Source organism: Pseudomonas sp. HY13-MNA-CIBAN-0226 (assembly GCF_040310305.1).
In the GTDB taxonomy this organism is placed as follows: Bacteria; Pseudomonadota; Gammaproteobacteria; order Pseudomonadales; family Pseudomonadaceae; genus Aquipseudomonas; species Aquipseudomonas gregormendelii.
On the sequence record NZ_JBEOPS010000002.1, the window covers coordinates 56781 to 170863 of the forward strand.

A 114083-nucleotide genomic window follows, 5' to 3' on the forward strand; every position below is an offset into this window, starting at 1 on the left:
GCTGGCCAACGCCGATGAAAAAGTCATGGGCCAGCGTCACGTCAATCCGGACTACATGCGCTGGGAGCTGCATCGGGTCTGGGAAGTCGAGGCCACCCTCAAGGCAGGCAAGCGTCATGCCGTGCCCAAGCGCAAGTATTACTACGACGAAGACAACTGGGGTAACGCGATGATCGATGGCTGGGATGCCGAAGGCACCCTGTGGCGCACGTCGCTGTCGACGCCCTTCGTAGCGCCGGATATCCCGGCCACGGTGAACTACTGCACCGGCTTCTTCCATGACCACCGGACCAAGGCCTGGATGTACAACTGTGCAATGGGCGACGCGGGCAATGAGCAATACGCAATCACCGAGCGTCGACGTGAAAGCTTCTTCTCGCCGGAGTCGCTGACCAAGATGAGCGCACGCTGATGTTCGTGGCGGGTTCTTCCTTCCTGGAGGGGCTCGCCTGTCTTACCGGAGGTATGCAGTGAATAAAAATAAATGTGCATTGGCGAGTCTGCTCTGCGTCAGCTTGATCGCCGGACTGGTGTTGACCGCTAGCGCCGGCTCAAGAAACGTCGCCGATACGCTGGAGCAAACCGCCACGGTTTCGGCATTGGCCAACCATTTTGCGTTTAACGCCGCTGCGATGGCGGGTGAGCGTCTGGTGGTGGCCGGCATGCGCGGCACCATCCTCTACTCCGACGACCAGGGCCAGCAATGGCGACAAGCCAGCGTTCCGGTCTCGGTCAGCCTGACCGGTATCTGCTTTGCCGATGCCGCCAATGGTTGGGCAGTCGGCCATCGCGGGGTGATTCTTGCCACCCGCGATGGCGGCGCGCACTGGACCCGGCAACTGGACGGCGTGCAAGTCGCACAGTCGATTTTGCAAGTGCGCCAGGACCCTGAGCGGATCGCCGAGGCGCACCGCCTGGTGGCCGAAGGCGCTGACAAACCGTTTTTGACCGTGCAGTGCATGGGCGATGGGCGGGTGTTGGCTCTGGGCGCTTACGGCTTGGCATTCAGCACGAAAAACGCCGGACAGAGCTGGCAGCCGGCGCTGGCATTGCTCGATGGCAGCGATTCACAACACCTCAACGCAGTGCAGGTCCTCGGTGGGCGGGTGTATGTGGCCGGGGAGCAGGGCGCGTTGCTGCGAGTGAACAATGACTTGCAGGGGTTCACCCGTTTTGCCAGCCCTTATGAGGGCAGCTTTTTTGGCCTCTTGGCCACGCGCAACAACAGTCTGCTGGCCGTGGGTTTGCGAGGGCATGTGTTGCGCTCCGTCGATCAGGGCAGCAGTTGGCAGCCTGTAACCCTGGCGTCGACCAAGAGCCTGACGGCGGCCACCGAACTGCGCGACGGCTCGCTGCTGTTGGCGGATGAGTCGGGGCAGGGCTGGCTCAGCCGTGATGACGGTCGCAGCTTCCGTGCGGTATTGCCCGAAGAACGCTTCCCGTTGATCGCACTGCTGGCGCTGTCCGATGGCGGCAGCCTGGCCGTGGGCACCCATGGCATCACTCGTTTCCTGCCGAGCGCTCTGCGCTGAGTCGGCCGGTATTGAAGAAGGTTACTTACGATGGCTATCAGCAATTCCGATGGCTTCACCGCTATCGCTTCCCTGGCGGATTTCGATAAACATTCCGGTAATCGCCTGGAGCGGGTGTTGTTCAACCACCGTTTCCTGGTCGTCGGCTTCTGCCTGCTTGTCACGGTGCTACTCGCGATAGGGGCCAGCCAGGTACGGCTCAATGCCAGCTACCTGAAAACCATTCCCGCGCATCATCCCTTCACTCTCAACTACCTGGAGCATGCCCGCGACCTCAAGGGTGCCGGCAACGCGATAAGGGTGGCGGTGGCGATGCGGGACGAGGGCGATATTTTCAACGCCCACTACATGGAAACACTGCGCCAACTCAACGATGAGTTGTATCTGGTCAACGGTGTCGACCGCGCCTTCATGCGCTCACTCTGGACCCCGGCGACCCGCTGGCAGGGCGTGACTGAAGAAGGTTTCGATGGTGGACCGGTAGTCCCGGATGGCTTTGATGGTGGCGCACAAAGCCTGGAAAGCCTGCGGGACAACGTCGAGCGTTCGGGAGAAACGGGCCAACTCGTGGCGGGTGACCTGCGCTCGAGCATCATCTATTTGCCCCTGTTGGAAATCGACCCCAAGACTGGTCAGTCCCTGGACTACAAACAACTGTCGGACAGCCTGGAAACTCTACGCAGTACGTACTCACAGCGCGGTGTCGACATCCACATCATCGGTTTCGCCAAAGTGATGGGCGACCTGATCGATGGCCTGTACGCGGTGCTGGGGTTTTTTGCGGTGGCGGTGTTGATCACCAGTGCGATCCTCTACCAATTCACCCGTTGCGTGCGCAGTACGCTGGTGGTGCAGGGCTGCACGTTGATTGGCGTGATCTGGCTGCTAGGTCTATTGCCGCTGCTGGACTATGAGCTCAACCCCTATTCGATTCTGGTACCGTTCCTGGTCTATGCCATTGGCGTGAGCCACGGCGCGCAGAAAATGAACGGCATCATGCAGGATGTCGGGCGCGGCACTCACAAGTTGATCGCCGCCCGCTACACCTTTCGCCGCTTGTTCGCCGCGGGCATCACCGCATTGCTGGCGGACGTCGTGGGCTTCGCGGTGCTGACCATTGTCGATGTGCCGGTCATCCAGGAACTGGCGCTGATCGCCAGTTTGGGCGTGGGCATCCTGGTGTTCACCAACCTGGCCTTGCTGCCGATCATGCTCTCGTTTACCGGTGTTTCACCGGCTGCGGCGGCCCGTAGCCTCAAGCATGAAACCCTGGCTGAAGGGCAATCACCATCATCGTTGGTGCGGCTGTTCGAGCGCTTCACCGGTCGAGGTGCGGCGCGACTGGCGATTGGCGTGGCGGTCGCTGTCGCGCTGGGCGCGTTGTGGATGGGCAAGGACTTGAAGGTCGGCGACCTCGACCCCGGGGCCCCGGAATTGCGCGCCGATTCGCGCTACAACCTGGATAACCGCTTCATCATCGAGCATTACCAGGCTAGCAGTGACGTGTTCGTGATCATGGTCGAAACCCCGGCCGGAAAGTGCGTCGATTACTCGATCCTGCGTAAGGTCGAAGAACTGGAATGGCGCCTGCGCGAATTGCCTGGCGTTGAAACCACCAAGTCCATCGCCGGGCTGTCACGCAAGATCAACGTCGGGATGAACGAGGGCAACTTCAAATGGGACGAGTTGCCGCCCAACCAGTCGATGATCAACGCGGCGGCCATGCGCTCACCGCGCGAGCTGTTCAACGGCACTTGCAGCCTGCTGTCGATCTACGCCTACCTCAAGGATCACAAGGCCGACACGCTTGAGTCGGTGGTCCAGGCGACGGCCGCCTTTGCGGAAAAATACAACGACGAGCAGGCCACGTTCCTGATGGCTGCTGGCAATGCCGGGATCGAAAGCGCGACCAACATCGTGGTCAAAAGCGCCAACACGCGGATGTTGCTGGGGGTCTACCTGGTGGTGTCGCTGCTGTGCTTCATTGCCTTTCGTTCCTGGCGTGCGGTGCTGTGCGCCGTGCTGCCATTGATCCTCACGTCCTTGGTGGCCGAGGCCTTGATGGTGCAATTGAACATGGGACTGAAAGTGGCGACCTTGCCGGTGGTGGCGCTGGGCGTAGGTATCGGCGTCGACTACGCGCTGTACATCCTCAGTGTCACGCTGTTCTGGCTGCGCCGTGGCGAGAGCCTGGCAATGGCCTATCGGCAGGCATTGATTTTCACCGGTCGGGTGGTGGTCTTCACCGGCCTGACGCTTTCCCTGGGCGTCGTCACCTGGGTGTTCTCGCCGATCAAGTTCCAGGCCGACATGGGCGTGCTGCTCACCTTCATGTTCCTGTGCAACATGCTGGTTGCGCTCATCCTAGTGCCCGCATTGGCCTGCTATCTGCTCCATCCGATCAAACCCGTGGCGCAGCCGGCCACCTCTCTCAAGGAAATCTCTGTATGAACTCGGGCATTCCATTGGCCGACACCCGGTTGAGCGATCCGCTGAGCATGGCGACAGCCCGCCTGGCGCTGGACACTGCGTTGCAACACGCCTGCAACCACGGTTGGCGGGTCAGCGTCGCGGTGCTGGACGGGGGCGGGCATCTGCTGGCCTTCGGTCGAAGCGCCGGGGCGCCCCTGCACACCATCGACCTGGCCCAGGACAAGGCGCTGACCGCCGTGTCCTTCGCCTTGCCCACCGCCGATGTCGGCAAGCGCTTGCGTGATGCCCCCGACCATGTCCGCCAGTGTCTGATTCTGCGGCCACGACTGGTGCCCATGGGCGGGGCGTTGCCCCTGCACCTGGGCGATCGCCTGGTCGGTGCCATCGGCGTTTCCGGCGCCAGTGAGGAGCAGGATTGCGACTGTGCGAAGGCGGGCTACGACGCCATCACCGACGACCGGCAGCGCTGATTTTCATCAAAGGACAGGAGTTTTACGTGAACCATTCAAGCGTCGACACGCAACAACTGGGCGACAAACTATTCAATGCGCTGATCGAAGCGCAGGCCATCGCGCCGCTGACCGAAAGCCATCCGGACTTGACCCTGGAGCAGGCCTACCAGATCCAGCAACACCTGATCGCCCGCCGCCTTGCCGGCGGTGAGCGGATCATCGGCAAGAAAATCGGGGTCACCAGTCAGGCGGTGATGGACATGCTCGGCGTGCGGCAGCCGGACTTCGGCCAGTTGACCGATGCCATGGTCGTGGACCAGGGCGCCAGCGTGGCCATGGCCGGGCTGATCCAGCCCAAGGCCGAGGGCGAAATTGCCTTCGTCCTCAAGCACGATCTGTCAGGCCCCGGCATCACCGTCGCCGATGTATTACGGGCTACGGAAGGGGTGATGGCGTGTTTCGAGATCGTTGATTCGCGCATCCGTGACTGGAAAATCAAGATCCAGGACACGGTGGCGGATAACGCTTCGTGCGGCGTTTTTGTGCTCAGTGATCGCCTGGTCAGCCCGCGTGAGTTGGACCTTTACACAACCGGCATGGTGCTGGAGAAAAACGGCCGGATCGTCGGTACCGGCGCCGGGGCCGCGACCATGGGCTCACCCGCCATCGCCGTGGCGTGGCTGGCTAACACCCTGGGCCGGCTGGGGATGAGCCTCAAGGCCGGTGAAGTGATTCTGTCCGGTGCGCTGTCGGCGATGGTGCCCGTGGTGGCCGGGGATAATTTGCGGGTGAGCATTGCCGGTATCGGCAGTTGCTCGGTGCGTTTCGACTGAGGTTGCACAACATCATGAACAACACATTAAAAGTTGCCATCGTCGGTTCCGGCAACATCGGCACCGACTTGATGATCAAGATCCTGCGCAATGCGAAGCACCTGGAAATGGCGGTCATGGTCGGCATTGACCCGGCTTCCGACGGCTTGGCCCGCGCCCAGCGCCTGGGCGTGGCGGTGACCCATGAAGGCGTCGAAGGCCTGACCCGCATGGAGGTGTTCAAGGACATTGACTTCGTGTTCGATGCCACCTCGGCCGGCGCCCATGTGAAGAACGATGCGTTCCTGCGCTCGATCAAACCGGGCATTCGTTTGATAGACCTGACCCCGGCCGCCATCGGACCTTACTGTGTGCCGGTGGTGAATCTGGAACAGAATCTGGATCAGCTCAACGTCAACATGGTCACCTGCGGTGGCCAGGCAACCATTCCGATGGTCGCGGCCGTGTCGCGCGTGGCCAAGGTGCATTACGCCGAAATCGTCGCCTCGATCGCCAGCAAATCAGCCGGTCCGGGCACTCGCGCCAACATCGACGAATTCACCGAAACCACTTCCAAGGCTATCGAAGTGATCGGCGGTGCAGCCAAGGGCAAGGCGATCATCGTGATGAACCCGGCCGAACCACCGCTGATGATGCGCGACACGGTGTTTGTGCTGTCTGAAGCGGCCGACCAGGCGCTGGTCGAGGCATCCATAGTGGAGATGGCCGCGGCGGTGCAAGCCTATGTGCCGGGCTATCGCCTCAAGCAGAAAGTGCAGTTCGACATCATTCCCGAAGACGCGCCGCTGCACATACCGGGCCTCGGCACCTTCTCCGGACTCAAGACCTCAGTGTTCCTCGAAGTTGAAGGCGCAGCCCATTACCTGCCGGCTTACGCCGGTAATCTCGACATCATGACCTCCGCTGCCTTGGCTACCGCCGAGCGCATGGCGCAGTCGATGCTCAACGCCTGAGGAGACCGACATGACCTTTAATCCCGACAAAAAAATCTACATCTCCGACGTGACCCTGCGCGATGGCAGCCACGCGGTTCGCCATCAGTACTCGCTGCAGAATGTGCAGGACATCGCCCGCGCTCTGGACAAGGCCAAGGTCGATTCGATCGAAGTTGCCCACGGTGATGGCCTGCAAGGTTCCAGCTTCAACTACGGCTTTGCCGCGCACACTGATCTGGAATGGATCGAAGCCGCCGCCGACGTGATCAGCCACGCCAAAATCACCACCTTGCTGCTGCCCGGCATCGGTACGGTTCATGACCTGAAAGCCGCGTACAACGCCGGTGCCCGGGTAGTACGCATCGCCACCCATTGCACCGAAGCGGATGTCTCGAAACAACACATCGAGTACGCCCGCGAGCTGGGCATGGACACCGTCGGCTTCCTGATGATGAGCCACATGATCCCGGCCGAACAGCTGGCGGACCAGGCCAAGTTGATGGAAAGCTACGGCGCGACCTGCGTGTACATGGCCGACTCCGGTGGCGCGATGAACATGCAGGACATTCGTGACCGTTTCCGCGCGTTCAAAGCCGTACTCAAGCCGGAAACCGAAACCGGCATGCACGCGCACCACAACCTGAGCCTGGGCGTGGCCAACTCGATCACCGCGGTCGAGGAAGGCTGCGACCGCATCGACGCCAGCCTTGCCGGCATGGGCGCCGGCGCCGGTAACGCACCGCTGGAAGTGTTCATCGCCGCCGCCGAACGCCTGGGCTGGAATCACGGCACCGACCTGTACACGCTGATGGATGCGGCGGACGACATCGTGCGCCCGCTGCAGGATCGGCCAGTGCGGGTCGATCGCGAGACCCTGGCCCTCGGTTACGCCGGTGTCTATTCGAGCTTCCTGCGCCACGCCGAAATCGCTGCCGCGAAGTACGGCCTCAAGACCCTCGACATCCTCGTCGAATTGGGCAAGCGGCGGATGGTCGGTGGTCAGGAAGACATGATCGTCGACGTGGCGCTGGACCTGCTCAAAAAACGTTAACACCGCACAACCTATGGGAGCTGGCTTGCCCGCGATAACGGTTGAACATTCACCATTGCGGTTGGCTGAACCACCATCACCGCGAGCAGGCTCGCTCTCCCTGGGGGTCTCGCCTGCCTGACATAACAACAGTAAAGCGGGTATTGCCATTACAGCGATAAAGGCGCGTTCAACGTCTTCATATTTTTCATTTCGATTTTTATGAATCTTTGAAAACTTCTGAACAAGAGATATCGATCAGCGCCCGACCGAGCTTCTTTTATCTTTCAAATAAAAGTTACAAGTTATTGGTTTATAAGTACTTAATCCGAATGTGCGGTCCTTTTTATATGACTGGCACAGTCGTTGCTTTCCTCAATGCAGAAGGCGTCGCCGCGGTCTCGTGGCGTTCAGCGATTTGCTGAAGTGGTGCGCATCACCCGGACGCTTTCTTTTCCTCACACCCGAGTTTTCAACGCGGTGTTTGCTCCTGCCTCACAGCCATAATAAGGACTAATTCACATGAGTCGATTCACCCAAGAAAACACCAGTAAATTCGTGCAGACCCCTGAGTGGAAAATGCATTACAACGAGGCCGGAGAAGGTCCCGTCGTGATCATGGTCCACGGCTCAGGTGCCGGTGCCACGGGTTGGGCCAACTTTCACCGCAACGTCGATGCGTTCGTAGACGCCGGCTACCGGGTGATCCTCATGGACTGCCCAGGCTTCGGCAAGTCGGACCCTCTGGTCACCGCCGAGCCACGCTTCGTGATTAACGCGCGGGCGATCAAGGCGTTGATGGATGGGCTGGACATCGACAAGGCCCACCTGGTGGGTAACTCGATGGGCGGTGGTAGCGCGTTGGGGTTTGCCGTGGACTATCCAGAGCGCCTGGACAAAATGATCCTGATGGGCTCGGGTGGGGTAGGGCGCACCAGCCTGTTCACACCGTTACCGATGGAAGGCATCAAGTTGCTCTTTGGCGTGTACCGTGACCCAAGCCTGGAAAACCTGAAGAAGATGCTGGACGTGTTTGTCTATGACTCCAGCGCACTGACCGAAGAACTCATCAGCCTGCGTCACAAGAGCATCCTGGCAAACCCTCAGCACCTGGACAACTTCATCAAGAGTGTTGATCTGAGCAAATTCCAGATGGGCGATTTTTCTGCCAACCTCCCGGACATTAAGCATCCGACTCTGATCACCTGGGGCCGCGACGACCGTTTCGTACCTATTGACTGGAGCCTGAAGCTGCTCAATGGCCTACCGGACGCGCGCCTGCATGTGTTCAGCAAATGTGGCCACTGGGCTCAGTGGGAGCACGCGGACGCGTTCAACCGCCTGGTGATCGACTTCCTCGACAACTAAGCCCCGGCGCATCCCTCTCGTTGCCATGGCGCGAGGGGCTTGCGGCTGGCTTGGGCCCCTGCACATGGACGCATAACTACAATAAAACCGGGGTTGGATCATGAATAACTTACGTTTGGCCAGTGCTGCCTTGGCGCTGGCTATCAGCACCGCTGCCTATGCCGCTCAACCACAGGTGCCCGCGTGCGTGGCGCAAAGCGCTTACACGCCGATTTGCGGCATGGCGCCGCCCGAGGATCTGGAGCTTTCGCCGGATGCCGGTTTCCTGTTCCTGAGCACCACTCCTGGACTGGCCGCCAGCCATCAAAGTCGCTTGCGAGTCATGGAGCTGGCCTCCCGGGCAGTCAGCGATATGGTCATCGAGCGGCAGGCCACACCGGGTTGGGGAGAACCTTCGTGCGAGGCGCCGCAAGGTGCTATAGGTGCCCACGGCATCCACTTGTCCAAACGTACCGATGGTCGATCGCAATTGTTGGTGGTCAATCACAACGGTCGAGAAGCTGTGGAATTTTTCGAGCCAATAAGCGATGGCAAAAGCTGGAAGGCCATCTGGCGTGGCTGCGTGGAAAGCCAGGACGGCACGATGCTCAATGATGTTGCCGCTACACCCGACGGCGGCTTTGTGGTCACGGCGATGTTCAGCTTCAGTGCAATGAAGGACGATCCGCGCCTGGAAAAACTGCTCGATGGCCGGGCCACGGGACATTTGCTTGCCTGGCACGCCAGCGAGGGACTGCGCCGTCTGCCCGACAGCGAGGCCCCCGCGCCGAATGGCATTCAGGTCAGCCAGGACGGTCGGTCAGTATGGTTTGCCGCGTGGCCGGGCAGCGGAATCTGGCACTACGATTTGCAGCAGCAAAAAGTCATGAGCAAGATCGTCCTTGGCTTCATGCCGGACAACCTGACTTGGACAACGGATGGCCAATTACTCACAGCCGGCGTGCCGGATGCACAGACCTTTCGCCGGTGTTTTCTCAGCCACAACGAGTTCTGCCCCAGCGCGACGGTGGTCGCCTTGATCGATCCGCGCAACGGCACCAGTCGTGAACTGATGCGCGCCCAAGAAGGGGCGTTGTATGGCGCATCGACGGCATTGCAGGTCGGTCCCGACGTGTTCGTTGGGGCGTTCGCCGGGGATCGCATGTTGCTGTTGCCCGACGCGATCCCCTCTTTGTAATCCCGACCAAGTTCTCCCGCGTACTCGATGCAGCGCATCACCTTGCGCATTTGTTGAAAAGCCTATTTCGCCGCGCAGGCTAAGTCCGCCGCGCGGCTCTATTGATAATGGGATGGTCAAGCCCACAGACCAGGAGCGGATATGCAATCTTACGACGTCATCGTACTGGGCAGCGGGAATGCCGGGCTTTGCGCAGCCCTTTCCGCCCGCGAACAAGGGGCGCGCGTGGCCTTGCTTGAACGCGCGCCGCAAGAGCAGCGGGGCGGTAACTCGGCGCACACCGGCGGCGCGTTTCGCGTGGCTTACCGGGGTGTCGAAGACTTGCGCAGCCTGATGCCGGACCTGCTGGAGAGTGAAATTCAGAGCAGCGATTTCGGCGCCTATACCCAGGACGATTTTTTCGGTGAGTTGGCCGCCATGAGCCAGTACCGCACCGACCCGCAAGTGTTGGACACGGTAGTGTCGCAGAGTCTGGACACTTTGCAGTGGATGACCGGCAAGGGCGTGCGCTTCATGCCTATCTATGGTCGTCAGGCCTTCAAGGTGGATGGCAAATTCCGCTTTTGGGGCGGCCTGACCATTGAGGTTTCCGGTGGCGGCCTGGGGTTGGTCGATGCCTTGTTTCGCCGAGTGGAAAAAGATGCCGTGGAGGTTTTCTACGGCTGTCGGACCCAACGCATCAGCCGCGATTCTTCCGGCTTGTGGCAACTGTGTTGTGCGGACGGTCGGCAGTTTTGTGCTCGGGCCTTGGTGCTCGCAACGGGTGGCTTCCATGCCAATCTGGAATGGCGCACCAAGTACCTGGGGCCGGGATGGGACTTGGCCAAGGTCCGAGGGTCACGCTACAACACTGGCGACGGTATCCGCATGGCCCTGGACGTGGGCGCCGTGGCACACGGCAACTGGTCCGGTTGCCATGCGGTGTTTTATGACGTCAATGCTCCGCAGATGGGTGACCTGAACCATCTGAACCAGCAAAAGAACTACTTCCATCTCGGCGTGGTGGTCAATTCCGATGGCCAGCGTTTTATCGATGAAGGTCAGGATTTTCGCAACTACACCTACTCCAGCATGGGGGCCAAAGTCATGGCGCAACCGGAGGGTGTCGCCTGGCAGATCTTCGACCAGCACAGCCACGAATTGCTCCCCGATGAGTATCGCGGACGCCAGGTGACGCGGATCCAGGCCGACACCCTGCAAGGGTTGATCAAGCAGATGGAGGGGGTCAACGGCCCCGCTCTACTGCACACCCTCGAGACTTACAACCGCTCGGTGCAACTCAACGTGCCATTCAACCCCGCTGTCCGCGACGGACGCTCAACCCAGGGGCTGCCATTGCCCAAGTCAAACTGGGCCAACCCGCTGGATCGTCCGCCGTTCGTGGCTTACGCGGTGACGTGCGGCATCACCTTCACCTTCGGTGGTTTGAAGGTCAACAGCCAGGCCCAGGTGCTGGACGAAGAGGATCAACCGATTGACGGCCTGTACGCCGCGGGTGAATTGGTGGGCAACCTCTACTACGTCAAGTACGCCGGTGGGGCGGGGCTGACATCAGGTTCGGTACTGGGGCGCATCGCCGGCGCAGAAGCCTCAACGCAAAAGGCGCGCTGAACGATGCGTCGTTCCCGGCGGCAGAGGATAACGCGCCTGACGCTGGCTCCAAGGCTGTCAGGCGGATTTGCGCTGGTTTGGCTGTTGGTGATGTGCATGGGTATTTTATTTGAGGCTGGTGATAGACGGGTCCCTCAGTGGATAGCTGATATCAGCATGTTCTTGCTTGAAGAAAACAGAGCAGCATCTGCACCGTCGGAAGGTTCGCGTGAAACGGATAGCACTAATGCCTATCTTCAACAGTTTGAACATCCGGCAGGGACGCAATGGCTACCGCATAGTTATTGAGCATTAGCAGACATGCGCTCAGTGAGCGTGGAGTGGTTTGAAGTATCGGAGCATCTCAGCTTCCCGGCCGTTTTCCAAAGCACCCTATGGGCTGTTTATGCGAGACCCAAAGGGCGAGATGTTGCGGACTGGCGGTACCAATCACTCTGAACGGAATGTCCGCTTTTGGTCGTTTTCTGCCCGTCGCGAGAGGCAGAAAACGACCGATTGCTGTCGTTCGAGTTTCGTCGACTAACGTCTGTTTCGCAGCGGTAGCAATCACCCGTTATGGCGAGCTGGGCGTGAGGTTCGCCACGCTCGTGATATCGCCTTGATCTTTGAGCACCAACGTTAATGTGAACAGACCCTAGTCCAATTTAACGATTCCACACGGTGCTCCTCCGCGCACAGTGACTTGTACCGGCGCAAAACCGCCCATCACAAAGCAGAGACATCAGATGAATAGACTGCAAGGCCGTGTGGCCCTGATTACCGGCGCAGGAGCCGGCATTGGCAAAGGCCTGGCCCGTCGTTTCGCAGCCGAAGGCGCTTCGCTATGGCTGGCGGATATAAATGCTGCAGCAGGTGAATCCGCTGCAGCAGAAATCCGATCTGAATTTGGTGTGAAGGTAGGCTTTGCTACCGCAGACGTGAGCGAACGCACTGCTGTACAAGGCATGGTGGACGCAGCCCAACAACACTTTGGCCGTGTAGACATTCTCGTTAACAATGCCTGGGGCCGCCGCCCAAATAGCCCATCCGGCTTTGCGAGCGTGGATAAGCTAACCGATTTGGACGCCGACTGGGCCTGGCGCATTGGCACGCAATCAGCACTGTGGGCCATGCAGGCGACCTTTCCCGGTATGAAGGAGCGTAGCTGGGGCCGCGTCATCAATATGTGTTCGCTCAACGGCGTCAACGCACACCCCTATTCGGTGGACTACAACATGGCCAAGGAGGCGCTGCGCACTCTCACACGCTCCGCCGCGCGCGAGTGGGCGGCCTATGGTATTTGCTGCAATGCCATTTGCCCCGGGGCAAACACCGAGGCATATCAAAAGTTCGCAACCGCCCAGCCTGACAACGCAGCCGATATGCTGCGGCTGAACCCCATGGGCTATATGGGCGACCCCGAGCGCGACATCGGCGGTGCAGCATTGTTTCTGGCCAGCGAAGATTGCCGTTATGTGACAGGCAATACACTGTTTGTCGATGGCGGCAGCCACATCAATGGCGTGCCCTGGTTGCCTAAGCAGAAGTAAATGCTTCTATTTTGGTAGCTTGATATGAGTTATCTAACTAGCACTGTTCTGGGCCTGTTCACGAAAATTATGAGTACCTGCTGGAACGCTGACAATCCAGCACCTGCATGCATACCCACTCGCCTTCAGTTCAAGCGTATCGCGAGCGCAATTAGGTGGAGCGCTTGTTTCGTAGGATCAAGGCATATCGACGGGTATTCAACTGCTATGACAAGTTAGACGTGATGTTCACCATGTTCCTTGATATGTGGCACCGCATTTAGTTGAGCAGGCCCTAGCATTACGCGAAATAGAAGGCCCGGCGGGTCGAGGTCGAAAAAAGCTAGCATCGGTTCCAGCGGGAAATTGGATCAGATCACCCCAGCGGGTTGGGCACAAACGTTGCCGCTGAGTTCAAAGCTGACAATGTCTGAAATACAGCCTAAAGCGGTCACTTAGCGAGCTGTGGCGATAGGCGGCTTCTGGCCGATTTCTGCCCGTCGCGACGGGCTGCAGCTGGCCAGGTGCAGACACTGAAACCGCGTTCTGAACGATCAGGTTTTCAGGTGGTGAAATGCTCCAGCCGTCGCACCATGGGCAGGTCGACAGAATGGAGGTTGATATGGGAACTGTTCAGGACAAACGAGTCGTTGTCATTGGTGCAGGCATCGTGGGTGCTTCGCTGGCGTATCTTTCGATACAGCGCGCCGTTCAAATGTTCATCGGCCTGGCGAATGTCATCAAGATTGCACAGCCGGGCCTTTCAACTCGATTTGATTTTCATCAGGGTCATTGAGGTAAATGGACAACCCTGTTCCCTCTGCGCCATAGCGCATCTGCGCCTTCACCGCGGATACACCGCGCTCAGCCAAGTGGCGGAGAATGGCCTGTTCATCAAACGGCTTAACCCGAAGGCAGACGTGATCGACGTTGTGTCCTTGCTTGCCCGCCGGCTGACCACCCTGACGACTAATCAGCCCGTTCACATCAACCAGGTCAATCATGGATGCGCCTGCACTCAGATGAATCATGCCAAGGTCGTCACGCCGCTTGCTGACCTCACATCCCAGGACTGATGTGTAAAACGCGAGGCTGCGCTCAATGTCCTGCACCCGAAGTACAACATGGTCTATATGTTGAATTGAAAAACTGCGCATGACGATCACTCCTGTCGGATCACCGATTTTAGTCCATCCCGACAGGGCGTGATCATTCCTCCACCCGTTGCTGAAAAAGCAAAAGTCATTTGCGATTTGACCGGATTGTTGCGCCAACAGTCCGAAGTTAGGATCAATCCATCGCTGCAACTCATAAGACCTTTGGCGTGAGCTCAGACAGTCATCTGTCGCTCAGCTGATCGTCCTTTCACTCGATCAACTCTGGAAACTCCAATGTCGACACTCTTCGAAGAATTCCGCATGGGCGATACCACGCTCAACAATCGTATTGTCATGGCGCCGTTGACCCGCTCTCGCGCACCCCATGATGCCGCCGATGAGCGGGTGGCGTTGTATTACACGCAGCGCGCCACCGCAGGCTTGATCGTCAGCGAGGGCACGCCGATATCCCGTGAAGGCCAAGGCTACCTCTTCAATCCCGGCATCTTCACCCCCGAACAAATCGCTGGATGGCGCCTCACCACCGATTCGGTTCATGCGGTGGGCGGCAAGATGTTTGCGCAAATCTGGCACGTGGGTCGTGTGTCCCATCCGTCGATCCAGGAAGGCGGGAAACTGCCGGTGAGCGCCACGTCGAAGCAAGCGGTTGGCGCGACAGCGTTCGGTTACGACGCTGAGGGCAAGCCGGCGTTGGTAGCTCCACCTGCGCCGCGCCAACTGACAACGGCCGAAGTTTCGCGGATCGTCGGTGAGTTCGCCCAAGCGGCGGAAAATGCGATCGAGGCAGGTTTTGATGGCGTGGAAATCCATGGCGCTAATGGCTATCTATTCGAGCAGTTCATGAATCCGCTGGTCAATGATCGAACCGATCAGTACGCCGCGGATCAGTTGGAAAATCGTCTGCGCTTCACCCTGGAAGTCATCGACGCGGTGGTTGAGCGAATTGGCGCGGGCCGTGTGGGCATTCGTATTTCGCCCTATGGGCAACTGTTCGATATGCCGCTGTATGAGCAGATCGATGAAACCTACACCGCGCTCGCGACCGAGATTGGCGCTCGGAAACTGGCCTATGTTCATGTGATGGATCAGTCCGGATTTCCTGCCCCGGGTACCGAGGCTGGCGGTGGTGGCCCGAAAGCGACCTTTATAAATTTGCTGTCGATCATCAAATCAAAACTGCCTGGCACCGCGCTCATTTTGGCCGGCGGTATGTCGCGCCAACGTGCGCAAGACATGATCAATGACTGCATCATCGACCTCGCTGCGTTTGGCACCGCTTACATCAGCAACCCTGATCTGGTGGCGCGCCTGCAGAACAACTGGCCGCTAACCGAGGCCAAGCGCGAAAGCTTTTACGGCGGCGCAGCCGAAGGTTATGTCGATTACGCGCCCCATCGAGAGTAAGCAGCCGCGACCTTCCTGAAATGTTGGCAGCCGTCACCGGTATCCGGTGCGGCTGCTTTTTCATGCCTGATGCAAAAAGACGCAAGAGGACAATCAGCAGCCGTTCTGGTTTAGTACAGGTCACTGCGCCTTCTGCTGGAGACTTTCCCTATGCACCTCAAAGCGCACCGGTACTTTGCCATGGTCGCTGTGACCGGCAGCTTCTCGGCGACAGCTCGACATTTTCGCGTCCCGGCGTCCTCCGTCTCCCGCTTCATCGCGGCGCTGGAGCGGGAGGTGGGCCAGCAGCTGCTGTATCGCAATACTCGGGCAGTCAAGCTGACGGATGCGGGCGAGCGCTATTACGTGCAGATCCGCGAAGTGTTGGAATTGCTGGATGCCGCCAATGAGGAAGTCACTGGCAAGGGTGGCGAGATTCGGGGCCTGGTGCGGATCAACGCGCCGGTTGCGTTCGGCAGTCTGCACATCGTGAAACTGCTGAATGGTCTGTATGACAGGTACCCGCAATTGACGGTTGAACTGACGGTCACCGATGCCTTTATCGATCCGGTTCAAGAGGGCGCAGACATCACCTTTCGGGTGGGGCACCTGGAAGACTCCGGACTGATCGGCCGAAAAATTTGCGACCAGCAATACGTGCTATGCGCTAGCGCAGACTACCTTGCGAAGCATGGGAAACCCGCTTCGCCAGAGGATCTGCAGAACCAAGCGTGCCTGGTCTACAAGGGTACCGGTGGGGCGCAGCGCTGGTATTTCCGCAAGCCCTCCAGCAACGAAGTGACAATCATCGAAGTCCATGGCCCGCTCAGAAGCAACAATGCGCAGGTACTGGTAGAAGCGGCGCTCGCAGGGCGGGGGATTGTGTTTTTTCCTTCCTGGCTCTTCAGTAGAGAGAGCTTCATCAACAAGCAACTCATTCAGCTTTTGCCCGATTGGGAAGGGGCGGTCGAGCAGTCGCCCAGCCAGATACATTTGATTTCACCCGAGAATAGACTCCGCTCCCAGAAGGTACGCGTGGTGTGGGACTACTTCATCAGCGCGATTGGCTCTCCTCCTTATTGGGATGATCTCAGTGGGGTTTGAACTCACAGGCAACCTCAATGCGCCGACCATCATGCTCGTCTACGCGGAGATCACCTTGCTGAAACAAGCTTACCGACCGCTCGCCAAGGGCGGTCGGGTTTCGACCTGTTCGAGGCTTACACGGTAGGTGGTGTAAGTGTCGCCGTCCTTCAGGTAGAGATTGCTCCGGTAAGTGCTGACCGCGCCTTTGAGTTTGATGTGCAGGCCGTTGGCGACGGGTTGGATGACCACGTCTTTCAAGTCGGTGTCCGAGACAAGGAAGGGCGGCGTCTTGCCCAGGAGTACCCTCATCGTTTCGTCAGTCGATTCACGGTGATCCATATAGAACCTTAGCGACTTGGGGTCTGAGCGGTCCCTGGCGCCCTCGACGATATAAAGCCACTCCCCAGGTATGAAGTTTTGCTTCAGGACTATTTGCGGAGCAAGCTCCGGTTTGTGCACGTAGCCATAGGTAAGCGCCCCCACAAAGCAGAGCATGAAGATAATTGCGAAGTACTTTTTAAGCCTGAGCTTAAGGGCTTGCCATTCGGTTTTATTCATAGGCTTCAACTTTGGGCGTCAATGGTTGTCTTGATAAGCGCCCAGCGTGGCGCAGTGGCGACATTTGAACAGGTAGGCAGTAGGGCCTTGATCCTTTCTCCCGATGACTTTTTGATCATAGGTGTGCCATACAAATATTCCGTTGGCGCAGACCAATATGTGATTGTGAAATAGGTTGCGCTTCTCACCGTGACCGTTCGCTACTGGCCGATTACTGCCCTGACGAAAGGCTGTAATCGACCTCATGCGACTCTAATTCGGTTTCCGCCGTAGATCGAAGAGCTGTAAGCGATCAGCGATAAAGGAACTAAACGGTGCTGACTGCCAAAGCTTTTTGCCGACGATACAGAATCGTCGTCGCCGTGAACCCGCACATCGCCGCGAACATCAGCCAGTAGGCAGGTGATGCCTTGTCGCCGGTGGCCTGGACGAGCAGTGTCGAAATTGCTGGAGTAAAACCGCCAAACACTGCGGTGGCCAAACTGAAGGCCAGTGAGAATCCGACTACCCGCACGTTCTGTGGCATGACTTCGGTCAGTGCCGCGACCATGGCGCCGTTGTAAATGCCAAAGAAGAATGAGAAGTACAGCAGGACAGCGAGCAGTCGTTCGAAACTCGCCGCCTCTGCCAGCCAGTGCATGGCGGGATAGGCGGTGAAGATGCACAGAAACGAAATCGCCAGCAGCAGTGGCCGGCGGCCAATGCGGTCGGAGAGGGCGCCGCCGATAGGCAGCCAGATAGTTGCTGATGCCGACCAGCAGTGTGTCCACCAGGCTGTCGGTGGTGCTCAGGTTCAGTACTGTCCTGCCAAACGTCGGGGTGTAGACCGTAATCAGGTAGAACGTGGTGGTCGGGTGTGTTGGGAGTTGCCACCGCGCCAGATTTTCGGAGAGGCTTCCAGCAGCATCACACTGGCGCCCGCTTCTCGCGCCATCAGAGCGGCGCACAAGGCAGCGTTGCCACCCCCTATGATTAAGACATCGATCATTATCGCTCCTCGATTTGCAAGGAAGCGGGAACGAAGTGCTCCTTGCGAGTGGGGAGAACGATAGGGGGGGGAAGCAGTGGCCGAAAGGCTGCTTTTGACGTGGGTTCGCCATATTGCTCAGTTGCCCACGATCATTACCAACGTTGCTCACCTCATGGGCAATGATCAGATGGTGTTTGTCGTCGACAGCGTTTGTACGTTGTAACCAACCGTTTCGGTGCCTCGGCCGCTCTTGGCCATTGAGCGTGCATCTGGGCCTGTGAGGAAGAGCTCTCAAAACCAAGTACGCCCAGGTCGAGTTCATCGACGAAAACATCGACCACGCGCACTGGATTTTCTTCAGATACGTAATCGTCCAGACACTCCGGCAGCAAGGTGACTTGCGTCCGAGCCTCACCTTCAATAAATCTTTTCATGATCGCCCGTTACGATCTAGACGATCAGACAACTGCGGGAGTTTTCACACAGCCTGGGTCGGAAGCGGTCATTCATGGACGTCTGCTTTTGGCTAGAGCACTACACATAGACACGTCCCTTATAGTTCTTCTTACTCGACGCAGAGAAGTTTGCGCGCAGGTCGAAGAAGCAAAATTTTACAGTGGGTGCCCTTTGATCCATTTTTGAAGATGATCTATAAAGACTTCTACTACTGGAGATACATTTTCCCTTGACGGATAGACAGCGTAGATACCGACAGGAGGCTCAACTATCCAATCTGGAAGAGCCTCTACAAGAGTTCCTCTCTCTAAATCTTCGCGCACATGCCAATCCATAAGTAGTGCAACGCCATGGCCGGCGATTGCCATTTGACGCACGACTTCTCCAAGACTAGAAGAAAAACGATTCTTTAGTTTAACGAGATGATGTGTATCTCCCTTCGTAACCGTCCAGCTCGAGTCCTTCCCAACAATAACTCCATCCAATGAAATGAGGTCATTTGGTTTTTCCGGAAAGCCATGATTTCCCCAGTATTCGGGAGAGGCGCATATCAAACGCCGAGAAGAGGAAATTTTGCGCGCAATCAAATTTGAGTCAGCAAGAAATCCATGTCGTATCGCAAGGTTAATTCCACTTTTTGCCAGATCCATCACTTGATCCGTCGGGATAATGTCCATTATGACCTTGGGGTAGGCCCGAAGAAATTCACTCACAACCGGCGATAAATAGCTTTGTACAAATGTTGCCGACGCAGTAATTCTTAGATGCCCCTCCAGCTCAGTGCGATTAAGAAATAACTTTTCTGCATCATTCACCGATATCAATATCTTCTGGGCATAACGATACAAGATTTCACCGTCCGTCGTCGGACTTAGCTTGCGAGTGGTCCTGTTAAACAAGCGCCGACCCAGACGATTTTCCAGTGTAAGGAGACGTTTGCTGGCGCCCGCTGGAGTCAATCGTAAATGTTCAGAGGCGCCGCGTAAGGATCCAGACTCATAAACGGCAATGAATAAGCGTAGTTCATCAACGGAATCAATCATAAGATTCGCAACCAACAGGACCGAAACAATCAAGAACTATAGCATATTCACAACCGGCAAACGGTGCTAGTTTGGCCTTTCTCCTTGCACTGGAAACATTCAATGAAAGCTATTGCGATCTACGCTCATGGCGGCACAGAGGTCTTCACAGAAATAGATGTTGAGACTCCGGGGGTTCGACCAGGGCACGTGCTTATCGATGTTCGTGCCACAAGTGTGAATCCGGTCGATACCAAGATTCGCAAGGGCAGCGAAGGCACTGCCGGGCTGAAATTCCCAGCCATCCTTCATATCGACGTGGCCGGAGTCGTCAGTTCGGTCGGGGTTGGCGTAACTCGCTTTAAAGTCGGCGACGAGGTGTACGGCTGTTTCGGAGGTATTGTGGGTATCCCCGGCGCACTCGCAGAGCAGATGGAGGCTGATGCCCAAATGCTCGCTCTCAAACCGAAAGTTCTTTCTTTTGGTGAGGCCGCAAGTCTGCCATTGGTTGCGATTACGGCGTGGGAGGCACTTGTAGACAAAGCCGCGATCCAGCCCGACGATAACGTACTGGTTCATGGTGGAACTGGTGGTGTAGCGCACATCGGCATACAGTTGGCAAAGGTTTTAGGTGCTCGTGTTTCGACAACTGTTTCCAACCAGGAGAAAGCGGAAATTGCCCGCAGGCTGGGAGCAGACGAAATTATTTTCTACAAGGATGAGTCTCCTGATGATTATCGTCAACGCATCACCAAGGGTGATGGGTTTGATGTTGTATTTGACACATTAGGCGGGCAAGTTCTTCAACACTCCTTGCGCGTTGCAAAGCTGAAAGGCCACGTGATTTCGACTATTGGTTACGACACCTACGATCTTACGGATATGCACTTCAAAGCATTGAGGTTAGACGTTGTATTTATGGCTGTATCAATTATTCACAATGTCGGGCGAGCCCATCACGGTAACATTCTAGAGCGTTTAGCATCACTAGTGGATCGCGGCCAGATCAAGACATTGATAGATAGCAGATTTGACTTTACCGTAGATGGCGTGCGAGCTGCTCACGCTCGCATGGAATCAGGCAATGCGATAGGAAAAGTCATCATCGAGCGAACTGATTAATTATTTTAAGAGCGGACGTCAGGATATTATGAAAAATAGCGATATTGCTCCCCCTGTTTATGTTATTGCCAAGTTGGCTGTTAGCGAAAAAGAAGCCCCCAGTTTACTAAGTGCATTACATGAACTTGTTTGTGCGACAAAATTGGAAGCCGGCTGCATGGAATATAGTTTGTATCGTGATACATGTGAAGAGAGATCTTTCGTGATTCACGAGGTGTGGAGAAGTCAAGACGATTTGGATGCACATATGTACACGCCTCACTTTTTGAATTTTATTAGCCGTGTGGAGGCGCTATCAACTGTAACTTCAGATGTAAATAAAATAAGTTTTACAAGCTGAAATTATTCGCTAGAAACACCTGTTGTTGGTCCGACATTGGCGGTCCTCTGCTCTATCGGCTGCCGCTTGGCTTAATCAGCGTTGACGACCTCCGGTAATCCTGTTGCCAGTTAGCACTATAAACTGACTCGGTTTCAATAACCGCTTTGGATCTAAAGCAGGGCTCTAGGAACATGAAAATCGGTCACAACGGGCCGAAATCGGCCCGTAGCAAGCGCTGGGCGCTACCTGCAAACCAGGAATCTGGCCTATGGAGCCGGCTTGATCCAATGACGGGGTACGCACATCTTCGTGATGCAAGTATTGGCGCCTCACCGGGGAACCGGCCGGAACTCACCATAATTTCCATGTGTAATCGACATTCACCCGCAGCTCATTGTCATCCCGATGGCTGGCCTGGGAGCTGAAGTCGTTGCGGTACCAGGCGTTGCGCACCCGCAGGGCCAGGCCTTTGAGAGGCGTGCCCTGAAGCACATAGTTCAGTTCGATGTCCTTTTCGCTTTCTTTCAGGTTGCTGCCGCCCAACTTGGGCAACTCGATATTATCGCCGCTGACGTAGCGCAGCACGCCATTGAGTCCGGGCAGACCCAGGGCGACAAAGTTGTAGTCATAGCGCAGCTGCCAGCTGCGCTCCTTGGGATTCAGAAAGTCGGAGCTCAGGGAACCCTCGGTGATCACCAACGGCTCGGTGCCGAACAGGTACGGCATGCCTGTCTTGCCGCTCAGTTGCATGTAGCCGGCGCCGAATTTGTGGGCTCCCAGGCTGTACGTCAGCATCAGGGCGGCGTTGCGGTTGTCCACTGTGCCTGCTTTGGCCGCGCCGTCTTCACCCGTGATAAACAGGCGCAAGTCGCTTTTCAGGCTGCCGGGGCCCATCGGCCGATTGTCGACAACGCCATAGAAGTCCTTGCGGTACAGGTCCGCGAGTTCTGCGTGGTAGTACTTCAGCGTCAGTTGCGGTGACCAGGCGTAGTCGCCTCCGAGGAAGGAAAAGCGGTCGGACTCAGCCGCACCGTTGAAGCGCCCGTTGGGCGAGGCCACCGACATTTTCTGGTAGTCGGTGGAGTCGCGTAGGTTGATGCGGTCGAGCCAGCCGCCGTGCAGGGTCAGCTTGTCGATTTCCTGGGACTTGAGGTACGCGCCGCGAAACGTCTGTGGCAGCAGGCGAGTAGGGCTGGCGAAAGCGATCGGCAGGAACGTGCTGATGGTGCCCAATTGCAGCTCGCTTTTCGACGCCCTGACTTTGGCCGTCAGGCCCAGCTCCGAATATTCATCGGCCGGCTCACGGGTGGTGGCGCTATACGGTAGCAGGCCGGTACCGGCGCGAGCGCGTGAGGAATCCAGGCGCACACCCAGCAAACCTTGAGCATCAAGGCCGAACCCCACCGGCCCTTCGGTAAAACCGGAACGCACATTGAGAATGAATCCCTGCGCCCATTCGCGGGCGGCGGCCTGAGGCGTGGCATTCACGTAGTTGCGGTCAAAGTAATAGTTGCGCATCACCAGATCGGCGTGGCTGTCGTCGACAAAACCGCTGGCGCAAGCCTGACCAAGGGATAAAACGCAGGCGCAGGCGCTGAGCGCCCCAAGAGAATTCCTGAGCATGGCAGTGTTCACTTTTATTGTTGTTGGAGTAAGCCCGCGCCCATCGCGACGCGGGGTGTAACGGGTAGAAAGTCAGTCGGCTTGCGAGCCGTTGCGCTGCACTGACAGGTAAAACATTGCCAGCGCCGCTATGACAATCCCCGGTGCCGAGGCCAGCATCACCCCGGCGGTGCCGGTGCCCAAGGCGAGCATCTTGCCGGCCACCAACGGGCCGCTCATGGCGCCCAATCGGCCGATGGCGACCGCGCAGCCGACGCCTGTCGCACGCACGGACGGACGATAGAAGTGCGGTGCCAGGGCATACAGCACGCATTGCCCGCCCGTCGCGAAAAAGCCGGCAACGAACCCGGCCACCAGCATGCTCTGCAGCTGACTGGCCAGACCCAGGGCGGTCAGCGAAGCGAGAATGCCGAGATAGATCAGCGCCGACAGCGCCCAGGCCGGCAAGCGGTCCATGACCCAGCCCAGCAGCAAGGTGCCGGTCGCTGCGCCAAATTGCAGCGCCAACATCACCCAGCTGGCCTGGGTACCGCTGAAGCCTTGGCCGATCAACAGGCTGGGCAGCCAATTAATCAGGATGTAGACCACCATTAGCGTGAAGAAGTAGCTGACCCAGATCATCGCGGTCGGCAGGGCCGCACCCTCGCGAAACAGGCCCCGGACCACGCCGGCTGGAGCGACGTTCTGGCCGCGCTGGAGAAACTGTGGCGACTCGGGCAGATAAAGTGCCAACAGCGGCACAATCAACAGCGGCACCACTCCGCCGACATAGAACACCACTTGCCAGCCACCGGCCAGATCGGCGATGCCAATGGTAGCTGCGAGTGCAGCACCCAACGGCACGCCGCAATACATCAGGCTCACGGCGGTGCCACGCAGGCGCGGGCTTGCCACTTCACTGCTCAGGGCGATCAGGTTGGGCAACGCGGCGCCCAGGCCCACGCCCGTGAGGCAGCGGGCAACCAGCAGGCTGTTGAAGTCCCAGGCCATGGCCGTGACCAGCGAGAACAATCCGAACAGGGCTACCGACGCCATCAATACACGTTTACGGCCGATACGATCAGCCAGCAAGCCGCCCAGGAAGGCACCGGGCAGCAAGCCGAAAATGCCGGCGCTGAAGACCCAGCCCATGTGTAGTTTATCCAGTTGGAAAGCCGCCGCCATGCCTTGGGCGGCGATCCCCGAGGCTTGCAGGTCCAGGCCTTCCATCAGGGCGACGAGGAAACACAGACCGATGGTCCGCGCCATGTGTAACGGTGTTATCACGTTTAGCGATGTCATGTGGAATACCCGTTTTATTTTTGTAGTGGGCAAAGCAAACCCGTCCGGCCGCTGCGTGGGCGACCAGCCGGGGGTGATGCGCGGTTCAGCGTTTGAGCAGATCCAGCGCCACGTCGACGATCATGTCTTCCTGACCACCGACCATCCGCCGCTTGCCCAATTCGACTAGGATGTCGAGGGTCTTGAGGCCGTACTTCGCGGCAGCGATTTCGGCGTGGCGCAGGAAGCTCGAATAGACACCGGCGTAACCGAGGGCCAGGGTCTCGCGATCGACCCGCACCGGCCGATCCTGCAGCGGGCGCACGATGTCGTCCGCCGCATCCATCAGCGTGTACAGGTCGGTGCCGTGATTCCAGCCCAGGCGTTCGGCGGCGGCGATGAACACTTCCAGCGGTGCGTTACCGGCGCCGGCGCCCATGCCGGCAAGGCTGGCGTCGATGCGGTCGCATCCTTCCTCGACCGCGGTGATCGAGTTGGCCACGCCCAGGCTCAGGTTGTGGTGCGCGTGCATGCCGGTTTCGGTTTCCGGCTTGAGTACGGCTTTGAACGCGCGGAAACGGTCACGAATGTCCTGCATGTTCATCGCGCCACCGGAGTCGGCCATGTACACGCAGGTCGCGCCGTAGCTTTCCATCAACTTGGCCTGGTCCGCCAGCTGTTCGGCCGGGATCATGTGGCTCATCATCAGGAAGCCGACGGTGTCCATGCCCAGCTCGCGGGCGTACTCGATGTGTTGTTTCGAGACATCCGCTTCGGTGCAATGGGTGGCGATGCGTACCACCCGGGCACCGGCGTTGTACGCGGCTTTCAGGTCATGAACCGTACCGATGCCGGGCAGCAGCAAGGTGGTGATTTTGGCGTGGCTGATCACGTCGGCAGCGGCTTCGATCCATTCCAGATCAGTGTGCGCGGCAAAGCCGTAGTTGAAGCTGGAACCTTGCAGGCCATCACCGTGGGCAACTTCGATCGAATCGACCTTGGCCTTGTCCAGAGCGCGGGCGATGTCCTGCACGTTCTGCAGCGAGTACTGATGGCGAACCGCGTGGCTGCCATCGCGCAGGGTCACGTCGGAGATGTAGATTTTTTTGTCGGGATTAAAGGTCATGTCGGTCTCCTCAGGCGTTGAGCATCGACTGCGCCATGCGCTCGGCGGTAGCCAAGGCAGCGGAGGTCATGATGTCGAGATTACCGGCGTAAGCCGGCAGGTAATGGGCTGCGCCTTCAACTTCGAGGAACACCGAGGTCTTGAGTCCGGAGAAGGTGCCGAGGCCCGGTATGTGCAGCGGCGCGTCTTCGGGGATGATGTCGAACTGCACTTTCTGCTTGAGGCGATAGCCCGGCACATAGGCTTGCACCGCCGCGGCCATCTCCACTATGGATGCCTCGACCAGCGCCTGGTCGGCCGCTTCAGACAGCACAAACACCGTGTCGCGCATCATCAGCGGCGGCTCGGCCGGGTTCATCACGATGATCGCCTTGCCCTTGGCGGCGCCGCCGATCACTTCGATGGCTTTAGACGTGGTCTCGGTGAACTCGTCGATGTTGGCGCGGGTGCCGGGGCCGGCGGACTTGCTGGCGATCGAGGCGACGATTTCGGCGTAATGCACCTTGGCCACGCGCGATACAGCCGCGACCATCGGGATCGTCGCCTGGCCACCGCAGGTGACCATGTTGACGTTGAGCTGATCCAGATTCTGCTCCAGATTCACTACAGGCACGCAGTACGGGCCGATGGCTGCCGGGGTCAGGTCGATTAGGCGGATACCAGGTTTGATCGAGCGCAGGAAGGCGTCATTCTTGACGTGGGCACCGGCCGAGGTGGCATCGAACACGAAGTCGATGTCCTTGAAGGTGTCCATACGGGTCAGGCCTTCAACGCCTTCATGGGTCACCGCCACCCCCAGGCGCGAGGCGCGGGCCAAGCCGTCCGAGGCCGGGTCGATGCCTACCATCACCGCCATTTCCAGATGCTTGGCGTTACGCAGGATCTTGATCATCAAGTCGGTGCCGATGTTGCCGGAACCGATGATGGCGACTTTGAGTTTATTCATTGTTATTGCCTCATGTGCACGCAAGTCGCCGATCACTCGGCGCTACTGTCTACCGTGAAGTCCACACCGACTCTGCCGATGCCTTCAATTTCAGCTTCGAAACGATCACCACCGGCCACCGCCACCATTGGCCCGAGTGCGCCGGTCAGAATGATGTCGCCCGCCCGCAGCGGATCGCCGAGGCGAGCCATGGTCCGGGCCAGCCAGACGGCCGCGTTGAGCGGATGCCCGAGGCAATCGGCGCCGCTGCCGCTGGAGACTTCTTCACCATTGCGGGTCATGCGCATGCTGGCTTGGCGCAGGTCAAGTCCGTCGATGCGTCGAGCCGGCCCCCCCAATACGAAGCAGCCGCTGGAGGCGTTGTCCGCCACGGTATCGACGAAGCGGATGTTCCAGTTCTGCACGCGGCTGCCTACGATTTCCAGTGCCGGGACCACCCAGCCAGTGGCCGCCACTACGTCGGCAAATGTAGTGTCCGCGCGGGGTAGATCGCGTTCGAGGACCAAGGCGATTTCGGCCTCGATCTTCGGTTGCAGTACGCGGCTCACCGGCACGCTTTCGTTATCGCCGTAACACATGTCGGCGAACAGGGTGCCGAAGTCTGGCTGGTCGACGCCCAACTGCGCCTGCACCTTTGGATTGGTCAGGCCGATCTTGCGGCCGACCACGCGACGGCCGTTGGCCACGCCGTGGTCGACGTTGAGGCGCTGAATGCTGTAAGCGGCTTCGGCGTTGTTTTCGCCGATCTGCTCGCGCAGTGGCCCGATGGCTTCGCCGTGGGCTTCGGCCTGGCGCAGGTCAGCGGCGAGCTGTCGCAGTGTGTCTTGAGTCAGGTTCATGTCGGCCTCGGTGTTCAATGGGTCAGGAAGTCCAGGACCATGCGGTTGAACTTCTCGGCGTGTTCCCACTGCGCCCAGTGGCCGCAACGGTTGAACACGTGCAGTTGCGCTTTGGGCAAGCCGGCCAGCAAGCGCAAGCCGGTGTCCATCGGCACGAAGCGGTCCTCACGGCCCCAGACGATCAGGGTGTCGGCGGTGATTTCGTGCAGGCGGTGGCTGAAATCCGGAAATTGCTTGGGGTTGAGAGTGCTGCTCTTGACGAAGTTTTCCAGGTGATCGCGGCGCGCCAGAATATTGTCCAGGCGGGTCTGGAACATTTCGTCGGTCAGGCCACTGGCATCGAAAACGAAGACGTTCATCATCTTCTTCAGGTTCTCGATGGTCGGCTCGCGGTACAGCGCGCCGATCAGCTTGATGCCTTCAGTGGGCTGGGGAACAAACGCGCTTGGGCCGCCGGTACCGCCACCCATCAGGATCAGTTTGCCGATCCGCTCAGGATATTCCAGGGCGAAGGCGACTGTGCTGTGGGCACCCATCGAGTTGCCGATGAGGTGTACGCGGTCCAGTTCCAGCACATCGAGCAGGCCCTTGAGCGCTTGCGCATTGAGGTTCGAGCGCGAGCCTTCGCTGACGATCGTGTCGCTTTTGCTCCAGCCTGGGCAATCCATCAGGATCACGCGGTAACCGGCATTCAGCAGCGGCTCGATATTGCGATGGAAGTTGGCCCAGCCGCTGGCGCCCGGGCCGGAGCCGTGCAGCATGACCACGGTTTCGGCACCTTCGCCAACGTCGTTGTAGTGCAGTTGCAGGTCCAGATCGCCTTCCTTGATACGGGCAAAGCGGCTGGTGGAAGCTTCGGTAAATGCAGTGGCTGTCATGGCAGTGTTCCTTGAATTCAATGGTGGTTGTTCAGCGGCTGTGCGCCGAGGGCGGCGAAGCCTGCAATCCACTCGGGAATAGGACGGTAATAGCGACCTTCGGTTTGATACGGGCCGAAGGCATTAAGGGCGGCGAAGGCGGCGACCCAGGTTTTCACTTCATGTGTGGACTTGCCGGCCAATGCCGACAGCTCGTCATTGCCCAGCGCATCGAGGTCGCTCAGGCGGCCCTGTTCAAGGGTGTCGAGGAACTGCTGGTCCCAAACCGGATTTAGCGGGTGCAGACTGCGTTGGTCTTCAACGAAGTCCCGGGCAGCCTGGATGACTCGTTCCTGGCGCGCCTGTCGCTCATCAGCTGGCAATTGGCGACCGCTGCCCATCAACCGATCGGCCATGCGCGCATCGACTTTGGCCAGTTCCGGCACCGGAGGTTGATGGGACAACCCTCCGGACGCCAGGAACAGCACGCGTTTGTTCAGCGACTGCGCCCACTGGCCAATCGATTCACCAAGCAGACGGGCACGCTTGAAGCCGGGCAGGGGGACGGCGACCGAATTGATGAACACCGGGATCACCGGGCAACCTTGTAAGCCACCCAGCAATAGTTCCAGCGGTTGGGCGAACGCATGGTCGACCTGCATGCGATAAGACACAGCGGCGTCGATACCGGCATCCAACACCGCCTGGGCGCAGGATTCAGCCAGCGCTTTGGGCACGTCCAGGGGACCGGTGGCGGTGTCGAAGTCGCCGATGGCGTCGGCCGCCATGCCGATGCAGAAGGCCGGCATCATGTCGTAGAAAAAGCCGTTGTAGTGGTCGGGGCCAAACAACACGACCAACTCCGGGTCGAAGCGGGCGATGCGTTCACGGGCATCGCTGATCATGCCATCGACCTCCGCCAGCACGTGTGGCTCTGGGTCTACGTAGCCCACCAGTGGTGTGTGAGACAAGCAATGCAGATAGGCATTCATCTCAAGCCACCTTGCTGACAACAGCTTTCGCAACCGGTTGCGGCAGGACTTTGAGCGCCCGGGCCAATTCATCGCAGGCTTGGTCAACGGTTTGGGGGATGGCCAGGCCGGCGAGGAAGCGGTCTGGACGCACCAGGGCGATGGACGAAGTGCCGCGAGCGAACCATTCCTTGAGACGACCGGTGCTGTCTCCGACGCGGATCACGTCGGGGCCGGCATCACTCGGTGCTCTGAGCTGCACATCCGGCAACACTTGAATAAAGCGGGTGCCCAGGGCTTTCCATTGCTTAATTTGCGCCGGCGTCAGGCCCCAGGTCGGATCGCAGCCCCAGGCGATAATTGCAAAGTTTTCGCCGATCACTTCATCCAGCAACACAGTGGTGCCGGCGTCAGTCAACACCTTCGGCTGAATGAACATCTTGCCTACCGGCGAGCCCCTTTCACTCGGCACGATCAAGGCGCCCCGGGTGTATTGCGGCATGGGTTTGAAGCGCATTTCCACGAAGTAGCGTTTGACTGGCGGCAGGTAGTTGAGCAGCCACGACACGCCATCGCGCAGGGTGCCTTGCCAGCGTTTCGGGGGGGCCAACACGTGGCCGGCGAGCACGGAAAGATTGATCATTGCCTTGGCGTGGTCGCGGCGCTCCTGTTCGTAGCTGTCGAGCAGGCTGTCGGCCGCCAGCCCGTTGATCACCAGCGACAGCTTCCACGCCAGGTTCGAGGCATCGCGCATGCCGCTGTTGTACCCCTGGCCTTGCCACACCGGCATGATATGCGCGGCATCGCCTGCCAGCAGCACCCGGCCCTGACGGAACCGACCGGCCAGACGAGCGTTATGGGTATAGACGCGGCTGCGGATCAACTCGATGTGGTCCGGGTTCGGCAACACCTTGGCCAGTAGCTTGCGCATGTTCTCGGGCTTGCTCAGCTCTGCCTCTGTTTCGCCGGGCATCACCATGAACTCGAATCGACGCACGCCATGGGGCAGGGCGGCGGACACGTAAGGACGCACGGGGTCACAGCATAGATAAACATGGGGCGTGGCCAGCGGGTCGTTGGCAATGTCGACCACGATCCACTGATTGGGTGCGGTCTTGCCTTCGAAACTGATGTCCAGGCTGCGCCGCACCAGGCTGTTGCCGCCGTCGCAGCCAATCAGGTACTTGGCCTGCAAGCGTTCGCCACGACCCTCTGAATTTTTGAGGGTGAGCGCCACTCCACTGTCGCTTTGCTCGAAGCCTTCGAGTTCGCGACTGAATAACACCTTGACGTTGGCAAAGCGCGCCAGACCTTCGAACAACACACGGTCGGCCAAGGGTTGAATGAACGCGTTGCGGCGTGACCAGCCGAACTCGTCGGTTTTCGGCTGAATATCGGCAAAGCAGCGACCCTTGGGCGTCAGGAACCGCATGGCGTGCCACGGCGTGGTGTGCGGCAGCACGTTGTCGGCCAATCCGACTGCTTGAAAAGTACGCAGGCTTTCGTCGTCCAGACCGATGGCGCGGGGATAGTCGATCAGTCTCTCGAGCTTTTCCACCACGGTGACGTTCACGCCACATTGACCCAGATAGTTGGCGATCATCAGGCCAACCGGGCCGGCGCCGATAATCGCGACATCGGTGGTCAGGTCCAATGAGGAAGGAGTGGGTGCAGAACTCATGGTCATCTCCGTACAGCGCTTTTGGATTTCTTATTGGGCCCAGTATGGAAATCACGGGGCTGGTCGACAACGACAACCCTTGTTAGTGTGCACTGGGTGCACATGATTGATTTACAACGATAAAGGATCCAGCCATGAGCGAGACCGAATACAAAGCCGTACGTGGCCTGATGCGAGGTTTGGCACTGATTAATGACTTGAACCGCTTCGACGGCGGCGCCAGCACCGCGCAACTGGCTGAGCAGAGCGGGCTGCATCGCACCACCGTGCGCAGGCTGTTGGAGACCCTGCAGGCTGAGGGTTATGTGCGGCGTAGCGAGTCGGATGACAGTTATCGTCTGACGTTGAAAGTGCGCGAACTCAGTGAAGGTTTTCGCGATGAGCAATGGATTTCCTCCATCGCCGCGCCCTTGCTCGGAGAGTTGTTGCAGGAAGTCATCTGGCCCACCGACCTGTGCACGCTGGACGGCGATGCCATGGTCATTCGCGAGACCACTCATCGCTTCAGCCGCCTGTCGTTTCACCGCTCCATGGTGGGTCGGCGCCTGCCCTTGCTAATGACCGCGACCGGGCGTGCGTACTTTGCGTTCTGCCCACCCGCCGAGCGGGAAGAGTTGATCGAATTGATGATCAGCCGCGAAGATGAACAATCGGTGCTGGCCGCGGATCGTCGTTTTGTCGATCGGCTGGTGGAGCACACGCTGGCCAAGGGGTATGGCGAAAACAACTCGCACTGGGGCCTGGAACGCAAGATCGCCGCCATTGCTATCCCGGTCATGCACGAGGAGCAGGTGATGGGCTGCCTGAATTTGGTGTACATCGCTAAAGCGATGCCCATTGAGGAAGCCGCTCGTCGCTACTTGCCGGCGATGCAGGGCGTAGTGAAACAGATCCAGGCTCAATTGGGCTGATGTTGCCTGTTTGGTCAGGGTCCGGTGGTGGGGAGCAATAGCCAGCCAAGCAGGCTGGCGTACACCTTCTGGCAATAGCTGATCGACACCGGAAGCGGGGCGCTAATGGTAATTGGGGGCCCATGTTCATAGTGAAAAACTTCACGGGAGCTAAGTCAGTCGCGCTAGCAATTGAAGGGTTTTACTCAATGCCATCTCCGCCCGTTCCAGCCCACTCACGCCCTGCTCCAGCAGTTTCGCGGTGGGAATCTCCAGACTCAAAGGGATGTCAGCCGGCAGACACCGCAACAGCCCTGGCAGATCACAATCGCCATCGCCTGGAAAACGCCGTTCATTACGCGCCTGCCGTAAGACCTCGGCCATGTCTGCAGGCCGGGGACCCGCTACGTCACACAACTGCGCGTACCGCAAGCGCGAGGGGGCAACCCTGGCCAGATCTTCCAGCCGTGACCCAGAGCGATCAAAGTGAAACGCGTCGACCAGCACTGCTGCGTTTTCACGTTCGGCCTTTTCAACGATGCGCACGGCTTGCTGCAGATCACGCGCGTCGGTCCAGGGCATGAACTCCAAGTGCGGATGCAGTCCGTAGGGCGCTGACAGATCGCATAGCCGGGCAAAGTTTTCTGTCAGCCGCTCCTCGTCAGGATCGTTACCAGCCACCAGCAACTCACTGGCACCGAATTCGGCTCCCACTGCCAGCACCCGCTCGAAATCATCAACAACGGTGTCCGGTTTAAGCCGCAGGATTTCAATATCCAGGACACGAATGCCGGTATTGCGCAGACGTGCCAAGGTTTGGCGCCGCAGATCGGCATCGGCGACCAACGCAAAATGGTGTTCCTCTGGGGTCGCCGGCAACAGGCGCAAGCCGACATGACTGTAACCGGCCCGCGCCGCAACTTCGACCATGTCCGGCGGTGACAACTCCAGCACAGTCAGACTGGCCAGGGAAAAAATTCGTTCACTCATGGTCAACCCTCGATCAAGGCGGGTGCGCAGGCGCGCCCGGTTTCAGCGGCTTGGCGAATCGCTTCGACCAGCGCCAGGGTGCGGGCTGCATCGGCGGCGCTGACCAGCGGTTCGGCCTCTCCACGCGCAACGCGCACGAAGTGCTGCAGCTGCAAGCGCAGCGCTTGATCGACACTGCAGGGCTCGTTAGTCGGCACCAAGGGTTGATGCCATCCACCGTCCGCTTGCGTGTAGTGCCAGCGTTTGAGCTGCGGGATACTCAGCGCTCCCGCAGTGCCCGCAAGCAAGTAGCACGGTTGGTCGGCTTGGCGTGGATATACCGGGTTCTCTCCGGAACCCAGCTCCCAGCTCCAGGGTGCCGCCACCGCATCGGACCCGGTCAGACTGCCCAGCGCACCGTTTTCGAATTGCAGAAGCACGGCCGCGCAATCCTCGTTGGCAAACCCACGCACGGCGTTACTGGTGATGGCCTGCACCTGGCGAACTTCGCCGCACAGATGCCTGAGCAGATCGAGATCATGGATCAGGTTAGTCAACAACATGCCCGCACCGGGCTCGCGGCGCCAGGCTGTCTCGAAATAACTATCGGGTTTGCGCAATTGCCAGAGCGCGGTCACGGTGCTCAACCGCCCTAACGCGCCGCTGTGGACAAGTTCATGAGCGCGCACGATCAAGGGATTGTGGCGTCGATGATGGCCGACCAACACCGCAACGCCGCTCGACTTCGAGGCAGTCACCAGCTCACGGGCCTCATCCAGGTGCACGCTCACCGGCTTTTCCAGCAACACCGGGACGCCGGCAGCCAGGCAATCGAGCGCGGTGCTGACGTGCAGCGCATTCGGGTTGGCGACAATGACGGCAGCAGGCTTTACCTGCTCCAGCATCTGACGATGATCGGCGAAATATTCCACACCCCACTCCTTCGCGAGACCCGGTGCTTGGGGCCCGGGGTCGGCCACTGCACACAACGTCGCTTCAGTCAGATTTTTCAGATGCTGGTAATGCTGCTGGCCCATGGTGCCAACACCGATAAGGGCTATTCGAAGGGGCAAACTCATGCAGCGGTCCTCTTGTGGTTGTTGTTGGAAGTTGGATTTCAACAATTTAGAACCTGATTCCAGTTTCTTACACAAGCGTACTTTGAAAGTGTTCGAACAGCGCACACCTTTGATAAGGCCAAATGCGTGTGGGACTTGCTCGCGAGTGCGGTGGGTCATTCAACTTAAATGTCGACTGACACGCCCTCTTCGTGAGCAAGCACGGTCCCGCGAAGGATTTTCGCAGGCGAGCGAAATCTGAACTAGCTGTCCGATAACCGCCCATTTTGCGGGTCAGCAACTTGCCGCCCAGTTCCGCCTTACTATATTTTCCGGAATCAAATTCCAATAAATAAGCGTCGGAGCTCAAACCATGCGTGTCCAACCGTACTGCCTCCCCGACATCGACTGCGATGTACTAATCGTCGGTTCCGGTGCAGCCGGCCTGGCAACGGCCGTGACGGCGGCATGGCATGGCCTGAAAGTGATAGTGGTGGAAAAAGACCCGGTTTTCGGCGGCGCCACAGCTTGGTCCGGTGGCTGGGCGTGGGTACCGTGCAATCCCTTGGCCCGACGGGCCGGCATCGTTGAAGACGTTGAACAACCGCGCACCTACTTAGAACATGAACTGGGCGATCGGTATGACCCGGCGATGATCGATGCCTTCCTTGAGGCCGCACCGCGCATGGTGGCGTTCTTCGAACAGCACACCTCGCTGCAATTCGCCGACGGCAACGCGATTGCCGACATTCATGGGGACACGCCGGGGGCCGGTACCGGCGGGCGTTCGGTGATCGCCGCGCCCTATGACGCGCGCAACGTCGGCAAGCTGCTCAAGCGCCTGCGCAAAACCATGCGCGAAACAGCCTTCATGGGCATGCCGATCATGGCGGGCGCAGACCTTACCGCGTTTCTCAACCTGACCCGCTCTTGGTCGGCGGCCTGGCACGTTACACGGCGTTTCACTCGCCATTTGCTAGACCTCGCCGTGCATGGTCGGGCGATGCAACTGGTCAACGGCGTGGCGCTGGTAGCGCGCCTGGCGAAATCCGCCGACGATCTTGGCGTGCTGCTGTGGGAATCGGCACCGGTTACCGAGTTGCTGCGCGAGAACAATCAGGTTCAGGGCGCCGTGGTTCGCACCGCCAAAGGTTCGATTCGCATCAAGGCTCGCAGGGCGGTGGTGCTCGCGGCCGGCGGTTTCGCCAATGATATCGAACGGCGCAAGGCCCTGTTCCCCCGCACACCGACCGGACACGAACACTTGGCACTACCGCCCCTCGGCGTGTCTGGCGATGGCCTGCGGCTGGGCGAGAGCGCCGGCGCCCGAGTCGACACCCAGCAGGTGTCGCCTGTGGCCTGGGCACCGGTTTCACGAGTGCCACACCGCGATGGCAGCAGCGGCCATTTTCCGCACATCATCGAGCGCGGCAAGCCGGGGATCATCGGTGTGCTTAGCAACGGTCAGCGCTTCGTCAACGAAGCCAATGGCTACTACGACTATGTGACGGCCATGGTCGCCTGCTCCCCGCCCGGCGAAGCAGTGGCCTCTTGGTTAATCTGCAGTCATGGCTTTCAGCGACGTTATGGCTTGGGTATTTCTCGGCCGTTTCCGGTACCGCTGTCATCCTTCATCCGCAGCGGTTATCTGAAAAGCGGAAAGACCCTGGAGGAATTGGCACTGGCCTGCGGCATCGACCCAGTTGGCTTGCGCACCACCATGTCGGACTACAACCGCCACGCGCGCAATGGCCAGGACCCGCAATTCGGCCGAGGCTCGACGCCCTACAACCGCAAACAGGGTGATGCGCTGCAGCAGCCCAACCCCTGCGTCGCGCCTATTGAACAAGGGCCGTTCTATGCCGTGAAAGTCGAACCGGGTTGTTTCGGCACTTTCGCCGGGCTCAAGGTCAATCAACACGCCCAGGTCCTCGACGACTCGGGCCGGGCCATCACCGGCCTGTATGCGGCGGGAGGTGACATGGCCAGCATCATGGGCGGCCACTACCCCGCTGGCGGTATCAACCTGGGGCCGGCGCTGACTTTCGGCTACATCGCCGCGCGCCATATCGCCGGCATCACTACTTATGAATAAGAGATCGACCGTGACGCACATCGTTATTGCCCAGGGTTTGAAAGCCAACAGCGACGCCAACCAATGGCCAATCAGCCCTGGAATAGTAAACGTCATCGACGGCGTAACAAGCTGACTGGAAGCTCACCCACCAACGGTGGCTCTCAAGATCATTGCATGGCCGTTTATTTGCTAGAAAAAATCAGCAACCACGAGCGTTTTTTCCGTCGCAAAAGTTGACTCGTATATTGCTTCATGAGGGGCTCCACGAGCCAACCAAGCGCTAGCGTTATAGACACGTGCCTTGCTGAAAAACGATAGGTGCAACTCGTCTCCGCGCTCAAACAGTTTGAATTGCTGCTCCTCCATTTCGGCGAAAAGGTCGTCGAATAGCTCTGGGTCTCTTTTTGAGAGTGCGACAACTATATCGGCCCTGTTCAGGCCAGCTTCATTTGCTGCCCACAAGACGATACGAGTTGCCACATCCATTTTTTTGCTTGGGATGCTCGTGTCCAATGCATGTTGGACATCTGGGTAGCTGGACGCCAAGCGTGAAGGCATTGCCTTGCTAGGTGTATTTTTCATTGCAGACTCCCGATAATTTTTCTTGATCACTTCGCATACGCTCATCTGCCCCGGCGATTTCTTCTGCCTTGGAAAAGCTCATGTCGACCGGCTGATTTCCTTCGTCTGCCTGACCGGCAAGAACTCTTGCGGCGATGTAACCGAAGGTCATTCCAGGACCGAGCGTGATACCGCCGCTTGGGTAATGGCCGTTCATGATGCTGTTCATGTCATTGCCTACGGCAAATAGCCCCGGGATCGGCGCGCCGTGTTCATCTAATGCGCGGGCACAGGCATCGGTGTTCAGGCCGGCGAAGGTGCCGAGGCTGCCGGGCACCAGCTTCACCGCATAGAACGGCCCTCTGCGTAGACTGCCGAGGGACGGGTTTGGCCCATGTAAAACTTCCCCCTGTGCTCTGTTGTACAACGACTCACCACGCTGAAATAGTGGGTCGTGACCGAGTTCCGCGCCTAGGTTGAAAGCGCTAACGGTCTCTTCGAGCTGCTGCGCATCGATGCCACATTGGAGTGCCAGTTCGACCAACGTCGGGGCTTTGAACAGATAGCCCTCGCGCACATACCTGGCGGTCGGAAACGGAAAGGGTTTGGACCAGCCCAGTCCATAGCGACGTTGTGTGCGGTGATCGCAGATCAGCCAGGACACAGGGCATTCTCCAGGTTCCGTGGCCTCAAACAGCGCGCACATGAAATCGTGGTAGGAGTCGGCCTCGTTGACAAAGCGTTGGCCATTTTGGCGCACGGCGATGAATCCGGGTTTGGCTCGTTCCATCAGGTGCGCAAAACCGCTGAAACCGCCATCTTCACGCGGCACTCTGGACACCGGTGCCCACGCTGCAGCATGGGTCAAGTCGGATGCCACGCACGCCCCGACGCTTTCGCCAAGGCGCAAGCCATCGCCAGTATTGCCTTTGGGCGCTGCGCTCAAATGTTCGGTGCCATTGAGGGCATGCCCGAACAGGCGGGCGATGCGCTGCTGGTCGTGGGGGAAACCACCGCAAGCGAGCACCACGCCTCGTCGAGTGCGGATCTCGATCAGGCGCCCGGCAGATTCGACACGAGCTCCGAACACTCGCTCACCGTCACGCAGCAGTTCGCGTACGGGCGTGTCGGTCAGCAGGCGAACTTTACGATCCAGCGCGCTTTTCAGCAGGCGGGCAACCAGTGCGTTGCCGTTCACCAGGTGCAGGCCCCGGCCATGAAACAGCAGGTCGCGGGCATGGCGCAACAGTCGCTTGCCGGCGTAGAGCAATGAGGACGGCGACTGGCGGGCGTTGAGAAAATGATTGAGGTCGGCACCGCCGGCGATGCCCATTCCCGCAAGGCTGATGATGTCGAGCGGGGGGCGGAGTTTGTTGATCCAAGGGCCCAGGCGACGACCGTCAAATGGTTGCGCACAGACCGAGCGGCCACCTTTTACATGGCCTTCGCCGGCGTGAAAATCAGGCATTTTGCTGCCGGAGAAAAACTGCACCTCGGTATGGCGTTGAAAAAAGTCGATCATCCTCGGCCCTTGTTCCAGGAACGTTTCTACGCGCGGGTCGAGCACTTCGCTGCGTAGTTCATGACGCAGGTAAATCCTCGACTGTTCCAGGTCTTCGACGATACCGTCGGCGATGGCCAATGGGTTGCGCGGAATCCACAGCCAACCGCCGGACCAAGCGCTGGTGCCGCCTAGCTGCGGCTCCTTCTCCACAACGATGACGTCGAGGTTCAATTGCGCAGCAGTCACCGCCGCTGCCAGGCCAGAGGCACCAGAGCCGACGACCAGAACATCACAAAGCAGGGGATCGCTGATGTACATAAGAATTACCGCGAGAGGGAATGAGGTTGGCCGCTCCCGATCAGAAGCAGCGCAACGCGGCGGAAGTGCTATTTGAGCGGGGAAAAGTCGGTCGGACGCAGCAGTCGTGAATCCAACGTCACCACGGCGTCCAGTTCCTTGTTCTGCCGCGCGAAGTCCTGCCAGCGTGGATCGGCCGCCATGGCATTGCGGCGTGTCATGCGGTCGTCAAGGCTGGCGTAGCCCCAGATGTGCACCACTTGATTGACTTCACCTATTTCGGTGGTGAAGAAGCCAACCAGGTTGCCCAAGTGTTCTTGCTGCACGGCCAATGCGGCGCTTTTGTACAGGGCCAGCCAGTCGCCGAGCTTGGTTGGTTTAATCGTGTAGGTGCGCAGTTCGTAGTACATGGTGTTCTCCAGTGCGGGATGGTTGTGCAGTGCTGTGTTCGAGCCGGCGAGCGATATCGCTGGCGGCGAGATAACCGAAAGTGATGCCTGGGCCAAGGGTGATTCCGGGACCAGGATAGGTACCGTCCATGATTGAATTCATTTCATTGCCAGCAGCGTAGAGGCCGGGGATCGGCGCTGCGCTGCGATTCAGCACGTTGGCCTGGCCATTGGTGACCAGGCCTCGGGCTGAACCGAGATCGCCGGTAAATAAACGCACCGCGTAGAACGGCGCCTTGCGCAGGGGTTTCAGGCATGGATTGGGTTGATGCAGTGGATCACCCATGTAGCGGTTGTAGGCCGTACTTCCCTTGCCGAACTGTTGGTCGACGCCTCGTTCGGCATCGTCGTTGTATTGCGCCAGGGTTTGCTCCAGAGAATGCGCATCCAGTCCGGCCATGCGTGCCAGGTCGGCGAGGCTGTCGGCACGTAACAGATAACCGGCGTCGATCAGTGCGCTGTTGTCGACGGGTCGCGGACGCGCCAAACCCATGCCGTAGTTGTTCAGTGCTTCGCTGTCACAGATCAGCCAGCAGGGAGCATTGGCGCCGCCTTCGGCGAACATGGCTTCGACGAAACAGTGATAGGAATTGGCTTCATTGACGAAACGCCGCCCGGCACGGTTGACTGCGATGACACCGGGTTTAGCGCGGTCGGTGACCAGATGCGGAAAGCGTTCCACGCTGCCGTCGGTCTTGTGCAGCACCGAAACCGGGGCCCAGAAGAAATTCGCCGACAGGTTGTCGCCAATTGCCGCGTCGACAGAGCCGGCCAAGCGTTGCCCATCACCGACGTTGGCAGGCGGTGACATGCTCCAATGCTCCGAATCAGTAGCGGGCCGGTGTTCTGCGGCTTGTGCCCCGGCGGCAAACCCCCCCATGGCCAGCACCACACCGCCACGAGCGAACACGGAACGGGGCACTCCGCCCATGGAAATCTGCACACCTTTTACCGAGCCCTGCTCGACGATCAGCGCCTCGGCCGTCGCTTGCAGCCATAGATCGACGCCGTTGGCCATAGCGCTGGTGGCCAGGCGCGCGATCAAGGCATTGCCCACGGTCAGGCGGGTGCCGCGTGGGTGGCTGAGGCGGTCGACGGCGTAGCGTCCGATCAGTTTAAGGCAGTGCCAGAGGGATTTCGGCGAACGCTTGATGCTGAGGAAGTGCTGGATGTCGACACGATTGACCATCATGCCGCCGAAAAGCAGCATGCCATCCGGGGGGCGCTTGAGGTCTTTGAAATGCTCGCCGAGGCGACGACCGTCGTACTCGTCGATTTCCAGCGCTCGACCTGTTTGCGTGCCACCCGGCAAGTCCGGGTAGTAGTCAGGCGACAACGGTCGCAGGCTGTACTTGAGTTCGCTGTGGGTTTCCAGGTACCGCAGGGCTTCGCGACCTTGCTCGATGAAGGCATCGATCAATTGCGGGTTGTAGCCGTTACCGATCACCTCTTTCAGGTAAATGCGCATCTGTTCGGCGGGCAGGTGATGCCCGGCAGCACGGGCCTGGTCGGTATCGTGCAGCCACACTGCACCACCGGAAATCGCCGACGTACCGCCGAAGGCCTCAGTCTTTTCCACCAATAGAACTTTAAGGCCGCGGCAACTGGCAGTCACCGCTGCAGCGAATCCGGCTGCGCCGCTGCCCAGGACGATCACATCATAAGTCAGCTCGGCATTGGCAGAATGCAGGAAAGTCGTAGTGTTCATTGTTATCGCCTGTCAAGAACGCGCCGGAGGGTCAGATCTCCAGCGGCGTCACACCCATGAAGTGACCGAGGTTGCCCAACTGCGCCAATGCCATTTCCGGTCCGGTCTGAATCGGGCAGCCCAGTCTTCGGGCCAAGGCGAGAAAAGGTGTCACCGCGGGTGATGTCACGACATCGGCCACAAGGGTTTTAGCGTTAAGGGTTTGCATCAGCGCGGTCGGCAACGGCATTGGGCCGTCATCACTGGTTGCACTCATGCCGACTGGCGAGGCGTTGACGACAAGGTCGAAGTGATTAAGTGAGTCCGGTCCTGCGCTGATCGTAATTTCCGGGAAAGCGTTGCGCAGAAGGTCGCCGAGCACCTCGACGCGCTCCTGGCTGATGTCGCTGATGGCCAAGTGGCTGATCCCGGCCTGGCACAACGAATACGCAATCGCGCTGCCTACGCCGCCGGTGCCGATCACCAGAACCTGTGTGTTCGCGGGGGTGAAACCGTGTTTGCGCGTAGCGTTGAGAAAACCCTCGCCGTCAACGATATCGCCCACCAGTCGACCGTCGGCTTCGCGGCGTATCACATTGACCGAGCGTAGTGCCGCCGAGCGTGCACTGACGCTATCCAGGCAGGTAGCCAACAGTTGTTTGTAAGGGACGGTGACCACACATCCGCGCAAGTTTTGCCAGCCGCGCAGAGTCTGGACGAAGTCATCCAGGGCGTTCTGTGCAAGGTCAATGGCGAGCATGGAGACGTTCTGCTGGTGGTCGGCGAACCAGCGATTGAAGTTTTCCGGCGATTTCACCTGGGCTACAGGCGAGCCGACGATGGCGACTAGTTCAGTCGAACCCTGAATCATGAGAGATACCCGCTTATTGGCTTTGTTGTAAGGCCGATACTGCAAGCGGTGAACGCGGCGAACAATCGAGCTTGTGCACGATTCGGTTGATAATCGCATCGCCAGTGCGATAATCGCAGTCTGTGTGCGATAAAGAGTCCAGGTGATGAAGCAACCTACGATCCACCCGCGGGATTTGATCGTCGGCCTGCAAAAAGGCTTGGCGCTGTTGCAGTTGTTTTCCCAGGAGCATCCGCGCCTGAGCGTGCCGGAAGTGGCGCGAATGGCCGATATGACCCAGAGCGCCGCCCGGCGTTTTCTGCTAACCCTGGTGCATGACGACTTTGCGCAGACCGACGGCCGCCATTACTGGCTGACCGCCAAGACCTTGCGTATCGGCCAGGCTTATGTCGATTCCGCGGTGCTGCCGCGCATGCTGAGGCCCATCGTCGAACAGGTGGCACGAACCACCCAGGAGCATGTATCGGTAGGTGTTCGCGACGGTGATGACATTGTGCATGTGGTGCGTAGTCGCTATAGCCACATCACCTCGATGTCGATCCGACCTGGTTCACGTGTGCCGATGTATTGCACCGGCAGCGGACGGTTGTGGTTGGCGAGTTTTTCGCAGGAGGCGCTTTGCGCATACTTCAAACGCAACCCGCCCCGGGCCATTACGCCATATACGCTCACCGACGAAGCACTGATCTGCCGCGAAATCGTCTTGGCGGGCGAGCGTGGTTACGTGATGGTGGATCAGGAATATGAAGTGGGCATGCGGGTGTTGAGCGTGCCTCTGATTGATTGGAAAGGGCAATTACAGGCAACGCTGACGCTGACTACTCACGCATCGCGCATGACCGTTGAGGACATGCGCGAACGGTATCTGTCGACGCTGTACGAAGGGCAGGCGCTGCTGCGGCCGATCATGACGCGTTGAATCTCAAGGGCTGGTGGTCAGGCTTGCGTGGGAGACTCACTGAGGCGGTTCGGCGACGCTTTTAGATGTGGCAGCCATTTACTATTTGCGCAAATCACTCCGAGCAATTAAATGGTGAAAGTCCGCTTTTGGCCGATTCTGTTGAAAAAATCGGATTTTCAGATCGCCTGAACTCAGGCGCGACCACCACAGGAGAAAATGGTGGCCCTTGAGATGAAAATCTGGCCAGCCGTCGCAGGTTCTGCACTGCGATTTCCCTGTTTCAGCACGCGGGCATGGGGCTCGCTCTGTGTGGTTTGCTGAGCATAATCTCCATCGTTGATGGGACAGTAACGGCTCGACGGGTTACAGCGCATTGGTGAATCAACTCGACTACCGCGCCGTCCTGTCGATCCTGTTCCAGCTATACCCCAATACACGGTTAGGCTACTGGGTATGGAATTCACTGCTGAAGCAATATCCAGTTTTTTCAGTCACGCCATTGTCATTATTGGTGCCCTTATTCGGACTGCTCGGTTCAGTCATGACTTTCCAACCGTTTGCATTCAGAGCCACGTACGGAGCATGTCCTTGTGCGATCGCTCTGAAAACAAGAAAAGAGCCCAGTTACGCTACGAAATGCTAGTTGAAGCAGTCGATAATCGCCAAAATCAGCCGAGGAGGCTGTTGGCTTTGCTTGAATCGTCGGGGTTGGCGGCTGGGGGAATGGCGTCGCAGCCGCCAGATCGGCATGCTAGACGAATGATTGGCCGGCAAAGCCACGGGGCAGGCGTTGTCGCCCTTTCATGGTGGTGAGTCGCTCGGTCCACGCTGCCCGCCAGTCATTAGCCGCGTGGGTGATTTTTGCTTTGCGAGCCGTGCGTCTTGCCAAATTGCGCTGGTTTTTGCGTGCGTCCTTGAATGCGTCGGTGTTGCGGCAGCTTCTGCATTTCACGCGGGCCAGTTCAGTGGTCGAGGTGAGTTGGTTGCCATTGTGACCGCAGGCCAAATGCCCGCCTACTTTGAAGTGAGTAACCATCAGACGTCTCCTTAGTGACGTGTATCCGTTTGACCTCTGGCTACTCACAACGTTCGTCGAGCTTCTCGAAGGGCGCGTCGACGAATAGACCCACATTACTATTGCATTTGCCCCCGGCACTCAGCTGCTGGCTATGGCACTGAGTGCCTGTCCCGTCCGAAAAAGATCATCTGCGGTAAGTCATTTCCAGCTTCTTTCCAGGCCAACCATCGGTCGACTTTTCTGTGCGCCACTTGAACCTACGTGCAAAGAGGTCTAATTATTATGCGTGGGAAAAAATCCCACGCACGGAATGCCAAAAAAACTTACTACGACTTCTGACTTGATTTGGCGTTTCTCGCGGTAATGACCAGGAGACGAAAAATGCAGATTCATAGGCTGTTCAAGAAGGCACTATTGGCGATGGCCATAGGTGGTGTGCTGTCGGCGTCCATTGTTTTGGTGCCGGATACGATCTTTCATGGTTCCAGTGCTTACGCCAAAGAAGGTGGCGGACATGGCGGTGGAGGCGGAAGTGGTGGGCACGGCGGAAATGGCGGTAGTGGCAGCGGTAGCGGAGGAGGAGGCGGCAGCGGCAGTGGTGGCGGTGGTGGCGGTGGCCACGGTGGAAACGGCGGTGGAAACGGCGGCGGAAGCGGAGGTGGAGGCGGTCATGGTGGAAACAGCGGTGGTGGCAGTGGTAGTGGTGGTCATGCTGGCAACGGCGGTGGTAGCAGTGGCAGCAGCCATGGCGATGCAGGCCAGGGCAACGCCGGGAATTCGAATTCTGGCCGCAGCAGCAACCATGCTGAGGCTGGCGATGATCACGGCAATCACGTTGGTGGTGAGCCTGGTGATGATCATGGCAATCATGTTGGCGCAGAGCCCGGGGACGATCATGGCAATCATGTTGGCGGCGAGCCTGGCGACGACAATGGAAATCACGTTGGGGGTGAGCCTGGCGATAATCGTGGCAACCCTGTGGGTGGCGAACAGGGTGATGACCGCGGCATTCATGTCGGCGGCGAAGCAGGGGATGACACCAGCAGGAGCTGATTCACTCTGATGGGATCTCATACAAAACCTTCGGAGAGAGTTTTGTATGAGATTTGGTCCATCCCGTTATTGCCCGTAACGCATGTGCAGTGAGCGCTTGCAGCTATCCCTTATTCCTGGAAAAAGTGCGTAACAGCTCATATGGGAATTTTTTCCACGTCGTTATACTGGGTTTATCTGTCAAGGAATGTGCTGTATGCAATCGCCCACCTTACCTCCCTCTCTGTTAGGAGCCCTGCGGCGGGTCATGCGCCCGCTGGTGCGCCTGATGCTGCGCAAAGGGGTCACCTATACGGTATTCGCCGATTTGCTTAAAGAGGTGTTTGTCGATGTGGCTGATCGTGAGTTTCGCTTGGATGACAAAGTTTCGAGCGACAGCCGCATCAGCCTGCTCACGGGGGTTCATCGCAAGGATGTGCGCCGGCTGCGAAACGAGAGCGAGACGTCAATCGCTGCGCTGCCGGAGAACATTACTTTAAGCGCGCAACTGGTCAACGCCTGGACCAACAGTCGGCCTTTCTGCACGGATGCTGGCCAGGCGTTACCTCTGCCGCGACTGGCCAGTGTCGGCGGTGAGTGCTCCTTTGATGCCCTGATGGCGAAGGTCAGTACGGACATCCGCGCGCGGGTGGTGCTCGATGAATGGTTGCGCCTCGGCGTCGTACGTCTCGATGAACGTGACCGTGTACACCTTGAAGCCCAGGCGTTCTTGCCGCAGAAGGGCTTCGACGAGAAAGCCGCTTACCTTGGCCACAACCTGCACGATCACGCCAGTGCAGCGGTGCATAACCTGAGCGGGGAAGGCCTGCCTTTCTTCGAGCGCAGCGTGCACTACGACGCCCTGGCCGCGGTCAGTGTCGACACTTTGCGCGAGGCTGTTGCCAGGGAGGGGATGCAAACCCTGCTCAATTTCAGCCGGCTTGCCGCAGACCTCGAAAATCTTGATTCGCCAGGTATCGAGCAACGTCAACGCATCACAATCGGACTCTATTTCTACACTGAGCCCACCGATCCCGTTTCGTCGATGACGCCTGCCCCATGATCTCCCTCAAGCGCTGCTTCAGTATTGTCACTCTTGTCCTGGGTTTTGGACTGAACCTGGTGACTCCCGCACGGGTCGACGCAGCACCGGCATGTGTTAGCCGCGAGGAAGTGGGAATGTCGGGCGCATCGGGCTTGCAGTTTCCGGGTGGCATTGGCGGTACCGGGGCAAAGACAGGCGGTGTGGGCGGCACAGGCATCCACGCCGAAAGCGGTGGCGTCGGCGGCACCGGTGCGCCGCTGCAACAGCGTCCCGGAGGCACCGGAGGTACGGGCGCGGTGGCTGCCGGCGTGGATGGCACCATCATCAATCGTGGTCACGGCGGGGTGGGTGGCACGGGTGCACCGATCCTGGATCCGGGAGGTGTTGGCGGCACTGGAATCGTTGGCACCATCACTGGGTTCGCTTCGATTTGCGTCAATGGAATGGAAGTACACTTCGGCAAAGACGTACCGGTGAGCGAAAACGGCGTCGCCGCGAGTAGCGCTCATCTGGCGATAGGACAGGTTGTTGCGGTGGAAGCATTCGCCACCAAACAAGGCCTGCGAGCCGGACGTATCTCGATCCTGAACGTCTATGAAGGGCCGCTGACGGCACTACCCACTGCTTCGGCGCCGCTGCGGGTCATGGGGCAACCCGTGCGTCTTGCTGTGGGGGCTCGGGTTGCTGAAGGGCTACGCACGGGTGAACCGGTCAGAGTCAGCGGTCTACGAGATGCCAATGGTGAAGTATTCGCTAGTCGCATCGAACGGGCGCCTACCCTCAGGGAAGCTAGTGCCATCGGCTCGATAGATCCTGCCGGCAGCCTCCAGGGGCTGAAACTGGGAAGTCGCGTGGCACCGGGGCAGGAAGTGCTGGTGCGTGGCCAATGGTCCGGTCACCAGTTGGAGGTCGCTCAAAGCAGTCCTGACCCGAGTCTGCCTTTTGCCGGCCGTGTGCATGAGGCCGTGATCGAAGGTCTGGTACAAAGCCGACGGGACCGACACCTGGTGGTCGCAGGCTTCAATGTGACACTGGGGCACGACACAGTGTTTGTAGGGGAGCAGCCCACCACATTGGCACTGGATCGACGCGTTCGGGTGAGCGGCGTGTTTAGTGGTACGCGTGAAATACGGGCAACACGTGTCGAGTTCCATAGCGAACGCGCCGATACCTCGGGCAGGGGCCATGGGGGACGTGACAACCGAACGGGCGCCGACACGGAACAGAGTGCCGATGACTCGGGCAACCTCAACAACAGCAGCGGTAACGGTGGGCGCGATTTAAGCCCGCGCAGTGAAAGTAGTGAAGGCAGTGAGGGCGGCAGCGGTGGAAGCCACGCGGACGACCGCAACAACAGCGGCAAATCCGAGACCGTGGACAAGTCTGGAAAATCAGAGCATGTCGAGAAAATGGAGCAACCCGAGAAGGAGTACAACAGTGGACGGCCTGAAAAGATAGAGAAGATAGAGAAGGTTGAAAAAGTCGAGAAGGTAGAGCGACCCGAAAAGGTAGAAAAAGTTGAGAAAGTGGAGCGGCCAGAAAAGGTCGAAAAAGCTGAGAAAGTAGAGCGACCAGAGAAAATCGAGAAGATAGAGCGTCCCGAAAAGGTAGAAAAAGTTGAGAAAGTGGAGCGGCCAGAAAAGGTCGAAAAAATTGAGAAGGTAGAGCGACCAGAGAAAGTCGAACTACCTGAAAAGGTCGAAAAAGTAGAGAAAGTAGAGAAAGTGGATCGATCTGGCCGTTCGGCATAAGCGCTGCGGCAATTCTACAAACGGTGAATAAGCAACTAGGCTGGGTATGTTCGATAACACTTCTCAACGGGATTTTGAGGTGACGATGAGACCCATGCTGCCTCTTTTTGCCAGCCTGCTGGCAAGCTTTACCGTGCAGGCCTCGGGCGATACCTTCAGCACCGCCATCGGCATGGACTATTCAAGCGGTGACTATGGCACCGGTACCACTTCGGAAATCTGGTATGTCCCCGTTGTAGGAAAGTATGAAACGGGCCCTATGACCTACAAGGTTACCGTGCCCTGGTTGCGCATCACTAACCCCGAAGTCGGCCCGAACGGCGACCCGTTGCCCGGTGGTTGCAGGGATGTGGAGAGTGGCTTGGGCGATACTGTCACCAGCGCAGATTATGCGTTGCTCGATGGCAGTGAGGGGGGCGTGTTGCTGGATCTGATCGGCAAGGTCAAGTTCCCCACCGCAGATGAAGATCAGTGCCTGGGCACCGGCGAATTCGACTATACCGCTCAGGTTGACATCGCCAAGACCTTCGGCTCGGTGACCGGCTTCGCGACCCTGGGATGGAAAAAGTTTGGCGACCTACCCGATAGCAATTTCGACGACCCGATATTTGCCAGCCTCGGCTTCGCCATGCCCGTGGCTGTGCGCACTACGGCGGGCGCCTCCTACGACTGGAGGCAGAAAGTCGTCTCCACCGGTTCGCAAATTCAGGAACTCACCCTGTTCGTCACGCATAAGCTCAGCCACGAATGGAAGATTCAACTGTACGCGGTCAAAGGCTTTTCTGACGCAAGCCCGGATGCAGAGGGCGGGCTGGTGCTTTATCACATGTTCTAATGGCGATGCGTTGCCCCTGACTTACCAAGCGCCTCAGACTGACTGCTTTTAGCCGATCACGAGTTGTTTCCTGGATGTGCATTCCAATGACCGCGTCTGGCCGATTGCTGCCCGTCGGGACGGGCAGCAATCGACGGGTTATCGGTTGAATCGCTCGACCAATGAATACTGAATTTTAGCGGTCTGGGTCAGTTCCTTGCTCAGCTCTGCCGAATGCCTGGCCTGTTCAGACGTCTGGTCTGCCAGATTGGCAATGGTCGTGATGTTGCGACTGATTTCCTCGGCTACGGCGGTCTGCTCTTCGGTCGCTGCGGCAATCTGGGTAGTCATGTCCGTGATGTTTGCCACCGCTTCACTGATCCCGACTAATGCTTTATCTGCTTCAAGCACCCACGCCACGCCTTCTTCGGCCTGGCGATGACCGCTTTCCATGGTTTTCACCGCATTGTTGGACGAGACCTGCAGCTTGGAAATCAGCCCATGGATTTGCGTCGTGGACTCCGTCGTGCGCTGCGCCAACTGGCGCACTTCATCGGCGACTACCGCAAAGCCTCGACCCATGTCGCCCGCTCGCGCAGCTTCGATGGCGGCGTTCAGCGCCAGCAGGTTGGTCTGGTCGGCAATGCCCTTGATCACATCGACTACCGTGCCGATTTCGTTGCTGTCCCTGGCCAGTTGCGCGACGGTCACCCCGGTTTCACCCACCACCACCGAAAGGCGCTGAATGGCTTCCCGGGTGTCCCGGGCCACTTCGCGTCCACGCCCGGTCAACACATTGGCTTCCTGGGTAGCGTCGGCGGTGCGTTGGACGTGGCTGGCGACTTCCTGTGTGGTGGCGGCCATTTGATTGACTGCGGCCGACACCTGCTCGGTCTCGACCCGTTGTCGGTCAAGCCCACGGGAACTTTCGGTGGCGAGGCCATCGGATCTGCCGGCCAGCCCGGTCAGTTGTTCAGCCGTATCCTGCAACCGGGTGAGGCACGTCTTGAGCCGGGAGGCCTGGCTGACAAACGCCGTTTCAAGGCTTGCCTGGGGGCCACGTTCGTCGCTGTACATTTTTGCCAGCAACGCGTCGCAGGTTGAGGCTTCAGCCATTTTCAGCAGACGCAGCGCACCGCGGTTCTGTCGACTCGAGACCCAGAGCCCGAGCGGCACCGATACCCCGACAGCCAGAATGATCGCCTCCGACATACCGAGGAACACGCCGCCCAATGCACCCACCAGGCCCATGGTCAAAACCGGCAGCCAGGCGAGCAGGGCGGGTTGCCATTGATCACTGACCGGGACGGCCGACTTGCCCTGGCTGAGGCGTTTATAGAGGGCTTCGGCACGATGGATCTGCTCGGCCGTCGGCTTGACCCTTACCGACTCATAGCCCACAACCTCTTGCCCCTCGAAAATCGGCGTGACGTAGGCGTTGACCCAGTAGTGGTCGCCATTTTTCGAGCGATTCTTGACGATGCCCATCCACGGTTTGCCAAGCTTGAGCGCACCCCACATATGAGCAAAGACGGCGGAAGGCACGTCGGGGTGGCGAACGATGTTTTGAGGCGCGCCGATCAGGTCGGATTTGTTAAAACCGCTGACCTCGACGAAGGCGTCATTGCAGTACGTGATGACGCCCCGTGCATCCGTTGCCGAGATGAGTTTTTGTTGAGGCCCAAGGGCAACCTCGCGCTGCGTAACCGGTTGGTTGTTTCTCATCTGTATTGCTCCTATGCCCTAAGCCATGGACATCGGCTGCAATATGAGAAAGGTTAATGAGTAACTTTAAAAGGGCAGGTCATGCGTCCGAAAAGAACGGGTGGACGCTTAAACGCTACGTCTGACCTAAAACCGGCGTACGGCCAAGCGTTTCCTTTTGGCCGATAGGGCAGGGTTGCATCGGACCCGAAGCAGTCGCTCATTTTAGAAGCCTCGGTGGGCAGGCCGATAAAAGTAGGGCCGATGGTTGCTTGTCGCGAAGTGCAGAGTGGCTAAGAATCATCTGCAATGACTTGGATACATTTAGCGCCTGCTGAATAATTTGTTACAAAACTATTCGTGCCTTTTTTATATGCACTTGCAGCGCTGTTCTATACCCACTTCAAGCGCATGGACGTGTTGGCTCTTCATGGCAACAGTCGTATTGGTTGGAACCCATTAGCTGCTCGCCCATCGCGCATTCACTCACCAAACACGTTAGAACAACGCCCCTAACTCCACCGGGAGGTTTCATGAGTGCATGGCAGCAGCTACGAGTGCGAGTCAAACGAAAAGGCCTGCGTCGCACCGTCAATACTCTGTGGAAGCGCTATGTGTTTTTCCACTGGGAGCTACTGTGGATGGAGCGTGACCTGGTCACGTCGGTTCCGGCTCAAAAGCTCAGGCCATACTCAGGATTACGCTTGGTCGACATCGATACACAGAACGCGGATGCGTTCGCCAGGCACTTTGGCGACCGAGTGGAAGTCATGCGCGAACTGGCCGCCGAAGGGCATACCGGACATATGTACCTGGACGACAAGGGTGATGCGGTAGCTTTCATTTGGGGCAGCAAACGCAACTACCATGATCGCCACTATTACGGTTGCTGGTTCCCGGTCAAGGACGGCGAGTTCTTCGCGTTCGGGGGCGAGATGACGCGACGTTACTTTGGTACGGCACTTTCAGTCGATGGCCAAATCTGCCTGTGGCAGGCGATGCAAGCCCAAGGCTGTAACAAAGTGGTGGACGTCTGTGAGGCGCACAACATTCCAGCCCTTAAAGCGCACATTCGCATGGGGTATCGCGAGCAGGGGCGGATCATGCATGTCTACGGTTTGTTCGGGCGCTGGCGTTTATTCCGCGAATCCCACTACAGCGGCTCGCGACTCGATAGCCTGTGCAAACCTCGGCGTTCCACGGTGGCCGCGCCAGCGTGAGGTGCAAACGCTCCCCTCACGCAAAACGCTCATGTCCTTCCCTGACCTTAGCCGGCGAACAGCTATTTAGAAGCTGTACCGGGCAGTCAGTTTCACATTACGTGGGTCGCCGTAGATGTCATACGGGCTATAGGCACCATTGGCCACGCTGCTGTAGTAGGTACGGTCGAACAGGTTGCCTCCTCAAATCAAAGCCACTTCTGCTTCCCGGGAAATCGAGCCGTGAAGTTCGTCCCTGACTCAGGCGTCGAAGTCACTTTCAAACTTCCGCCGTGCGCGGTCGCGATCTGCGATGCGATGTATAAGCCCAATCCGAGGCCCTCGCCACGTTGACCTGATTCCGATCGCGTGAAGGGTTCGAACAATAGCGGCACCAGGTTGGCAGGGATGGGTTCGCCCTGATTGGTCACGGATATGACGACGTCATCGTCGTCGGCATAGGCTTGTACGCTGATGGGGGCAGTCGTAGAGCCATGGGTGACTGCGTTGCCCAACAGGTTGGAAAGCAATTGACTGATGCGCAGCGGATCGCAATACACCCCAGCAGGTATGGCTATCTAACTGCTCAAGCGTGCGGCGGGGTTGGATGATTGAATTTCATCAACGGTCAGGCGCAGCGTGCGTTCCAGGTCATCTACCACCTGTCGTTTGCTCGGTATCCCGCCGCCCATTCGGCCCCGGGCAAAATCCAGCACGTTTTCGATCAGGGTTCCCATGCGTACGGAGCTTTGGCGGATGGCTGCAACCAGACCCAGCGAACGTTTGTCGGCCGATTGGGTTTGCAGCAGTTCAGCACTCATGCGAATGGCGCTCAGCGGCGTACGCAAATCGTGTCCGAGCACGGCAATGAACTGCTCTCGCAGCCGGGCACTTTCATTGGCATCCACCAGTGAGGCTTGCGCAGCTAGCAGGTCGCGCTGGGTATCGAGGTTCATGGCGATCAATTGAGCGAAGAGCGTAAGCGTTTTCTCGATAGCAGGATCGTCGAGCTTCGCAGTAACGGAGTCGATGGCACACAAGGTGCCAAAAAAGTCGCCATTGGCTTTGATGATGGGGATGGAAATGTAGCTTTCCAGGCCGTAGATCCTGGGCGTGTGATGCAGCGAAAAAACCGAGTGTTGGCTCGCGTGGCCGAAAATGACCGGCTTTCTGTGCTGGCGTATTTCGTGGCAGATAGTCGATTCCAGTACCAGCTCTCCACCGGGCTGGAGCCCGAAGTTGATGGAGTCATCCACCGCGCAGGCAATCCACTTCTGCTCGGTCACTCTCGCCACCGCAGCAAATCGCATCCCGGTGATGTGTTTGACCATACTCAAGATGACCGGAACGGCGTCTATGCTGCGTATGGCCTCTACATCCGAGGAAAACTCTGGGCTGGTCATGATTTGGCGATTCGTATGTGCATGAGCAGAGACTATCTCTAATTGTGCCGCCGGGCCAATCCGAGGCGTTCTGCCGCGCAAGGTGACGGCCGCGAAGTTCTATATTTCACTAGTCGTAGCAAGCGCAGTGCATGGCTGGCAGTCATCTCTACCAGCGGGTATCGGGCCAGTCAGCGCAAGCGTCAGTTGGCCCGAACAGTCCTCGTAATTTGCGAGCTTCAAAAAGCAGGATCACCTGCAGCAAACGCCGCTCCCTCAATGTGATAGACCTGCGGTTCTGCCGATAAGTATGGCTGCAGGCCCGTCATGAACACCCGATGGTCTTCACTCGCTTCAAAGCCCGGGACGTGATCCTCGAGTGATTGCCAGCGGACGATCAGGTTGAATTGCTGCGGTGTTTCGATCCTTTGGGCCAGCATGTGCCCGCCGTAACCCTTTGCGCGGCAGAGCAAAGGAGCAACCTGTGCAAATGCATGCCGGAAGCTTTCAATCTGGTCTTTGTGAACGGGCAGCAGAGCGATTTCATAAATCATGGGATTCCCCTGGAGTGAGTTCAGCGCTGGTGAGAAGCGACGGCACGACGGCAATCGCGATTTTCCCTTGAATACCATTGTTGGGGCTTTCCAGCCGCGCATGGGCGAGGGCAAGGTCGGCAAGTGAAAAGACGGCGCCAACGTGCGGGCGCAGCTGACCGCGCTCAATCAATGCGCTCAACTCATCCAGCTTGCCGCGGTTTTGCCGGGTGAAAACGAAGTGATAACTCGCGTTCTTGCCCCAGGCCTGAACGAGATTCTGTGGCTGGGCAATGTCCACGATGGAGACAACCCGGCCGAGTTGGGCGAGGGCGTCCGCGCTGCGCGCTAATGTGTTGCCGCCGATGGTGTCAAATACCACGTCGACTCCGCGGCCGTCCGTTTCCCGATTGATGGCGTCGACGTAATCCTCCTTTTCGTAGTCGATCATCACATCGGCACCCATGCTTCGTGCGAACTCAAAGTTTGCCTCGCGCACGGTCGTGAAGACCCGCGCGCCAATGGCTTTTGCCAACTGGATCGCTACATGACCGACGCCTCCCGCGCCACCGTGGATCAGAATGCTCTCGCCCACTTTGAGCGCCGCTCGCACGGTCAGTGCTTCCCACGCCGTTCCGCCGACCAGGCTCAGGCTTGCGGCCTCTAGATGGCTCAGGGAAGCAGGCTTCTTCCCGACAATGCTTTGGTCCGCAACGTGGTACTCGGCGTAACTGCCCGAACCGTCAAATATCTGCGGGGTGTACCAGACTTCATCGCCGGGAGCGAAAGCCGTGACGCCCGGCCCGACTTCCTCGACAACGCCAGATACGTCGTGCCCGCTAATCGCCGGAAGTGGCACCAGGTCGGGATAATCGCCGCGGCGAACCTGGTAATCCAATGGGTTGATGGAAGTAGCGTGTACCCGTACCAGGACTTGTCCCGTGCCCGGCACTGGCTTGGTCACGTCACAAAGTTCGAACGATTCCGGGCCACCGAAGGATTTGATTATCATCGCTTTCATTTTGAAACCTCACTTCTGTAAAAAGGGATATCGAGAAATGTCGATGTGTATCGGCATAGAAAATCACTGCGTGTGTTCCGAGCCCCTCACAGAGTCTTATTTCGATTAAAAGGGATATCGGGAAATATCGATATCATGCGGTAAAAAATTACAGCTCTGTACCTATGATCTCGGCGAGTGCACGGATGGTTGCTTCGTTTCGCTTGTAGTAGGTCCACTGACCAATGCGCCTGACTTCGACCAGCCCGGCTCGTTGCAGCGTTGCAAGATAGTCAGACACCGTCGACTGCGACAGTCCCACGCCTTCTTGAATACTGCTGACGCACACACCAACCGTGAGCACATCTCCCTCATCCTGCGCAGGGAAGCTGTTCACCGGATCCTTCAATCCTTTGAGGATTTCAAGACGGGTACGGTTTGACAGTGCTTTGAAAATTTCAAGTAAGTCCATCGCTTCAGGATATCGAAATTTACCGATATGTCAATGCGTGGACTAAGTCGCTGCAGGTGCTGCTGCGACTATGGATGCTACACAGGCGTCCAATCGCTGGTCATGGCAGGGTACCGTTGCGCGTCGAGCGCCGTACCTGTCGAGCATGTTGATCATCGGTGTGGGTTTGTACGTGGGTTTTCATGGTTGGGTTGGTTTAAGCGTGCAGTCTTGAATTATTCATTTCTGCAGGAAGTCTTAAGCGACGCCTGTTGGTCGATTATCTCCTGCTCCCTCACTGTGCTCATCCCAAGCAATGGCAGTCCCAGCAGGGTCAACCCGACGCCCACCAGCGCACTCACGGTCAGCGGATCGCCGAACTGCAGCCATGCCCACAGCAGGGTCACCGGGGGCGTCAGAAACAGCGCACTGCTGATGCGTTGGATGCTGGAACGCTGCAGGCACAGCCAATAAAATCCATAACCGCCCAGAGTCGAGAAGACCACCAGCCACACCACGCCCCCGGCAAACCCGGCGCTGGTTGGCGGCCATATTTCCCCTTCGAGGCACGCCAGCACGGCAAACACCGGGATCACGGCGCATACCTGAATGAACAGCGCGGTGGAGGCGGGCATCGATGCGCCGGGTGAGGCTTTCTGGTACAGCGTGGCCGCCGCCAGGGAGAGGACTGCCAGCAGTGGCAGGCTGTAGACCCAGAGGTCTGCGGCGTCCCATTCCACGTTGGCGCCGCTGGCTATCAGCATGCCGGTCAGACACAACCCCAGGCCGACCCACTGCCAGCCGCGGGTGCGTTGCCCGGGCACGTTGACTGCCAGCACCACAATGGTCAGTGGCAGCAAATTGGCCAGGAGTGAGACGGTGCCCGGCGCGACACCCAGTTGAATCGATGCGGCGATGGGGCCTATGTAGCCACCAATCGCAAACAACCCCAGCAGGGCTTGATGCGCCACATCACGGCCGTGCAATGTCCGCAAACCCGCCCAGGCAAAAGGCAGTAACACGGCCGCCGCCAGGATAAAACGCCACACAGAGGCCAGGTAGACGCTTCCCTGGTCGGCGACATAGCGGTAACCGATGAAACCAGAGCTCCAGCTGACGACCATGGCCGACAGCAGCACGGCGCTGATCAAAATAGGTGAGCGTATGACGTTCATCGAATGGCACCTGACAGGGGGCTGAGTTCGATGGTATGAATGATTGACTGATGCAATCAAACGATACGATCAGCACCACTGATGCAGGATTACTGAACCATGGCTGAAGCGCTTGATATCGAACTGCTGCGAACGTTTCACGCCGTCTTGCGCTTTGGGCAATTCCTGGCGGCGGCCAGCTTTTTGAATAAAAGCCCATCAGCAGTGAGCTTGCACGTTCGCCGCCTGGAAGCCGTGGCCGGGGGACGTTTGCTGGAGCGCGATAACCAGACAGTCAGCCTGACTCCGCTGGGCCGTCGCTTTGCGCTGCAAAGCGCCGAACTGCTACGGCTGCACGACGGGTTGCTAGCCAGCTTTATCGCGCCGGTCGCCAGTGGGCGAGTCAGGCTGGGCATTTCTGAGGAGTACGCCGGCGCGGTACTGGCTTGTACGCTGCCGCACCTGACGGCGGATTTTCCCTGCGTCGAGCTGGAGGTTGAAACGGGTTCCAGTGGCCGCTTGAACACGCGCCTGCAGCGTGGGCAACTGGACATGGCGCTGTTAGTGGCCCCGGCTGATGTTGCTGTGCCGCAGGCGCGCTGCATCAAGACCTTCGGCATCACCCAACCTGTGTGGGTAGCCGCACACGGCTACCTGCAGGACCTCGCCAAACCGGTGCCCCTTGCATTGCACGGCAAGGGTTGCCCCTACAGAAGCGTGGCTGTCGACGCGCTGAGCCAGCAGGGTCGCCGTTGGCGAACAGTGATCATCAGCGCCGGGGTGATCGCTTTGGAAGCCGCCATCGAGGCCGGATTGGCCGTTGGCATCGTTGACCGGGCCCGGGTGAGCCAAGGCATGCGCGTGCTGACGGTTGGCGACGGCTTCCCTGAGCTGCCCGTACATGAATTGCGCCTGATGCTGGCCCCAGGGGAATTAAGTGAGGCGGGGGAGGTGCTGGCTAGATTGATCAGCCATGGTTTTGAGTGTTAGTGCGTCAACGAAGAGCAGATCAGTGCGAGCGTTTTCTTACTATGCAGCAATCCGGTGTACACCAGTGATCGTGGCCATATGCAGCTCTACGCTTTTGATGTGAGAGCGACCGGCGAGAGCTGGACCTTTCCAAAGCCCTTTACTGCTACGATCACTAATAAAGCTCCCATGATAGTAATCCAAGTGACTTTATTTCCGAATGTAAAGTAGTCCAAAAGCATTGTGATTACTGGAACCATGTAGAAAAGCACACCGACCTTGCTCGCTGAATTTTTTGCAAGCATACGGAACAACAGTAATACGGCTAACGTTGAGACTACAATTGTCATCCACGAGGCTGAAATTATAAAAGTCGGGGTTAAATTGAGTCTTGTCTCGGTAAAAGGGAGAACTAGTAGAAAAATACATGATGCGGTGAGCGCTTGGTAGAACGCTGCGGTAACGGGATCGATTATGGATTTTTTCTGCATGACTGATCCTGCACTTATTGCGACTACCGAAATCAACCCGAAAAATAGACCAAGGATCGTTACGGCACCGAGGTCGCGAGCCCCAAAAATGGCAATTATCAATCCTGTCAATCCAAGAAACAGGTAGAAATATCCTGTTTTGCCAATTTTTTCATTTGCGAATATAGGTGTCAGAATTGGTTGGAGGCCTAAAATAATTGCCAGGACGCCGGGTGTTAATTGGTAGTTGAGGGCCAAAAAATAAGCCGTTTGATAACCGACCTGCAACAATATGCCAATTATAATTACTCGTAGCAGTAAGCGTTTCGGCAGTAGTAATGCCTCCTTTAAACCTCTTTTTTTTGCAATTAATGCACAAACGATAATCAACGCCAGGGCTGCCCCAATAGAGCGTATGGTGAGGAATACCGAAACAGATGCGTCCTGTAGACCTAGCTTGACGAATATGGCTCCGCTACTCCACATTAAGAGAAATAGTAATGGTGAATATTTTTCTAAAGTGTTCATAGTGGAGCTTCTGCTTTAGGCTGCTTAGTAACCGAGTTCAGATATTCAACGTCAGTTGCCATGTAGTAACCGCTGATGTTGATTTTTTCGATAATTCTTGATGCCATCATTTGACTCCTACTAATAAGAGTTCAATGGTAAGTCAATGATTGACTGGGTGGGCGTTAATAATTATGATATGCCATATCTCGGATTGTGATGACGGATTATCGAAAATGAATTTGGACATGAATCAATTGCGTGCATTTGTCACTGTTGCCGAGCTTAGAAGCTTTTCCAAGGCATCTCAGAAGCTATGCCGTGTCCAGTCCGCGATTAGCCAGCAAATACAAAAACTTGAAGGCCATTTGGGCTCGGAACTCTTTGTCAGGGGTAAGCGAACGCTGGAGCTGACTACTCACGGCGACAGTATGCTTTCTTATGCAGTTAAAATTCTGGAGGTTAACGATCAGGCAGTAGCGCAGTTGACTGATAAGTCTCACAAGGGAGTAGTTAGAGTTGGCACGTCTGATACTTATGCATCTAACTATTTCTCTGAGATTATAAAGTGTTGTGCAGATCGATTTCCTGATATTGAGATCGAGGTGCATTGCGGATACAGCAGTCAAATTTGGCAGAGCTATGAAGCTGGTGAGCTTGATGTTGTGCTGACTCAGGGATGCCCATCAACTGTTCCGTCGGAGCTCCTGCACTCAGAACCTCTGAAGTGGGTTTGCGCTCACGAGAGCAAAATTGTGGAAAAAACCCCGATCCCTCTAGCGCTTTTCACTAAAGGTTGTGGCGACAGGGAATTAATATTAAACGCTCTAAATCGAGTCAAGAAAGCTTACAAGATAAGTTACCATAGTACGAGTCATGCGGGCATTCTCGCGGCATTGTCCTCTGGCTGTTATGTGTCAGCTGTATTGCTTAGCACTGTTCATGACGAGTTACGTGTGCTGGGAGAATCTGACGGTTTTCCGTTAATAGGTAATTTGGATATTTCGCTGGCCTATCATGATAAATCCAAAGGCACGCTTTCAAGTCTGTTTGCGGATATATCCAGAAATTATTTTCAGTCATTGAGTGCAGGCCATGTTATCTATTCTACCAGTCGTGCGTGCGCCAATTGAAGTGTCACCAACCCGGCTGGCTTGGAGCGAGTAGCCTTAGTGATGGATAACTTAAAAGGATGAACACTATGGACCGCACCCACCATATCTGTCTGATGGCGATCTACAACGATTGGATGAACGCGAAGGTTTATGAGGCGGCCAGAAGTCTGACTGATGAAGAGCTGTCAGTGGATAGGCAAGCATTCTTCGGTTCTATTCTCGGGACGTTGAACCACCTGGTGGCGGGGGACACGGTGTGGCTGCAGCGATTTGCCAGGCACCCAGCGAACTACCTGGCTCTGAAGCCGATTCAACAGCTCCCGGCCCCCCAAAGCCTCGACCAGTTACTGTTCTCGGATATCCGCGAACTTTCGACACATCGCGTTTGGCTCGATCAGGTAATTGTCGCGTGGTCTCGCTCCATCAAAGAGTCGGATCTAGATTACCCCCTCAGTTACACAAGCATGAAGGGAACCCCCGCTGACAGGAACTTTTATGGCTTGGTCATGCATTTTTTCAACCACCAGACTCATCACCGAGGGCAAGTAACGACTTTGCTTTCACAAAGTGGCGTCGACGTAGGCGATACTGATCTGGTCGCCCTTGTTCCTTCCGAGTCCCGCACATAAGCTGAAAAACCAGCCGGCGGATCTCCATGCCTGTTTCTTCGCTTGATTCGCGCAGAGCGCCATCTCTTGGTTCGGACCGACGACGGGCTAGCCATTATTCATTTGATAAGTTGGCACATTACCCCGAAGTGTCTACGAGTGACCGCTTCTGGCCGATCTCTGCCGGTCGCGAGAGGCAGAAAACGACCCAAAGCTGCCCTTCGTGAAGGATGGCTTCTGGTCGATAGGAACTCTCCAGAATCGTCAGCTATCGACGGAGGAATCCGAGCTCATTCAGTTTCCGTTTAAGCCGGTGTCGCGGGTTAGAAGGGGGCGTTTCCAATGGATTACCTTCTGCATCATTTCGTCCTTCCCTGTGTCTTTGTCCGCGATTCCGAGGATGCTGAACGCGAAATTTTTTCCGAAGTCTTTGTGATAATTGGTGTGCAGAGCTCGTATACGGAAGCTCCCAGGGAGATGGTTCATAAATATATGTTCCTCCAAAAAGTCTCAGATATTTCTCAGGCTACGCCAATATAGCAAATTATTATTTCAAGCTTGTGGTAGTAGCTTCGCTGGTTGTTAACTTATAACGCTGGGTAATCCGTATATCCTTCGGCCCCACCACAATAAAATGTAGAACTGTCTGGTTCATTCAATGGAGCATTCAGTCGAAAGCGCTCGGGGAGATCTGGATTCGCGAGGAAAAGCCTTCCAAAAGCAACAGCGTCTGCAATATCTTCACACAACAGTTTATCTGCCCTTTCGGCAGTGTAGTGGCTGCAAAAAAACAGGCTTCCTGTGAAGTTTTTCCTGATGTCCTGTCGGAATGTATCAGTCAGCGGTTCTCCTCCTGCCCAATCTGGTTCAGCAATATGCAGATAGGCCAACCCGCGCTGGCTAAACGCACGGGCCAAATACTCAGTCATTTCTTCAGCATCAGTATCTTGAATTTCATTGAAGATGCCGTTAGGGGTTAAGCGCACGCCTATACGTCCGGCACCATATATGGAAGTCGCTGCATCAATGACGTCGAGCAAGATTCGCGCCCTATTCTCCAGACTGCCTCCGTAGATGTCATCACGATGGTTCGTATTGGTTGATAAAAATTGGTTTAGTAAATAGCCGTTGCCCGAGTGGATTTCAATAGCATCAAACCCCGCGCGCTTGGCTCGAATTGCAGCATTGGTGTAATCATTCACAATGCCCGGAATTTCGTCGAGCGTTAAAGCTCTTGGGCCATCGCACAAGACCCGTTCAAAACCTCCATCTTTCGGTATTCTCGAAGTTGACTCTGTGACTGGAATGGCGGAGGGCGCAACGGGTAGTGTTTCGCCCGGCTGCAGCTTGCTGTGAGAAATGCGACCGACATGCCAGAGGTGCAGCGCAATCTTACCGTCGTTGGCATGTACGCCATCAACTACTCGTTTCCAGGCGGCTTCATGTTGATCGGTATAAATGCCAGGCGTATTCAAATAGCCTTGCCCTTGCTGTGAGATTTGCGTTGCCTCGGTAATAATAAGGCCCGCCGTAGCACGTTGTGCGTAATATTCAGCATTTAGCTCAGTCGGAGAAAAATCTTCTCCTGCCCGCATGCGAGTTAGCGGCGCCATGATAATGCGATTTTTAAGGGTAAGATCACCACTTTGTAACGGGCTGAACAGTTTTTTATATTTCATGGGGATTCTCATTTTCTTGGAGGTGAGAAAAGTTTATTAAAGTTGATTGTGCGTATCAGAGAGAAAGGTGCGTTTTCTCAGCGCGCTATAAAGTACAGCCCGCACTAATATTCAATTTTTATTCAAACAAGAACTTCTTCATAGGTGAGGTCCAGGCACAGACGCGCCTTCGCTATCAGCTCGTCGATTTCGGATTTGCTGATCACCAGCGGTGGTGCGATGACCATGGTCTCCCCGACTGCGCGCATGATCAGGCCATTGTTGAAACAATGGTTGCGGCAAATCATGCCCACCCCATTGGACTCGAAACGTTCGCGTGTGTGCTTGTTCTTCACCAACTCGATCGCGCCGAGCATTCCCAACCCTCGTATTTCACCCACGAGTGGATGGTCCTCCAGTTCGCGCAAACGCTTTTGCAGATAGGGAGCCGTTTCTTCCCGAACGCGCTCAAGAATCTTTTCTTCGCGGATGATCCGTATGTTTTCCAGTGCCACTGCCGCTGATACAGGGTGCCCGGAGTAGGTGAAACCATGATAGAAATCACCTCCCTCGTTAAGCACCTCGGCCACTTTGTCGCTGACGATCAAGCCGCCCATGGGGATGTAACCAGAGGTCAGCCCCTTTGCAATTGTCATAAAATCAGGGCTGATGCCGTAATAGTCGCTACCGAACCATTCGCCGGTACGACCAAATCCACAGACCACCTCATCGGCGGTGAACAGGATGTCGTATTTGGCGAGAATCTCGCGAATCCTTGGCCAGTAAGTGTCAGGCGCAATGATCACGCCACCCGCCCCCTGGATAGGCTCGGCAACAAAGGCCGCGACGTTATCAATACCAATCTCGAGTATTTTCTTTTCCAACTGGTCCGCGGCCCAAGTGCCGAATTCGTCGGGGCTCATATCGCCACCTTCGCCGAACCAGTACGGCTGTGCGATGTGCACGATGTCCGGAATCATCCCGCCTTGGTCATGCATGGCTTTCATGCCACCCAAGCTCGCGCCGGCCACGGTGGAGCCGTGGTAGCCATTCAAACGACCGATGATGACCTTCTTCTCTGGTTGGCCTTTGACCGCCCAGTAGTGACGAACCATGCGCACCATGGTGTCGTTCGCTTCCGAGCCGGAGCCAGTAAAGAACACATGGTTCATATGCGCAGGAGCCAACTCTGCGATGACCTTGGCCAATTCCAGCACCGGCGGGTGTGCCGTCATGAAGAAGGTGTTGTAGTAAGGGAGTACGTTCATCTGATGACTGGCAGCTTTGGCAAGCTCATCTCGACCATAACCGATGGCTACGCACCAAAGCCCGGCCATGGCATCAAGGATCTTGTTGCCCTCGCTGTCCCATAGATACACGCCGTCGGCCCTGGTGATTATCCGCGGGCCGGTTTGCTTCAACTGTTTATAGTCGCTGAACGGTGCCAAGTGATGCTTGTCGCTTAGCACCTGCCATTCCAGAGTTTTGGGGTTATGCACGGTTTTGTTCATGGCTGTCTCCTTGAAAGTGTTCTATTGGTCCGGGTTGCTGAAGCAAAGCAGTAACCACTCGAAATCAGAGAAACCAGCGGTATTCACGGGCGTTGATTTCCTCCTGGAGCGCTAAATGATCCTGGCGTTTGTTTTCGCAATACACGTCGACAAACTCGGCCCCTAACCCTTCGCGAACTTGACGTTGTTGCTGCATGGCGCGAACGCCATGGAGAACGTCAAGAGGAAAATCAATGCCACTGCTTCGGTCTTCATTTAGCGGTGCTATAGGGTCGAGACGATTCTCCAATCCCTGCTCCATACCGACCAGAATCGCGGCCAGCACAAGGTACGGATTGGCGTCGGCACCGGCGATTCGGTGTTCGATGCGCAAGTTCTTCGCGTCCGATTCGGGAATACGCACGCAGGCATCACGATCCTCGTAACCCCAACTGGCACGCGCTGCGGAATTTACTGAGCCACCCAGGCGGCGGTAGGCATTTTGATTAGGAGCAAAAATCGGCATGCAAAACGGCAGCAGCTCCAGGCATCCAGCTACCGAGTGGCGCAATGCTTGTTGCTCGGTGGCCGCCAACAAGTTGTTGCCATCAGCGTCGTACAGGCTGACGTGTACGTGCATGCCGCTGCCTGGATGTTCCAGATAGGGCTTGGCCATAAAGCTGGCACGGTAACCATGTTTCAGCGCTACTCCACGGGTGCTACGGCAAAACAAGGCAGCCCAGTCCGCGGCGCGCAGACCGTCGTCTAGATGACCGAAATTGATTTCGAACTGTCCAGGGCCGAGCTCAGCGGTAATCACGGTAGTGTCGATACCTTGTGCGCGTGCGGTTTCGACCATGTCATCGAGTACCGTCGCAAAGCGCGATAGGCGCTCGATGTGCATGTTGGGCTGATCGTCGCCATCGTCCGAGCATTCATCACGGGGAAATTGAGGCAGCCCATCGCGCAATTTTTTATCGAACAGATAGAACTCCAGTTCGAACGCCACCACCGGATGAATGCCTTTGGTGCGCAGGCGTTGCAGCACCTGAACGAGCACTTCCCGAGGCTCGAACTCGATAGGCATCGCCGTGCCATCAGACGTAATCAGCATCTGACCTACCGGCTGCGCTTCCCAACTTACGAGCTTCAGCGTACCCGGTACCAGACGGCGCATAGCATCCGGGTCACCGTCATTGAAGCAGTAGTCGCCGATTTTGAACAAGCCACCCTGTACACCTAGCAGCACACAGTTTTGGGGCAGCTTCAGAGCGCTTCCGGCGGCAACCTTTTCCAACATGTCTACCGGGTAACGTTTCCCGTAAAAGTGCCCCGGAATATCCAAGGCAATCAGGTCGACGTAGCGGACTTGCGGGTAGCGCAGGCGGAAGGCACGCACTTCAACCAGCAGGTCTGCACTGTCAGCATTCATAGTTGTTTTTCCTTCGTTTTTTATAGGTGACATCAGTTGTAAACCCAAAGGACCCGGGTCGTTTGTTCAGTGAGGTTGCCGTAGCGACAAAGGGTGTGGCGAGCCAACTGAAAGCTGTCTCCAGGGAACAAGGTGATTGGCTCGTCGTCATCGCCGAGCCATAACTTCAACTCTCCCTCCAGGATGTAACCGCCTTGCTCGGAGCCGTCATTCATATAACGCTCACCACTGTTGGCTCCAGGCACCAGCTGGCTTTCAAGCATGGAGAAGGGCGCTGACAGCTTCGGCGATACTAAAATGTCAGTAATACCATTGGCGAAATACAGCGCCCGTCGCTCATCCGGTCGAGTGACCCAAGGCAATTTCTTGGGTTTTGGCAAACTGTAGAAATACGTGGTTGCCACCCCGAGGGCTTCACTGATCGCCGTCAAATCCGCCACAGTTGGACGTGATAGGCCGCTTTCGATCAGGGAAAGAAAATCGACCGTACAGCCAACCTTCTCCGCCAGTTCCATCAGCGTGCACTTCCTGTGCTCGCGCAGGTCGTGAATAAGGATCGCCAACGCCGCTATTTCTTCTTGCTTGTTCATGCCTAGAGCTCCAGAGGTTGGCTCATCGTGCAGATTTAACTGACGGGTAATTTGTGCCGCGCGGCATATAGGCAAACCATCTCCATAGCGATGGTCGCCCCGGCCAGCGCCGTCACTTCCGCATGGTCGTAAGGCGGCGAGACTTCCACCACATCCATTCCGACCAGGTTGATGCCGCGCAACGCACGCAGGATTTCCAGCGCCTGATGCGTACTCAATCCACCGCAGACCGGAGTACCCGTACCGGGTGCGAAGGCCGGGTCGAGACAGTCGATATCGAAGGTCAGGTACACAGGGTTATCCCCGACCCGCGCAAGAATCAGCTCGGCGATAGCCTTCGGTGAGGTGCTGAGAACTTGGCGGGCATCGAGTACCTGGAAGCCCATCGTGTCGTCATTGGTAGTGCGAAGACCGATCTGCACTGAACGGCCCGGATCGACCAGGCCTTGTCGGGCGGCGTGATAGAACATAGTGCCGTGATGAATGCCTTGCTCGCTGTCGTCGGCATCCGGCCAGGTATCACTGTGAGCGTCAAAGTGCACGAGCGACAAAGCGCCGTGCCTCTTCGCATGGGCCTTGAGCAATGGGTAGCTAATGAAGTGATCACCCCCCAGCGTAAGCATCCCGCAGCCCGCACCCAGAATGTAATCGGCATGCGCTTCTATGGCGGCGGGCGTCCTCTGCGGCTGTCCATGGTCGAAGTTGCAATCGCCGTAGTCGATCACAGCCAAATGATCGAATGGATCAAACTCCCATGGGAAAGGGCGCTCCCACGCCGACTGGATTGAGGCAGCACGGATTGCCCTTGGTCCGAAGCGAGTACCCGGGCGATTGCTGGTAGCGGTGTCGAACGGTATGCCACTGACGACCAGATCGACCCCGTTCAAGTCACGCGTATAGCGCCGGCGCATGAAACTGGTGATGCCGCCGTAGGTCGGTTCAGATTGCGTCCCGTACAGACTTTCACGGGTGATGGCCAGGTCGTTACCTTGAAATACTTCCATGGTGGAATCCTTAAATTTTGGTGCGGAACGTGGTCCACAGACGAGTGCGATCGCGCTGGGCGCGTAGCGGCAGTAGCTGCTCGCTGAACAGGCGATCGCGAACTTCTTGTGACGGATAGATATCTGGGTCAGTCGTTACGGCCTTATCGATCAACGGCGTGGCCGCCTTGTTGGCGTTGGCAAAGAACAAGGAATTGGTCAGCGCGGCAATGGACTCCGGGCGCAGCATGAAGTCGATGAAGGCACGAGCGGCTTGTGGGTGCGGCGCATCCACAGGAATGGCCATGGAATCGAACCAGAGCAGGGTGCCTTCGCGCGGAATCCGATAGATCACCTCGAACGGCTGCTTGGACTCACTGGCTCGGGCAGCGGCTATCGCAGCGTCGCCGTTGTAGACCAGGGTCAGACAAACGTCCCCCTTGGCCAGGTCGTCAATCTGCCGACTGCTGTTGATATATCGCAGATTCGGCTGAAGTTGGGTCAGCAGTTGCTGTGCCTGCTTCAGCTCGTTCGCATCCGTGCTGTAGGGGCGATGGCCGAGATAGTTGAGGACGATACTGATCACTTCCTGTGGTGAATCCAGCACGGCGATACCGCAGTCCTTGAGCTTGCTTGCGTATTCAGGCTTGAACAATAGATCGAGGCTGTTCAAGGGGGCATCTGGAATCCGCTTGGCCACTGCCTGCTTGTTGATGCCCAAGCCAACCGTACCCCAAGCGTAAGGCACCCCATATTGATTGCCAGGGTCGCTGGAAGTCAGCTTGAGTAGCAGATCCGGGTCAAGGTTGGCGTAATGCGTAAGCTGGGCGTGCTCGATCGGTTGCACCGCCCCGGCTTTGATCGCCACCGCCAACGAGTTAGTGGAGGGGAACACCACATCGTAACCACTGTGTCCAGTGAGCAACTTGCTGTCTTGCTCCTCGGCGCTGGAGAACACGTCGAGTTTGACTTCGATTCCAGTCTCATTTTTGAAGCGCTGAAGCACCTCATCGGGGATGTACTCGGTCCAGGTATAAATACTCAACTGCGTATCGGTGGCCTGAGCCCCAAAACATAAGCACAAGCAGAACAAACCTATCAAGGCGCGCATGACATAAGTCCTCGGTTAGCATCGATGCGCGAATCCTATGCCCTGCCATATCTTGAATAAATATGAAGTGTGCTACCTTGGCATTCACCGCCATCAATGTTTGGAGCGACATGTTCAATCAAGTGCACGATGTTGATCTGCAACTACTGCGCTTGTTCGTCTGCGTGGTGGAATGCGGCGGTTTCAGCGCCGCCCAGGGTGAGTTGAGGATCGGCCAGTCGACCGTCAGTACGCAGATGGCCAAACTCGAAACCCGCCTCGGCTATCGTCTCTGCGAACGCGGCAAGGCGGGCTTTCGCCTGACACCAAAGGGCGAGCTGGTCCTGCAAGCCACGCGCAACCTGTTCTCTTCCATCGAAGTATTCAAGAGCGAGGCCCAGGGCATGGCCGACAAACTGCTCGGCGAACTGTCTATCGGCCTGTCCGAAGCCCTCGACTCGCAGGTGATCGAGCGTATCTCGCACGCCATCGGGTGTTTTCGCAAGCGTAACCAGGATGTGCAGATCAAGTTACTCAGTGCCATGCCGGCAGAGTTGGAACGGCGCCTGTTGCAGAACCAGTTGCACCTCGCCATCAGCTACTTCTCCGGCCAGCAAAGTGCTCTGAATTACCATCCTCTGTTCGAAGAACAGCAACGACTCTACTGCGGTAAGGGTCACCCGTTATTCGGTGTTCCACACCCCGGCCAGATGCAGTTGAGTGCCTGTGACGGAGTGCTCCACCCCTACCGCTTCACAAGCTCAGTCGAAGCATTCAAGCCCAACTACAGTAGTGTGAGCACCGAGCAGGTCGAAGGCAGTCTGGCCTTTATCCTGTCTGGCGCGCACATCGGCTACCTGCCCCGCCACGTCGCTGCGCCTTGGCAAGCCCGAGGCCTGTTGCAGGTACTAGGCCCCGCGACTTTTGAATTCAGTGTGCAATTCCATTTGGCCAACCATAGTGCCCGCCAACCAAGTGAGGCACAGCAAGCTTTGGTTGAAGATTTGCTGATGGCGTTCGCCGAACCGGAGGACGTTTGACTGGGAACCAGCGACGCGCCTACCTCAATCGTTATCCGACCCATAGCATCCGGTCATGCAGGGGGACTATCCACTGATGGCCGGCATAAAATCCTTCTCAGAGAGCGCGGTTGTTCAGTACCTCGCTACCCCTTTAATGCAGCGCCTCTTCTTCCAGGTAGTTACCAAGACATTCAATAAAAGCCAGGAGTTTGCGTGTGTGGCGTCTGTGTGCCGGATAGATTACATGGACTGTAGAACCGAATTGCTCCGGGTCAGGGTCTGTATCGGGGAGCAGCTGCACAAGTTCGCCACGCCGCAAATAGGGAGCAGCACTCCACTGTGGACAAAATTGCAATCCCTGCCCATCCAGCAGCGCATTAAACAGAAGATCATAGTTATCGCTAGACAGGCGAGGCACAGGCTGCAAAATGCGCCGGCGCTCGCCTTCATGGGTCAACCACCAGTAATGCGGGTTCAGTGCAGGGTGTCGATAGATCAACCAGTCATGTTGATCGAACGTTTGCGGTAGGACTTCTAGAGGATTGCGCTGTAGATAGCGTGGGCTAGCGCAAAGTCGGATACGGTTGACGGTCAGTGGTCGGGCAATCAGATCCGGCCCCACAGGTCCGTCACGCACAGCAAGATCGTAGCTGCCCTCAAGCAGGTCCACGAACTCTTCGGTGAGAATTACCTCAAGACGCATCTGGGGGTATCTATCGAGAAAGCGGCAGCACACCGCATTCAGAAACGCTGGACCGTAGGACGGTGGCGCCGCTACTCGCAACGAGCCACACATCTCCTGCTGGAGTTGGTCAAGATCTTCCCGAGCTTGCTGCAGCTGAATCAGCACCTGTCGAGCGCTTGCCAAATAGATCTGCCCTGCCTCGGTCAGGGCAATTCGGCGGGTAGAACGCTCAAAAAGACGTGTGCCCAATTCCGTCTCAAGGTGGGTTACCGCCCGGGTCAGAGCCGACGTGGTTTTGCCCAGATGGGAAGCTGCGCGCGTAAAACTGCCTTGATCTGCCGTGGCGACGAACATAGTGATAGCGCCGAGCTGGTCCATTCGCTTTTACCTTTCTGGAAAGTATGTCTTTCGGGGTTTAGGTATTCTTAACATCGCCTCCTTTGGATAGTCTCCCGAACACTCTAATAAAAAAAGGTTTTCAGGCGATGAAGAAGGTTCTCGGGACGACGTTGGCAATTGCTGTCGCTTTTGCATCAATGGAAAGCATGGCGGCTGTCGATTTGCTCTTGTACAACGCAAAGGTGTTCACGGCCGAGCCGGGTCAGCCGCTGCAACAAGCCGTCGCGGTAGCCGATGGCCGTATCCTCAAGGTCGGGAGTGATGTCGAGATTCTTTCGCTCAAAGATGCCATGACCCAAGTGGTGGATTTGAAGGGTAAGGTCGTCATGCCAGGCTTCATTGACAGCCACAGCCACGCGATCTTTGGCGGCGTGAAGCTAAAGGCGGCAGATCTCGAGGGCCAGATGTTGGCCTTCGACGAACTGGAGCAGCGTTTGCGCGCGTGGCGAGACGACGGCAAGGCGCGGCACGGAGACAGTCTGGCGGTCGGTGGTTTCCCCTCCACTTACTGGAGTGAAGTGGCTGAATTTGAAAAGCGCTTCAATCATGGCGAATGGGCCGATACACCGATTGCTTTCATCGGCTGGGATTATCACACCGGCTGGGCCAACGCGGCGATGCTCAAGCGAGCAGGCATCGATGCCGAGCGCGTCAAGTCGCTTAAAGGCGAAGCGGTGGCGACCATCGGCCATCATGAGGACAGTACCCCCAATGGCTTCGTGGCTGACGCGGGTCTGTCTGCGGTGATGTCGCAATTGCCTGCGCCGACCTTTGATCAACTTATGGCCGCTGGCCGCGCGGCGCGTGACCTGAACCACAGCCTGGGCATCACCGCCCTTATGGACCCGGCGGCCAATGCCATGCCAGCCGATGGGCTGTTCGACTTCAAGCCCACAGCGCACACGCTTGGGGTGTTGCCCGTCTATAAAGCGCTATCGGAAAAAGGTGAGCTTCAGTTGCGGGTAGCCGCGCTGATGGTTGCCAATCCGAAAAGCGCGCCGGCGGATCTGGATGTGCTGGATCAGGTAAGGAAGCAGTTCCTTGGCGTCGAAAATCTCAGCCTGCCGGGCATCAAGATCTTTGCCGATGGCGTCGCCGAATTTCCGGCACAAACCGCGTCGTTGCTCACCCCCTACAAGAATTCAAAGAAAGGCGGGGAGTTGTTGATCGATCCCGCTCACTTCGGTGAACTGGTCAGCGCCGCGGACGCCCGTGGCTGGCTGGTGCATGTGCATGCCATCGGCGACCGGGCGGTACGCGAAGCGCTCAATGGGATCGAGCAGGCCAGGCATGACAGACAGAGTGGCGTGACGCATTCGATCACCCATTTGCAGATGGTCAATCCCAAGGAATTCGCTCGTTTCAAGCCCCTGAATGTGATCGCTTCCATGCAGCTGTACTGGGCGTCAGCGGATGAGTTGAGCGTTGATTTGCTGAAGCCTTACATCAGTGCAATGCAGTTTCAATTCATGTACCCGGCGCGTTCATTATTGAAAAATGGCGCGACCATCGCAGGTGCCAGCGACTGGCCGGTCAGTACGCCCAACCCGTGGAAAGCTATTGGGCAGGCCATCAGTCGCAAAGGCCCCAAGGGCGTGCTCAACAAGGATGAGGATATCGATCGGGAAACGATGTTCTATGCCTATACCCGCAACGCCGCCCGCGCGATCGGTTTAGATAAAGAGATTGGCTCTGTCACCGCGGGTAAACAGGCTGACCTGATTGTTCTTGATCGCGATGTATTCAACGTGCCTGAAGAGCAACTCGCCGACACCCAAGTACTCAAGACCTATTTTTCCGGGCGCGAAGTTTACAGCCACCCGTAATCCTCCAACGTCAGCCTGACCGTTGCTCTTCGGGGCATGGGAGGGCGAAGCCTAGCCTGCCAATAATAATAAACAGGATTCAACCTATGCATCGTCTTGCTATCACGACCCTTGTCGGCTGCGCGCTTTTCCCCTTTGGCGCGGGTGCCGTGACACTTACTGACAACCTGCAACTGGAGCTCAAACCACAGGTGGTCAGCGATTACCGCAGTCGCGGATTGTCCATGACACTCGGCGATCCCGCTGCGCAATTGGAGGCCACATTGATACACAGTAGCGGTGCCTATGCGGGCGTCTGGACATCAAATGTCGACTTTGGGATGAACCTGAAAACGCGCCTGGAACAAGATTTCTACGCAGGCTTTTTCATTCCATTCAATGACGATGTCAGCCTTGATGTGGGGTATCTCAAGTACACCTATGCCAAGGAAGCACAATTCAACATGAGTGAGGTCTACGCCATTCTCAAAGCCTATGGCTTCAAGTTCGGTAGTTATTACTCCAACGACTTGAAGAACTTCGTCGGGAAAGACCAAGACACGCTCTACACCTACTTGGGGTACAGCCATGAAATTGTGGATCAGGTCGGGTTGGAGGTCCGCTATGGTCGTTTCGACTTCAAGGATGATGTGTTTTTGTCAAACAGTGGCAAGGCTCGTGGTGATTATCGCGAATGGGAAGCCAAGCTGACCCGCAGCGCACTTGGAATCAACTGGGGCCTTAGTTACGTCGACACGGACCTTTCCAAGAGCGAGTGCGCGAGTTACTACGGTTACACCGATGTGTGCACCTCGACTGTAGTGGTCAGTGCCAGCAAGACGTTCTGATCAAATCTTCAGTTAAGAAACCTGTAACTCTTTAAAAAACAAGGCAGGAGATTTAGATGTACTTGACCCAAGGGTTGCATCGCCATATGCAACAGCGTCCCGACACGCCGGCCATTCGTTACCAAGGTCGTAGTCTGAGCTTTGCCCAGTTGGGCGAACGAGTCGCCCGTCTGGCCGGCGCCTTAAAAGGCCTGGGTGTGACCAGCGGCGAGCGGGTGGCGATGCTTTCGCTAAACTCGCAGCGGTACATCGAATACTGTCTGGCGGTCCCTTGGGCCGATGCCGTGCTCAACCCGGTCAACATTCGTTGGAGCGCTGCGGAGATTGTCTATTCATTGGACGATTCTGAAACCTGTGTACTGATCGTCGACGATAATTTCCTGGATCTGGCAGGAAAAATCAGCGTTGCTGCGAAAACCCTGCGCCTGATGATTTATGCCGGGGAGGGCGAAACTCCACCTGGCATGCTCAACTACGAAATGCTGATCACCCAGTATGAGCCAGTCGAAGATGCCCTTCGTGGTGGCGATTCTCTGCTGGGCATCTTTTATACCGGTGGAACCACGGGCTTCCCCAAAGGGGTAATGCTCAGTCATAACAACCTCGTTTTATCAGCCCTGGCTACTTTCAACCAGACCGGGATCGGACCTCAGACTATCTTCCTGCATGCCATGCCGATGTTCCATATAGCTGATCTGTCGGCAATGATCTCACTGTTCATTAGCGGCGGTACGCATGTGGTGCTATCGACCTTCAAACCGCAGGAAGTACTCGAATGCATCGGCTTGGAACGAATCAGCAATACAAGGCTGGCGCCGACCATGCTGCAGATGCTCCTCGATTGGCGCGAAGGCAATCCTGCAGCGGCCCAACTTGATCTGAGCGCGCTGAGAAAAATCACTTATGGCGCTTCGGCAATCTCCCCGGCACTGCTCGACCAAGCCCGCCAGTCCTTTTCGCAAGCCGATTTCATTCAAGGCTACGGCATGACCGAACTGTCTCCCTTCGCGTGCATCCTCGATGCCGAGTATCACTGCGAGGCGCATCAGCGCAGCGGCAAAATGTACTCGGCGGGGGTTGCGGTCAACTGCGTTGAAATCCGTATCGTGGATGACGAAGACAGGGAGGTGCCGCGAGGCATCGTGGGGGAGATCGTCGCACGCGGACCGAATGTCATGCTTGGTTACTGGAACAACGTGCAAGCCACTGCCGAAGCGCTGCGTAACGGCTGGATGCACACCGGCGATGGTGGCTACATGGACGAAGATGGCTTCGTCTATATCTGTGACCGGCTGAAGGACATGATTGTGAGCGGCGGGGAGAACATCTATACCGCCGAGGTCGAAAACGCCATCGTCAGACTTGCGGCCGTTACCCAAGTTGCAGTGATAGGCATTCCCAGCGATAAATGGGGCGAGACGGTTCACGCAGTGATCGTTTGCAACCCTGGCGCACGTATCTCCGAGCAAGAAGTTATCGCCCACTGCCGCGAATCCATTGCCGGTTACAAAGTTCCGCGTAGTGTCGAGTTCCGGGACTCGTTGCCATTATCCAGTGTCGGGAAAGTGTTGAAGACCGAACTGCGCAAGCCGTTCTGGGAGAACCGAGCTCGTCAAATTGCCTAGACCGCCGATGCGCAATGCAGCAATTGGCTACTTGAACCGCGATAAATCGCATTGGGAGTAACACTGACAAACCGTCACGAGAGGCAGAAAACGACCCAAAGCGCACCTTCAGGAAAAGTTGCAACAGGCGAACTCGATCCGATGGTTACAAAGGAGGCTGCCGCAGGTAAGTCGCGGATCATCTCGTGCGAGTTGACCCGCGTGCTTTTGCCTAGTCTTTGCTGCCAACCTTGTTCTGAACTGCCTCCTTGCCCTCGACATTCAACTGCGTTGGTTCAAGCTTGACGGAAAGTTTGTGCAGTGAACCGGTGAATGCAAACGGTACCTGGTAATCCTTGTCATCGACGGGGGTGCCGGTGTCGGAACCGATATCGAAACTTTCATCCACGCCGAAGACGAACGGAACGCTGTGTGGGATTGTTTGACTAGCCAGTTGCTTTCCATCCATCGACAGCACGCCGGTGCCGCCCTTACCGAATCCCGGCCCGGCATATTTGAAATCAAAGCTGATGCTGTGTTTTCCGGAAGTGAGCGCCTCGGTTCCTTCCCAGCGGAATCGCGCAACGCCTTCAAGGTTATAGTTGAAAACCGGCTTACCCTTCAGGAGGTAGAGCGCGTAACCCCCGAAGCGGCCGCCGTCGGTCACCAATACACCGTCGCCGCCGTTTTCAGGAACAGTGATGTCCGCCGTAATGACGTAGGACTTGTTCAACACGTTGGGTTCGTTGCCTGGAAGTATGCCGGTAATCGGAGACAGATATTCGAACTCGGTGCGTCCGGCCACGATGCTCGGCCTCTGTGCAACGACGCGCGTAAATGCGGAAGCGTCGAGCGGCAACACTTGATATTTGTTCGCTTCCACCCAGAACAGATCCTGTAGTTCCTTGAGTTTCGCAGGGTTGGCGGCGGCGATATCGTCATTCTGCGTCCAGTCCTTTGTGAGGTCATAGAGCTCCCATTTGACGCCATTGACGATGTCCTTGGGTGGCTGAGAAGTAATGTCCCAAGGTGCGCGGTAGGGCGTCGTCGATGCCATCCAGCCCTCATGATAAAGCGCGCGCATTCCAAACATCTCGAAATACTGCGTGGTGCGTGTAGAGGGCTTTTCGGCATTCTGCTTGTCGAAGAGGTAAGCCATGCTCGAACCTTCGATGGGCTTTTGCGCAATGCCGTCTACCTGAAGCGGTGCGTCAATGCCGGTGGCTTCAAGAATCGTCGGCTCTATGTCAATGACATGGTGGAACTGGTTACGGATGCCGCCAGCATCCTTGATCCGGTTCGGCCAGGAGATGGCCATGCCTTGGCGGGTGCCACCAAAATGCGATGCGATTTGCTTGGTCCACTTGAAGGGAGTGTCCATGGCCCAGGTCCAGCCCACGGCCATGTGCGGATAGGTTTGGTCCGATCCCCAAGCATCCAGATACTTCATTTGCTCGGCGACCGGCACATCGATTCCGTTGAACGTGGTCATCTCGTTTGGTGTGCCGTTCGGGGTGCCTTCGGCGCTGCCGCCGTTGTCACCGCTGATATAGAAAATCAGCGTGTTGTCGAGTTTGCCCATGTCATCAATCGCTTGGATCACACGACCGATTTCATGATCGGTGTACGCCAGATAGGCCGCATAGACTTCCATCTGGTGGGCATACAGTTTTTTCTCGTCCGCCGAAAGTTCATCCCATTTTTTCAGTGAATCCGGCCAAGGTGTGAGCTTGGCTTCCGGCGGGATGACGCCGAGACGCTTCTGATTGGCGAAGATCTGGTCGCGCGCGGCGTTCCAGCCCATGTCGAACTTGCCCTTGAACTTGTCGACCCATTCGGGCGTCGGGTGATGTGGCGCGTGGGTGCCGCCGGGCGCGTAGTAAAGAAAGAACGGCTTCTTAGGATCGAGGGCATTCAATTCAGAGACATAGCCAACGGCGTCATCCGCCATCGCGGTGATCAGGTTCCATGCCGGCTTGCCAACGTAAGGATGAATTGGCGTGGTATTGCGCATCAGATTACCCGGTTGCCACTGGCTGGTTTCGCCGCCCATGAACCCGAAGAAATAATCAAAGCCCATACCGATGGGCCATTGATCAAACGGGCCGGCCTGGCTGATCTGGAAGGATGGGGTGTTGTGGTTTTTGCCGAACCACGAGGTGGCATAGCCGTTGTCCTTGAGGATTTTGCCAATGGTCACCTTGTCCTTGGTGATGACACTGTTGTAACCGGGATACCCCGTCGAAATTTCCGTGATGACGCCGAAACCGACGGAATGGTGGTTGCGCCCGGTAATCAAGGCGGCACGTGTGGGAGAGCACAGTGCCGTCGAATTGAATTGTGTGAAGCGCAATCCGGCTGCCGCAACGCGATCCATGCTCGGCGTCGGGATGAGACCGCCGAACGTACTGGGCGCACCGAAGCCGACGTCGTCAGTGATGATCAGCAAGACATTCGGCGCGTCTTTTGGAGGTACGATGGTCGGGGACCAGTAGGGCGTCGAGGTCGTAGCGTCGAGGTTGATGACGCCACCAAACGCCGGAGGAGGGTTGGGTAGATATCTGCCATCGATGGTCGTGGTCGCACTGGGTGAACCGGGCGTGCCGTTGACTTCCTGTGGCGCTGCATAGGCACAAGAGAGCGTAAGCATGGCAAAGGCCAGTCCAGCACCAAGCCTGTTATGCAGCCGATTTGATTGAGTCCAGTATGCAATGGCCATGGCCAGCTCCTGTAACCCCCCGAAACCCCAAGTTCCGAGTGTAGAACCGTTTTCGTCGCTTGCCAGTCCATCTCATCAGCAGCGTAGGTGGCCGTTGACTTTGGAGGTGTGGTGTCTATACCTGATCTTGATACTCAGCAGGTTCAGTAGGGGCTGCAGACTGGTATGAGGAGGAGCGCACATGCTTATCAGGAAACGGCGTGCTGGTATCGCCATCGTCTGCGCCGGGATCGTGTTGGCTTGCGTGGCGTTTGTGCCGTATCAGCACATTCGTGGCCCCGTGCCGTTAGCGCTGGGTGATGGAAAGAATGGCCCCCTGGATATGGTCTGGCTTCCTGGTGGCGAGTTTTTGATGGGGAGCGATCACCAGCAGGCACGTCCAAACGAGCGCCCGGCGCACAAGGTGCGACTGGACGGGTATTGGATTGACCGCAATGACGTCACCAATGCCGATTTCGCCCGTTTCATTGCTGAAACACATTACGTCACCACCGCCGAACGCAAACCCAGATGGGAAGATTTGGAGGTACAACTACCGCCAGGTACTCCCGAGCCAGATGACAGCGACCTGGTGCCTGGCGCAATGGTTTTTGTCGGCTCAGACAGACCCATCCCGCTCAATGATTTCAGCCAGTGGTGGGCATTCGTACCGGGGGCTGACTGGCGTCACCCGTTGGGACCAGACAGTACAATCGAGGGCAAGGAAACCCATCCTGTTGTTCAGGTATCAAGTGAAGATGTACAGGCGTACGCAGCATGGGCGCACAAGCGCCTACTCACCGAGGCTGAATGGGAATACGCCGCGAGAGGCGGGCTGGAACAAGCGAATTATGCGTGGGGGAATGACTTCTCGCCCGGAGGAGAAAAGATGGCGAATACCTGGGATGAGATACAGCCGTTTCCAGTGACCGGGGCCAGTAACAAATTCAAAATTGGCACCAAGCCGGTGGGCAGTTACCGACCTAACGCCTACGGGCTCTACGATATGTCCGGGAATGTTTGGCAATGGGTCGCCGATTGGTATCGAGCCGACGCGTTTGGAGTTGGTCTCAAACATCAACCGGCGAGCGAAGCAGCGGTAAACCCGGCGGGTCCTCCCGACAGCTATGACCCCGAACTCGGGGTGACGGCCCATGCGCCGCAGCGTGTCATTCGAGGCGGATCTTTTCTTTGTAGCGACAGCTATTGCACGAGTTTTCGAACCAGTGCCAGGCAGGGCGCCGATCCTATGAACTCCATGTCGCATCTCGGCTTTCGCTTGGCGATGAGTAATGACCAATGGGAAAAGAGCCGTTGAATACAAAGCTCACGCTGGCCATGCGTGAAAACACGAATGACCGCTATTGGCCGATTGTGTTGAAAAAGTCGATTTTTCAAGAAGCGTGACGCTGAGCTCGGCCTCATCAAAGAACCTATTCACCACTGTTAAGTGACTTTTCGATGCTTCGTTGCGCCCTTGACCAGACCGGCGTCCATACAGCGACGCAGCACTTCATTAAACAACCAGCGAAACAGATCGCTATCCCGAAAACGGCCATGTCGATTTTTGGAAAACGTTTAGTGACTGGGTACTTCATCTTCAAGGCTCAACCGGCAGAACCAGCGATACGCCAGGTTCAGATGGGCCTCTTCGCACAGCCGTCGCTCAGAGCGAATGCCGTAGCAATATCCCACGATCAGCATGCGGATCATCAGTTCAGGATCAATCGACGGACGCCCAATCGGGCTTTAGAAATCGGCGAGATAATGGCGCAGGTCGCTCAGATCGAGACATTGATCAATGCTGCGCAGAAGGTGATTGGCTGGAATGTGATCTTCAAGGTTGAACGAGTAAAACAGCCGCTCCTGCCCACTCGATAACTGTCCCATCATGCTGCGTATTCTCCCGCTGGCCGACGGGTATATTTTGCCGCAAGCCAGACAGGAGAGATACGAGCTAATCAAGAATGACCCGAATGGACTCTAATTTTCGCAGGTGGCGTTTCGTAGATCGTGCCACATATGCACTTTCGAAATGAATTGGTCCCCTACTGCTACCGCCAAAGGTTCTATTCCAAATGGCTTGAATCCCATTCGCTCATAGAGCCCTTGAGCACCTCGATTGCCCTCGGTGACGGTCAGTTGAACAAGCAAAAGCTGAGGCCGGGATTTCGCATAGGCCAGGATGCTGTGCAGCAGATTATATCCGATGCCTTTCTCTCGATGAGCGAGTGGAACGTACATTCCGAAGAGCGTGGATTTGTGGCTGGCCTTCTTTCTTCTTTCAACAGAAAGTCCAGCGACACCAAGCAAATCCTCACCCTCAAACGCAGCGAACACCGCATCGGCAGCATCAGATCCACTATTAAGCCTTTTCTCCCACCAGTCGATGGGTAAGGCTTCGCGCTCGCCGACATCGGAAGTAAAAGCATCGGGATGAAGGCGATAAGCCTCAAGCATTAGAGCTCGATACGACGAGGTATGATCCGGGGTCAGTCGTTTAATTATCGTGGGCATCGAAATCACATTTCATGGTCGTGCACTGATTATGTCCTTTCTAGGCTCAAGGCGACACAGTCGGAGATGCTTGCGTTTTTCAACAGAATCAGCCGAATTCCGCCCGTCGCGAGAGGCAGAAAACGACCCAGGCTGTGTGAAACCGTTTTGAAGCAGGCTTTTCAGTCAGGACTGGAACGAACATCGCGCTCTTGCGCAAATTTTCGGGCTGCTGATTAACAAAACACCCGCAGATTTTACGTAGCAACGAGACTTCAATACGGCACATGCGTTTTCACACAGCCTGGACCCTAAGCGGATACTCACCTGAAGTTCCCTTTCGGTTTTGCTCCAAATGTGGTTCCCATTAGGCCAACTCCCTCGACTATTACCTCAACACCGAAGACATCAAAACCCGCAGCCGGGCCCCGAGCACGATGTAAGCGATTAACCCGGATTTCGACACGGAAGACTTGCTGGTTCACGCCTGTGAATGCTTGGCGTCGTCCAATGTAATGGCCTGCGACTTGGCGGAGACGTTTCAGTGGCAGAGTCGTAATGCGTTGTTGGGGCTTGAACAGATCATCATGCTCGGTGAGCTGGCGGTGAATCGGGCGCTGGATTGGTTGGACCGCCGGCGTAATCCTGACACCTGGCGGCGAGGGCGTTGGTACCATTGCCACTCGGCTCATGAGATATCGATTTGGTACCTGAACCCCTCGGCCGCCGCGCGGGAAATTCGGTATTCGAGCGGGGAGCGGTCGTAGCCGAGGGCGGTGCGCTCGATGGTGACGACCGGGGCGCCTTCTTTGATCGAAAGGATTTTGGCGATGGCCCGGTCGGCTTGCTCCACGGTGAGGATCTCGGTCGCCGAGCCGATACATTGGCCGCACTGGGTTTCATAAAACGGGTAGAGCAGTTTGCCGAAGCTTTCGGAATTAATGTCCAGCAATACGCCGAACCGTGTGACGGAAAGCCAGATATCCTCGTGAAAAAGTGTGCGGCTTTCAATCATCCGCAGCCGCTCCAGGTGCACGACGTCTTCGTCGTCCTGCAACTTCAGTGCTGTTGCCACCCGCTGTGAGGGTTTTTGCCGGTTTTTTGCCAGGATGCGGCTGGTCGGTGTTTCGCGCCCACCTGCGGTATTCACTTGCCTGAAGAATCGCGCCAGTGAGGCATCGAAGTTGGGGCGGCGCACGTAGGTGCCACGACCCTGGCTGCGCAGGAGCAGGCCTTCATTGACCAGCGTATCCACGGCCTTCCGCACTGTACCGATCGCCACACCATAGTGTTTGGTGAGCTCGGCCTCCGTGGGGATGGGCGAGCCTGGCATCCATTCGCCGGTGCCGATCTTGGCGAGCATTTCTTCTCGCAGGCGCTGATAGAGCGGCAAGCGCTCGTCGTATCCGAGGGTAGTAGGGGCGTTCATTTTTCTTTGATTCCTTTTCGGCATGCGGAGCCACTTTATCACCTGCGTGAGGTTTGACAGATATCTATCCCTGAATATATGGTGATCTAGTCATCTATATGAATTTGTGACATCTATACACATGCTGACGATGGAAGATTGGGCCAAAGGGCCTGGTTTTTCATGGGCGGCAGGTGATTTGCCATAACAACAAACGATCGGGGTTATCTGTTTATGACCAGCCTTCACCCGCCTGCCTTCACCGGTGTGGACACGCACGCCCATGTCTTCCGCCAAGATCTGCCGATGGTTGCCAACCGTCGCTACAGCCCGCGTTACAACGCTTTGGTGGAGCAATACCTGGATCACCTGGATCACCACGGTTTTTCACACGGCGTGTTGATTCAGCCGAGCTTTCTAGGCACCGACAATCACTTCATGCTCGACGCTTTGCGCCGTTATCCGCAGCGTTTGCGTGGGGTGGCGGTGGTGGATGTCGGCGTAAGCGAAACCCAGTTGGACGAATTGGCCGAAGCCGGTGTGGTCGGCATCCGTTTGAATCTCATTGGTAAGGCGCTGGCGGATTACAGCAGCCCAGCCTGGACCGCTCTGTTCCGGCGGTTGGCGCTGCGGGGATGGCAAGTGGAAATTCAGCGCGGCATCGATGACCTGGCGCTGATCGTATCGGCCATCAGGGCCTGCGGTGTGACCGTGGTCGTTGATCATTTCGGCCTGCCGACGGGGGGCATCGATGCCGGGAACCCCAACCATCAGGCGTTTCTTGAGTTGCTGAACGATGACGGGGTGTGGCTCAAGCTGTCCGCCGCGTACCGCAGTCAATCCGATCTTGCCCAGGCATCGCATGGGCTGTCGCTGTTGCGCGACGCGAGTGGCGGTCTCCAGCGACTCGTCTGGGGCAGCGATTGGCCCAACACTCAGTATGAACAGCAGACAAACTATACCCGGCAAGTGGCTTTCCTCGAAGGCTTGCTGCCGGACGCGGCCGAGCGGGCACATGTGCTCAAGGACAACCCAGCGAAGCTGTTTGGCTTCGACATGTGCTGCTAAACGATCAATAACAACAATAGGACTTCCATCATGATGAGCCTGCTCGTCGTCGCGGCAATCGTTGTCGCCGTCGCCCTGGGTTACAAGACCAAGATCAACATAGGTCTGTTCGCCATCGCTTTTGCTTACCTGATCGGCTGTTACGGCATGGGGTTGAGCCCGTCCGAAGTCATCAGCCTGTGGCCGCTGAAGATTTTCTTCATCATCTTCTCGGTTTGTCTGTTCTATAGTTTTGCCACCGTCAATGGAACGCTTGAAAAGCTGGCGGAGCATCTGATTTATCGATGCCGGTCGATGCCTCAACTGTTGCCGTTCGCGGTCTTCTTCACGGCAACCGCCATCTCGGCGATGGGGGCGGGCTACTACACAGTGCTGGCGTTCATGGCGCCCATCACGCTGCTGCTGTGTGAGCGCACCGGGATGAGCCTGATCACGGGTGGCATGGCGGTCAACTATGGCGCCTTGAGCGGAGCCAACTTCGTCTCCAGCCAGAGTGGTATCATTTTTCGTGGCTTGATGGCCAATGCCGGCATCCCGGAAAACGAGGCCTTCATCAACGCCGCAGCGATTTTCGCCAGTACCCTGGTGATACCGCTGGCGGTGATTTCGGTATTGGTGTTTCTCACCGGCCATGGCAAGGCGATGAAGGCGTCCGCTTATGCGGTCGTGGTGCCGACGCCGCTGAACCGCGAGCAGACAATCACCCTGTGGCTGACGTTGGCGATGATGGTGATCGTGCTGGCGGCGCCCATCGCGCAAATTGTCTTCCCTGACAACTCCACGGTGAGCTTCATCAATTCGAAGATGGACATCGGTTTGATTGCCAGCCTGTTCTCGGTGATCGCGCTCTTGTTGAAACTGGGCGACGAACGCAAGGCCATGGCGTCCGTGCCCTGGGGCACGTTGATCATGATTTGCGGTGTGGGCATGCTGATTTCGGTCGCGATCAAGGCCGGGACCATCGGTTTGCTGGCATCGTGGATGGGCAATAGCATTGCGCCGATCATGGTGCCGATTGTCTTCGGTGTGGTGGCGGCGTTCATGTCACTGTTCTCCAGCACACTGGGGGTGGTGACGCCGGCGCTGTTCCCGTTGGTGCCACCGCTTGCCACGGCACTGGGGCTCGATCCGATGATCCTGTTCGTGGCCATCGTCGTGGGCGCTCAAGCCACCTCGATCTCGCCGTTCTCCTCTGGAGGCAGCTTGATATTAGGCTCATGTACCACGGAGCAGAGCCGCAGCTCACTGTTCCAGCAGCTCCTGTTTCGCGCAGCGCCTCTTGGCTTTGTCGCGGCACTGGTGTTCAACGCTGTCCTGACATTCGTCTAAGCACGGCTCTTCACGGCCCGGCGCCTTTGCCGAGCCGTTGCGTTTGGCACGTCGATCAACCAATAGGGAAAAATGACCCTCATTGATGATCTGGAAAGTGTGCAGGCCATCCGGCATCGGTTAATTCGAATGGGATTGCTTGCCGTTGCCCATCACGTTAAGGCTTTGATCGCGCTAGCTGAACCGGACACTGAAGCCCAGCCGTCGCTCAGAGCGAATGCCGTAGCAATAGCCCACGATCAGCATGCGAATCATCAGTTCAGGATCAATCGACGGACGCCCAATCGGGCTGTAGAAATCGGCGAGGTAATGGCGCGGGTCGCTCAGATCGAGACATTGATCAATGCTGCGCAGAAGGTCATTGGCTGGAATGTGATCTTCAAGGTTGAACGAGTAAAACAGCCTCTCCTGCCCACTCGATAACTGTCCCATCATGCTGCGTGCTTCCCTGCTGGCCAATGCAGAGATTTTGCCGCAGGCCAGACAGGAGAGCTACTTTTTCAACAGAGTCGACCCATAGCGGTCATCCAGAACAAGTGACTATCCTTGTGATTTCTTCAGCCCTTTCAAGCGCACATTCGCCCTTTGCACTGCGGCCATTTTTTCAGGCCGCTTCATGCGTTTCCACTTTCTGATGTCTTCCTTGCTTCGCCCGCAGCTCACACACAGATCACCACTGAGCTGGCAAACTGAGATGCAGGGATTCTCGATTTCTTTAGCCATTGTCAGCCACCTTTGGGCACACGTGATTGATCGCATGCTTCGGTAGGCGTGGTTATCAACCGACGTTCGATTCGTGCCAGTTCACGTTTCCCTAGAGGTATTGCGGGTTCCTTTGGAGACAATGGTGGGGAGGCGCTTAATAGACAGGTCGAAACTCGACCGTCAGATGGCTGACTTCGTGAACCGGCTTGAGACGTTCACGAATGCTATCGGCGTTCGCAGTGGCCTCACCAAGGACGCTGACGATGGCCGCATGGGCTTGCGGTCCAACCCGCCAGACGTGCAAATCCGTGATAGTGGCATCCCCCGGTTTCTCAACCAGTTCGCGGATTTCCTCGGCAACGTGTGCATCTGTCTGATCCAGCAGTACTCCTGCGGTGGCTCCCATCAAGGTCCATGCCCAGCGCGCAATAACAACTGCGCCGACAATGCCCATGACCGGGTCCAGCCACACCCAGCCGAGATACCGGCCGGCGAGCAATGCAGCAATGGCCAGAACGGAAGTCAGCGCGTCTGCAATGACGTGGACGTAGGCCGATTTCAGGTTGTTGTCGTTCCCGTGATGGGCGTGGGCATGGCCGTGATCGTTATCGTGATCGTGCCCATGACTGTGCCCGTGGCCCAGCAGCAGGGCACTGACAATGTTGACGATCAAACCGGCAATCGCGATGAGCGTAGCGGTGCCGAACTGAACTTCCGTTGGCTGCAAGAGGCGCATGACAGACTCAACGCCAATTCCCAGGGAGACCATACCGAGAATCAGCGCCGAGGCGAATCCGCCCAAGTCTCCAACCTTACCGGTACCGAAACTGTAGAGCTGGCTGGAAGCGTGGCGTTTTGCGTATCCATAAGCGGCCGCCGCGATGCCCAATGCGCCGGCATGAGTTGCCATGTGAAAGCCATCAGCCAGTAACGCCATCGAGCCCGAGATATAGCCAGCGGTGATCTCGCCAACCATCATCACAACGGTCAGCGCCACAACCCAAAGCGTACGCTTGGCATTTTCGTCGTGTGCTGAGCCAAGGAACACATGGTCGTGTGTGTAGTTGATGTTCGTGCTGTTCATGAGCGTGTTCCTGGATGCGTTCACTTGGAGTAACGGCGAATGGCTTCAAGAAGCTCTTCGACGCCTTTGTTACGCTCTTCTTCGCTGAGAGCAGGGTTTGCGACATGCTCCCGCGCGTGTTCCTCGATGATTTCCTCCATCAAGCCATTGATGGCTCCGCGAGTAGCGGCAACAAGGTGCAGTGTTTTGGCGCAATCGAGGTCCGACTCCAATGCCCGCTCAACGGCTTGGATTTGTCCGGCGATGCGTTTTACGCGTTTGAGAAGATCGTCTTTGTTTACCGCAATATGACCCATGGGATACCCCCCCTACCTATGCATTGTGCATGATAGGCATACCCCCTATACCTATGCAAGGTTCGGCGGACGGAGGGGTTATCTGCGCGCCCTTGCGGGAAGGAGAGACTTCAATTTCGAGGGGAGAACGAGGGGTTTGGAGGGTGCGCTTCTGGCCGATAACTGCCTGTGATCGAGGCATGTAATCGACTCATGGCTTACGGTTAAAACAGACAGAAATCGGCCAATAGACGAGGGTGGCGACAGGCAAAACTGGCCTGTATTCCCGGGCTTTAGCAATAAATGGCTCAAGCGGATGTTTCGGCGCTGCTCGCCCATCAGCGTCTTGATGATATTTTTCAGTAGCGGCTTTGGGACGCTCAGTCTGTACATCTGCGCTTGACGATTTTCCGTTTGCCGACTGTCATCCGGTTTTCAGTCGAGCGTTACGGTTCCTGACTGCCATGCTCATAGAGCATTAGCAGGCTCTTCCAGCCTGCGCACATCGCCCAAAGAATCACGCTGCATCGACTGCAGGTTTTTCTCGATGGTTTCGCAGAGGTCTTCCATCTGTATCTGGTGTTCGCTGTGGCGGAACGGGCTTTGCAAGTCGGTGCCAATGCGTTCGATGGCCAATAGCATGAAGCCCACGACGGTCGAAGCCAGTGGCGTGAACCAGCCGAGGGATTCCACCAGCCCCACCGGCACGATCAGGCAAAACAGCGAAATAAACAGCCGCGGAAAATACACGTAAGGGTAGGGCAGCGGGGTATTGGCGATCCGCTCCATGCCTCCCTGGCTGTTGGACAGGTCCACCAGGGTTGACTCAAGCCTGGCCAGGCGAATGCTGTCCAGCCGCCCGGCCTTGTACTCCCGGGCCAGCAACGCCGCTGAGCCGGTGAGGATGTCGTTGGCAAAGTTGTTGGTGGTGCCACTGCGAGCAAATTCCTCAGCGGGAATAAACGCGCGGACTTCCTCCGGACAAGCATGGCCCTGTAAATGCGCCGCCAGGCAATTCACATACGCCACGTGGCGGCGCAGCAGGGTCGACTTGACCGGATTGAACTCAGGGCCAGCGTCATCCAGCAACGTCAGCACCTGACGGGCGAAGCTGCGAGAGTTATTTATCATCGACCCCCACAACGTCCGCGCTTCCCACCAACGGTTATAGGCACTGCTGTTGCGAAAGCTGATCAGCACCACCAATGCCGAACCGAGCAATGTCAGGGGCATCAGCGGCAGGTTGATCTTGGCGTTGAGAAACAGCATGAAGTCCACGGTGACCGCGATGTCCCAGAGCAACAGCCAGAACAACGCCCAGCCCACGTAACCCATGGTCTTGATGATCAGTCGGTATTTTTTGATGACGGCAGCTTTCAAACGGAAACCTCGTGGTGAGCGGTAAGCATTAACGCCTTACCTCGGACGGTGTTTTCGGGGGAAAGGTTCGGTCTGCGACGCCGATTCATGTTGAGCCTTACCAAGGCTGGGGTGGCGTTGCTTCTTCATCAAATCGAACGCTGATTGACACGCGCCATCAGTTGCTCGGCACTTTCCTTGCGCTCCGAGTAGCGATCGACGAGAAAATCCTGGCGGTCGCGCAGTAGGAGGGTGAATTTCACCAGCTCCTCCATGACATCGACAACCCGATCATAGAACGGCGATGGTTTCATTCGCCCGGCGTCGTCGAATTCCATGTAAGCCTTCGGCACTGACGACTGATTGGGGATGGTGAACATGCGCATCCACCGTCCCAGCACACGCAGTTGATTGACCACGTTAAACGACTGGGAGCCGCCGCATACCTGCATCACTGCCAGGGTCTTGCCCTGGGTCGGACGAACTGCACCGAGCTCGAGCGGGATCCAGTCGATCTGTGCCTTGAATACCGCCGACATCGCGCCATGGCGCTCCGGCGAACACCACACCTGACCTTCCGACCACACCACCAGATCGCGCAGTTCCTGCACCTTGGGGTGTTCGACCGGAGCATCGTCAGGCAACGGCAAGCCGGACGGGTTGAAGATGCGCACCTCTGCGCCGAAGTGCTCAAGCAGGCGGGCGGCTTCTTCTACCAGCAGCCGGCTGAAAGAGCGTTCGCGGGTCGATCCGTACAGCAGCAGGATGCGCGGTTTGGGGGCGCCCAGGGTCGATGTTTGCAGACCTTCGAACAGGGTGGCGTCGAGGTTGGGCAGGTGTTCTGACATGAACAGTTCTCCTCAGAGAGTGCCGATGCGATCGAGCTCGTGTTTGAGTTCATCGCGGCTTAGACGGTTGAAGGGCAGTTCGAGGAAGGCCTGGCAGCGTTGTTCGATGCGCGCGAGCGTGGCACGGAAAGCGGCGTCGATCAGCGCTTCGTCACCGCTGACATCGGATGGATCTTCCAGCCCCCAGTGGGCTTTCAGCGCAGGGCCGAAGTAAACGGGGCAAGCTTCACCTGCGGCCTTGTCGCAGACGCTGATGACGATGTCCGGCGGGTTGCCTGCGAAGGCATCGTTGCCTTTACTGTACAAACCATCGGTGGAGATACCGGCCTGCTGCAAGGTAGACAGGCTGCGCGGCAACACCTGGCCCTTGGGAAAGCTGCCAGAACTCACCGCTGCGAACCCGGCGGGCGCCAGATGATTGAACATGGCTTCAGACAGAATGCTGCGGCAGCTGTTGGCCGTGCACATGAAGAGGACTTGCATGGAGTACTCCAGCCGCTATGGGCGAACATCAAAGGACGGATCGAAGGGGTTTGAGCAGCAGGCGCTTTCGCGCACAGGCCGTGCATTCATGTTCTGCAGGCGTGAGGAGTTGTCCATGAGCCAATCGGCATTAGCCTTTGCCGTCACTCGCAGGATTTCGTGAACCCACTCCGGCAGCTGCGGGTTAAGACGGTAATACACCCACTGGCCCTGACGCCGATCCAGCAGCAGGCCGTTGCTACGCAATTGTGCGAGGTGACGGCTGATTTTCGGTTGACTATCGTCGAGCGCGCACATCAGTTCGCAGACGCATAACTCGCCCTGCTCGGCAATCAGCAGGGTGGCGCGCAGGCGGGTCTCGTCAGCCAGGCTCTTGAAGATTTCAAGGGGGGTGATCATCGCAAGCGCTCTTTACATATGGATGATCGAATATACGGATAACCATATGTATTAAGCAAGTCAGAAATTCTAGCGGCTTACCCGAGGTGCCGTGGCGGGTCTGCTCGTAGCGCGTGCTCCAGGAAATCGATGAACGCGCGCACCTTGGAGTTCAGCGCCGACCGTTCGGTGACGCACGCAAAGATATCCATAGGCTCAGGTTGCGCAGTGGCTGCGTCTGGATGATGCGGTTCGAACAACGGCACCAATCGTCCGAGTTCGATCAGCGGCTGAGCCACGAAGTCTGCGAGTCGCGCGATACCGCCGCCATTCACCGCAATTTGCGCAAGCATATCGATGTCATCGCAGACAAACTCAGGGTTGGTTTTCACCTCGAACGAGTGGCCGTGCCGAATGAAATTCCACGGCAGGTAACGTCCATCAGTGGGATAGCGAAACACCAGGCACGCATGTTTGTGCAAGTCTTCGGGTGTCGCGGGTACGCCGGCACGCTGCAGATAGGCAGGGGAGGCGCAGAATATGAAAGGGCGCGAGGCAATCTGGCGGGCAACCAGGCTTTCGCTCAACTGCGCCTTGATCCGGATGCTGACGTCGATGCCCTCCAGGCGGTGATCGACGCGCCGGTCAGTGCTGATCAACTCGATGTCGATGCGCGGGTAGGCTGCCTTGAAAGCAGGCATCAAGGGGGCGAGCACATGACGACCGAATGCCGCCGTGGTCGCCGCGCGCAGTGCGCCCTGCGGCTCGCTGGTCATGGTCGCCGACTGCGCGGCCAGATCGATATCCCGTGGAATGTGCCGGACTTTCTCGAAGTAGCGCGCACCGCTTTCAGTCAGCACCATGCTGCGAGTGGTCCGCGACAGCAGGCGCACACCGAGGTGTGCCTCCAGCCGCGAGAGGCTCTGGCTGACGGCTGCCGCACTCTGGCCCTGGGCGCGGGCCGCAGCGGCAATGCTGCCGGTTTCCACCACCCGGATGTAGGTGTTGATCAAACCCAGAGTATCCATGAACTGACTGTCTGCTCGATTCGTTGATAATTTTTAGTATTGATTCAATGGAGAGGCGGGTACTGGTTGACCAAGGGGATTGTTAACGTTGTCGCTCACTGACTACCCGAGAGCCACCGATGACCGCCGACTCCACGACCTATTCTTCCAGGCTGCGCTTGCCGAGCCGCGCTACGCCCTACGTATTCGCGCTCTACATGGCAACAATAATGGCGTTCCTGATGTGCCTGGTGATCACCATAGCCGAATTCGGTCTGGATGAGCATTACCTGGAGAATGTGATGAATGCTTATCGGGTAGCAATGCCATCTGCTTTTGTGTGCGTACTGGTTGTAAGGCCAATGGTTGCCAGGCTTGTGGCCTGGACTGTGCACGCGCGGTAGGCATGGGATGAAGTGTCTGCACTTCTCAGCTTTCAGCAGCAGTGCTTGGCTCCTGACCCGCCTCAGCTGCCATTTTCAATCGGTCAGCCTTGCTGATGTATTTCGCCTTGGCCGGTGCCAATTTGGCACTGGCCTTTTTCGCGTGAGCCTTCAACAACTGCTTTATTTTTTTCTGCCGGTTCATTTTTCTCTGTCCAACTTGTAAGTTCATCAATGATATCAGCTTACAAATTGAGCCAGATCCACATATGGACAAAACCTCCAGCGATCTTCCACGTTGCTCATCCGCCTGCCCATCCCCTCCGACGCTCGCGCTATCACCTTCAGCTCAACGCTGGGTTGTGATCAATGGCTGCGCCAGGAACTCATCGATCAGCCCTATGACCTGCTGCTGGATTGCCACTCGAGAGCGTCCGCCTTCGCCATCCTGGCAGATGATCCCGTCGCCTGGCACGTCCTCTTCAAGCATCGCCACCGCACCCGGTTTGCACAACGACAGGAAGCTGAAGTGGCTGGCATCGCTGATCTCGACGTAACGACTGGATGCCGGGGGCAGGCGTCTGGCCAGGTTGGCAGATTCCAGCTCAGCGGGAAGGTCGGCAGATGGAGCGCCTGCAGCGATTACCAGCGTCGGCACCGGCAGCGCCGCAAGGCTGGCGTCGGTCATTCCACGTGACTGGCCCAGGTCCAGGCTGACGATGGAGGTGACACGTTTATCGCGCAAATCCGCAGCCAGTTGGGTTCTCGCGTCCGGGGTGCTGGCGGGGTTGATCTGTTGGTACACGGAGCAACTGGCCAACGTCGTGTGGACTTTGCAGTCCAGGTCGAAGCGCTCGGGATCGAAACGTGCGCCGCCGATTTCCAACGCGGTCCAGCCGCCGAGTGAATGGCCCACTACGGCAACCTGTCCTTTCGCGACCTCGCCAAATCGTTGCGGCTGAGCCAGCACCGCATCGATGGCCCGGCTCAAGTCGGCAGGGCGTTGCCATAACTGTGCTGCGGCCTGGGGGCTACGGTCATGAGTGGTGGTGCCGGGGTGGTTAACAGCGGCGACGATATAGCCCTTATGGGCCAAGGCAGTGGCGAGCCTAAAGGAACCCTGCGGGAGGAAAACCCCATGCCACTCGCTTTCGCAAATGCACTCACCCTGGCCCTGGGTGTCCTGGTCTGCGCAGCAGCATCCGCTCAAGGCGAAGCAGACGCCAATCACCCACCGGCAATACTTCCACTGAAATCCGAGACGGTTCCGGCCCTGATCGCCTATCCGCCGCTCGCCGAGCCACTCGCTCGTGGGGTTGTGATCATCCGGTATCGAGCGGAGCACGCCAGGATCATGCCGGTATTTGGCAAAGCGGCTGTTGAGGTATCACCTCGTCTCGCTCACCTTAGCGCCCGGACAGGCGCCGACGCCAATCCCCGCCATGCTGGACTCGGCATTCCTCTTCAGAGTCGAACCGCACGCAGCGGTCCAGTTGCACTGAATCGACACCCGCTTCGTGCAGCGCAATAGCCGTCAGTGCCCGCATGCGTGTGTCCTGCCCACAGGACAGGGCTTGCTCCTTGCTCGCGCGGGTCTCAAACACCCAGATCACCCTGAGGCTTTGTGGAAAAGCATCGTAGTCGACCGTGTGAGTCAGCCAGTCAAACCCGGTGATTTCAGCTTTCGCCATTTCGCAGGCTTCGGTGAGCGTAGCGACCAGGCGGCGTTCGATACGGGCGCTGTCGCGCTTATTGGCAGGCATGTTGACTCCTAAAAAGATAGTTGACGGATAGCGTGTGCGATCGCGGCATTCAGCGCGGCAACCGGTGGATCCGCTCGTTGATCCACTCCCGACTGTACGCCAGCACCCTGTCTGCCAGCGCCGTCGGAAAATGGATGAACCCATGGGCACACTCCGGCAGCTGGTGCACTTCAACCTGCGCAACTTCGCCCCAGCGCTCAGCGATATCCCGAGTGTCGTCCCGAAGAGGGTCCAGTTCGCCCACGAACATCAGCGCTGGTGGAAGACCGCTAAAGTCGCCGTAGAGTGGAGACAGGGGCGGCTGGCGGCGTTGTGCATCGCTCAAGCCCGGGGTGAGCCTGCGCAGCGCTTCGACCATGCCCGGACCGTCCAGCAACAGGGTTTCCGGGCCCGCCGTGCGCACGCTTGGCGTTCCCGTCAGGTCGTAGACTCCGTAATAAAGCACCGCGCCGCTCACTCGCCGGAGCATTGTCGGCCAGGCCTTGAGCGCCAACAAGGTCGCCGCAGCGAGATGCGCGCCTGCGGATTCGCCGACCACGATCACGGGCAGCCCGGCAAATTCCTCGCACTCGTTGCCAAGCAACCAGCGAGCGGCGCCCAGGCAATCATTCATCAGCGCTGCAATCGGTGTTGACACTGCCAGGCGGTAATCGACCGAGACGGTGGCGACATCGCACGCCTTGACCATCGCCAGGTTAAAGGCGTCATCCATCTGCGCATTGCCGATGACCCAACCGCCGCCATGGAAGTCCAGCACGATGCCCTGAATCTTTCCCTGGGGTCGAATGATCCGCAGGGGCACAGCTACGCCATCCACCTTGATCACGCGTGTTTCGGCCGTAAGCCCATGCCTGGCCAATTGCTTGTCGCCGCCGAGCTGGCTCATGCGCAACAGTGCTTGAATCACTCGCGGCGTGACGCGATTGCGTATTTTGAAGCGTGGCATCCAGGCGAGCTTCTTGTTGAACTGGCGCATCTGCGCCACTTCAGCGGGGGCAATTTTGGCAAAAGGCATGGTTCGCTCCGCACGATGTGATGGAGTAGCCGCTGCAGCTCCCAGCGCGCTGCCCACCGAGTAAAAACACATGTAGGCGCCGACCATGCGGCTTTGTGCGTCGGGTCGTGCGGCGAAGGCAATAGCGATAGATCAACCAGAAGCGGCGCTTTGATATCCCGCCGACATCGGCGGGATTCCATCAGGCAATCAGCAGCTCAACGTAGATCTTCAGCCTGATGCCGTTCGGCAACCTGGCTCGCCTCATCGCCCCAGGTCCGGTTGACCCGCTGGCCACGGATGACCGCAGGCCGGTTGGCGATTTCCTCTGCCCAGCGCTGCAGATGGGTGTACTGGTCGGCCGACAGGAATTCGGCGGCCGAGTACACGTTGTTTCGCACCAGTTGGCCATACCAGGGCCACACCGCGATATCCGCGATGGAGTAGCGGTCGCCAGCAAGGTACGGGCTTTCGGCGAGGCGGCGATCCAGCACATCCAGCTGACGCTTGGCTTCCATGGTAAAGCGATTGATCGGGTACTCCAGCTTCTCCGGCGCATACGCATAAAAGTGTCCGAAGCCGCCGCCCAGGTAGGGCGCTGCGCCCATCTGCCAGAACAGCCAGTTCAGGGTTTCGGTACGTCCGGCCAAATCGCTCGGCAGAAACTCGCCGAACTTCTCGGCCAGGTACAGCAGGATCGCGCCGGACTCGAATACACGAACCGGTGGTTGCACGCTGCGATCCAGCAGCGCGGGAATCTTCGAGTTTGGATTGATCTCGACAAAGCCACTGGAGAACTGGTCACCCTCACCGATACGGATCAACCAGGCATCGTACTCGGCATCCTCGTGTCCCAGCGCCAGCAATTCCTCGAGCAGGATCGTGACTTTCACGCCATTGGGCGTTGCCAGCGAATAGAGCTGCAGCGGGTGCTTGCCCACCGGCAAGGTTTTCTCGTGAGTCGGGCCAGCGATGGGACGGTTGATGCTGGCGAACTGGCCGCCGGACGGGGCGTTGTTCACCCAGACTTGCGGCGGGACGTAGGGAGCTTTACTCATCGGATAAACCTCATGATTTGTCGATAACTGAGAGGAGTGCGCCGGTCGTGGCTGCGAGGCGGTCATTTTACCAAAGGCATCGACCGCTTAACGTCGATCAGCCGTGAGATTACAGGTATCCGCCGGGAGCGAACACTGTGCATGTTGAGGGCAAAGAGGCGCTGAAATTCACCGTTGGATGCACTTTTATAAAGCGGGTTGCAGGGTGGCGCGCACCAGTTGTAAGCGAAAAACGAGTGCTCCTGTTTGTTCGCTGGCGGTGCGGCAGATGCCCTCGTCATTTAGCAAATGCCGCATCGCTCAAGCCCCCTGGGCCCGCAGCAGGTCTCTTCGCACGTCTACCTGGCAGCCCAACGATCCTTGCTCCAGATGAAATTGCGGCACTCAAGGAGTGTATGGCACAAAGACTGCAAGTCCCCCATTAGCTCTACCGGGAACCATCCGGGTAGGCTGCCCCCTCGATCAACGACGATCGATCGGCCAGACAGGTCATGGGCAACAGCGGAGGATCAGGCGAAGTCGCCCGGTTGATTCCGCATAAGAACAGGCAAAGACGCCTGGAACCGTAAGGTTTCAGGCGTTTTTTTTTGCTTTTTTAAACCGTGATGAGCTTTGTCGGGTGCTTGATATGAATGCCAATGTTGCCGCGTTGAACAAGTTGAAAACACTGATCGTGGTCGGTAATGGCATGGTCGGACATCATTGTGTCGAGCAACTGATCGAACGCGGTGCCCTGGAGCACTATCGGCTGCATGTGTTCAGCGAGGAGCCGATGCGTGCCTACGATCGTGTGCACCTCTCCGAATACTTCACCGGCCGCGATGCCGAATCCCTGGCGCTGTCCGATGCTTCGCTGTACCAGACGCCAGGTGTCACGCTGCACCTCGGGGTGCCGGTATTGGAAATCGACCGCGCCCGTCGTGAGGTGGTCACCGCGCAAGGTTGCATCGCCTACGACAAGTTGGTGTTGGCCACCGGGTCTTACCCGTTTGTGCCGCCTATCGAGGGCGCTGAAGGCGACTCGCGTCTGGTGTATCGCACCCTTGAAGACCTCGACGCCATCCGGGCTGCTGCCGTCAACGCCCGCCGGGGCGTGGTGGTGGGTGGGGGCCTGCTGGGGCTTGAAGCCGCCAACGCGCTGAAGAGCCTGGGCCTTGAAGCTCACGTGGTGGAATTTGCCCCGCGTTTGATGCCGGTGCAACTGGACGACCTGGGTGGCCTGGCGCTCAAGACGCAAATCGAACGGCTGGGGGTTGGCGTGCACTTGTCCCGTGCCACTCAATCGATCAGCGCCGGCGAGGACTACCGTTATCGGATGAATTTTGCCAATGACGAATTCCTCGAGACCGACCTGATCGTGTTCTCCGCCGGTATCCGCGCCCAGGACGCATTGGCCCGCCAGTCCGGCCTGGAGATTGGCCCACGTGGGGGCGTGGTGATCAACGACGAGTGCCTGAGCATCGACCCGAACATCTACGCGATCGGCGAGTGCGCGTCCTGGAACGGCAGCCTGTTCGGCCTGGTTGCGCCGGGTTACCAAATGGCCCGTAGCGTTGCCGCCCTGTTGTGCGAGCAGGCCGCCGAGCCGTTCATGGGGGCTGACATGTCGACCAAGCTGAAACTGCTCGGCGTGGACGTTGGTTCTATCGGCGACGCCCATGCCCACACGCCGGGTTCGCGCAGCTATCAGTTCATCGACGAGGCGACGGCCAGCTACCGGCGCCTGGTGGTGGACGCGACAGGCAAGCACGTGTTGGGTGCCGTCCTGGTGGGCGACAACAGCTACTACGACACCCTGCTGCAATACATGCAGAACAGCATCGTGCTGCCGAAGGAACCTGCCAGCCTGATCTTGCCGTCGTCTGCAGGCGCTCCGGTGCTCGGCCCCGGCGCGTTGCCTGCGGCTGCCACTGTTTGCTCGTGCCACAACGTCACCAAGGGCTCCATCTGCTCGGCGATCGAAGGCGGCTGCACCGACCTCGGGCTGCTGAAATCGCAGACCAAGGCGGGCACGGGTTGCGGTGGCTGTGCAGGTTTGCTCAAGCAGGTATTCGAGCACGAGTTGATTGCCCGTGGCGTCAGCGTCGACACCCGCCTGTGCGAACACTTCGCCTACACCCGCCAGGAACTGTATGCCCTGGTGCGGGTGGAAGGCGTGATTACGTTTGAAGAGCTGCTGGCCAAACATGGCAGTGGGCACACGGGGTGCGGTATCTGCAAACCGGCCGTGGGTTCGATCCTCGCGTCGTGCTGGAACCAGCCGATCATGGACGCCTCCCTGGTGCCGTTGCAGGACACCAATGACACGTTCATGGCCAACATGCAGAAGAACGGTACCTACTCGGTGGTGCCGCGCATTCCGGGCGGCGAAATCACCGCCGACAAACTGATCGCGATCGGCGTGGTGGCGAAGAAATACGATCTCTACACCAAGATCACTGGCGGTCAGCGCATCGATCTGTTCGGCGCACAGTTGCACGAATTGCCGGACATCTGGGCCGAGTTGATCGAGGCCGGTTTTGAAACCGGGCATGCCTACGGCAAATCGACGCGCACCGTGAAGTCGTGCGTAGGCAGCACCTGGTGCCGTTATGGCGTGCAGGACAGCGTGAAAATGGCCCTGGCGATCGAGGACCGCTACAAGGGCCTGCGTTCGCCGCACAAGCTCAAGTTCGCTGTGTCCGGATGCACCCGGGAGTGTGCCGAGGCGCAAAGCAAAGACGTGGGCGTGATCGCTACCGAGAACGGCTGGAACCTGTTCATCGCCGGTAACGGCGGTATGCGGCCGCGCCACGCTGAACTCTTCGCCACGGACCTGGACGATGAAACCCTGATCAGCTACATAGACCGCTTCCTGATGTTCTACATCCGCACCGCCGACAAGTTGCAGCGCACCTCGGTCTGGCGCGAAAGCCTGGAGGGCGGGCTGGATTACCTCAAGGATGTGATCATCCACGACAGCCTGGGCCTGGGCGCCGAACTCGAATCGCAGATGCAGCTGGTGGTCGATCGCTACGAGTGTGAGTGGGCCAACGCCCTCAAGGACCCGGAAAAACTCAAGCGCTTCCGCACCTTCGTCAACGACAAGCGCCCGGATCCGGATATTCATTTCGTCCAGGAGCGTGGTCAGCGCCGTCCGATCATGGCCACCGAACTCAACCTCATTCCTGTCATCGAGGAGATTGCCTGATGAGCCAGTCCAACACTCAGCGAAACCTTGCAGCCTGGAAAGCGGTTTGCAGTGAGCACGACCTGGTCAGCAACTCCGGGGTCGTCGTCTGGTTCGAGGACGCGCAAGTGGCGTTGTTCTACCTGCCTGAGGCCCAGGGCCGGTCGCTTTACGCGATCGACAATCACGACCCGCAATCCGGGGCGAATGTGATCGGTCGCGGTTTGATCGGCAACATCAAGGGGGACATGGTGGTGGCGTCGCCTATCTACAAGCAGCATTTTCGCCTGGAAGATGGCCACTGCCTGGAGTCGGCGCAGCAGCGGTTGCGGGTTTGGCCTGTGCGCTTGAACAGTGGCATGGTTGAACTGGGTGTGGACTGACTGACGCCGGGCCCCGGATCTTTGACTTCACCCGCAAAACGGTTAATATACGATTCATATATATTTCGTATGGTTGAAGACATGGGTATTGTGAAGATCTCCGAAGGCATGCACGAAAACCTGCGCGTCGCCAGCGACGCGCTGAGTCGCTCGATCAACGCGCAGGCCGAGCACTGGATGCGCATTGGCATGCTCGCCGAGCTGCACCCGAACCTGGACCACAGCGACATCTGCCGCTTGCTGGTGCGTGCCGAACTGGCGGGAGGCCTGGACCTGAATCAACTGTGTGATCTGGCGCAAAACGCCCAAGGCCTGCAGCTTGCTGCAGCCAGCGGAGCAGGCAAATGAAGGCCATCGTCCCGATCAACACGGCGGCGCAAATAGCCCAGTCGCGCACAGCTGCGCAGCTGGCTGCCGAAGTGCTGGCCATGATTACCCCCCATGTGAAAGCGGGGGTCACCACCAACGAACTTGATCGACTCTGCCACGACCACATCGTCAACGTGCAGAAAGCCATAGCCGGCAATATCGGCTATCACGGCTTTCCGAAAACCGTGTGCACTTCCGTCAACCAAGTGGTCTGCCATGGCATTCCAAGGGATGAGCCTTTGAAAGACGGCGACATCCTCAATATCGACATCGCCGTGATCAAGGACGGCTGGTACGGCGACACCAGCCGCATGTACTTTGTCGGCGAGCCGGCCCCCGAGGCGCGACGCCTGGTCAAGACCACCTATGACGCCATGTGCGCCGGCATTCGGGCTGTGCGGCCTGGTGCAACCCTGGGCGACATCGGTTATGCCATTCAAACCGTCGCCGAGCGCGAGGGCTTCAGTGTGGTGCGCGAATACTGCGGGCACGGCATCGGCAAGGTCTATCACGATGAGCCGCAGATCCTGCATTACGGCTATCCGGGGCAGGGCCTGAAGTTGAAAGCCGGGATGATTTTCACCATTGAGCCGATGCTCAATGCCGGTAAGCGGCACGTGAAGACCCTGGCGGATGGCTGGACCGTTGTGACCAAGGATGAGTCTCTTTCGGCACAGTGGGAGCACATGGTGGCGGTGACTGACGATGGCTTTGCAGTGTTGTCGGTTTGGCCGGACAGCAGTGATGTTTATCCTGCGATTGTTTAGTGGCCCAGTTGGGCCATCAGGGTGACCGGTTCAACCACGCGTGATTCAGGTCGGCAAGCCGACCTGAATCGCCGCCACTCAGAAATACTTCAGCCAGCCAATATCCCGACGCCGCGCCTTTAATGCCGCAAACCAGCGCACTGGCAAATATAGCGATGCGGCCAGTATTAGCGCCGTCAACCACACCGCCCAAATGCTGTCGAAACCGAAGTAGTTGCCCTGGTTCAAGCCAAACACCGCAACGCTGATCAGGTACAGCACCTTGAGCACATAAAGGTGCAGCAAGTAGAAGAACATCGGCGCGGCACCAAACACCGCCAGGGTACTGATCCACTTGCGTTGCTGGGCCCGCTCGAAGCCCAGTAGCAACAGCAGGCCCGCCCCGATTGTCAGGGCAAGGAATAGCAGGGAAGGCGGGTACTTGGTGATGTTGAAGAAGCTCGTCAACGTTTGAGTGGTGCCTTCATAGGCGAGCCATTGCGCTTCGCCGTATCCATTGACAAGGCGCAATGCAAAGAACCCCAGCAACACCCCTGAACCTGCCACCAGCAGTTTGCGTTGGCGTGAGTTGACGCTTGCTGAGCCGGCAAACCAGGGGCCGATGCAGTACCCGAGAACGATCACACCTATCCAAGGCAGGACCGGATAGGACGTGCGCAACCTCAGCTGCTCGGACACCTCGATCCAGTCGCGATCATGCAGGATCGCCCAAGGTACGTGCAGGCTTGAGCCCACCGGGAAGTGCAGGCCGTCGAGCAGGTTGTGCCCGGCGACGATGATCGCGGCCACAACGAACAGGACGGGCCTAGGCAGCCACACCAGGATGGCAAGCGCAATCATGCTGACGCCGATGGCCCAGATCACTTGCATGTAGATCACGCTGGGTGGGAGCTGGAAGGTCCAGGCGAAATTCACCAGGGTGAATTCCAGCACCACCAGGAACAGGCCGCGCTTGAACAGGAAGGTGCAGACGTCGCTTTTGCCCTGATGCTTTTCGCCGTAGAGGTAGGCGGACAAACCGGTTAACAGGACAAATACCGGGGCACACAGGTGGGCGAGGGTGCGGCTGAAGAACAGGGCCGGTTCAGTGGTGTCGATGCCCATGGGGTCAGCTACCTGGCGGTGCAGGAAAAACGTTTCGCGCACGTGGTCGAGCAGCATGAACAGGATGACTAATCCCCTGAGGGCATCGATGGATAGCAGGCGCTGGTTCAGGCGTGTGGCGGGAGGGATGTGGACAGGGATTGTCATGAGGAAATCGCAGGCAGTGATTGGAAGGTAATGTTATTCTATAACATTAATCTTGCGACTGTCTTGTGAGAGCCGGCTTGCCGGCGATCGGAGCACCGCAGTGTGCCAGTCACACCGCCATCGCGAGCAAGCTTTGCTCCCATAACGGTCGTGCATACAGCACTGGACTGTGGGAGCCGGCCTGCCGGCGATCGGAGCACCGCGGCGTGCCAGTCACACCGCCATCGCGAGCAAGCTTTGCTCCCACAGAGGTCGTGCATACAACACTGGACTGTGGGAGCCGGCTTGCCGGCGATCGGAGCACCGCGGTGTGCCAGTCACACCGCCATTGCGAGCAAGCTTTGCTCCCACAGAGGTCGTGCATACAACACCGGCATCGCCGCGATCGTTAGAAGCGGTATTTCGCCGAAGCCGTAATGCTGCGCGGGGCGCCGTAGGTCAGGGCACCGTAGGCATCGAAGATGTCGAAGTGCTTCTCGTCGGTGACATTGTTCGCGTTGACCTGTGCCGAGAGGTTGTCGGTGATCTCGTAGCGCGCCATCAGGTTGACCAATGCATAGGCGTCCTGCTGGATTTTCTCGGAGTTGCCGGCCGGGTTGGTGGCGTAGGTATAGATCGAGTCCTGCCAATTGACGCCGCCGCCGATAGTCAACTTGTTGAACGCGCCGGGCAGGCGGTAGGTGGTGAAGGTACGCAGCAACTTGGTTGGGTACAGCGTGTTCACGTCGTCGCCGTTGGCATCTTCAGCGGTGAACTGGGTGTAGCCCACCGAGGCATTCCAGTCGGTGGCGAGTTCGCCGGACACTTCCAGCTCGAAGCCCTTGCTGGTTGCACCTTCGCTGGCTTCGTATGCAAAACCGCCGACCGGGTTCGAAGGATCGATCAGCACGCCGGTGCTTTGGCCAAGGTTGTCCTGTTTGATCTGGAAGATCGCTGCGGAGGTGTTCAAGCGGCCGCCGAAGAACTCGCCCTTCAGACCCATTTCGGTGCTCTCGCCGACGATGGGCTCCAGTGTCTGGCCACTGCTGTCGCGCACCGATTGTGGCAGGAAGATTTCGGTGTAGCTGGCATAGGCCGAGATGTTGTCGGTGAGGTCATAGACCACGCCGGTATAGGGGGTCAATTCATGGTCAACATCCACCTTGCTGACTTCCGAGAACACGTCGTCACTGGTCTTTTCGTACCAGCTCTCGCGCGCGCCCAGAATCACTTTCAAGTCGTCGGTCACGTTCAGGCGGGTGGCGGCATAAAGACCCTTCTGGCGAGTCTCGCTGTAGCCATAATCGGTGCGCGGCCCCCAGACCGGCTCGGCAAAGTTGCCGTCGTAGGCATCAAAGTCGGCCACGCCCTCAAAGCCGGTTCGCGCATCCAGTGAGTCGGCGTCGAATTTCTGCTTGCTATCCACGTAACCGAAGGCCAGCTCATGCTCGCGGCCCAGCAGCGAGAAGGGCCCATTGAAGCGAATTGCGTAGTCGTCCTGAGTGGTCTCGGTCTTGTAGGTTGCCGGGAATGAAGACATGGGCGCGCTGCCGTTGCGGCCTGGATTGCCCGAGAGGTAGAGCAGGGAAGAGTCGCCGGTGCGCTCGCCACGGTTGTAGCTGAGGTTCATCTGCCAGTCGTTGGCAAATTTGTGATCGAGATTGACGAAGTAGGTGTCGTAAGTGGTGTCCCACTTGCTCCATTTGGCCGAGGTAGTCTTGGAGCGGCTCCAGTTGGTCCGGCTGCCGTCCGCGTACCAGACCGGCAGGCCGCCCCACATCGGCGAGTCTGTCTTGTTTTCCTGGTGGCTCAAACCAAACCAGAGCGTCGTGTCTGGCGTCAGGTCGATGTCCATGGTGCCGTAGAGGGTCTGGCGCTTGTCGGAGTTCATGTCGATCCAGGTGTCGCCCTCGTTGGTCTCGCCAACCAGACGCGCGCGAATCGTGCCTTCCTCGTTCAGCGCAGTGGACACATCACCCTCGACGCCATAGGTGTCCCAGGTACCGGCGCTCAGTTCCACCGAGCCTTTGAGGGCGGTGCTGTTGGCGCGCTTGCGCACCATGTTGATCGACGCCGAAGGGTCGCCCGCACCGGTCATCAAACCGTTGGCGCCGCGCACCACTTCAACGCGGTCATACATGGCCAGGCTGCTGAAAATCTCCCCCGAACTCCACGGCTGCTCGTAGATGGTGGGCACGCCATCGATCATCAACGAGTTGAGCTCGAACCCGCGTGCGTTGAACTGCGCGCGGCTGGTCTCGTAGCGGTTGACCGACACACCCGTGGTGTTGTTGACCACGTCGACGATGGTCTTCAAATCCTGATCCTGGATGCGCTGCTGGGTAACCACGCTGACCGACTGCGGGGTCTCGCGCAGCGACATGCTCAAAGGCGTTGCAGTGCGAGCCGCATCTGTCGTGTAGGAGTTCGTGTCTTCGGTTACGGCACTGCGTTCGCGGGCGGCAGTCTCGGTGATTGCGATAGGGGCCAGGTTCAAAGAGTTTCCATTCTCTTTTTGTTCAGTCTGTTCCGCCGCCTGCACCGAGGGTGCAGTCAGGGCGATACCGGCAGCAAGAACGTGCACTGCCAGGGCCAGAGGGCGCAGCTGGGATGGCGAGCGCTGCGTGGCGGAGTTTTTTGAACGCGAGGAAATGGGGGCGATCATGCGAATTCTCATTCGGTTTGCTGTTATTGAGAATCCTTATCATACGCAAATGTAATTATATGTGAAATGAGGTTTTTACTTATTTGGGAACAATTATCAGTTGTGATGGCGTCTTAACGCCTGACTTGGACCGTGTGCTGATTTACGGCCTTACCTGAACGCCTCACCCTGACCCAGTTGGTTGAGATCCATTACGAGGACATTGCCGCGCCGGGCTGGAGCGGGGGTATGCCGGCAACAGATCCAGGCTGACTTCGACCGCTGCTTGATTGTGGCGCCATTGAACTGAAAGCGCTCTTATGGCGCGCGCGTCTGGATGATACTTGGGGCGAGACGCGCGCCTATCGAGCTCTCGTCTCGCCCAGAATCCTCGCGGCGTCCTGCGCGGGAGGTAAGCCAAACACCCGCGCATAATCCCGGCTGAATTGCGTTGCGCTCTCGTATCCGACTTCAAAGGCGGCGGCCATCACGCTCCTGGAATTGGCCACCATCAGCGTTCGCGCCTGGAGCAGGCGTACGCGTTTTTGATACTGCAAAGGGCTAAAATTGGTCACCGCCTTGAAGTGCCGATGAAACGCCGAGACGCTCATTGACGCACGGTTTGCCAGGCTTTCCACCCTGATCGGCTGGGCAAAGTCACGGCGAATCCATTGGATAGCCATGCTGACGCGGGCCATGGCCGTATCGGGGGCGGCGATCTCGCGCAGCATCCAGCCGTGGGGGCCCTGCAGCACACGGAACAGAATCTCACGCTCATACACCGGGGCCAGGGCGGCGATAGCCTGGGGGTCGCCCATCAGTCGCAGCATGCGCACCCAGGCATCCATCAATTCGGTGGTCACTGACGCCACACAAAAGCCGGCGTTGTATTCGTAGCGTGCGGCAGGTTTGGGCAGGTCGGCGCAAGTGCCGCCGAACACATTTCCCGGTCAGGCCTGGGGGTGATCCTCACCTACAACACCAACCCCCAGGCTGCGGCTGCAGTTACAGGGCGCATCGAGAAAGCCGGTGGCAAGGCCGTCGCGCTAAAGCTGGATGTCGCTGACGTAGCCAGCTTCCCGGCGTTTCGCGAGTCGGTGGTACTGGCCTTGCGCGAATCCTGGCAGGCGACCACCCTGGCGGGCTTGGTCAACAACGCCGGGTACGGCCTGTTCAATCCCCTGGCCAGCGTCAGCGAAGCGCAGTTCGATGGCCTGTGCAATGTCCACCTCAAAGGCCCGTTTTTCCTCACCCAGGCGCTGCTGCCATTACTGGCGGACAACGCCAGTATCGTCAACCTGACCAGCGCCACGACCCGTGTGGCCACCTCTGGCGTGGCGCCCTACGCGGCCTTCAAGGGGGGGCTGGAAGTGCTCACCCGGTACATGGCCAAGGAGTTTGGCGAGCGCGGCATCCGTGCCAACGCCGTATCGCCCGGCGCTATTCGTACCGAACTGGGCGGCGGGCTCAATGATGAGTTCGAAGCCATGCTGGCAGCGCAAACAGCGCTCGGCAGGGTCGGCGAGCCAGAGGATGTGGCACGGGTCATTGCCATGTTGTTGTCCGAGGACGGCGCCTGGATCAATGCCCAGACCATCGAAGTCGCCGGCGGCTACAACATCTGAACACGCGAGGGCTACAGCATGCTGGATCACATTTTTCTTTCAGTAAGCGACATCAAGCGCTCCATCGGTTTCTACGAAGCGACGTTGGCACCGCTGGGTATCACCGTGCGCATGGACCTCGACGGGTACAGCCTGGAATTCGTCTACAAAAACTGGCAGCACGGCCGTAGCACGTCGAGTGCTCAAAGGTGACCGCCGGTCGGGCTTTGCCACCCCGGCGCAGGTCTTCGGTGGTGGATTTGCCGAGAGCATTGACGGCACGCTGATCACCGATCGTTAGGGTTGTCGTGCCTTCGAGCCCGTGGCCGTGATCAGGCCGCTCGATTGGTAGTCAGAACCGCGGTCCGCTGATTGTCGTCAGTTCGCCTATTCTCATGGTCCACCCGGGAAAACCATTGGCCTTGAAGTGACTGTAAACCTGAAGAGGCCGGGTGGCCAGGCAGCGCGCAGAGGCCCGTCATTTCATTCTGGAGATGCGAGCATGGGCTACGTCACTACGCAGGACGGTGTTGAGATCTTTTACAAAGACTGGGGGCCACGCGATGCCCCGGTGATCTGCTTTCATCACGGATGGCCTCTCAGCGCGGACGACTGGGATGCGCAGATGCTGTTTTTTCTGGCGAACGGTTATCGGGTCATTGCGCACGACCGGCGTGGCCACGGGCGATCCAGCCAGGTCTGGGACGGGCACGACATGGATCACTATGCTGATGACGTCGCGGCTGTAGTCGACCATCTGGGCGTACAAGGCGCAGCCCATGTGGGGCATTCCACCGGAGGCGGCGAGGTCATCCATTACATTGCTCGCCATGGCGAAGACCGAGTGTCGAAGGCCGCCATCATCAGCGCCGTGCCGCCCTTGATGGTGCAGACCCCGAGCAACCCCGGCGGCTTGCCAAAATCGGTTTTCGATGACCTGCAGGCACAGCTCAAGGCCAACCGCGCACAGTTCTACCATGACGTTCCGGCGGGACCTTTCTACGGGTACAACCGCCCTGGGGCAAAACCGTCCGAGGGGATCATCCTGAATTGGTGGCGGCAAGGCATGATGGGCTGTGCCAAGGCGCACTATGACGGGATCGTGGCCTTTTCCCAGACCGACTTCACCGAAGATCTGAAGCGCATCACCATTCCAGTGCTGGTGATGCACGGTGATGATGACCAGATCGTGCCGTACGAAGACTCTGGGCCTTTGTCGGCAAAGCTCCTGCAAAACAGCACACTGAAAACCTATTCGGGCTTCCCCCACGGAATGCCGACGACCAACGCCGACACCATCAACGCCGACTTGCTCGCTTTCCTGCGAGGTTAGGCAAAGGGGCAGGGGTTGCTTGAATTTTCACAGCCCCTGCACCATCACTGTCCATGTGCGTGAACAGTGATGTCAAAAACCAGGGGTTATTTTTTCTTCGAGTAGTCCACTAAGCATCCGGATACCCACTCCCAGGAGACCTGCCCACGTGGATAGTGGGCAGGTCAACTCATCGCGGGGGCTAGCGCAAGCTACGGAACGCCGCGCGAAGTTCCCTGGCAAATAACTCCGGTTGTTCCCACGCAGCGAAGTGCCAGCCCTTGTCCACTTCGTTGAAATAGATCAGGTTGTTCTACCGGGTGATGACCATTTGCGTGTGCAACTTGTTCGCGTCTCTGATTATTTTGATGGCTCTGGCCAGCCTCGATACCGGAGATCTGTCGAACGGCGTCCGCGCATTGTTGCTGCTAATGCTGCCGATTCCTTTGGTGATGGTCTTTTATTGGCTGCTTGCCAAAGCCATGCGCAAGCACCGTGTGAATGAATAGCTTTCGGCCCAATGGGCACTGCTGTATCAGATAGTCCAGTTCAGCTGGCTTTGCTGCTCTCGCCACTAACCCCCCAGCCTAACTACCTGTGAGCTGTTTGCTCGCTTGTATAGTTCGCGGGTCAGGAATAGATTCGATCCTTCAAGGATCCTATCAAGCTGCAAATCAAAGGGAAATTGCCGGGATTTACTCAAAATCGCTCGGTAACAACCTCACCCTCTGATCTCCACGACGTCCATGTTTGCTGTTGGCTGATAGCCAGCCGCTAAGACGTTGCGAGGTTGGGTATCAATCCATTGAGGATTACCGAATGCGTGTGATGATCCTGGATGATGATCCCTGGATATCCGATCTTTTAAAACAGCTCGTGTTGAGCATCCGTCCGGTTGCTCAGGTCGATTGCTTTACCGATGTCGCTAGCGCGTTAGACGCCTGGGAGCCAGGCACCTGGTGATGGCTGACTGGAATCTACCGGATGCCCCCGGCGTCAAGCTGTTGCAGAAAATTCGTGAAAAAGATCAAAGCACGCCGCTGATCATGATCACCGGGCGCGCTGATCGAGACAGTGTACTGGCGGTAAAGTCGCTGAGGATCAGTGCCTTTTTCACCAAGCCATTCCAGGTTTCGCGCGTCGTAAAATGCCTGGACGCGCTCCTTCCGCTTGATGAGCTCCCCCGGGCGATGCCTGTCAACACTGAAGACCTGGTCAGCTATCTCGGTGGTTTGTCTGCGGATGAGTTGGACTTGCCTTTACTCGCCTCGGTAAAAGACAAACTTCAGCTCGGCTATGGCGGGGTGCCAATGGATTTACGAGCACTCGCCAATGATTGGCAGTATGACCCGGGGCTATGCGCCCACTTGATTGCCGCCGCCAACGGTGCCGCGTATCTCGGGCTCGGCCAGCCATGCACGAATTTGAACGCTGCTCTGGCACGGTTAGGAGGGCTTACCAGCGTGAATCTGGCGATTAGCCAGGCCCTGCGACAGGCCAATACTCAACCTGACGGCATGCTGGTGACTTTTATCCAGGCTCATCTGGATGATGCCGAGCGTTTAGCTGAACGAGTGGTGCTCCTGGCTCAACGATGTGGCCTGGATCCCGCCCCGCTGCAAAGTGCGGCCCTGCTGCACCGCATGGGCGAACTCTGTGTGTTGTACCAGACTCGGAAATGGGAGAACCAGGGCAATAGCGTGGCCGAAGAAACGCTTACCCACGCTGTCCGTGATTTCTCAGCACCTTTTGCCATTCGCTTGAAAGCGCGCTGGGGGCTGCCTATGGCTCTACGCGAGCTGATAGGCGCAATTTACGCGTTGCCCCACATGCAAGTTCGCCGTGAACAAGTGGTGATGCGCCTTGCTGCCGCCATGAACAACGGCGAACCCGGACCAGACATAGACAAACTTCAACGATTAGCTGGCCTGACATGAGCGTATTCGTGGTTTGCAGGTTGGACATCTTGCGGCGCCCCAACAGGGTTTGAACTTTAATCTTGAAGGCTGAAGGCCTTCTGCAGTGGGGCAATGCGGGTGAGAAGGCATAAGTTTTTTGCATGGAACTGGCTGGTAGCTATCACTCTGGTCGTAGGGTTAGGGGCAAGCATTCTGGGAGGTTGGATCCTCGAACGCAGCAACGAACAGCAGGCCCAACAAGCGATTAGAGCTGCGACCGAAGAGGCCGCAGAGTTGGTTTTAATGCGTCTCAATCTTTACCAGTACGGTTTGCGAGGTGTTCGTGGAGCGGTGCTGACAGCAGGCGAATATGATATTAGCCGTGAAGTATTTCGCCGATATCACAGAACCCGTGACCTCGCTTTCGAGTTCCCCGGCGCCAGTGCCTTTGGTTTTATCAGGCGTGTACCAGAGCGCGATGAAAACGAGTTTCTCAAGTCCGCTCGATCTGACGGCCCAGCGGATTTTTCCATTCATCAATTCTCAGCCCATTCAGGCGAGCGCTACGTTATTCAGTATGTCGAACCGGCTGAAGCTAACCAGGCTGCCATTGGCTTGGACATAGCGTCAGAGACATCGCGGCGAGAGGCGGCACAATCTTCGATACAAAGCGGTGCTGCACGGATCACTGGGCCAATCACGTTAATACAGGCCATGGGGAAACCGCAGCAGTCTTTCCTGGTGTTGATGCCTATCTTTCGCGACGGAGTGACTCCGGTGAGTGTTGCTGATCGCGAGGCCGCAGCTTTTGGCTGGAGCTATGTCGTGTTGCGGACAGGGGAGGTACTCAGAGGGCTGCGCATAGAAGATGAGACGGTACATTTACGATTAAGGGATATCACCGTCCCAGGACAAGAGAAACTGTTTTATGAAAGCACCGCCGACTCGGGTCACCGTGAAACGCTGATGACCCATCAGCTGGAGCGCGAGGTATACGGGAGGCGGTGGCAAGTCGAACTCGGCGCAAACTCGCTGTTTATCCAGCGCCTGCATCAGGTCTCACCAAAAGTTGTGCTGTTTTTCGGTGGTTTTCTCACGCTTCTTCTTGCGACCCTGGCGAGTGTCGTGAGTGTCAGCCGTCAACGTCGGCGGCAGATACTTGTCGAGCAGGCAAGCCTGGCTTCCATCGTCGAAAGCTCATGCGATGGCATTATTGGAAAAAACCTCGATGGCGTCGTCACCAACTGGAACCAAGGGGCCGAGCACCTTTTTGGTTATACCACCGAGGAAGCCGTGGGCCAGACATTGGCCAATTTGATAGTTCCGCTAGCGCTTGTCACAGAGGAAGCTCATATCCTTGCGCGCATCAGGGCGGGTGAGCGCATCGACAGCTTTGATACGCAACGCCATCACAAAGACAGGCGACTGATCGATGTCTCCGTCAGCATCTCGCCCATTTATGGCGAGGGTGGTGGCGTCATTGGGGCGTCCAAGACATTAAGGGATATCTCGGCGAAAAAAGTGGCAGAGGCCCGAATCCTTGAACTCAACTCCAACCTCGAAGAGCAGGTTGCGCAACGAACATCCGAGTTGCGGCATCTCAATCTGTTGTTGGACACGGTACTACGCTCGGCTACTGAGGTATCGATCATTGCGACGGATCTCGATGGGGTTATCCGTGTGTTCAACAAAGGCGCCGAGCATTTGTTGGGTTATGACGCCGTTGAATTGGCAGGCAAAGGCACCCCGGCGCTCTTCCATGTCACAGAGGAAGTCGCTGCACGTGGCGTTGAGCTGAGCGAGGAGTACGCTCAGCCTATCGACGGTTTCCGTGTGCTTACCCATAAACCTGAGCTTGAAGGCGCAGAAACCCGGGAGTGGACTTACACACGCAAGGATGGCTCGCGGTTTCCTGTCACGCTAGTGGTCACCTCCATGCGCGATGCCGATGGGGTATTGAGCGGTTACCTGGGGATTGCGGTAGACATCACCGAACGTAAAGCGGCAGAAAAGGAACTGGCGGCGAGCCTGAAGACGACACTGGAACAACGCAGCGAACTGATGGCTGTGCACGATCAACTGCTGATGGCTGCTGAAGTGGCCGAATTGGGCGTCTGGTCCTGGACGTTGGCGGACAATAACCTGCAGTGGAATGACCGTATGTTCGAGTTCTACGGGCAGCCACTGACGTTGCGGCATACCGGTGTGAACTATATGCACTGGTACTCACGTGTTCACCCTGAGGATGTCGTGGCAGCGGCTGCAAAGCTGAATGCTGCCGTCGAGGGGACTGATGTGTATGACACTATTTTTCGTGTCGTTCGCCCGGACGGTCAGATCCGCTTCATACATGCAGGCGCGCAGGTCGAACGCGATCGAAACGGTGCAGCTTCGCGGGTGACCGGTATCAATCGGGACATCACCGTCCAGCGCGAGCTGGAGTCTCATCTGCTTTACGCCAAGGAACAGGCCGATGCAGGGAGTGCGGCCAAGTCTGCCTTCCTGGCCAACATGAGTCATGAAATACGCACACCGATGAACGCGGTGTTGGGTATGTTGCAGTTGGTACAGAACACTGACCTCAATGGCCGCCAACTCGATTATGTGATCAAAGCGCAGACCGCTGCGACATCACTGCTGGGTTTACTCAATGACATCCTCGATTACTCCAAGATTGAGGCGGGCAAACTGCAACTTGATGTGCACCCGTTCGAGCTCGAACCGCTCTTGTGTGACCTCGCGGTAGTGCTGGCAGGTAACCAGGGCGAGAAGCAGGTTGAGGTCATGTTCGACCTGGACTCCAATTTACCGAACGACCTGATCGGCGATAGCCTGCGACTGCAGCAGGTACTGATCAATCTGGCGGGCAATGCCCTCAAGTTCACCCTGGAAGGCCAGATCGTGGTCAGCATTGAACAACTGATGCGCACGGAGAATGCTGTGAGCTTGCGCATCGCCGTTTCTGATACCGGCATTGGTATCAGCCCGGAACAGCTTGAGCGCATTTTTGAAGGTTTCACTCAGGCCGAGGCCTCGACTTCCCGGCGCTTTGGCGGCACAGGCCTGGGATTAGTGATCTGCAAGCGGTTGGTCACCCTGATGGGTGGTGAACTTCACGTGGAGAGCCAGCAAGGTGTCGGGAGTCGTTTCTGGTTCGATATCACTCTGGATGTAGCGCCGACGTCACTGCCGGGAACCGCCGGCGCTGGAATCCATGTGTCCTTACGGATTCTGGTCGTCGACGACAACGCCATGGCAGGTGAATTGCTATTGCGAACCGTTCATGGATTGGGATGGAAGGCTGACCGCGTCAGCAGTGGCACACAAGCGGTGGAATGGGTGAAGAAAGCCCAAGCGCGAGGTGAGGCCTACGACGTGGTGCTGATGGACTGGCGGATGTCCGATATGGATGGGCTGAGCGCTGCGCAATTGATCCAGCAGCGGGGTAACGGCGTACCACCTCCGATGGTCATTATGATCACGGCATACGGCCGCGAGGTATTGGCCGACGTCCACCAGGCGGGAGACGCTCCCTTCGTGGGGTTCCTCACCAAACCTGTCACTCCCAAGCAACTGGCCGACGCTGTCCAGAGAGCATTCAAGGGCAAAGACCTTCTGCAGTCCCCCGTTCCCCGCTCAACGCTTGAGAGACCACCACGTCTGGCCGGGCTACGGCTATTGGTGGTGGAAGACAACATGCTCAATCGACAGGTAGCCAATGAGTTACTGAAAAGGGAAGGCGCGCTGGTGACACTGGCTGAAGGCGGGCTGGAAGGTGTGAGCAAGGTGATGAATGAGCGTGTGTCCTTCGACGTCGTACTAATGGATATCCAGATGCCAGACATTGATGGCTTGGAGGCGACTCGTCGCATTAGATCGAACCCACGCTTTGCAACACTGCCGATTGTGGCGATGACCGCAAATGTCTCCAATACCGATCGTGAAGCCTGCCTTGCTGCGGGGATGAATGATCATATCGGTAAACCTATAGACCTGGAGCAACTCGTCGTAACGCTGCTCTCTCAGGCGGGCAGTGAAGATAGCCAGGCAACATTGACCTTGGGACAAGTCAATTCAGGAGACGGCGTTATAGAGTCTCGTGCATCAACTATTGACCGCTTTGGTGGTGACCTTGATTTGATCCGTAACGTGCTGCGTACCTTTGGCCCTGAGATGGAAAAACAGCTTGTGCAGTTGCGTGATCAGATCCAGCGGCAAGATGCATCGGGAGCTGCGTTTGTACTCCATACCATTAAAGGTAGCAGCGGCACTATGGGCGCCAAGGCATTGTCGCTGCTGGCAGGCGACCTGGAGCACACATTCATATCTGCCGATTCTGAGTCTGTAGCCAGTCTTTTGGCCGACCCGATTTGGTTTGACGAGTTGAACAGGTTACTGCAACAAAGCCTTGAGCAAATGAATGCCGATTTTGCCCAGGGCCTGCATGTTGAAAGCAGTGCTGACGAGGACTCCATTGCGTTGGTGCAATGGAGAGAGTCCCTGGAGGAGATTTTGCTATTGTTGGAAACGGGAAACCTGCAAGCCATAGAACTGGCAGACGCATTGGCGCCAAAAATGCCGCACTCCCTGCGCCCACAGTTCGACGAACTGGTTGTCAGGGTGCAGTCGCTAGACTTTCGCGCTGCGATGCCGATTGGTCGTGATCTGCTGAGATCTGCCTGATGGAACAATCGATTGAAACCTGGTTACCCCATTCCTTTAAACGTCCAAAACTCCTTATTGTTGACGATCAACCGACTAATATCCGGGTACTTCATGAGCTATTTCGTGAGGACTGTGATGTGTTCATGGCCACCAGCGGTGAGCAGGCAATCGGCGTATGCCAGAACCAACTGCCCGATTTGATTCTGCTGGACGTGGTCATGGAGGGTATGGATGGGCATGAAGTCTGCCGTCGACTCAAGGTTGATCCTATGACCCAAGGCATACCCATCATCTTCATTACCGCACAGCAGCAGGAGTCAGATGAGATGCAGGGGCTGGCGCTTGGCGCGGTGGACTTCATCACCAAACCCATCAATGCCACCATTGTCAGAGCACGGGTCAGAACACATCTGACCCTGAAACTGCAGAGCGATCTGCTGCGTTCCATGGCATTGATGGATGGGCTTACTGGAGTGGCCAATCGACGAAAATTTAATGAGGACATAATGGCGGGTTGGCGTCTGTGCTTTAGAGAGCAAAAGCCGCTATCGCTCATTTTGGTGGATGTCGACTATTTCAAACTCTACAACGACCGGTACGGACACCAGGCTGGCGATGATTGCTTGAAATCCGTTGCCCAAACGTTATCTGAAACAGTTAGACGGCCCTATGACCTGGTGGCTCGATATGGTGGCGAAGAGTTCGCCTGCATTCTGCCCAATACCGTGCTTTCGGGGGCGGTCGAGATTGCAGAAAGAATGCAGGAGCGAGTTCGGGCATTGGGCATCGAACATTCTGCTTCTGATGTAGATCGTGTTGTGACTGTTTCCCTAGGCGTTGCAACATTGACTCCTACTAGAGAACTTGAATTCCAGGCTTTGATAGAAGTTGCGGACAAGCAACTCTACGAAGCGAAGAAGGCAGGCAGGGCGCGGGTGAGTTCATCTGCGACGTCGTCCAGTTAAGCGTTTTTCCAATTGCTGACGGCATGTTCGGTTGGAGGCTTACTTTTTACAGCGACCCGGTAAAAGACCCTGGCCGGCACTATTGCGGTAGTTTGGCGATCACCTTGATCTCGAAGTCAAAGCCGGACAACCAGGTCACGCCTATAACGGTCGCCGTGGGGTAGGGCGCGTCGCCCCAGTACTCGGCCGCAACTTCCCAGATAGTTTCGAATTTCGAGTCGGGGTCTACGATGAAAATGGTCGTGTCGACCACATCCTCGAAACGACTGCCGGCCTCGGCCAGGATCGCATTCAGATGGGTGAAGGCCAGGCGAACCTGTGCCGCGAGGTCCGACTCGGCCGAGCCATCCTTGCGGCTGCCGACCTGACCGGATACGAACAGAAAGCCGTTGGAGCGAATCGCCGGCGAGTAGCGGTGCAGTTCGTACAGTGCATGGCGGTCAGGCGGGAAAACGACATCACGTTTGCTGATCATTGCATAGCTCCTTCGGGGCCATCGCGGCCCGCTGTTTACGATGGAGCCACTGTAGAAAGAAGGCAGACCTGGATAAACGGGCAACTCTGGTCATGACTGTTTGTAGAATCCAAATTATCCAGACCCGAGAGAGGCGTGAAATGGACCGTTTCGATGCAATGCAGGCCTTTGCCCGAGTAGTGGAAACCGGCAGCTTCACCAAGGCAGCAGCCACCCTGCACATGAGCAAGACCACTGTGACGCAGCTCGTTCAGCAACTGGAAGCGAGGCTACGCGTGCGCCTGCTCAACCGCACCACACGCAAAGTCAATGTCACCGCCGACGGCGCAGCCTATTACGAGCGCGTCGTCCGCCTACTGGTCGATATGGACGACGCCGAGACCAGTCTGTCCAGCGCATCGATGACACCGCGCGGGCGGCTGCGTGTGGATGTACCCAGTCCACTGGCGCGAATGCTGCTGATACCCGCCTTGCCGGGGTTCTTTGCTCGCTACCCGGAAATCCAGCTGACCCTGGGCGTGAGCGATCGCATCGTCGACATCATTGGCGAAAACGTCGACTGCGTGTTACGTGGCGGTGAGATCACCGATCAGTTCCTCGTGGCAAGGCATGTGGGCGATTTGAAACTGGGCATCTACGCCGCGCCCGACTATCTGCAGCGCTTCGGTACGCCGGAGCATCCCCGTGAGCTGGACGAGGGCAGGCACAGTACCGTCGGCTTCCTCTGGTTTCGTACTGGCAAAACCTTGCCTTACGCGATGCAGCGGGGTGAGGAGCGCATTGAGGCCCGAGGCCGCCCGCAATTGACGGTCGATGACGGCAATGCCTACCTCGCCGCTGGCCTGGCTGGGCTGGGCATGATCTGGCTACCGCAGTACATGGCCAAACCGCACCTGGCCAGCGGCGAGTTGCTGCCGCTGTTTGAGGACTGGCACATGCCGCCAATGCCGATGTATCTGGCATTCCCGCCGAATCGCCATGTCAGCGCCAAGGTGCGGGCATTTATCGACTGGGTGATGGAATTGATGGCCGAGCATGCGCCGGTGGTACGGTGAAACAGGTGCAAGCCATTTCAGGGGATAGGCACTCTAACGCCTGCTGTTGTCTGTTTCCTGCGTGTCGCAAAGTGCTGCGATCGACCCATAGTAGTCGTTCAGATAAGCAGGTTGAGCGGGCTTAGTAAAAGCTACTCGTCTCAACCATTACCCGTGGTAATGCAGCTTAGTATCAAGGCGATGTCATCTCCTCACGTTCGCGTGGCGCAAGTGAAAGGCTCTTTATCGCTTTTGGAGCCTCTTCTGTCAGCTCATAATTTATGTCGAGCCGCATACAGGCAGATCATTTCCATGGCGAGCGCCGCCGCTGCCAGTGCCGTGATTTCAGCATGATCATAAGCAGGGGCCACCTCGACCACGTCCATGCCTATCACGTTAATCCCGCGTAGTCCGCGCAAGATCTCGAAGGCATGGAAGGTGGACAAGCCACCACATACCGGAGTGCCGGTGCCGGGTGCAAATGCCGGGTCCAGGCAATCGATATCAAACGTCAGATACACCGGGTGGTCACCGACTCGTTCACGAATCATGCGGGCAATATCTTGAGCGCTGCTGGTATTTGCTTGCCGAGCATCCACGACCTGGAAGCCCATCACATCATCGTTGGTCATGCGCTGGCCGATCTGGATGGATCTGGATGGTTCAACCAGACCCTCCCTGACTGCGTGATAGAACATTGAACCGTGATCGATGCGCATTTCATCACCATCCGATTCGGTGTCATGGTGCGCATCAAAATGGATCATGGACAGTGGGCCATGTTTGGCGGCATGGGCTTGCAGCAACGGATAACTTATGAAGTGATCACCCCCTAGCGTCAACATCGCAGCGCCGGCCCCCAGAATGTGATCGGCGTGCGCTTTGATTGCGGCCGGGGTCTCTTGAGGTGAGCCATAGTCGAAGGAGCAATCACCGAAATCAACGCAGGCCAACACGTCAAACGGATCAAAGTCCCATGGCCAATGCCGCGCCCAAGCGGATTGAACGGAGGCCTCACGAATTGCGCGTGGACCGAACCGACTGCCCGGCCGGTTGCTGGTCGCCGTGTCGAAGGGCACGCCGCTGATGACCAGGTCCACGCCTCGAAGATCACGGCTGTAGCGCCGACGCATGAAACTGGTAATACCGCCGTAAGTCGATTCAGCGTTAGTGCCATACAGGCTTGTTCGGGTGATCGCCTGATCGGTTGGGTTGTTATTTTCCATGGAGATACTCAACGTTGACTACGAAAGTTGGACCAGACACGTGTGCGCTCACGCATGAGTTGCAGGGCCATGGGCTCCTCACCGAATAAGGTGTTGCGCACGGCAGCGGAGGGATAGATGCCGCCATTGTCAGCAATACTTTTATCAATCAGCCGGGTTGCCGCCGTGTTGGCGTTGGCGTAATACAGGCTGTTGGTGAGGTCGGCCAGCGACTCGGGGCGGGTGATGAATTCAATGAAGGCCCGAGCCTCTTCCGGGTGAGGTGCATCGACCGGAATGGCCAGCGTATCGATCCAGTTAAGAGTGCCTTCACGAGGAATGACATAATCGATGTCGAACGGCTTTTTCGCAGTCTCAGCCATTATCCTGGCCAGGACTGCATCGCCGCTGTAAGTCAGCGCGAGGCATAAGTCGCCATTGGCCAGGTCACTGCTTTGCGTGCCGGTGCCGATGTAACGCACAGAGGGATGCAGTTGCGTGAGTAATGCCTGAACGGCATTAAGGTCAGCCCGATCCTTGCTATAAGGCGATTTGCCCAAGTAGTGCAGCGCCATACTGATCACTTCCTGCGGCGCATCGACGACCGAAATCCCACACTCTTTGAGCTTGCTCGCGTACTCGGGTTTGAACAGCAGGTCAAAGCTGTTTATTGGTGCATCGGGAATGCGTTTCTCGATCTCCTTGCGATTGATTGCCATCCCCGTGGTGCCCCAGGTGTATGGCACTGCGTAAAGATTGCCTTGATCGACTGTAGCCAGCTGCGACAAGAGCACAGGATCCAGTTCGCCGAGTCGCTGGGTCTGCTGAATGCCACTGGGTTGTAGAGCCTTGGCCTGAAGCAGCCGATCCAGCATGGCGATACTCGGAACGACGACGTCGTAGCCGCTTTGCCCGGTGAGTAATTTGGTCTCCAGCACATCGGCGCTATCAAACGTGTCGTACTGGACCTTGATACCCGTTTGCGTCTCGAAAGCCTTTAGGGTTTTAACTCCAACGTACTCTGCCCAGCCATAGAACTGCACAACCTTCTCAGCGGCCGAAGCAGGTAGCGCCAAAGCGATCAGTAGCAGTGCAAGCGTGGCTTTCATGATTTGCACCCTCCAAACTCGCTGCGGCTCGGGAGCGGCTGACTTCGTTGCAGTAAGGCATGTTCTTGGTGTGTCTG

The 114083-nt window shown here is 57.5% G+C and carries 99 protein-coding genes and 15 pseudogenes (1 of these 114 only partly in view); 52 read left to right on the forward strand and 62 right to left on the reverse strand.

The window, feature by feature from the left end:
- The 12 genes from AAEZ05_RS02410 to AAEZ05_RS02465 form a co-directional block, all read left to right on the forward strand.
- Window positions 1-412, forward strand: partial view of a DUF1329 domain-containing protein gene (locus tag AAEZ05_RS02410; protein WP_350646524.1) — the end only. 956 nt of this gene lie to the left of the window's left edge; the window shows 412 of its 1368 coding nt (coding positions 957-1368); its start codon lies off the left edge, out of view; its stop codon occupies window positions 410-412.
- A 58-nt stretch (window positions 413-470) separates the two neighbouring features.
- The gene (locus tag AAEZ05_RS02415) at window positions 471-1532 is read left to right on the forward strand and encodes a WD40/YVTN/BNR-like repeat-containing protein (RefSeq protein WP_350646525.1); all 1062 of its coding nucleotides are present in this window, start codon (window positions 471-473) and stop codon (window positions 1530-1532) included.
- Window positions 1533-1562: 30 nt separating this feature from the next.
- Window positions 1563-3983 (forward strand): efflux RND transporter permease subunit, encoded by a 2421-nt coding sequence (locus AAEZ05_RS02420; protein WP_350646526.1) that lies wholly within the window; start codon window positions 1563-1565, stop codon window positions 3981-3983.
- Window positions 3980-4435 carry a GlcG/HbpS family heme-binding protein gene (locus AAEZ05_RS02425; RefSeq protein WP_350646527.1) on the forward strand — a complete coding sequence of 152 codons (456 nt, stop codon included), beginning with the start codon at window positions 3980-3982 and terminating at the stop codon, window positions 4433-4435. Before AAEZ05_RS02420 ends, AAEZ05_RS02425 begins: the two co-directional genes overlap by 4 nt.
- A 26-nt stretch (window positions 4436-4461) precedes the next feature.
- A complete protein-coding gene (gene dmpE / locus AAEZ05_RS02430) occupies window positions 4462-5250 on the forward strand; it encodes a 2-oxopent-4-enoate hydratase (RefSeq protein WP_350646528.1) in 789 nt (262 codons plus the stop codon).
- 14 nt (window positions 5251-5264) lie between these two features.
- Window positions 5265-6203, forward strand: coding sequence for an acetaldehyde dehydrogenase (acetylating) (locus AAEZ05_RS02435; RefSeq protein WP_350646529.1), 939 nt, complete (start codon window positions 5265-5267; stop codon window positions 6201-6203).
- A 10-nt stretch (window positions 6204-6213) separates the two neighbouring features.
- The gene (gene dmpG, locus AAEZ05_RS02440; protein ID WP_350646530.1) at window positions 6214-7236 is read left to right on the forward strand and encodes a 4-hydroxy-2-oxovalerate aldolase; all 1023 of its coding nucleotides are present in this window, start codon (window positions 6214-6216) and stop codon (window positions 7234-7236) included.
- A gap of 501 nt (window positions 7237-7737) precedes the next feature.
- On the forward strand, window positions 7738-8583 hold the full coding sequence (locus tag AAEZ05_RS02445) for an alpha/beta fold hydrolase (RefSeq protein ID WP_201148260.1): 846 nt from the start codon (window positions 7738-7740) through the stop codon (window positions 8581-8583).
- A 100-nt stretch (window positions 8584-8683) separates the two neighbouring features.
- Window positions 8684-9760, forward strand: a complete 1077-nt coding sequence (locus AAEZ05_RS02450) for an SMP-30/gluconolactonase/LRE family protein (protein WP_350646532.1) — start codon at window positions 8684-8686, stop codon at window positions 9758-9760.
- 141 nt (window positions 9761-9901) lie between these two features.
- The gene (gene tcuA, locus AAEZ05_RS02455; protein WP_350646533.1) at window positions 9902-11371 is read left to right on the forward strand and encodes an FAD-dependent tricarballylate dehydrogenase TcuA; all 1470 of its coding nucleotides are present in this window, start codon (window positions 9902-9904) and stop codon (window positions 11369-11371) included.
- 3 nt (window positions 11372-11374) lie between these two features.
- Window positions 11375-11659: a hypothetical protein gene (locus AAEZ05_RS02460; RefSeq protein ID WP_350646534.1), complete on the forward strand. Its 285-nt coding sequence runs from the start codon at window positions 11375-11377 to the stop codon at window positions 11657-11659.
- 437 nt (window positions 11660-12096) lie between these two features.
- Window positions 12097-12900 (forward strand): SDR family NAD(P)-dependent oxidoreductase, encoded by an 804-nt coding sequence (locus AAEZ05_RS02465; RefSeq protein ID WP_350646535.1) that lies wholly within the window; start codon window positions 12097-12099, stop codon window positions 12898-12900.
- 719 nt (window positions 12901-13619) lie between these two features.
- Here the strand turns inward: AAEZ05_RS02465 and AAEZ05_RS02470 are convergent.
- Complete coding sequence (locus AAEZ05_RS02470) at window positions 13620-14036, reverse strand: VOC family protein (RefSeq protein WP_350646651.1); 417 nt, start codon at window positions 14034-14036, stop codon at window positions 13620-13622.
- A 234-nt stretch (window positions 14037-14270) separates the two neighbouring features.
- On the opposite strand from AAEZ05_RS02470, the gene AAEZ05_RS02475 reads away from it, so the two are divergent.
- Together AAEZ05_RS02475 and AAEZ05_RS02480 are read left to right on the forward strand one after the other, a co-directional pair.
- The gene (locus AAEZ05_RS02475) at window positions 14271-15401 is read left to right on the forward strand and encodes an alkene reductase (RefSeq protein WP_350646536.1); all 1131 of its coding nucleotides are present in this window, start codon (window positions 14271-14273) and stop codon (window positions 15399-15401) included.
- Between the two features lie 150 nt (window positions 15402-15551).
- The gene (locus AAEZ05_RS02480; protein ID WP_350646537.1) at window positions 15552-16484 is read left to right on the forward strand and encodes a LysR family transcriptional regulator; all 933 of its coding nucleotides are present in this window, start codon (window positions 15552-15554) and stop codon (window positions 16482-16484) included.
- Window positions 16485-16553: 69 nt separating this feature from the next.
- Here AAEZ05_RS02480 and AAEZ05_RS02485 read toward each other — a convergent pair whose 3' ends face one another.
- The 6 genes and pseudogenes from AAEZ05_RS02485 to AAEZ05_RS02505 form a co-directional block, all read right to left on the reverse strand.
- Window positions 16554-17024, reverse strand: coding sequence for a hypothetical protein (locus tag AAEZ05_RS02485; protein ID WP_350646538.1), 471 nt, complete (start codon window positions 17022-17024; stop codon window positions 16554-16556).
- 307 nt (window positions 17025-17331) lie between these two features.
- Window positions 17332-17881: pseudogene (locus tag AAEZ05_RS02490) on the reverse strand (MFS transporter); the annotation flags it as partial.
- A pseudogene (locus AAEZ05_RS02495) lies at window positions 17875-18012 on the reverse strand (FAD-dependent oxidoreductase); the annotation flags it as partial. The pseudogenes AAEZ05_RS02495 and AAEZ05_RS02490, both read right to left, overlap by 7 nt.
- Window positions 18013-18121: 109 nt before the next feature.
- Window positions 18122-18285: pseudogene (locus AAEZ05_RS30625) on the reverse strand (IS5/IS1182 family transposase); the annotation flags it as partial.
- A pseudogene (locus tag AAEZ05_RS02500) lies at window positions 18285-18428 on the reverse strand (IS5/IS1182 family transposase); the annotation flags it as partial. The pseudogenes AAEZ05_RS30625 and AAEZ05_RS02500, both read right to left, overlap by 1 nt.
- 177 nt (window positions 18429-18605) lie before the next feature.
- Window positions 18606-19493, reverse strand: a complete 888-nt coding sequence (locus tag AAEZ05_RS02505) for a LysR family transcriptional regulator (RefSeq protein WP_082069117.1) — start codon at window positions 19491-19493, stop codon at window positions 18606-18608.
- 102 nt (window positions 19494-19595) lie between these two features.
- On the opposite strand from AAEZ05_RS02505, the gene AAEZ05_RS02510 reads away from it, so the two are divergent.
- Both AAEZ05_RS02510 and AAEZ05_RS02515 read left to right on the forward strand, forming a co-directional pair.
- Window positions 19596-20594 carry a zinc-dependent alcohol dehydrogenase family protein gene (locus AAEZ05_RS02510; protein ID WP_350601127.1) on the forward strand — a complete coding sequence of 333 codons (999 nt, stop codon included), beginning with the start codon at window positions 19596-19598 and terminating at the stop codon, window positions 20592-20594.
- A 28-nt stretch (window positions 20595-20622) separates the two neighbouring features.
- On the forward strand, window positions 20623-20934 hold the full coding sequence (locus AAEZ05_RS02515; protein WP_350646539.1) for a putative quinol monooxygenase: 312 nt from the start codon (window positions 20623-20625) through the stop codon (window positions 20932-20934).
- Between the two features lie 333 nt (window positions 20935-21267).
- Here the strand turns inward: AAEZ05_RS02515 and AAEZ05_RS02520 are convergent, their stop codons facing one another.
- The 8 genes from AAEZ05_RS02520 to AAEZ05_RS02555 form a co-directional block, all read right to left on the reverse strand.
- Window positions 21268-22539, reverse strand: a complete 1272-nt coding sequence (locus AAEZ05_RS02520; protein WP_350646540.1) for an OprD family porin — start codon at window positions 22537-22539, stop codon at window positions 21268-21270.
- Between the two features lie 72 nt (window positions 22540-22611).
- Entirely contained in the window at window positions 22612-23820 is a 1209-nt protein-coding gene (gene mhpT / locus AAEZ05_RS02525; protein WP_045057878.1) for a 3-(3-hydroxy-phenyl)propionate transporter MhpT, read from the reverse strand.
- Window positions 23821-23905: 85 nt separating this feature from the next.
- Window positions 23906-24925 carry a 4-hydroxy-2-oxovalerate aldolase gene (dmpG, locus tag AAEZ05_RS02530; protein WP_045057877.1) on the reverse strand — a complete coding sequence of 340 codons (1020 nt, stop codon included), beginning with the start codon at window positions 24923-24925 and terminating at the stop codon, window positions 23906-23908.
- A gap of 10 nt (window positions 24926-24935) precedes the next feature.
- Window positions 24936-25871, reverse strand: coding sequence for an acetaldehyde dehydrogenase (acetylating) (locus AAEZ05_RS02535; RefSeq protein WP_045057876.1), 936 nt, complete (start codon window positions 25869-25871; stop codon window positions 24936-24938).
- 32 nt (window positions 25872-25903) lie between these two features.
- Window positions 25904-26710: a 2-keto-4-pentenoate hydratase gene (gene mhpD / locus AAEZ05_RS02540; protein WP_350646541.1), complete on the reverse strand. Its 807-nt coding sequence runs from the start codon at window positions 26708-26710 to the stop codon at window positions 25904-25906.
- Between the two features lie 14 nt (window positions 26711-26724).
- The gene (locus AAEZ05_RS02545; RefSeq protein WP_045057875.1) at window positions 26725-27588 is read right to left on the reverse strand and encodes an alpha/beta fold hydrolase; all 864 of its coding nucleotides are present in this window, start codon (window positions 27586-27588) and stop codon (window positions 26725-26727) included.
- Window positions 27589-27605: 17 nt separating this feature from the next.
- Window positions 27606-28559, reverse strand: a complete 954-nt coding sequence (gene mhpB, locus AAEZ05_RS02550; RefSeq protein WP_350646542.1) for a 3-carboxyethylcatechol 2,3-dioxygenase — start codon at window positions 28557-28559, stop codon at window positions 27606-27608.
- Window position 28560: 1 nt separating this feature from the next.
- Window positions 28561-30219, reverse strand: coding sequence for a bifunctional 3-(3-hydroxy-phenyl)propionate/3-hydroxycinnamic acid hydroxylase (locus tag AAEZ05_RS02555; protein ID WP_350646543.1), 1659 nt, complete (start codon window positions 30217-30219; stop codon window positions 28561-28563).
- A gap of 134 nt (window positions 30220-30353) precedes the next feature.
- On the opposite strand from AAEZ05_RS02555, the gene AAEZ05_RS02560 reads away from it, so the two are divergent.
- Window positions 30354-31130: a DNA-binding transcriptional regulator gene (locus AAEZ05_RS02560; protein WP_045057872.1), complete on the forward strand. Its 777-nt coding sequence runs from the start codon at window positions 30354-30356 to the stop codon at window positions 31128-31130.
- A 150-nt stretch (window positions 31131-31280) separates the two neighbouring features.
- Here AAEZ05_RS02560 and AAEZ05_RS02565 read toward each other — a convergent pair whose 3' ends face one another.
- Both AAEZ05_RS02565 and AAEZ05_RS02570 read right to left on the reverse strand, forming a co-directional pair.
- The gene (locus AAEZ05_RS02565; protein WP_205892225.1) at window positions 31281-32099 is read right to left on the reverse strand and encodes a sugar phosphate isomerase/epimerase family protein; all 819 of its coding nucleotides are present in this window, start codon (window positions 32097-32099) and stop codon (window positions 31281-31283) included.
- Window positions 32100-32101: 2 nt separating this feature from the next.
- Entirely contained in the window at window positions 32102-33157 is a 1056-nt protein-coding gene (locus tag AAEZ05_RS02570) for a Gfo/Idh/MocA family protein (RefSeq protein ID WP_350646544.1), read from the reverse strand.
- Between the two features lie 352 nt (window positions 33158-33509).
- Between AAEZ05_RS02570 and AAEZ05_RS02575 the strand changes: the two genes are divergently transcribed.
- On the forward strand, window positions 33510-35231 hold the full coding sequence (locus AAEZ05_RS02575) for an FAD-dependent oxidoreductase (RefSeq protein WP_205892224.1): 1722 nt from the start codon (window positions 33510-33512) through the stop codon (window positions 35229-35231).
- 171 nt (window positions 35232-35402) lie between these two features.
- Here the strand turns inward: AAEZ05_RS02575 and AAEZ05_RS02580 are convergent, their stop codons facing one another.
- The 5 genes from AAEZ05_RS02580 to AAEZ05_RS02600 form a co-directional block, all read right to left on the reverse strand.
- On the reverse strand, window positions 35403-35795 hold the full coding sequence (locus AAEZ05_RS02580) for a hypothetical protein (RefSeq protein ID WP_045057868.1): 393 nt from the start codon (window positions 35793-35795) through the stop codon (window positions 35403-35405).
- Window positions 35779-37596, reverse strand: coding sequence for an FAD-dependent oxidoreductase (locus AAEZ05_RS02585; RefSeq protein WP_350646546.1), 1818 nt, complete (start codon window positions 37594-37596; stop codon window positions 35779-35781). Before AAEZ05_RS02585 ends, AAEZ05_RS02580 begins: the two co-directional genes overlap by 17 nt.
- A gap of 68 nt (window positions 37597-37664) precedes the next feature.
- Window positions 37665-37985, reverse strand: coding sequence for an NIPSNAP family protein (locus AAEZ05_RS02590; protein ID WP_045057867.1), 321 nt, complete (start codon window positions 37983-37985; stop codon window positions 37665-37667).
- Window positions 37954-39732: an FAD-dependent oxidoreductase gene (locus AAEZ05_RS02595; protein ID WP_350646547.1), complete on the reverse strand. Its 1779-nt coding sequence runs from the start codon at window positions 39730-39732 to the stop codon at window positions 37954-37956. The genes AAEZ05_RS02590 and AAEZ05_RS02595 overlap by 32 nt, the downstream gene beginning before the upstream one ends.
- A 31-nt stretch (window positions 39733-39763) precedes the next feature.
- Window positions 39764-40582 carry a shikimate dehydrogenase family protein gene (locus tag AAEZ05_RS02600; RefSeq protein ID WP_350646548.1) on the reverse strand — a complete coding sequence of 273 codons (819 nt, stop codon included), beginning with the start codon at window positions 40580-40582 and terminating at the stop codon, window positions 39764-39766.
- Between the two features lie 145 nt (window positions 40583-40727).
- Between AAEZ05_RS02600 and AAEZ05_RS02605 the strand changes: the two genes are divergently transcribed.
- A complete protein-coding gene (locus AAEZ05_RS02605) occupies window positions 40728-41501 on the forward strand; it encodes an IclR family transcriptional regulator domain-containing protein (protein ID WP_045057864.1) in 774 nt (257 codons plus the stop codon).
- A gap of 331 nt (window positions 41502-41832) precedes the next feature.
- A pseudogene (locus AAEZ05_RS02610) lies at window positions 41833-42033 on the forward strand (EamA family transporter); the annotation flags it as partial.
- Between the two features lie 201 nt (window positions 42034-42234).
- Here AAEZ05_RS02610 and AAEZ05_RS02615 read toward each other — a convergent pair.
- Complete coding sequence (locus AAEZ05_RS02615) at window positions 42235-42519, reverse strand: hypothetical protein (protein ID WP_350601112.1); 285 nt, start codon at window positions 42517-42519, stop codon at window positions 42235-42237.
- A 363-nt stretch (window positions 42520-42882) separates the two neighbouring features.
- Here AAEZ05_RS02615 and AAEZ05_RS02620 point away from each other — a divergent pair, with 363 nt between their 5' ends.
- From AAEZ05_RS02620 to AAEZ05_RS02635, 4 genes are all read left to right on the forward strand, one after another.
- Window positions 42883-43554, forward strand: coding sequence for a hypothetical protein (locus AAEZ05_RS02620; RefSeq protein ID WP_350646549.1), 672 nt, complete (start codon window positions 42883-42885; stop codon window positions 43552-43554).
- Window positions 43555-43750: 196 nt separating this feature from the next.
- On the forward strand, window positions 43751-44596 hold the full coding sequence (locus AAEZ05_RS02625) for a DUF6502 family protein (RefSeq protein ID WP_045057862.1): 846 nt from the start codon (window positions 43751-43753) through the stop codon (window positions 44594-44596).
- The gene (locus AAEZ05_RS02630; RefSeq protein ID WP_350646550.1) at window positions 44593-46329 is read left to right on the forward strand and encodes a DUF5666 domain-containing protein; all 1737 of its coding nucleotides are present in this window, start codon (window positions 44593-44595) and stop codon (window positions 46327-46329) included. The genes AAEZ05_RS02625 and AAEZ05_RS02630 overlap by 4 nt, the downstream gene beginning before the upstream one ends.
- A gap of 85 nt (window positions 46330-46414) precedes the next feature.
- A complete protein-coding gene (locus tag AAEZ05_RS02635; RefSeq protein WP_502947753.1) occupies window positions 46415-47164 on the forward strand; it encodes a hypothetical protein in 750 nt (249 codons plus the stop codon).
- Window positions 47165-47302: 138 nt separating this feature from the next.
- Here the strand turns inward: AAEZ05_RS02635 and AAEZ05_RS02640 are convergent, their stop codons facing one another.
- Window positions 47303-48394 carry a methyl-accepting chemotaxis protein gene (locus AAEZ05_RS02640; RefSeq protein ID WP_502947754.1) on the reverse strand — a complete coding sequence of 364 codons (1092 nt, stop codon included), beginning with the start codon at window positions 48392-48394 and terminating at the stop codon, window positions 47303-47305.
- A gap of 204 nt (window positions 48395-48598) precedes the next feature.
- A pseudogene (locus tag AAEZ05_RS30630) lies at window positions 48599-48868 on the reverse strand (PAS domain-containing protein); the annotation flags it as partial.
- A gap of 512 nt (window positions 48869-49380) precedes the next feature.
- Here AAEZ05_RS30630 and AAEZ05_RS02645 point away from each other — a divergent pair.
- A complete protein-coding gene (locus AAEZ05_RS02645; protein WP_045057858.1) occupies window positions 49381-50067 on the forward strand; it encodes a GNAT family N-acetyltransferase in 687 nt (228 codons plus the stop codon).
- Window positions 50068-50255: 188 nt separating this feature from the next.
- Here the strand turns inward: AAEZ05_RS02645 and AAEZ05_RS02650 are convergent.
- From AAEZ05_RS02650 to AAEZ05_RS02665, 4 genes and pseudogenes are all read right to left on the reverse strand, one after another.
- Window positions 50256-51449 (reverse strand): annotated as a pseudogene (locus AAEZ05_RS02650) (GAF domain-containing sensor histidine kinase).
- Between the two features lie 218 nt (window positions 51450-51667).
- Window positions 51668-51982: an antibiotic biosynthesis monooxygenase family protein gene (locus tag AAEZ05_RS02655; protein WP_350646552.1), complete on the reverse strand. Its 315-nt coding sequence runs from the start codon at window positions 51980-51982 to the stop codon at window positions 51668-51670.
- The gene (locus AAEZ05_RS02660) at window positions 51972-52982 is read right to left on the reverse strand and encodes a zinc-dependent alcohol dehydrogenase family protein (RefSeq protein WP_045057855.1); all 1011 of its coding nucleotides are present in this window, start codon (window positions 52980-52982) and stop codon (window positions 51972-51974) included. Before AAEZ05_RS02660 ends, AAEZ05_RS02655 begins: the two co-directional genes overlap by 11 nt.
- 148 nt (window positions 52983-53130) lie before the next feature.
- Window positions 53131-53433: an ArsR/SmtB family transcription factor gene (locus tag AAEZ05_RS02665; protein ID WP_045057854.1), complete on the reverse strand. Its 303-nt coding sequence runs from the start codon at window positions 53431-53433 to the stop codon at window positions 53131-53133.
- Window positions 53434-53479: 46 nt separating this feature from the next.
- Between AAEZ05_RS02665 and AAEZ05_RS02670 the strand changes: the two are divergent.
- A pseudogene (locus AAEZ05_RS02670) lies at window positions 53480-53647 on the forward strand (nickel/cobalt efflux protein RcnA); the annotation flags it as partial.
- Between the two features lies 1 nt (window position 53648).
- On the opposite strand, the gene AAEZ05_RS02675 reads toward AAEZ05_RS02670, so the two are convergent.
- A complete protein-coding gene (locus AAEZ05_RS02675; protein ID WP_350646553.1) occupies window positions 53649-54587 on the reverse strand; it encodes a DMT family transporter in 939 nt (312 codons plus the stop codon).
- 99 nt (window positions 54588-54686) lie between these two features.
- Here AAEZ05_RS02675 and AAEZ05_RS02680 point away from each other — a divergent pair, with 99 nt between their 5' ends.
- The gene (locus AAEZ05_RS02680) at window positions 54687-55556 is read left to right on the forward strand and encodes a LysR family transcriptional regulator (RefSeq protein ID WP_350646554.1); all 870 of its coding nucleotides are present in this window, start codon (window positions 54687-54689) and stop codon (window positions 55554-55556) included.
- A gap of 86 nt (window positions 55557-55642) precedes the next feature.
- Here the strand turns inward: AAEZ05_RS02680 and AAEZ05_RS02685 are convergent, their stop codons facing one another.
- Window positions 55643-56533 (reverse strand): DMT family transporter, encoded by an 891-nt coding sequence (locus AAEZ05_RS02685; RefSeq protein WP_350601518.1) that lies wholly within the window; start codon window positions 56531-56533, stop codon window positions 55643-55645.
- A 227-nt stretch (window positions 56534-56760) separates the two neighbouring features.
- On the opposite strand from AAEZ05_RS02685, the gene AAEZ05_RS02690 reads away from it, so the two are divergent.
- Window positions 56761-57645: a LysR substrate-binding domain-containing protein gene (locus tag AAEZ05_RS02690; protein ID WP_350646555.1), complete on the forward strand. Its 885-nt coding sequence runs from the start codon at window positions 56761-56763 to the stop codon at window positions 57643-57645.
- A 68-nt stretch (window positions 57646-57713) separates the two neighbouring features.
- Window positions 57714-58256: a DinB family protein gene (locus AAEZ05_RS02695; RefSeq protein WP_350646556.1), complete on the forward strand. Its 543-nt coding sequence runs from the start codon at window positions 57714-57716 to the stop codon at window positions 58254-58256.
- A gap of 566 nt (window positions 58257-58822) precedes the next feature.
- On the opposite strand, the gene AAEZ05_RS02700 is transcribed toward AAEZ05_RS02695, so the two are convergent.
- From AAEZ05_RS02700 to AAEZ05_RS02725, 6 genes are all read right to left on the reverse strand, one after another.
- Entirely contained in the window at window positions 58823-59914 is a 1092-nt protein-coding gene (locus AAEZ05_RS02700; protein ID WP_350646557.1) for an alkene reductase, read from the reverse strand.
- A gap of 122 nt (window positions 59915-60036) precedes the next feature.
- Window positions 60037-61404 carry an aspartate aminotransferase family protein gene (locus AAEZ05_RS02705; protein WP_350646559.1) on the reverse strand — a complete coding sequence of 456 codons (1368 nt, stop codon included), beginning with the start codon at window positions 61402-61404 and terminating at the stop codon, window positions 60037-60039.
- A 64-nt stretch (window positions 61405-61468) separates the two neighbouring features.
- Window positions 61469-62815, reverse strand: a complete 1347-nt coding sequence (locus AAEZ05_RS02710) for a glutamine synthetase family protein (protein ID WP_350646560.1) — start codon at window positions 62813-62815, stop codon at window positions 61469-61471.
- 32 nt (window positions 62816-62847) lie between these two features.
- The gene (locus tag AAEZ05_RS02715) at window positions 62848-63405 is read right to left on the reverse strand and encodes a helix-turn-helix domain-containing protein (protein ID WP_045059450.1); all 558 of its coding nucleotides are present in this window, start codon (window positions 63403-63405) and stop codon (window positions 62848-62850) included.
- Window positions 63406-63440: 35 nt separating this feature from the next.
- Window positions 63441-64409, reverse strand: a complete 969-nt coding sequence (gene speB, locus AAEZ05_RS02720) for an agmatinase (RefSeq protein ID WP_045059449.1) — start codon at window positions 64407-64409, stop codon at window positions 63441-63443.
- Between the two features lie 10 nt (window positions 64410-64419).
- On the reverse strand, window positions 64420-65499 hold the full coding sequence (locus AAEZ05_RS02725; protein ID WP_350646561.1) for an extracellular solute-binding protein: 1080 nt from the start codon (window positions 65497-65499) through the stop codon (window positions 64420-64422).
- A gap of 110 nt (window positions 65500-65609) precedes the next feature.
- Here AAEZ05_RS02725 and AAEZ05_RS02730 point away from each other — a divergent pair, with 110 nt between their 5' ends.
- Window positions 65610-66518 carry a LysR family transcriptional regulator gene (locus tag AAEZ05_RS02730; RefSeq protein WP_350646562.1) on the forward strand — a complete coding sequence of 303 codons (909 nt, stop codon included), beginning with the start codon at window positions 65610-65612 and terminating at the stop codon, window positions 66516-66518.
- 133 nt (window positions 66519-66651) lie between these two features.
- Here the strand turns inward: AAEZ05_RS02730 and AAEZ05_RS02735 are convergent, their stop codons facing one another.
- Entirely contained in the window at window positions 66652-67563 is a 912-nt protein-coding gene (locus AAEZ05_RS02735; protein ID WP_045059447.1) for a LysR family transcriptional regulator, read from the reverse strand.
- Window positions 67564-67670: 107 nt separating this feature from the next.
- Here AAEZ05_RS02735 and AAEZ05_RS02740 point away from each other — a divergent pair, with 107 nt between their 5' ends.
- The 3 genes from AAEZ05_RS02740 (at window position 67671) to AAEZ05_RS02750 (ending at window position 71862) form a co-directional block, all read left to right on the forward strand.
- Complete coding sequence (locus AAEZ05_RS02740; RefSeq protein WP_045059446.1) at window positions 67671-69410, forward strand: amidohydrolase; 1740 nt, start codon at window positions 67671-67673, stop codon at window positions 69408-69410.
- An 86-nt stretch (window positions 69411-69496) separates the two neighbouring features.
- Entirely contained in the window at window positions 69497-70237 is a 741-nt protein-coding gene (locus AAEZ05_RS02745) for a TorF family putative porin (protein WP_045059445.1), read from the forward strand.
- Window positions 70238-70293: 56 nt separating this feature from the next.
- Window positions 70294-71862 carry a long-chain-fatty-acid--CoA ligase gene (locus tag AAEZ05_RS02750; RefSeq protein ID WP_350646563.1) on the forward strand — a complete coding sequence of 523 codons (1569 nt, stop codon included), beginning with the start codon at window positions 70294-70296 and terminating at the stop codon, window positions 71860-71862.
- A gap of 211 nt (window positions 71863-72073) precedes the next feature.
- On the opposite strand, the gene AAEZ05_RS02755 is transcribed toward AAEZ05_RS02750, so the two are convergent.
- Entirely contained in the window at window positions 72074-74560 is a 2487-nt protein-coding gene (locus tag AAEZ05_RS02755) for an arylsulfatase (protein ID WP_350646564.1), read from the reverse strand.
- Window positions 74561-74741: 181 nt separating this feature from the next.
- Between AAEZ05_RS02755 and AAEZ05_RS02760 the strand changes: the two genes are divergently transcribed.
- Window positions 74742-75857: a formylglycine-generating enzyme family protein gene (locus tag AAEZ05_RS02760; protein ID WP_350646565.1), complete on the forward strand. Its 1116-nt coding sequence runs from the start codon at window positions 74742-74744 to the stop codon at window positions 75855-75857.
- A 155-nt stretch (window positions 75858-76012) separates the two neighbouring features.
- Here AAEZ05_RS02760 and AAEZ05_RS02765 read toward each other — a convergent pair.
- Both AAEZ05_RS02765 and AAEZ05_RS02770 read right to left on the reverse strand, forming a co-directional pair.
- A pseudogene (locus tag AAEZ05_RS02765) lies at window positions 76013-76432 on the reverse strand (transposase); the annotation flags it as partial.
- A gap of 90 nt (window positions 76433-76522) precedes the next feature.
- Complete coding sequence (locus tag AAEZ05_RS02770) at window positions 76523-77056, reverse strand: GNAT family N-acetyltransferase (RefSeq protein ID WP_045059441.1); 534 nt, start codon at window positions 77054-77056, stop codon at window positions 76523-76525.
- Window positions 77057-77442: 386 nt separating this feature from the next.
- On the opposite strand from AAEZ05_RS02770, the pseudogene AAEZ05_RS02775 reads away from it, so the two are divergent.
- Window positions 77443-77667, forward strand: a pseudogene (locus AAEZ05_RS02775) (DUF6124 family protein); the annotation flags it as partial.
- Between the two features lie 56 nt (window positions 77668-77723).
- Here AAEZ05_RS02775 and AAEZ05_RS02780 read toward each other — a convergent pair.
- Entirely contained in the window at window positions 77724-78464 is a 741-nt protein-coding gene (locus AAEZ05_RS02780; protein WP_045059440.1) for a GntR family transcriptional regulator, read from the reverse strand.
- Between the two features lie 213 nt (window positions 78465-78677).
- On the opposite strand from AAEZ05_RS02780, the gene AAEZ05_RS02785 reads away from it, so the two are divergent.
- Together AAEZ05_RS02785 and AAEZ05_RS02790 are read left to right on the forward strand one after the other, a co-directional pair.
- A complete protein-coding gene (locus AAEZ05_RS02785) occupies window positions 78678-79511 on the forward strand; it encodes an amidohydrolase family protein (RefSeq protein ID WP_045059439.1) in 834 nt (277 codons plus the stop codon).
- A 30-nt stretch (window positions 79512-79541) separates the two neighbouring features.
- Window positions 79542-80840, forward strand: a complete 1299-nt coding sequence (locus AAEZ05_RS02790) for an SLC13 family permease (RefSeq protein WP_045059438.1) — start codon at window positions 79542-79544, stop codon at window positions 80838-80840.
- Between the two features lie 198 nt (window positions 80841-81038).
- Here the strand turns inward: AAEZ05_RS02790 and AAEZ05_RS02795 are convergent.
- The 9 genes and pseudogenes from AAEZ05_RS02795 to AAEZ05_RS02835 form a co-directional block, all read right to left on the reverse strand.
- A pseudogene (locus AAEZ05_RS02795) lies at window positions 81039-81275 on the reverse strand (transposase); the annotation flags it as partial.
- Window positions 81276-81380: 105 nt separating this feature from the next.
- Window positions 81381-81563: a DUF1289 domain-containing protein gene (locus AAEZ05_RS02800; protein WP_082069165.1), complete on the reverse strand. Its 183-nt coding sequence runs from the start codon at window positions 81561-81563 to the stop codon at window positions 81381-81383.
- Between the two features lie 136 nt (window positions 81564-81699).
- Complete coding sequence (gene dmeF, locus AAEZ05_RS02805; protein WP_045059436.1) at window positions 81700-82629, reverse strand: CDF family Co(II)/Ni(II) efflux transporter DmeF; 930 nt, start codon at window positions 82627-82629, stop codon at window positions 81700-81702.
- Window positions 82630-82649: 20 nt separating this feature from the next.
- Complete coding sequence (locus AAEZ05_RS02810; RefSeq protein WP_082069164.1) at window positions 82650-82925, reverse strand: metal/formaldehyde-sensitive transcriptional repressor; 276 nt, start codon at window positions 82923-82925, stop codon at window positions 82650-82652.
- A 447-nt stretch (window positions 82926-83372) separates the two neighbouring features.
- Window positions 83373-84284, reverse strand: coding sequence for a bestrophin family protein (locus AAEZ05_RS02815; protein ID WP_045059434.1), 912 nt, complete (start codon window positions 84282-84284; stop codon window positions 83373-83375).
- 128 nt (window positions 84285-84412) lie between these two features.
- Entirely contained in the window at window positions 84413-85111 is a 699-nt protein-coding gene (gene arsH, locus AAEZ05_RS02820) for an arsenical resistance protein ArsH (RefSeq protein ID WP_045059433.1), read from the reverse strand.
- Between the two features lie 12 nt (window positions 85112-85123).
- Complete coding sequence (locus AAEZ05_RS02825) at window positions 85124-85594, reverse strand: arsenate reductase ArsC (protein ID WP_045059432.1); 471 nt, start codon at window positions 85592-85594, stop codon at window positions 85124-85126.
- 15 nt (window positions 85595-85609) lie between these two features.
- Window positions 85610-85993, reverse strand: a complete 384-nt coding sequence (locus AAEZ05_RS02830; RefSeq protein ID WP_045059431.1) for a metalloregulator ArsR/SmtB family transcription factor — start codon at window positions 85991-85993, stop codon at window positions 85610-85612.
- Between the two features lie 77 nt (window positions 85994-86070).
- The gene (locus tag AAEZ05_RS02835) at window positions 86071-87000 is read right to left on the reverse strand and encodes a LysR family transcriptional regulator (protein WP_045059430.1); all 930 of its coding nucleotides are present in this window, start codon (window positions 86998-87000) and stop codon (window positions 86071-86073) included.
- A gap of 119 nt (window positions 87001-87119) precedes the next feature.
- Between AAEZ05_RS02835 and AAEZ05_RS02840 the strand changes: the two genes are divergently transcribed.
- A complete protein-coding gene (locus AAEZ05_RS02840; RefSeq protein ID WP_045059429.1) occupies window positions 87120-87383 on the forward strand; it encodes a DUF2798 domain-containing protein in 264 nt (87 codons plus the stop codon).
- Between the two features lie 25 nt (window positions 87384-87408).
- On the opposite strand, the gene AAEZ05_RS02845 is transcribed toward AAEZ05_RS02840, so the two are convergent.
- Together AAEZ05_RS02845 and AAEZ05_RS02850 are read right to left on the reverse strand one after the other, a co-directional pair.
- Window positions 87409-87567 carry a DUF2986 domain-containing protein gene (locus AAEZ05_RS02845; RefSeq protein WP_082069163.1) on the reverse strand — a complete coding sequence of 53 codons (159 nt, stop codon included), beginning with the start codon at window positions 87565-87567 and terminating at the stop codon, window positions 87409-87411.
- 144 nt (window positions 87568-87711) lie between these two features.
- Window positions 87712-88470: pseudogene (locus AAEZ05_RS02850) on the reverse strand (alpha/beta hydrolase family protein); the annotation flags it as partial.
- Window positions 88471-88500: 30 nt separating this feature from the next.
- Here AAEZ05_RS02850 and AAEZ05_RS02855 point away from each other — a divergent pair.
- A pseudogene (locus tag AAEZ05_RS02855) lies at window positions 88501-88770 on the forward strand (DUF6130 family protein); the annotation flags it as partial.
- Here the strand turns inward: AAEZ05_RS02855 and AAEZ05_RS02860 are convergent.
- From AAEZ05_RS02860 to yghU, 3 genes are all read right to left on the reverse strand, one after another.
- Entirely contained in the window at window positions 88769-89125 is a 357-nt protein-coding gene (locus AAEZ05_RS02860; protein ID WP_350646567.1) for a hypothetical protein, read from the reverse strand. The pseudogene AAEZ05_RS02855 and the gene AAEZ05_RS02860 sit on opposite strands and share 2 nt — an antisense overlap.
- A gap of 49 nt (window positions 89126-89174) precedes the next feature.
- Entirely contained in the window at window positions 89175-90140 is a 966-nt protein-coding gene (locus tag AAEZ05_RS02865; RefSeq protein ID WP_350646568.1) for an alpha/beta hydrolase fold domain-containing protein, read from the reverse strand.
- Window positions 90141-90337: 197 nt separating this feature from the next.
- On the reverse strand, window positions 90338-91177 hold the full coding sequence (gene yghU / locus AAEZ05_RS02870; RefSeq protein WP_350646569.1) for a glutathione-dependent disulfide-bond oxidoreductase: 840 nt from the start codon (window positions 91175-91177) through the stop codon (window positions 90338-90340).
- A gap of 628 nt (window positions 91178-91805) precedes the next feature.
- Here yghU and nirB point away from each other — a divergent pair.
- The 4 genes from nirB to map all read left to right on the forward strand — a co-directional run bounded on the left by nirB (window position 91806) and on the right by map (window position 95865).
- Complete coding sequence (gene nirB, locus AAEZ05_RS02875; RefSeq protein WP_350646570.1) at window positions 91806-94367, forward strand: nitrite reductase large subunit NirB; 2562 nt, start codon at window positions 91806-91808, stop codon at window positions 94365-94367.
- The gene (nirD, locus tag AAEZ05_RS02880; protein WP_350646571.1) at window positions 94367-94729 is read left to right on the forward strand and encodes a nitrite reductase small subunit NirD; all 363 of its coding nucleotides are present in this window, start codon (window positions 94367-94369) and stop codon (window positions 94727-94729) included. The genes nirB and nirD overlap by 1 nt, the downstream gene beginning before the upstream one ends.
- Before the next feature lie 81 nt (window positions 94730-94810).
- Entirely contained in the window at window positions 94811-95077 is a 267-nt protein-coding gene (locus AAEZ05_RS02885; RefSeq protein ID WP_350646572.1) for a ParD-like family protein, read from the forward strand.
- The gene (gene map / locus AAEZ05_RS02890) at window positions 95074-95865 is read left to right on the forward strand and encodes a type I methionyl aminopeptidase (protein ID WP_350646573.1); all 792 of its coding nucleotides are present in this window, start codon (window positions 95074-95076) and stop codon (window positions 95863-95865) included. Before AAEZ05_RS02885 ends, map begins: the two co-directional genes overlap by 4 nt.
- A gap of 78 nt (window positions 95866-95943) precedes the next feature.
- Here map and AAEZ05_RS02895 read toward each other — a convergent pair whose 3' ends face one another.
- The 3 genes and pseudogenes from AAEZ05_RS02895 to AAEZ05_RS02905 all read right to left on the reverse strand — a co-directional run.
- Entirely contained in the window at window positions 95944-97116 is a 1173-nt protein-coding gene (locus AAEZ05_RS02895; RefSeq protein ID WP_350646574.1) for an acetyltransferase domain-containing protein, read from the reverse strand.
- Window positions 97117-97504: 388 nt separating this feature from the next.
- A complete protein-coding gene (locus AAEZ05_RS02900) occupies window positions 97505-99760 on the reverse strand; it encodes a TonB-dependent siderophore receptor (RefSeq protein ID WP_350646575.1) in 2256 nt (751 codons plus the stop codon).
- Window positions 99761-100101: 341 nt separating this feature from the next.
- Window positions 100102-100662, reverse strand: a pseudogene (locus AAEZ05_RS02905) (AraC family transcriptional regulator); the annotation flags it as partial.
- Window positions 100663-100680: 18 nt separating this feature from the next.
- Here AAEZ05_RS02905 and AAEZ05_RS02910 point away from each other — a divergent pair.
- From AAEZ05_RS02910 to AAEZ05_RS02945, 8 genes and pseudogenes are all read left to right on the forward strand, one after another.
- Entirely contained in the window at window positions 100681-101364 is a 684-nt protein-coding gene (locus AAEZ05_RS02910; RefSeq protein WP_350646652.1) for an SDR family NAD(P)-dependent oxidoreductase, read from the forward strand.
- 18 nt (window positions 101365-101382) lie between these two features.
- Window positions 101383-101490, forward strand: a pseudogene (locus tag AAEZ05_RS30635) (VOC family protein); the annotation flags it as partial.
- Window positions 101491-101845: 355 nt separating this feature from the next.
- Window positions 101846-102676 carry an alpha/beta fold hydrolase gene (locus AAEZ05_RS02920; protein WP_045059513.1) on the forward strand — a complete coding sequence of 277 codons (831 nt, stop codon included), beginning with the start codon at window positions 101846-101848 and terminating at the stop codon, window positions 102674-102676.
- Window positions 102677-103023: 347 nt separating this feature from the next.
- The gene (locus AAEZ05_RS02925; RefSeq protein ID WP_350646578.1) at window positions 103024-103164 is read left to right on the forward strand and encodes a hypothetical protein; all 141 of its coding nucleotides are present in this window, start codon (window positions 103024-103026) and stop codon (window positions 103162-103164) included.
- Window positions 103165-103474: 310 nt separating this feature from the next.
- Window positions 103475-103618 (forward strand): response regulator, encoded by a 144-nt coding sequence (locus tag AAEZ05_RS02930; protein ID WP_350646579.1) that lies wholly within the window; start codon window positions 103475-103477, stop codon window positions 103616-103618.
- Window positions 103618-104592 carry an HDOD domain-containing protein gene (locus AAEZ05_RS02935; RefSeq protein ID WP_350646580.1) on the forward strand — a complete coding sequence of 325 codons (975 nt, stop codon included), beginning with the start codon at window positions 103618-103620 and terminating at the stop codon, window positions 104590-104592. The genes AAEZ05_RS02930 and AAEZ05_RS02935 overlap by 1 nt, the downstream gene beginning before the upstream one ends.
- A gap of 93 nt (window positions 104593-104685) precedes the next feature.
- A complete protein-coding gene (locus AAEZ05_RS02940; RefSeq protein WP_350646581.1) occupies window positions 104686-109236 on the forward strand; it encodes a PAS domain-containing hybrid sensor histidine kinase/response regulator in 4551 nt (1516 codons plus the stop codon).
- On the forward strand, window positions 109236-110183 hold the full coding sequence (locus AAEZ05_RS02945; protein ID WP_350646582.1) for a diguanylate cyclase: 948 nt from the start codon (window positions 109236-109238) through the stop codon (window positions 110181-110183). Before AAEZ05_RS02940 ends, AAEZ05_RS02945 begins: the two co-directional genes overlap by 1 nt.
- Before the next feature lie 79 nt (window positions 110184-110262).
- Here AAEZ05_RS02945 and AAEZ05_RS02950 read toward each other — a convergent pair whose 3' ends face one another.
- Window positions 110263-110658, reverse strand: a complete 396-nt coding sequence (locus tag AAEZ05_RS02950; RefSeq protein WP_045059519.1) for a RidA family protein — start codon at window positions 110656-110658, stop codon at window positions 110263-110265.
- Window positions 110659-110798: 140 nt separating this feature from the next.
- Here AAEZ05_RS02950 and AAEZ05_RS02955 point away from each other — a divergent pair, with 140 nt between their 5' ends.
- Window positions 110799-111713 (forward strand): LysR family transcriptional regulator, encoded by a 915-nt coding sequence (locus AAEZ05_RS02955; RefSeq protein WP_350600496.1) that lies wholly within the window; start codon window positions 110799-110801, stop codon window positions 111711-111713.
- A gap of 251 nt (window positions 111714-111964) precedes the next feature.
- Here AAEZ05_RS02955 and speB (AAEZ05_RS02960) read toward each other — a convergent pair whose 3' ends face one another.
- Window positions 111965-112918 (reverse strand): agmatinase, encoded by a 954-nt coding sequence (speB, locus tag AAEZ05_RS02960; RefSeq protein WP_350600494.1) that lies wholly within the window; start codon window positions 112916-112918, stop codon window positions 111965-111967.
- An 8-nt stretch (window positions 112919-112926) separates the two neighbouring features.
- Entirely contained in the window at window positions 112927-114006 is a 1080-nt protein-coding gene (locus AAEZ05_RS02965) for an extracellular solute-binding protein (protein WP_350600493.1), read from the reverse strand.
- Window positions 114007-114083 lie beyond the last annotated feature (77 nt).

Excerpts from the sequence above, each read along its gene's own strand:
- AAEZ05_RS02510 (WP_350601127.1), top strand. The coding sequence starts at position 19,596 with ATGAAAGCTATTGCGATCTACGCTCATGGCGGCACAGAGGTCTTCACA.
- AAEZ05_RS02840 (WP_045059429.1), top strand. The coding sequence starts at position 87,120 with ATGACCGCCGACTCCACGACCTATTCTTCCAGGCTGCGCTTGCCGAGC.
- AAEZ05_RS02565 (WP_205892225.1), bottom strand. The coding sequence starts at position 32,099 with ATGAGTGAACGAATTTTTTCCCTGGCCAGTCTGACTGTGCTGGAGTTG.
- AAEZ05_RS02460 (WP_350646534.1), top strand. The coding sequence starts at position 11,375 with ATGCGTCGTTCCCGGCGGCAGAGGATAACGCGCCTGACGCTGGCTCCA.
- AAEZ05_RS02465 (WP_350646535.1), top strand. The coding sequence starts at position 12,097 with ATGAATAGACTGCAAGGCCGTGTGGCCCTGATTACCGGCGCAGGAGCC.
- AAEZ05_RS02770 (WP_045059441.1), bottom strand. The coding sequence starts at position 77,056 with ATGCCCACGATAATTAAACGACTGACCCCGGATCATACCTCGTCGTAT.
- AAEZ05_RS02835 (WP_045059430.1), bottom strand. The coding sequence starts at position 87,000 with ATGGATACTCTGGGTTTGATCAACACCTACATCCGGGTGGTGGAAACC.
- AAEZ05_RS02620 (WP_350646549.1), top strand. The coding sequence starts at position 42,883 with ATGCAGATTCATAGGCTGTTCAAGAAGGCACTATTGGCGATGGCCATA.
- AAEZ05_RS02585 (WP_350646546.1), bottom strand. The coding sequence starts at position 37,596 with ATGTACATCAGCGATCCCCTGCTTTGTGATGTTCTGGTCGTCGGCTCT.
- AAEZ05_RS02555 (WP_350646543.1), bottom strand. The coding sequence starts at position 30,219 with ATGAGTTCTGCACCCACTCCTTCCTCATTGGACCTGACCACCGATGTC.
- AAEZ05_RS02605 (WP_045057864.1), top strand. The coding sequence starts at position 40,728 with ATGAAGCAACCTACGATCCACCCGCGGGATTTGATCGTCGGCCTGCAA.
- nirB (WP_350646570.1), top strand. The coding sequence starts at position 91,806 with ATGAATGCCAATGTTGCCGCGTTGAACAAGTTGAAAACACTGATCGTG.
- AAEZ05_RS02735 (WP_045059447.1), bottom strand. The coding sequence starts at position 67,563 with ATGGACCAGCTCGGCGCTATCACTATGTTCGTCGCCACGGCAGATCAA.
- AAEZ05_RS02865 (WP_350646568.1), bottom strand. The coding sequence starts at position 90,140 with ATGCCTTTTGCCAAAATTGCCCCCGCTGAAGTGGCGCAGATGCGCCAG.
- AAEZ05_RS02930 (WP_350646579.1), top strand. The coding sequence starts at position 103,475 with ATGCGTGTGATGATCCTGGATGATGATCCCTGGATATCCGATCTTTTA.
- AAEZ05_RS02545 (WP_045057875.1), bottom strand. The coding sequence starts at position 27,588 with ATGACAGCCACTGCATTTACCGAAGCTTCCACCAGCCGCTTTGCCCGT.
- AAEZ05_RS02945 (WP_350646582.1), top strand. The coding sequence starts at position 109,236 with ATGGAACAATCGATTGAAACCTGGTTACCCCATTCCTTTAAACGTCCA.
- AAEZ05_RS02420 (WP_350646526.1), top strand. The coding sequence starts at position 1,563 with ATGGCTATCAGCAATTCCGATGGCTTCACCGCTATCGCTTCCCTGGCG.
- AAEZ05_RS02475 (WP_350646536.1), top strand. The coding sequence starts at position 14,271 with ATGTCGACACTCTTCGAAGAATTCCGCATGGGCGATACCACGCTCAAC.
- AAEZ05_RS02660 (WP_045057855.1), bottom strand. The coding sequence starts at position 52,982 with ATGAAAGCGATGATAATCAAATCCTTCGGTGGCCCGGAATCGTTCGAA.
- AAEZ05_RS02710 (WP_350646560.1), bottom strand. The coding sequence starts at position 62,815 with ATGAATGCTGACAGTGCAGACCTGCTGGTTGAAGTGCGTGCCTTCCGC.
- AAEZ05_RS02895 (WP_350646574.1), bottom strand. The coding sequence starts at position 97,116 with ATGACAATCCCTGTCCACATCCCTCCCGCCACACGCCTGAACCAGCGC.
- AAEZ05_RS02515 (WP_350646539.1), top strand. The coding sequence starts at position 20,623 with ATGAAAAATAGCGATATTGCTCCCCCTGTTTATGTTATTGCCAAGTTG.
- AAEZ05_RS02625 (WP_045057862.1), top strand. The coding sequence starts at position 43,751 with ATGCAATCGCCCACCTTACCTCCCTCTCTGTTAGGAGCCCTGCGGCGG.
- AAEZ05_RS02885 (WP_350646572.1), top strand. The coding sequence starts at position 94,811 with ATGGGTATTGTGAAGATCTCCGAAGGCATGCACGAAAACCTGCGCGTC.
- AAEZ05_RS02645 (WP_045057858.1), top strand. The coding sequence starts at position 49,381 with ATGAGTGCATGGCAGCAGCTACGAGTGCGAGTCAAACGAAAAGGCCTG.
- AAEZ05_RS02790 (WP_045059438.1), top strand. The coding sequence starts at position 79,542 with ATGATGAGCCTGCTCGTCGTCGCGGCAATCGTTGTCGCCGTCGCCCTG.
- AAEZ05_RS02780 (WP_045059440.1), bottom strand. The coding sequence starts at position 78,464 with ATGAACGCCCCTACTACCCTCGGATACGACGAGCGCTTGCCGCTCTAT.
- AAEZ05_RS02630 (WP_350646550.1), top strand. The coding sequence starts at position 44,593 with ATGATCTCCCTCAAGCGCTGCTTCAGTATTGTCACTCTTGTCCTGGGT.
- AAEZ05_RS02685 (WP_350601518.1), bottom strand. The coding sequence starts at position 56,533 with ATGAACACTTTAGAAAAATATTCACCATTACTATTTCTCTTAATGTGG.
- AAEZ05_RS02590 (WP_045057867.1), bottom strand. The coding sequence starts at position 37,985 with ATGTACTACGAACTGCGCACCTACACGATTAAACCAACCAAGCTCGGC.
- AAEZ05_RS02680 (WP_350646554.1), top strand. The coding sequence starts at position 54,687 with ATGGCTGAAGCGCTTGATATCGAACTGCTGCGAACGTTTCACGCCGTC.
- AAEZ05_RS02615 (WP_350601112.1), bottom strand. The coding sequence starts at position 42,519 with ATGGTTACTCACTTCAAAGTAGGCGGGCATTTGGCCTGCGGTCACAAT.
- AAEZ05_RS02745 (WP_045059445.1), top strand. The coding sequence starts at position 69,497 with ATGCATCGTCTTGCTATCACGACCCTTGTCGGCTGCGCGCTTTTCCCC.
- dmpG (WP_350646530.1), top strand. The coding sequence starts at position 6,214 with ATGACCTTTAATCCCGACAAAAAAATCTACATCTCCGACGTGACCCTG.
- mhpD (WP_350646541.1), bottom strand. The coding sequence starts at position 26,710 with ATGAACCTGACTCAAGACACACTGCGACAGCTCGCCGCTGACCTGCGC.
- AAEZ05_RS02655 (WP_350646552.1), bottom strand. The coding sequence starts at position 51,982 with ATGATTTATGAAATCGCTCTGCTGCCCGTTCACAAAGACCAGATTGAA.
- AAEZ05_RS02700 (WP_350646557.1), bottom strand. The coding sequence starts at position 59,914 with ATGAAATATAAAAAACTGTTCAGCCCGTTACAAAGTGGTGATCTTACC.
- AAEZ05_RS02810 (WP_082069164.1), bottom strand. The coding sequence starts at position 82,925 with ATGGGTCATATTGCGGTAAACAAAGACGATCTTCTCAAACGCGTAAAA.
- AAEZ05_RS02665 (WP_045057854.1), bottom strand. The coding sequence starts at position 53,433 with ATGGACTTACTTGAAATTTTCAAAGCACTGTCAAACCGTACCCGTCTT.
- AAEZ05_RS02760 (WP_350646565.1), top strand. The coding sequence starts at position 74,742 with ATGCTTATCAGGAAACGGCGTGCTGGTATCGCCATCGTCTGCGCCGGG.
- AAEZ05_RS02950 (WP_045059519.1), bottom strand. The coding sequence starts at position 110,658 with ATGATCAGCAAACGTGATGTCGTTTTCCCGCCTGACCGCCATGCACTG.
- dmpG (WP_045057877.1), bottom strand. The coding sequence starts at position 24,925 with ATGACCTTTAATCCCGACAAAAAAATCTACATCTCCGACGTGACCCTG.
- AAEZ05_RS02450 (WP_350646532.1), top strand. The coding sequence starts at position 8,684 with ATGAATAACTTACGTTTGGCCAGTGCTGCCTTGGCGCTGGCTATCAGC.
- AAEZ05_RS02600 (WP_350646548.1), bottom strand. The coding sequence starts at position 40,582 with ATGATTCAGGGTTCGACTGAACTAGTCGCCATCGTCGGCTCGCCTGTA.
- AAEZ05_RS02800 (WP_082069165.1), bottom strand. The coding sequence starts at position 81,563 with ATGGCTAAAGAAATCGAGAATCCCTGCATCTCAGTTTGCCAGCTCAGT.
- arsH (WP_045059433.1), bottom strand. The coding sequence starts at position 85,111 with ATGTCAGAACACCTGCCCAACCTCGACGCCACCCTGTTCGAAGGTCTG.
- AAEZ05_RS02435 (WP_350646529.1), top strand. The coding sequence starts at position 5,265 with ATGAACAACACATTAAAAGTTGCCATCGTCGGTTCCGGCAACATCGGC.
- nirD (WP_350646571.1), top strand. The coding sequence starts at position 94,367 with ATGAGCCAGTCCAACACTCAGCGAAACCTTGCAGCCTGGAAAGCGGTT.
- AAEZ05_RS02730 (WP_350646562.1), top strand. The coding sequence starts at position 65,610 with ATGTTCAATCAAGTGCACGATGTTGATCTGCAACTACTGCGCTTGTTC.
- dmeF (WP_045059436.1), bottom strand. The coding sequence starts at position 82,629 with ATGAACAGCACGAACATCAACTACACACACGACCATGTGTTCCTTGGC.
- speB (WP_045059449.1), bottom strand. The coding sequence starts at position 64,409 with ATGGAAGTATTTCAAGGTAACGACCTGGCCATCACCCGTGAAAGTCTG.
- AAEZ05_RS02425 (WP_350646527.1), top strand. The coding sequence starts at position 3,980 with ATGAACTCGGGCATTCCATTGGCCGACACCCGGTTGAGCGATCCGCTG.
- AAEZ05_RS02935 (WP_350646580.1), top strand. The coding sequence starts at position 103,618 with ATGGCTGACTGGAATCTACCGGATGCCCCCGGCGTCAAGCTGTTGCAG.
- AAEZ05_RS02965 (WP_350600493.1), bottom strand. The coding sequence starts at position 114,006 with ATGAAAGCCACGCTTGCACTGCTACTGATCGCTTTGGCGCTACCTGCT.
- AAEZ05_RS02740 (WP_045059446.1), top strand. The coding sequence starts at position 67,671 with ATGAAGAAGGTTCTCGGGACGACGTTGGCAATTGCTGTCGCTTTTGCA.
- speB (WP_350600494.1), bottom strand. The coding sequence starts at position 112,918 with ATGGAAAATAACAACCCAACCGATCAGGCGATCACCCGAACAAGCCTG.
- AAEZ05_RS02570 (WP_350646544.1), bottom strand. The coding sequence starts at position 33,157 with ATGAGTTTGCCCCTTCGAATAGCCCTTATCGGTGTTGGCACCATGGGC.
- AAEZ05_RS02725 (WP_350646561.1), bottom strand. The coding sequence starts at position 65,499 with ATGCGCGCCTTGATAGGTTTGTTCTGCTTGTGCTTATGTTTTGGGGCT.
- AAEZ05_RS02845 (WP_082069163.1), bottom strand. The coding sequence starts at position 87,567 with ATGAACCGGCAGAAAAAAATAAAGCAGTTGTTGAAGGCTCACGCGAAA.
- AAEZ05_RS02485 (WP_350646538.1), bottom strand. The coding sequence starts at position 17,024 with ATGAATAAAACCGAATGGCAAGCCCTTAAGCTCAGGCTTAAAAAGTAC.
- AAEZ05_RS02580 (WP_045057868.1), bottom strand. The coding sequence starts at position 35,795 with ATGAAAAATACACCTAGCAAGGCAATGCCTTCACGCTTGGCGTCCAGC.
- AAEZ05_RS02690 (WP_350646555.1), top strand. The coding sequence starts at position 56,761 with ATGAATCAATTGCGTGCATTTGTCACTGTTGCCGAGCTTAGAAGCTTT.
- AAEZ05_RS02595 (WP_350646547.1), bottom strand. The coding sequence starts at position 39,732 with ATGAACACTACGACTTTCCTGCATTCTGCCAATGCCGAGCTGACTTAT.
- AAEZ05_RS02575 (WP_205892224.1), top strand. The coding sequence starts at position 33,510 with ATGCGTGTCCAACCGTACTGCCTCCCCGACATCGACTGCGATGTACTA.
- yghU (WP_350646569.1), bottom strand. The coding sequence starts at position 91,177 with ATGAGTAAAGCTCCCTACGTCCCGCCGCAAGTCTGGGTGAACAACGCC.
- AAEZ05_RS02900 (WP_350646575.1), bottom strand. The coding sequence starts at position 99,760 with ATGATCGCCCCCATTTCCTCGCGTTCAAAAAACTCCGCCACGCAGCGC.
- map (WP_350646573.1), top strand. The coding sequence starts at position 95,074 with ATGAAGGCCATCGTCCCGATCAACACGGCGGCGCAAATAGCCCAGTCG.
- mhpT (WP_045057878.1), bottom strand. The coding sequence starts at position 23,820 with ATGACATCGCTAAACGTGATAACACCGTTACACATGGCGCGGACCATC.
- AAEZ05_RS02825 (WP_045059432.1), bottom strand. The coding sequence starts at position 85,594 with ATGCAAGTCCTCTTCATGTGCACGGCCAACAGCTGCCGCAGCATTCTG.
- AAEZ05_RS02695 (WP_350646556.1), top strand. The coding sequence starts at position 57,714 with ATGGACCGCACCCACCATATCTGTCTGATGGCGATCTACAACGATTGG.
- AAEZ05_RS02940 (WP_350646581.1), top strand. The coding sequence starts at position 104,686 with ATGCGGGTGAGAAGGCATAAGTTTTTTGCATGGAACTGGCTGGTAGCT.
- AAEZ05_RS02520 (WP_350646540.1), bottom strand. The coding sequence starts at position 22,539 with ATGCTCAGGAATTCTCTTGGGGCGCTCAGCGCCTGCGCCTGCGTTTTA.
- AAEZ05_RS02535 (WP_045057876.1), bottom strand. The coding sequence starts at position 25,871 with ATGAATAAACTCAAAGTCGCCATCATCGGTTCCGGCAACATCGGCACC.
- AAEZ05_RS02755 (WP_350646564.1), bottom strand. The coding sequence starts at position 74,560 with ATGGCCATTGCATACTGGACTCAATCAAATCGGCTGCATAACAGGCTT.
- AAEZ05_RS02925 (WP_350646578.1), top strand. The coding sequence starts at position 103,024 with ATGGCTCTGGCCAGCCTCGATACCGGAGATCTGTCGAACGGCGTCCGC.
- AAEZ05_RS02470 (WP_350646651.1), bottom strand. The coding sequence starts at position 14,036 with ATGCGCAGTTTTTCAATTCAACATATAGACCATGTTGTACTTCGGGTG.
- AAEZ05_RS02505 (WP_082069117.1), bottom strand. The coding sequence starts at position 19,493 with ATGATTGATTCCGTTGATGAACTACGCTTATTCATTGCCGTTTATGAG.
- AAEZ05_RS02675 (WP_350646553.1), bottom strand. The coding sequence starts at position 54,587 with ATGAACGTCATACGCTCACCTATTTTGATCAGCGCCGTGCTGCTGTCG.
- AAEZ05_RS02955 (WP_350600496.1), top strand. The coding sequence starts at position 110,799 with ATGGACCGTTTCGATGCAATGCAGGCCTTTGCCCGAGTAGTGGAAACC.
- AAEZ05_RS02640 (WP_502947754.1), bottom strand. The coding sequence starts at position 48,394 with ATGGGCCTGGTGGGTGCATTGGGCGGCGTGTTCCTCGGTATGTCGGAG.
- AAEZ05_RS02830 (WP_045059431.1), bottom strand. The coding sequence starts at position 85,993 with ATGATCACCCCCCTTGAAATCTTCAAGAGCCTGGCTGACGAGACCCGC.
- AAEZ05_RS02785 (WP_045059439.1), top strand. The coding sequence starts at position 78,678 with ATGACCAGCCTTCACCCGCCTGCCTTCACCGGTGTGGACACGCACGCC.
- AAEZ05_RS02715 (WP_045059450.1), bottom strand. The coding sequence starts at position 63,405 with ATGAACAAGCAAGAAGAAATAGCGGCGTTGGCGATCCTTATTCACGAC.
- AAEZ05_RS02750 (WP_350646563.1), top strand. The coding sequence starts at position 70,294 with ATGTACTTGACCCAAGGGTTGCATCGCCATATGCAACAGCGTCCCGAC.
- tcuA (WP_350646533.1), top strand. The coding sequence starts at position 9,902 with ATGCAATCTTACGACGTCATCGTACTGGGCAGCGGGAATGCCGGGCTT.
- AAEZ05_RS02860 (WP_350646567.1), bottom strand. The coding sequence starts at position 89,125 with ATGCCTGCCAATAAGCGCGACAGCGCCCGTATCGAACGCCGCCTGGTC.
- mhpB (WP_350646542.1), bottom strand. The coding sequence starts at position 28,559 with ATGAATGCCTATCTGCATTGCTTGTCTCACACACCACTGGTGGGCTAC.
- AAEZ05_RS02705 (WP_350646559.1), bottom strand. The coding sequence starts at position 61,404 with ATGAACAAAACCGTGCATAACCCCAAAACTCTGGAATGGCAGGTGCTA.
- AAEZ05_RS02560 (WP_045057872.1), top strand. The coding sequence starts at position 30,354 with ATGAGCGAGACCGAATACAAAGCCGTACGTGGCCTGATGCGAGGTTTG.
- AAEZ05_RS02920 (WP_045059513.1), top strand. The coding sequence starts at position 101,846 with ATGGGCTACGTCACTACGCAGGACGGTGTTGAGATCTTTTACAAAGAC.
- AAEZ05_RS02445 (WP_201148260.1), top strand. The coding sequence starts at position 7,738 with ATGAGTCGATTCACCCAAGAAAACACCAGTAAATTCGTGCAGACCCCT.
- AAEZ05_RS02635 (WP_502947753.1), top strand. The coding sequence starts at position 46,415 with ATGAGACCCATGCTGCCTCTTTTTGCCAGCCTGCTGGCAAGCTTTACC.
- AAEZ05_RS02480 (WP_350646537.1), top strand. The coding sequence starts at position 15,552 with ATGCACCTCAAAGCGCACCGGTACTTTGCCATGGTCGCTGTGACCGGC.